Here is a 115,343-nt window from a genome sequence, read left to right on the forward strand (position 1 = left end):
CAGGATGGCACCGCGTTCCCCCTGGTCGTGACGGACTCGCACGGAGCGCTGCTGGGGGAAGCCTCCATCCTGCGCCTCTCCTATCGGATGCTGCGTCACGTGGGCGTGCTGGGCATCGGCGTGCATCCTTCGGCCCAGGGGCTGGGTGTGGGCCGGGCCTTGATGGACCACCTGCTCACCTGGGTCCGCGCCCACCGCGACCCGGACGGTGGCGCCGTCACCCGAGTGGAACTCTGCGCTCGGGCCGACAACCCGAGGGCCCTCGCGCTCTATCTCTCCCAGGGCTTCGTCCTCGAGGGCACCCGTCGCGCCTTCCTCCGCCTCGATGACGGCTCCTACGTCGATGATGTCCTCATGGGCCTGTTGCTCCACGTCCCAGGGCCCTGAGTCGACTCAAACCCGCTGGTTTGCCCGTAGACGCATTTCGCCAGGGCCAAGGGGAGTGGACGGTGAAGGATCTTCTGGCGCCGCAATTTCCCAGCAAGGCTTCATTGGTGCAGTAGACTGCGAGGGTCATGACGCGGCCTGTGTCCGCCTACGCCCCTCGAAGCGAACGCAAGCCGTTGTACGTGAAGGTGGTGACGCAGCCCGCCCTTCCGGGGTGCTGGGCCGTCAACATCAGCGAGACGGGCATCGGCCTCATCGCCACGCCGCGAGGGCCCCAGGAGGGGCCGCGCGAGGGCGAGTCCGTGGAGTTGTCATTCTCCCTGCCGGACTCGAACGAGCACATCCGCGCGAGAGGCGACGTGCGCTGGCGGCACGAGTCGGGTGGCGCGGTGACGGCGCTCGGCGTCTTCTTCCACTCCTTCGAGGGCTCCGACGGGGTGAAGCTGGCGCGCTACCTGACGACGGCGCGGCTCCAGGTGGTGGTGGTGTTCGCGAGCGAAGAGGAGGCGCGGGATATCCGCGCGGCGCTGGAGGGGCAGGCCGTGCCGCACTTCGCCGCCAGCGCGGAGGAGGCGCATGCGCTGCTGGCGCGCGGTGACGCGGCGGCGCTGCTCGTCTGTGGCCAGGAGGAGGCGCGGGCCCTGACGCTGGTGGAGGGCCTTGCGACGGTGAGCACGGACGTGGAGCTGTCGGGCGCCGTGCCTCCTTCGGACCTGGCCTCGCGCATCATCTACTGCGCGCCCGCGGCGCCGGAGCGACTGGTGGCGCTGTTCAACGCGGGCCTCGTCTTCCGGGCGCTCGGGGAGTCACCCTCGCGCGAGGCCGTGAGGCAGGCGGTGCTCCAGGCCGGACGCGAGCGCGGCGTGCGCACCGAGCAGTGGCGGATGACGCTGGAGTTGGAGCGCAACCTGCTGCGCGAGCGGGCGCTGTCCCAGGCGCGGCCAGCGGAGCCGGGCGGGCGGGGCGAGGAGGAAGTGGGCCTGCGCAGCGCGGCCATGCAGCGGGTGATGGAGATGGTGCGCCAGGTGGCGCCCCACCGCGTGGCGGTGCTGCTCCAGGGCGAGACGGGCACGGGCAAGGAGGTGCTGGCGCGCATCGTTCACCGCCTCAGTGGCCGGGGAGAGCTGCCGCTGGTGGTGCAGGACTGCGGCGCGCTCACGGAGACGCTGCTGGAGAGCGAGCTGTTCGGCCACGTGAAGGGCGCCTTCACCAACGCGGTGGCGGACCATCCGGGGCTGTTCGTCCTGGCCAACGGCGGCACCATCTTCCTGGACGAAATCGAGAACACGACGCCCAACCTCCAGGCGAAGCTCCTGCGCGTGCTGGAGACGGGCGACGTCCGTCCGGTGGGTGGCACCCAGGTGCGGCACGTGGACGTGCGCGTCCTGGCCGCAAGCAACAAGGACCTGGGAGAGGAGGTTCGCGCCGGACGCTTCCGCTCGGACCTCTTCTATCGCCTCAACAGCTTCACCATCGACATCCCCCCGCTGCGCGAGCGGCCCGAGGACGTGCCGGAGCTGGCGCGCTACTTCCTGCACGTGTTCAACCGGGTCTTGCGCCGCTCGGCCAGCGGCATGTCCCAGGACGTGGAGGACATGCTGCGCTCCTACCCGTGGCCGGGCAACGTGCGCGAACTGCGCAACGTGCTGGAGCGCGCCGTGCTGCTGTCGCGTCCGGGGGAGGTGGTGTCGCGCCGGCTGCTGCCGCCCTCGCTCGTGACGGTGTCCCCGGCGCGCAACGAGCTGACGGGAGATGGCTCGCTGCGCGCGCGGCTTGAGCGGGTGGAGCGCGAGCTCATCCGCGAGGCCCTGGAGCGCCACGGAGGGGTGCTGCGGCGCGCGGCCGTGGCGCTGGGCATGGACCCCGTGACGCTGGGCCGCAGGGCCCGGCGCCACGGTCTCTGGAAGTCGGACTGAGTCCGGCTGTCGCTAGTGGGCGCGCACCCACTGGAGGATGGGCTGCCACACGCGCTGCGGAGCGGTGTCCGCGAGGAACAGGTCCGCGTGCCCGAAGTCGAGCGCGCGCGCGGCCGTCGGCAGGTCGCGAACGACGAGTGACGAGACGTCCTGGCTGTCGAGCAGCGTCGTGGAGTGAACGCCGTACTCACCCACGCCGCCGCCCGCGCCCACGTAGAGCACCGGCACCGTCACGCGCTGGAGGTGGTCGTCGTAGGGCACGTCCAGGCCACACGTCCACGCGTCCGACTCCACGACTTCGTTGAGGCTCTGGTAGGGCGCCGCGCGCTGGGCGTACTCGTAGAGGTAGGGCTCGGAGGTGTACGTCATGCTGCCCGGCAGGCCCGTCGCGTCGGGGATGCCCGCCATCAGGTGGTAGCCCGGGGTGAGGGCCGGCAGCGGCGCCAGCAGCGCGCCCGTGGCCGCCGCGGAGACGATGGCCGCACGGCGGTTGGTGGGCCGGCCGGTGCCGGGGCCGAAGACGTCATCCGGCAGCAGCGGGGAGGGCGCGTCCGGGGCCGTGGCCGCCAACAGTCCGATGTACTGGAGGGTGATGCCGGGCGCGGGGCCCAGGAGGCCACCCTCCGTGACGCCCGCGTCGCGCCGGACCTTCAGCGCCGTGTGACGCTCACACGCCCATGCCTGCTGCTGCGCGAACTGGGGCGCGTGGCGCACCGCCATGTCCACGGGGATGAAGCCGTCCACCTGTCGCAGCAGCCGGGGCAGCCGCGCCTCCGAGTTGAGATAGGCGAAGGCGACCATCGCGCCCCGGCTCCACGCGAGCAGGTGCATCGAACCCACGTTGCCGCCCGCGAGCCGCAGCGTCCGCGCCAGCAGCAGGCCCGTGCCCACGTCCTTCGCGTGCGTGCCCAGGTTCCACCCCGCCATGAAGCCGAAGTCCTGCGTCCCCGCGGGCACCCCGACCCAGCGCATGTCGATGCCCCACACGTCCACGTTCTCCTGGGCCAGATAGGCCGCGATGGAGTGGTTCGCCGGCACATGCGCGGACCCCACGCTGGAGAGGAAGGCCGCGTCGAAACCCCACGCATCGCCATGCACCAGGAACACCGCCCGGTTCGCCCTGGCGGGCACCCACGGCGCGCGCTCCTTCACCACACGGTGCACGGTGACGGTGTCATGCGCTCCGGGACCCACCTGGAGCTCGAACCGGTAGTGCGCGACGTCGCCGAACACCGGCTCGCGCGAAGCCCACCGGGTGGAGGCGCCGCTGGCGACGCCTTCCAGCGAGGAGACCCCGGAGACCAGCGCCTCCGTCGCGCTGTCGCGTAAGTCTTCTGGGGTTGAGGGCGTCTCGGAAATTCCACAACCCAGCGACAGGAATGTCAGACAAACAGAAAGGCTGAACCACGAACGCATAGAAACCTCGAGTCGAAGAAGAAGGGTTCGGGGGACGCTGCGTGTTGACGGGTCGAAGCTCCCCCGTGCCGTGTCACCCGCAGAGCAGAATTCAAGCCAGGCAATGAACACGCGAAAGCCTTGGAGTGCCTTCTATCTCTGGACTTCACGCTTGCTGTCCACTGTGAAGCAACCGTCTGACATGCCCTGGTGGGTGTGGTTCCGGTGACCCGCTTCACGACTGAAGCAGGTGCATCACGGGTGTGGCTTCCGAGGGGCACGCGGCGGTGCGGGCTTGCCGGACCGAATCACGCGATGGAAGACGTCTGGAGTGCCCTGCGGCGGACAACGTCCTTCGGGGAGGGGGAGTGCTGAACACCTGGGTGTTCGCCACCCTCCCGGGTCCGAAAATCGAGGACCACATCCACATCTCCCGGCGGGGCGGAGGACGGCGCGCGCGACGAGCACCTCGGCGCCTCGTGGGGAGAAAGTGGAGGCGTCATGGTGGAGCCCCGTTTCGAGCGCAACCTGGGCGTCATCGGTCCGGAGGTGATGGCGCGGCTGGCCCGCACGCACGTCCTGGTCGCGGGAGTGGGAGGCGCCGGAGGCCAGTGCGCGGTGGACCTGGCGCGGCTGGGGCTGGGGTGCCTGACGCTGGCGGACTTCGACACCTACGAGCGGCACAACATGAACCGCCAGGCGGGCTGCTTCGAGAGCACGCTCGGCCAGTCCAAGGTGGAGGTGGTGGGGCGCATGTGCCTGGACATCCACCCGGAGCTGCGGCTGCGACGCGTGGGGGCGGGCATCACCGAGGCCAACGTGGAGGACGTGCTGTCGGGGGGCGAGGGCCTGCCGCCAGTGGACTACGTGGTGGAGGTCATCGACATCGCGGGCGCGGGGGCGAAGCAGGCGCTGCATCGCGCATGTCGTGAGCGCGGCGTGCCGGCGATGACGGGGCTGATGCTGGGGTTTGGCGCCGCGTTGCATGTCTTCCAACCGGATGCGCCGCTGTACGAGCAGCTCTACATCCTCCCGGATGGCCGCGTGGACCTGCCGGCCATCATTCCCCACCTGGGGAGCTACCTGTCACAGGACGCGATGGACGCGTGCTTCGAGGGCCGAGGCCACGCCCCCACGTGCGTCGTCGGAGCGACGACGGCCGCGGGGATGATGGTGAGCGAGCTGATGCGCGGGGTGATGCTCGGCGCGCGCGCGATGGTGTCGTGGCCGGAGTACCTCTACGTGGACCTGTTCGACCACCACTACGTGCGGGCCGCCGTCAGGCCCACGAAGCTGCCGGCGCGTCAGCCCATGTCGTGAGAATGGCGGGCCGACGCGCCCTCGCCCGTCTCACACCACGCCGCGCTTGCGGGCCTCCTCGATGACCTTCGAGCCGTCCACGCCCAGGCTGTCGGAGAGCAGCGGGGCCACCTGCTCGGCGCGCTGGTGGACGCGCTGGAGCGTCTCGTCGTGGGTGCGCGTGACGATGTTGATGCCGGCGATGATGACGCGCTGGAGGTTGTACTGGAGGTCGTTGCCCTCGACGATGGCGTGAATCTGGGTGAAGAGCGGTCGCGCGTCGGACTGGAAGGCGGAGAGGTTGTTGCGCTGCTCGCTGTTGGGCACCGCGGACCTGGACGACAGGCTCGCCACCAGCACGAGGGGCGGCTTGAGCCGCTCATGCGTTTCGCGCATCTGCTGGAACACCGCTTGGATGTCCTCCCGGTTGGGGGGAGCCTCCCAGCGCAGGAAGAAGACCCTGTCGATGATGGCTGTCTTGTAGACGGGTGTCGTCATGGCGAACCGCCGCTCCTTCGCAGAACCGTTGCCCCCGGGGCCGTTTCACCGCGTGACGCCATGCGGTGCCGGGCGGTCTGCCAGGGCATCCTGGGTTCGCATCGCCGGGGCGGTAGCCTCCCGACAGGGCGGGCATCGCCGGGCGGACAGAGGACTTCCCTTCCGGGGCCCCAAGTGTCCGCGCGAAAGCAAAAAGCCCCCGCCGGAGCAGGGGCTTGGGACTGCTCGGGGCTCCCCTTCGTGAGAGGGGGAGCCCCGGAGGACGTCAGTTGCCGGAGATCTTCTTCTCCTCCACCTTGGTGGCGGCGATGGCCTCCTCGGTGAAGACGATGGGCCGCCACTGCTTGTTGGAGAACAGCTCCGTCTGGTCGGAGAAGTACGGCGAGTTCTTGTCGCTGGACTCGCTGTAGGTCAGCACCGCGCGGCCATTCACGCCCGTGTCGGTGAACTCCATGGCCATGATGAAGCTGCTGCCGTTGTTGATGACGTAGCCGGTGTTCGTGAGGTTGGTGCGGGAGTTGAGCAGCTGCGCGCCGCGCACCGCGCTGAAGTCGGAGTCGGGCGTGGTGGACTTGAGCGTGCCCCACGAGACGACGTTCGCCGTGCCGTCGTAGGAGCCGCCGCCGTGGATGGGGATCTTCTTGCCGTCCACGCGGGTGGTGTACTGCGAGTCACCCAGCGGCGCGTCCACGGGGATGCCGGCGACCTGGAGGCGGTACACCGCCGCGGCCAGGGCGAGCATCGTCGGGTCGGTGCCCGCCGCCGGCTCGGCGGCCAGCGTGTTCGGCGTGGCGATGGGCTGGGCCACGTTGAACGGGTTGGCGAACAGCGTGCCCGTGCCGCCGTTGGACAGGGCGCCCATGCTGAAGTGGCCGCTGAACTCGCGCCACAGGGCCGCGCCCCTGCTGCCCACGTCGTAGCGCAGGTCCCACGCGGCCAACGCCGCGCAGCCCTGGCGGATGTCCACGAGCGTGGTGTTGTACTGCACCGTCGTCTTGCCCGTGCAGCGCGCGACGAGCTGATCCCTCAGCAGCTCCGCCGTCATGCCGCGGTTGCCGAGGATGGCGTTCTCCAGCTCCGCCACGGTGAACTTGTAGTCGGAGCCGGACGCGCCGTTCTCCTCCGTGAGCAGGACGGCGTTCATGCGCGTGCGCGGCGTCTGGCCCACGCCTTCCAGGCCGTGCAGGGGCGAGAAGCCCGTGAGGGGCTGGCTCGGGTTGGCCAGCCAGTAGCTGTCGTTCGCGTTGAAGACGAAGTCGCGGCGGGCCAGCTTCGGAACCCCGCTGAAGGGCACGAGGCCCGGCCCGCGGGCGCCCGCGGCGTCACGCCACTCGTTCTCCGGGTTGCTGCCGTCGAGGAGCACCAGGCCCATGCTCTGCCAGATGGCGGTGGTCGCCGGGTCCAGGCCGCTGGAGGCCGCGCGCCACGTGCCGATGGCCGTGGCCGTGAGGTTGGGGGTGGGCGTCGCGTCCGTGTACCAGACGTTGCCGGCCCGGTCCGCCGCCATGGTGTTGACCCAGGGGATGCCCTGGACGTTGGCGTAGACGTTCTGGAACTCCTCCAGGCTCTTGGCCCGGTTCATTCCGACGAACTGGGTGACGAGCTGGGTGTTGTCCAGGTTGGTGTCGCGGAAGCTGAGCACCGACTGCGTGGTCCACGGGGCGGTGCCGGGGATGACGATGACCGGGCCGTAGTGGCTGCTGTAGAAGCGCTGGGTGATGTTGGTCAGCGAGCCCTCCGGCAGCCGCACCAGGATGGTGATGTCGCGGGCGGTCATGTCCCGCTCCTCGGTGCCGTACTTGTAGCGGGTGGGCTTGCCCGGCACGAGCTGGAGCCCGTAGAGCGTCATGCGCTGGCCCGAGGAGAACGTGTGCGTCCAGGCCACGTTGTCGTTGAAGCCGATGAGCACCGCGGGCACGCCCAGCAGGCCCACGCCGTACACGTTGAGCTGGCCGGGCACGGTGAGCTGGCTCTCCCAGAGCTTCAGCTCGCCTTCCCAGGGGAAGTGCGGGTTGGCCACCACCATGCCGTGGCCGGACGCGGAGCGGTCCGCGCCAATGGCCCAGCCGTTGCTGCCGACCTGGCTGAAGTCCGGACGCTCCACCTTGAAGCTGCCCGGCACCGGACGGCCCTCGGAGCCCGCGCCCGGGATGGGGGGCGAGGCCGCGGCGATGGCGAGGATGAGCTGGTAGGCGCTGCCCGCCAGGCCCACGCTGATGTCATAGGCCAGGAGGTCCACGCCCTGGATGGGCTTGACCCAGGGGGCGTTGGTGCAGGGCGCGGGGAGCTCCGCCGCCGGCGTCTCCGACAGGTACTTGTTGAAGCCCGCCGCGTAGCCGTTGAACATCTCCTGGATGTCCGCCGGCAGGGTGGGGAAGGCCGCCTGGGCCTTCTCCTGGAGCTGGAGGACGCGGTAGCCGAAGTCGCTGCCCGCGTAGGTGTTGCCGGGGCCCGCCCCCAGGTAGCGCGCGCGCTCACCGCGGACCTTGAGGATCTGGTCCGACAGGATGCAGACATGGTCCTTGGCGAACGCGTAGCCCTGTCCGTAGGACAGGCTGCCCATGTCATTGGCGATGATGTGAGGGATTCCGTGCGCCGTGCGCCGGATGGTGGCCTCGTACTTCGGAGGGCCTTCCACGGGTGGCGTCACCGGGCCTCCGTCATCATCCTCACCACATGCGGTGGCGAAGGCGAGACTCAGGCCGGCGAGAAGGGGGAGGTGCCAGCGGGAGCGCCCGGACTTCCAGGTCGCCCCCCGCGAAGAGGACACGGATTGGTTTGGAGGCATGGATGGGCGCGAGCGTAGGAAGGGGCTGATCCACACGTCAAAAGTTTTCTGAGGTTTGACTTTTCCTGGGAGCCTGGAGTCAGACGCACTGCGGCAAGAAACGCAGCAGTGAGGGACGGGCAGTGAGGATTCACTGTGCTAGGAGAACGCGGATATGACGACCGAGCAGCCGCGTGCCCGCCGCCCACGCCGCCACTTCTCGATGATTCGCACCTTCGTGCTCGCCGACTTCGTGACGCTCGGCAACGGCTTCGCGGGCGCGGGGACCATCCTCGCCGCGATGCAGTACCTGGCCACGTGGCGCGTGGGCTTCCTGTGGGTGGCCTTCGCGTTGATGCCGGTGGCGTTGGTGATGGACGTCCTGGACGGGCGCATCGCCCGGTGGCGCTACAAGAAGTCGCCGCTGGGGGCGGACCTGGACTCCCTGGCGGACGTCATCTCCTTCGGCATGGCGCCCGCCGCGCTGGCCTTCGCGGTGGGGATGCGGGGGGCGCTGGACGTGGCGGTGCTCCTGTACTTCGTGGCGTGTGGCATCAGCCGGCTGGCGCGCTTCAACGTCACGTCGGCGGAGCTGGCGGACGCGACGGGGAAGGTGAAGTACTTCGAGGGCACGCCCATCCCCACCAGCCTCGCGCTGGTGATGGTGCTGGCGGCGGCCACGTGGATGGGCCGCATTGGCGACACGCTGCTGGGGGGCGCGTGGGACGTGGGGCCGGTGGTGTTGCATCCGCTGGTGCTGCTGTACGCGGCCAGCGGCAGCGCGATGATCAGCAAGACGCTGCGAATCCCGAAGATTTGAAAGTGAACGGGGCGGGGCCCCCTGACACCGGGATTGTCCTTCGTGGGTGGTTGCCCGCCCATGGGTGGGTGCCTAGTTTCGCCAACTGATCCGCTCCAGCGCCTCGTTTGAGGCTGTGGACGGACCTGGGCGATGGGCGTGGGGAAGGGGTGGAGGCCATGACGGGGCGCTGGGGCATTTGGGCCCTCGCGGTGTTGGGGCTGGTGGCTGCGGGGTGTGCGGATCGCGAACGGTCGTCCCTCGCGGACGGGCGTCTGACGGCGACCCCGGGTGGGATGGACTTCGAGAAGGTCGCCCTCTTCGATGCGCGCGAGACGGAAATCTCGCTGCGCAACGTGGGGCGGGCCCCCGTCGATGTGAACGAGGTCTGGGTGGAGGGTCCTGAAGGGGCCTACCGGGCGGAGTTCACCCATGAGGGACCCCACAGCCTGGCGCCAGGCAGTGCGTGTGCCCTGCGCGTGCGCTTCGCGCCCATGATGGCGGGCGGCCAGGGGGCGATGCTGGTGGTGCGCTCCGACACGCGCATCGAACCGCTGTTGCGCATCCCCCTGACGGGCCTGGGCATCGACGCGTGGGCGCGGGTGTCGCCCCGGGTGCTGGACTTCGGGCGCATCGAGGCGGACTCGACGAAGACGCTGGCGCTGACGTTGGAGAACCCCACGGAGCTGCCGGTGGAGGTGACACCCCGCCTGGTCGGCGCGGACCGCGACGAGTTCGTGGCGGGGCCCATGGTCGTCGCCCCGGGCGGCCGCGCGGAGCTGTCCTTGACGTTCAACCCCGTGCGCGTGGGCCGCAAGCAGGTGGTGCTGGCGGTGACGCCGTGCCGGGGCTGCGCGGACGTGCCGGTGCAACTGACGGCGGAGGCGCTGGAGCAGGCGGTGGTGGCGGAGCCGCCGGTGTTGGACTTCGCGGCGGTGCCGGTGGACCGCGACGCCATCCGCGAGTCGCGCATCCGCAACATCAGCACCGAGCCGATGACGGTGACCTCGCTGACGCTCGACGGGCTGGACGCTTCCTACTCGCAGGCGAACGCGGGCTTCCCGCTGGTGCTCCAGCCGGGCGAGGTGCGCGGCTTCAACATTCGCTACAGCCCCGGCCACATGGGCCCCGCGGAGGACATGGCCCGCTATCACGTGGTGAGCAAGCGGCACCCCACCACGGACGTGAAGCTCAAGGGCTTCGGCGGCGCGGCGGAGCTGTGCGTGTCCCCGGTGACGTACGACTTCGGCAAGCAGCCGCTGGGCTCGAAGACGCGCGTCATCGTCAACGTGAAGAACTGCGGCTCCTCCAACGCGGGCGCGCTCACGCTGGAGACGCTGGCGTGGCAGCCGGACCCTTCCGGCGCGCCCCAGTTCAACCACACCCCGCTGGCCATGCCGTACACGCTGCAGCCGGGGCAGGAGGTCAACATCCCCGTCTTCTACGAGCCCACGCGTCCGGGCTCGTCCGCGGGTGTGCTGGTGATGACGACGAACGCGTACTCGGCGGCGACCGTGGAGCTGGACTTCCAGGGCGAGGCGGAGGAGCACGCGCCCTGCGACCTCACGGTGACGCCGCTCGCGGTGGACTTCGGCACGGTGCCTCCGGGCCGGGGCGCGGTGCTGGGCGTGAAGCTGGAGAACAAGGGCACGGACCTGTGCCCGGTGAAGAACATCCGGCTGCGCGACAATGGCGGCGGCAGCTTCCGCATGCCGGGCGGGGACCTCTTCGGCGTCATCATCTATCCGGGTGACTGGTTCAGCTTCCAGGTGGCCTTCCAGGCACCCCATGCGGGCGGAGACTTCACGGGCATGCTCCAGGTGGAGCAGATGGACCCGGCGAATCCCGTCATCCTCGTGCCGCTGCTGGCCCACTCGCAGGCGACGTGTCTGATGGCGTCGCCCTGGTACGTGGACTGGGGCGTGGCGCGGCGCGACTGTCCTCCCGAGCCGCGCGAGGTGAACTACCTCAACGCGTGCACCATGCCCGTGTCGGTTTCCAACGTGTGGATTGGCCCTGGCACCACGGATGGCGAGTTCACCGTGGGCGGCGTGCCCGCGCCCTTGCCCTTCACGCTGCAGCCGGGCGAGGCCTTCACGGTCGACCTGGACTACGCCGCGCAGGTGTACGGCATGAACCTGTCGCCGCTCTTCGTGAGCTCCAGCGATTTGCCGGCGCCGCTGCTGGTGCCGCTCATCGGCGAGTCCTCCAAGCGCGTGGACAAGACGGACACCTTCACCCAGCAGGACGTGAGCAAGGTGGACGTCCTCTTCGTCGTGGACAACACCGCGTCCATGGTGGAGGAGCACCCGCGTCTGGTGTCCGCCATCCCCTCGTTCGTGGACGCGGCGCTCGCCAAAAAGGTGGACATGCACGTGGCCGTCACCACGACGGGAATCACGGCGGTGTCGGGGACGTGCCCCGGCGGCGCGCAGGGCGGCGAGGCGGGGCGCTTCTTCCCGGTCAACAACGCCCGGCCCCGCATCCTCACCAACGGCATGGCGAACCTGACGGCGCTGCTCCAGCAGAACGTGCAGGTGGGGCAGTGCGCCCAGGTGGAGCAGGGCTTCGAGGCGATGCGCCGCGCGCTGTCTCCGCCGCTGGTGAACACCGCGGATGACCCGCGCACGCCCGTGCCGCAGGACGGCAACCTGGGCTTCCTGCGCGACTCGGCGGCGCTGGTCGTCGTCTTCGTGGGTGACGAGGACGACCACTCGCCGGACGCGGTGGACACCTACGTGCAGTGGGCGCAGCAGCGAAAGGGGCAGAACCAGCCGCAGCGCGCGACGTTCTACGCCATTGCCCCCACGGCGACGGCGTGTGGCACCGCGGGCGGCTCCGGCACGCGCTACGCGGAGGCGACGGCGCGCACCGGCGGCGAGGTGATGAACGTGTGCGCGGCCAACTACGGGCCCCTCCTGGCCGCCGTGGCCAACAAGGCCTTCTCCGCGCAGGACCGCTTCCCGCTCAGCGACGCGCCGGAGCCGGGCAGCGTCACGGTGACGGTGGACGGCGCCCCGGTGACGACGGGCTGGCGCTACGACGCCCCCACCAACAGCGTCATCTTCACCAACGTGCCGGCGCCGGGCGCCAAGGTGGCCATCTCCTACCGTCGCTCCTGCGACGCGGGCTGAAGCGGGGGAGCAGGCTCGATGTGTGAGCCAGTCGAAGGGCCGGTCATCCGGCCCTCGACGTTCATGTCGGTCCCGGGTGCTACAGGTCTGCTTCCGCCTGTGCGGATGACCAGAAAATTGGAGGGCTCCTCACGGTGTGTACCCTGAGGTCGTACCCGCGCCCGCCGAGGAGGCACCCGGTGATGTCCCCAGACTCCGAAAACACGAAGACGACGAGCGCGGGTCGCGCTTCCCCGGCGCGCGCCCCGGGCCTGCGGGTCATCCAGGGTGAGGGCCGCCGACAGCAAGAGCCGCTCGCTTCCCGGGACGCCGTGGCCCGCGCGCTGATGGAGGCCGGCGCGGACATGCTGCTCCGCCGGATTACTCCGGCTCGAGCCCAGGAAATCGAGCGTAAGGTGGACCGGGTCCTGGACCTGTTCGACCGGGTGGACGCGGCGCCGGTGCTGATGCCGGTGCTCAAGCGGCACCTGGACGAGTTGGAGGCGCTGATGCGGGAGTCGCGCGAGGTCCGTGCCGCTCGGAGGTAATCGCGGCGCCGTCGGTTCCGCCGTGCCTACAAGGGTTTGACCCCCCTGTCCTGTGCGCTTACGCTCCGGGCTTCGCCGCGCCCGGATCCCGGAAGGCCACGGGCCGTGGGTTTTCCCCGTGGGGTGCGGTCAGGTCGCCGTGACCATTGAAACGTATGGCAGGTACCAGCTCCTGAAGCGACTCGCCATGGGCGGGATGGCGCAGCTGTATCTCGCGCGCCAGCCAGGTCCGGAGGGCTTCGAGAAGCTGGTGGTGGTGAAGCGAATTCTTCCGCACCTCGCGGAGAACGACGACTTCGTCAAGATGTTCCTGGACGAGGCGCGAATCGCCGCGCGGCTCAATCACGCCAACGTCGTGCAGATTTTCGACCTGGGCGCGCAGGACGACTCGTTCTTCATCGCCATGGAGTACATCCATGGCGAGGACATGCGGCGGGTGTGGAAGCAGTCGGAGGCCGTGGGGCAGCCGATACCCGTGCCGCTGGTGTGCCGCATCCTCATCGAGGCGTGCTCGGGCCTGGACTACGCGCACAAGCGCACGGACCCGACGTCGGGCCGGCCGCTGGACATCGTCCACCGCGACGTGTCCCCGCAGAACATCCTCGTCACGTTCGAAGGCGGCGTGAAGGTGGTGGACTTCGGCATCGCCAAGGCGGCGGACCAGGCCACCGTCACTCGCTCGGGCGTGCTGAAGGGGAAGTATTCGTACATGTCGCCGGAGCAGGCGGCGGGGCAGCGCGTGGATTGTCGCTCGGACATCTTCGCGCTGGGCGTGGTGTTGTACGAGCTGCTCACGAGCACGCGCCTGTTCAAGCGCCCCAGCGACATCCAGACGCTGGCCGCCGTGGCGGAGTGCAAGGTGGCGCCGCCGTCGCAGGTGACGCCGCGCGTGCCGCAAGATCTGGACGCCATCGTCCTCAAGGCGCTCGCGAAGGACCCGGCGGAGCGCTACCAGGAAGCGGTCCACCTGCAGCTGGCGCTGGAGGACTGGCTGACGGAGCGTCGGTTGCCGTCGTCGACGGCCCATGTCGGCGCGTACATGAAGGAGATCTACGCGGAGCGGCTGGCGTCGGAGGCGCGCTCGGGCGAGCTGTTGATGGAGGACTCGGATCCGGCGTCGGGCTCCGGGCGTCAGGACGCGAGCTCGCGGCGTTCGGGGCTGCGGCCCGCGCTGTCTCGCGCCAGTGTGGCGCCGGAAGGGGAGACGGCGGCGCTGCGCCCTCGTGGCACGGGGAGGACGGGGCGCATCGAGCTGGAGTCGCCCAGCTCCCGGATGACCGGGCAGCGCCGCGCGGTGGAGTCCGCCCCCCCGGACAGGACCTCGCGTTCGGGCCTGGGCGCGGTGCCGGCGGTCCATCGGGTGGAAGAGGACGCGCCGACGATGGATGGCCGCGCCGCCGCGCGCGCGACGCTGACGGACGTGAAGGCCGCCACCGAGCCGAAGCCCGTCGAGGGGCGTGCCGCTTCGCGCGTGTCGAACCCGCAGGCGCGGGAGCAGGAGTCGCACGGGGCGGAGGGGCGCGCCGTCACGCGGCCGATGCCCGCCGTCGTGCATCACGTGGAGGAGGACGCGCCGACGCTGGCCATGCCGGAGATGGCGGGACCGCTGCCCAGGCCGTCACGACTGGCGCTGCCGCTGCCTCGGGGCGCCGCGGCCCTGGACGCGCTGGAGGAGCAGGAGGAGGACGCGCCTACGCTGTCGCTGGGGATGTCTCGGCCCGGGCGCAAGAAGGCAGCGGCGGGGCGTCAGGCGGAGACGCCGCCCCCGGCCTCGCGGCTGGGGTGGTGGATTCCCACGGTGGGGTTGGGGCTGGTGGTCCTGGTGCTGCTGTGGGGCTGGTTGAAGCCGGGGCCCGCCGCGCAGGCGCCCGCGCGCGTCGAGTCCGTGCCCACGGGGGCGCGGGTCATGTTCGATGGGCAGGAACTGGCGGAGCGCACGCCGGTGACGCTGCCCGCGATGCCCGAGGGGCGTTATTCGCTCGTGCTGTCACGCGAGGGCTACCAGGAGCTGAGGACGGAGCTGGAGGTCCAGGCCACGGGGCCGGTGCCGCTGGGCGTGCTGCGGCTGGTGCCAGTGGTGCAGCAGGCGCATGTGCCGGAGACGCCGCCCGTGGCCGTGGAGAACGCGCCGCCGGCCCAGGAGCCCGCGGCCGTGGCGAAGGTGCGGCTGCGGGTGGAGGCGCAGCCCGCGCAGGCCGTCGTCATCGTGGATGGGCGGCCGCAGGGCGCGGCGCCGGTGATGCTGGAGGCCGCGCCGGGGGTGGCGCTGGCAGTCCGGGTCGAGGCCGCGAAGCATCAGCCGAGTGAGCGCACGGTGACGGTGGGCTCGGGGCCGGAGCAGGTGGAGCGCTTCACGCTGCATCCGGAGGCTCGGGTGGCGCCTCCCGTGACGCCGCCGCGTCCTCCGAGGCAGGAGTCGCGGGCGGAGACGCGCACGGCCAAGGTCCGCTTCGCGGTGCGGCCGTGGGCGGAGGTGACGTGCGGAGGGAAGAAGCTGGGGGAGACGCCGTTCGAGGCGGTGGAGCTGCGCGTCGGCACCTATGACTGCAAATTCTTCAACCCCGACCTCAAGAAGACGCTCAGTCGACGTATCGAGGTGAAGGCCATCGACCTCAACGTGGTGAGTGTGAAGTTCGAATAGCGCATGTTCCGGAAGCCCTCTTGACGCTCGTCGCCGGCATGCAGATCGGCAAGTACGTCGTCCGCCGCAAGCTCGCGGAGGGCGGGATGGCGGAGATCTACCTGTGCACCGCGCGGGGCGCGGAGGGTTTCGAGAAGGAGGTCGTCATCAAGCGGGTGCGTGCCTTCCTCGCCAGCGACCCGGAGTTCGTGGGGATGTTCATCGCGGAGGCCCGGCTGGCCTCGCGGCTGAACCACGAGAACGTGGTGCAGATCTTCGACTTCGACAAGCACGAGGACACGTACTACCTGGCCATGGAGTACGTGCGTGGCTGCTCCTTGTGGGAGCTGCGGCGGCGGTCCAAGGAGATGATGGACCCGGTGCCTCCGATGCTGGTGGCGCACATTGGCGCGGAGGTGGCCCGGGGGCTGCACTACGCGCATCGGCTGAAGGTGAACGGGCAGCCGCTCGACCTGGTGCACCGGGACGTCACGCCGCACAACGTGCTGCTGTCATACGACGGCGCGGTGAAGCTGACGGACTTCGGCATCGCGAAGGCCGGCAAGAAGCTGACGCAGCCCGGAGTGCTCAAGGGCAAGTTCGCGTACATGTCCCCGGAGCAGGCGCGAGGGGAGGCAGTGGACTCCCGCACGGACCTCTTCGCGCTGGGCGTGGTGCTGTGGGAGATGCTGACGGGCGGGCGGTTGTTCGACGGGGACTCGGAGCTGGCGGTGCTGCGCGCGGTGCAGCACAGCGCCATTGCTCCGCCGGCCCGGCTCAACCCGGAGGTGCCCCCGGGGCTGGACGCGGTGGTGATGCGCGCGCTGGAGCGCGACCCGTCCGCGCGCTTCCAGACGGCGGGTGAGCTGGAGCGGGCCCTGGCCCAGTGCGTGTTGAAGCACGCGACGTCGGTGGACGACACGGACCTGGGAGCCTTCCTGCGGCGCCTGTTCCCCGGGAGCCTCACGCAGGCGATGCCCACGGTGCAGGAACGCACGCACGTGGTCCAGGGGACGCCGGTTCCCGACGACGATGATGAAGATGTTCCAGCGCCGCGCAGGGAACCCACGGCGGTGATGGCGGCGGGACGCGTGGGTGTGGCGGTGCCGTCCTCGCCCGATGAGGACGTGGATGCGTCCACATTCGTGCTTCCCCGTCGGAGTGAGGACGTGGAGGCGCTGTCCGTGCCGCTGCCGCCCATGGCCACGCCGATGATGCCGCTGCCCGCGGTGGCTTCGTCACCCGTGCCTCGCGCGAACGCGCCATTGCCGCCGCTGGCCGCGCCCATCGCCACGGTGCGCCCGAGCCGTCCCGAGGGGACGCCCGCCGTGGCTTCGTCGGAAGAGGGTGCCGGTGGAGATCCGCGCTCCGACGTCACGCCGGCGCCCACGAAGACGCCGAGCCGTTCGAGTGGGCTGTCGCCCGTGGCGAGTGGTTCGTTGCGGGAAGGGGAGCTCGCGCCGGCCTCCACGAAGACGCCGAGCCGTTCGGGTGGGCTCGCGCCCGTGGCGATGAACTCATCGGGTACTGGCGATGGGCTTCGCGCCGAGAGCACGTCGGTGCCCACGAAGACACCGAGCCGTTCGGGTGGGCTGGCGCCGGTCGCGACGCAGGCTCCTGCCGATGCTTCTCCGCGAGGCGCCGAGTCGGAGCGCTCCTCGCTGCGTGGCGACGAGGAGGCGCGCGGCGACGTCGAGCCCTCCGGACAAAACTCCGAGTCGGGGCAGGCCGTGCGGCCCTCACGTGATGCCGACCCGATGAGCCGTGCGAAGCAGGGGAGTATCGGGGCTTCGTGGGAAGACTCCGAGGAAGACGGCGCCTGGGAGGAGGATCTCCCGGCGAATGCTAGCGAGCGGGACTCCTCCGATGCGCTGACGCCCGCCTCGGAGATGGCCCTCCCGTCGAACTCCGGGCGTGCCGATGTCGTGTCTGCGTCCGTGGCTCCTGAGCTGTCGACCGCCTCTCACGAACAGCGTGACTCCAAGGAGCGCGGTGCTGGGGCAACCTCCAGTGGGCACGCGTCGACCGCACCTTCGACCCGAGCGCCCGTGCTGGATGCGCGAGAGGGGGGGCCTCTGTCCCTCTCCGGCAGCGAGGTCCCCACCGTCACCGACACCTCGCCGGGAAGGCAGAAGCCCTCGGTGTGGCTCCGGCCTCGTCGCGTGTTGGGCCTCACCATGAGCCTGGGGTTGCTGCTCATCGTGGGGGCCGGGGTGATGAATGGTCTCCGAGGAGACCCGTCGACGGAGACGGCCACCACTGGCAACGGCCCGTTGGCCGCCGCTCCGACGGACGGCACGCCCACCGGAGCCACCCCACCGGCGCCCACCGATAGCGCGCCTCCCGGGGGCGAGCCTGGCGGAAGTGTCGTGAAGGAGACGAACGGCCCGGTGCCCGCCGTGACGCCGTCCCAGGCCGAGCCGGGCTCTGTCGCATCAGGCACCACTCCGCCCGCCGCGAGCCCCGAGCCGGTGCCCTCCGAGTCGGATGTGGAAGTGGAAGGCCTGAAGCGAGAGGCCGTTCTTGGTACCGGCTCGAAGGCCGTCGACCCGGAGGTCCGCTCGGAATCCACGCCGCGAGCCGCGCCCAGCGCGACGGGCCTGCTCCAACTCCGGGCAACCCCGTACGCGACGGTGTTCCTGGATGGGCGACGCCTGGGCGAAGTCTCGGGACGCGCCTCCTACAAGCTGCCCCCCGGCACGTACACGCTGCTGTTCAAGCACCCCTTGGGCGAGAAGCGCTTCGACGTCACCATCACCGCCGGCGCCACGGTGACGCGCGAGTTCCGCGCGCCGCGCGGCCGCTGAGCCCGCGCCACCTCGGCGCATCCCGCATCCCCCTGTCGACCCCGCGCTGACGCGTGCGTGCCCAACGGGCGCCGTCGTCTCGCCCGCGGTTCGTGCTGTTCGAAGCGCTCCGGGTCTCCATCTACCCCCGTCGTGACTCCGCGCCGTGACGCGCGGATGCGTCCTCGCGCCCTCTTTCTCGAAACGTGAACCGGCCGACACCGCAACGGACCTGTAGCGGTCTACCTTGACACCGAAGGCCTGTTTCTGGCACTCAGTGTCCTCCTCTGAGTAGCTTATATTCAATGGAACCGATGGACCTGCTGGCTCCCGACGAGATTGCTCGGATTGAGCGCGACAACGCGGGAGGACTTCCCGCGAGCGCGATTCTGGAAATCTTTCGTCCGAGGGGCGTGCGTCTGTCGGAAGCGACCTTCCGCAAGTACGTCCAGGCGGGGTTGCTACCGAGGAGCCGTCGGGTGGGGCGGAAGGGCAAGCACCAGGGGAGCCTGGGGCTCTATCCGGTGGAAGCGGTGCGCCGCATCAACGTCATCAAGAAGATGATGGCGGAGGGGCACACCCTCGAGGACATCAAGAAGTCCTTCGTGTTCCACAGCAACCACATCGACCAGGTGGAGCGGGACCTCGGCGGTCTATTGGATGGGCTGCGGGACGAGTTGGGAGAGCGAGCCTTCGGGGGAGAGCACCGACGTTCGCTCGAGGCGGAGTTGGCAACGCTGCGGCAAAGAGCGCAGGATCTGGTCCGGGACGTGGCCCGGCTGGGCAGCGCAGTCACCGCACGCGAAGACGAAACGATGAGTTCGCAATAAGATGCCGGCCCTGGAGCCGGTGGACCCGGTTAGACTGGCCTCACGTGGAGGGGACATGTCGGAAGTGAAGCAAGTGGAGGAGGGCGGAGACCAGGCGCAAGAGGACCTGGCGCAGGAGCGCCGACGGTCCAAGACGATGTCGCGCAAGGAGATGGCGCGTGATTTGCGCCGTCGACGTCTCACGGGTCAGGTGGACCCGGAAGAAGCGGACCTGCTCAAGCAGATGGACGACACGCGTCCGCGCACCCGCGCCGACTGCGTCAACGGTCCGCGCCCGTGCATGTTCGTTTCCTGCAAGCACAACCTCTATCTGGATGTGAATCCGGAGACGGGGTCCATCAAGCTCAACTTCCCGGACAAGGAAATCTGGGAGCTGGAGCACACCTGCGCCCTGGACGTGGCGGAGAAGGGCGGCATCACGCTCGAGGAGGTGGGGGAAATCATGAACCTCACCCGTGAGCGCATCCGCCAGGTGGAGACGCGCGGGCTGATGAAGCTGCGCGAGGCCACCGAGGCCGAGCCTCCTGTCTCGGCCCGCAAGCCTATGTGACTGGCGGCTTGCTGCCGCCAACGTAGCGCCGACGTGTTGCGTTGACACCCCAGGGGGTGGTTGCTACTACCGCCGCTCCCCGCACACCGAGGCGCACACGTGCTGGCTCTCCTCAGCGTTTCCGATAAGCGAGGTCTGGTTCCCTTCGCCCAGGGGCTGGTTGGCCTGGGCTACCGTCTGCTGTCGACGGGTGGCACGTTGGAGGCGCTCAAGGGCGCCGGTATCGCCGCCACGCAGGTGTCCGAGCACACACACAGTCCGGAGATTCTCGGCGGACGTGTGAAGACGCTCCACCCGCGCATCCACGGCGGCATCCTCGGTCGGCTGGAACTCGAGGCGGACCGCGAGGAGATGAAGGCTCACGGCATCGAGCCCATCTCCCTGGTCGCGGTGAACCTCTATCCGTTCCGCCAGACGGTGGCGTCGGGCGCGGCCGAAGCGGAGGTCATCGAGCAGATTGATATCGGCGGGCCCGCGATGGTGCGCGCCTCCGCGAAGAACTTCCGTCACGTGGCCATCGTCGTGGACCCGGACGACTACCCCGCGGTGCTCGCGGAGATGGAGCAGCAGAAGTCGGTGGGCGAGGCGACGCGCCGCAAGCTGATGCGCAAGGCGTTCGCGCACACGGCGGCCTACGACGCCTCCATCTCCACGTGGTTGTCCGCCGAGGCGGGCGAGCCGTTCCCTGGAGAGCTGTCGCTGTCGTTCCGCAAGGCGCAGGACCTGCGCTACGGGGAGAATCCGCACCAGCGCGGCGCCTTCTACCGAGAGCACTCGGCGCCCTCGGAGCCGACGGTGGGCTTCGCCCGGGTGCTGCAGGGCAAGGAGCTTTCGTACAACAACATCCTGGACCTGGATGCCGCGCTGGGACTGGTGCTCGAGTTCCCCGAGCACCCCACCGCCGTCATCATCAAGCACAACACGCCGTGTGGCGTGGCGGTGGATGACTCGCTGGTGAAGGCGTACCGCACGGCGCGGGCGGTGGATGAGATCTCCGCCTTCGGTGGCATCGTCGCGTTCAACCGCGAGGTGGACGAGGCCACGGCCCAGGCCATGGCGGAGACGTTCCTGGAGGCGGTCATCGCGCCCTCCTACTCGCAGGCGGCGCTCCAGGTGCTCGCGGCGAAGAAGAACCTGCGGCTCCTGGAGGCGGGGGCGGCGCTGGCTTCGCCGACCGCCCGGCCGAGGGCTCAGCTCGATGGCCGGAGCGTGTCCGGAGGGCTGCTCCTCATGGACCGGGACGCGGTGGAACCGGAATTGAGCTGGAAGGTGGTGTCCAAGCGGGCACCCACACCGGACGAGGAGCGGGCCCTTCGGTTCGCCTGGAAGGTGTGCAAGCACGTCAAGAGCAACGCCATCGTCTTCGCCTCTGGCAGCCAGCTGTTGGCCCAGGGCGGCGGACAGACGAATCGAGTGGATTCGGTCCGAATCGCGATGCAGCGCGGCGGACAGGCCCTCCAGGGGGCCGCCGTGGCCTCGGATGCCTTCTTCCCCTTTCGGGACGGCCTGGACGAGGCGGCCAGGGCAGGGGCGACGTGCGTCATCCAGCCAGGCGGCTCTGTTCGGGATGCGGAGGTCATTTCGGCCGCCGACGAACATGGGATGGCCATGGTGGTGACCGGAGTGCGACACTTCCGGCACTGACTCATGCGCATCGTCTGCCAGAAATGCGCGGCTGCCTATGCCATCGATGATCGACTGATCACGGCGAAGGGTGTCCGCGCGCAGTGTCCCCGTTGCCGGAACTTGCAGCTCGTCCGGCGCGATCCTTCGGCCGTGCCCTCAGGGGACGTGCCGGCCGCACCGCCGCGTCCCTCGGCGCCCACCCCTGCGTCGTCCGCGCCCCCTCCGGCGGATGACCTGTTTGGCGACTTCGGCAATCCGCCCGCCGCCGTGGAGCCACCCGCCCCACAGGCCCGGCCCGCGAAAGCCGCGGCGCCGGAAGCGGACCTGTTCGCGGACTTCGGCGCGCTGCCTGCGCCGTCTCCCGCGACGGCGCCCCCCGTGGATCCCTTCGCGGCCTTGGGGCCGGCTCCCGAGTCGTCCGGCGGAGGGGATCCGCTGCTCGACTTCCTCGGGCCCGCACCCACGGCACCACCCGCGCCCGTCGCGCGCATCTCGTCGGAGCCCGGCGCGGTGCCGGTCTCCGTGGCACCGCCGGCAGCCGCGGCGCCGCAGCGCACGGCGTCGGCTCCGGTCGCGGCCGCCGCGCCCAAGCCCGCGACCATGGGCTGCCGCACGTGCAACAAGCCGCTGCTGGATCCGTTCGACCAGGCGCTCGGCATCTGCGACGACTGTCGACAGCGTGAGCCCGCGGGAGGGGCGCCCAAGGCGGCGGCCCCGGTGCCCGTCGCCGCGCCCGGGACGGCGGACTTCCTGCCTCCGCTCACCGCGCCGGAGGAGGGTGGAGCCGATTCGCTGGAGCTGATGCCCCGGGAGGGCTCGCGTGCTGCGTCCGGTGTGCCTTCGCTGGGCTCCGAGCCCCGCAGCAATCCCCGCGCGGCGTCGGGTGCGGCCCGGAGTCAGTCCAACGTTCGCTCCGGCTCCGCGGAAATGCCGGGCTCGCGCGGCTCCTCCGGTGGAGGACGCTGGGCGCTCGTCGGTGGACTGACGCTGCTCGTCGTCGGCACGGGCGTGGGCGGCTACTTCTTCGTGCAGCACCAGGAGCAGGAGCGTCGTCGGACGGAGTCTCCTCCCGTGGCGGTGATTCCCGAGGCCGTGAAGGCGGTGCTGCCCCGGTGGAAGCTGAAGTACCTGATGTTGGAAGGCACGAGCGCGGAGCGGCTCGCGGAGGGGCAGCAGCAACTCGCCCGCGACGAGCGCTCCTCCTACTCGGAGGCCGAGGAGTCCTTCCAGCAGGCCCTGCTCCTGGATCCTCGCAGCGACGCGGCCATCGCGGGCTACGTCCAGGCGCTGGCGCTGGGGCGAGGCGCCGGGCTGGATGAGTCCACCTTCTCGGAGGCGAGCGCGCTCATCGAGGCGTCGGAGTCGCGCGCGGGGCGCACCCCGCTGCTGCTGCTGGCGCACGCCAACCTGCTCCTGACGCGCTCTCGACAGTCCGAGCCGCTCGATAGGGCGAAGGCCCTGGCGAACGAGTTGCTGGTGCAGGCGCAGGCGACGAACGAGCAGAAGGCCGAAGCCAATCTGGTGCTGGGTCGGGCGTACCTGTCGACGTCAGGCGGGCTGGCACGCAAGCACTTCGACTCCGCGCAGCAACTGGCGCCGGAGTTCAAGCGCATCCAATACTACCGCGCGCTCGCGCACGAGTCGGACGGTGAGTATTCGCTCGCACTGGAGACGCTGCGCAAGCGCCTGACGGTGGACCCGAGGGACTGGGACAGCCTGGCGGCGACCTCGCGCATCTATCAGGAGGTGGGTGAGGTGGGCGAGGCGCGCCGGCTGTACGAGGCGCGCGTGAAGGCGGACCCCGGTGAGCTGCGCGCCCTGCTGCCGCTCGCGGTGCTGCGCTACCAGATGGAAGGCAATCCCGCGACGGGTGTGCGCGAGTTGCGCGCGCTGCTGAAGAGCCGCGACAGCCATGGTGGCCGCGACGTGGCGGAGGTGCTCGTCCATCTGGCCGCCGCGGAGCGCGCGGCGGGCAACAGCGAGGCGGGAGTGAAGTCCGCCGAGGAGGCGCTCGGGTTGGTGAAGGAGCTGCCCGAGGCGCACCTGCAGGTCTTCCTCGTCGCCCTGGAACAGCGCGACGCGGCGAGGGCTCGCAAGCACCTGGACGGCATCAAGGGACGGCTGGAAGACCGCGCGCTGGAGCTGGTGCTGGAAGGCCGGCTGTTGCTGCTGGAGAAGAAGCCGGCGGAGGCGCTGGAGCGCTTTCAGGATGCACTGACTCGGGATGAGCGTCGGCTGGACGCGCAGCTGCTGGCGGGCGTGGCGGCGGCGGGCGCGAAGCGGCGCGAGGACGCGTTCCGGGCGCTGAACCTGGCGCTGCGCGCGGACCCGCTGCGGCTGGAGCCCAGGCCCGTGGCGACGCGCTTCTGGATGCGGCCCTCGGAGACGGTGAGGGGCGTGGAGGACGTCATCCTCTCGCTGGCGGAGAACGCCGAGGACCCGGGGCCGTATCTCTACGAGGGCCTGCTGCGCTTCCACCAGGGAGACCTGGACGCGGCGGACCGGCACTTCCGCGACGTGCTGGAGTCGGACGCGAACAACGCGGGCGCGCTGTCGTACCGGGCGCTCATCGCGCTGCGGCGGGGGAACCTGGCGGAGGCGCGAGCGCTGTCGACGCGCGCGGTGTCCGCGGGGCGGCAACTGCCGGTGGCGCATCTGGCGCAGGGGCTGGTGCTGGCGGAGAGCCGTCAGGTGGAACCGGCGAAGCGCTCGTTGCGCGAGGCGTTGGGGCTGTCTCCCACGTTGCTGTCGGCCAAGGCGCGGCTCGCGGAGCTGGAAGCGGCGCAGCGGCGTGACGACGCGCGAACTCAGTTGGTGAAGGTGGTGGGGTTGGACCCCGCGTACCTCCCGGCCAAGCGGATGCTCTACCTGTTGGAACGGTGAGGTGGATGTGAAGGTCCTGTTGCTGGGTTCCGGAGGCCGTGAGCACGCGCTGGCGTGGAAGCTCTCGCAGAGTTCTCGGCTCACGCGGTTGTGGTGTGCCCCTGGCAACCCGGGCACGGCGAAGCTTGCGACCAACGTGCCCGTGAAGGCGGATGCGCCGGACGAGGTGGTCGCGCTCGCGCGCCGGGAGTCGGTGGACCTGGTGGTGGTGGGCCCGGAGGCGCCCCTGGTGGCGGGCGTGGCGGACGCGCTGGCGAAGGCGGGCATCCCCTGCTTCGGGCCCGTGGCGGGCGCGGCGCTCATCGAGGGCTCCAAGGCCTTCGCCAAGGAAATCATGGCCGAGGCGGGAGTCCCCACCGCGGCCTTCCGCACCTTCACGGACGCCGTCGAGGCGGAGGCCTACGCGGTGGCGCAAGGCCGCATCGTCGTGAAGGCGGATGGGCTGGCGGCGGGCAAGGGGGTCATCGTCGCGCACGACGTGGACTCCGCGCGAGAGGCGGTGCGCGCGGTGGCGGCCCTGGGCACATCGGGGCAGCGCATGGTGCTGGAGGAACTGCTCGAGGGCGAGGAGGTCTCCGCCATGGCGCTGTGTGACGGCGAGCGCTACGTCATGCTGCCCTTGTCGCAGGACCACAAGCGCGTGGGCGATGGCGACACCGGCCCCAACACCGGCGGCATGGGGGCCTACAGCCCGGCGCCGTTCCTCGACGCGGAGCAACTGGCCGAGGTCGGCGAGAGCGTCATCGCTCCGACGCTGGCGGTGCTGCGCGGGCGCGGGCTGCCCTTCAAGGGGGTGCTGTACGCGGGGCTGATGCTGACGCGCAACGGACCCAAGGTGCTGGAGTTCAACGCGCGCTTCGGGGACCCGGAGACGCAGGTGTTGATGATGCAATTGGGTGAAGACCTGCTGCCGCTGGTGGACGCGTGCGCACGTGGACAGTTGCAGGCGCGCCCGCTGGTGGCGGCGCCTGGCGCGTCGGTGGGCGTGGTGCTGGCGGCGGAGGGCTACCCGGAGGCGCCTCGCAAGGGGCAGCGCATCGACGGGCTGGATGCGGTCCCCGAGGACGCCACGGTGTTCGTCGCGAGCGCGGAGATGCGGGACGGGGTGCTGGTGACGAGCGGCGGACGGGTGCTGACGGTGTGCGCGCGGGGCGATGACCTGGCGCGAGCGCGAGAGCGAGCCTACGCGGCGGTGGCGGCGGTGCGCTTCGAGGGCATGCACTTTCGTCATGACATCGGCGTGAAGGGGCTGAAGGCGGCACCGTGACGCGCATCTCCCGCTATCTCCTTCAGGAGCTGCTGGTCCCGCTCGGCGTGTGGGTGGCCTTCATGTTCCTGCTGCTGTTCGTGATGCAGTTCCTGCGGGGCACGGACGTGCTGCTGGGCTCGTCGGTGACGATTACGGACCTGGGCCGGCTGGTGGCCTATCTCACGCCGCACTTCCTGATGATGGCGCTGCCCATCGCCTTCCTGCTGGCCATCCTGCTGGGGCTGGGGCGACTGGGAGAAGACCGCGAGCTGACGGCGCTCCAGGCGCTGGGGGTGGGGCCCACGCGCCTGCTGTTCGCGCCCATGGGCGTGGCGGTGGCGCTCAGCGCGCTGATGCTGCTCATCACCTCCACCGCGCAGCCCTGGGGCCTTACGGGAGTGAAGGAGCTGGTGAGCGAGGTCATCCGGAAGAACGTCGTGGGCGACGTGAAGTCCGGCACCTTCTACGAGGACCTGAGCGACCTGACGCTGTACGCGGAGCAGGTGTCCCCGGATGGGAAGTGGACCAACGTGCTGCTGCACGACGACCGCGAGGCGAGCTCGCCGCTGTTGGTGCTCGCGCACCGGGGGCAGGTGGGGACGTCCAGTGGTGGCGAGGTGCTGCGCTTCGCCCTGGAGGATGGAGAGGTACACCGCTCCGGCCGAGCCTCCGAGGACTACAGCGTCATCCACTTCGACCGGGCGGAGATCAGCGTGGGCGTGGGCGCGTCCATGGGCAAGCGGGGTCGCTTCACCTCCGCGAAGGAAGAGCTGACGCCATCGGAGTTGCTCCAGGCCGCGAGCGAGGCGGAGGCGAGCGGTGGGGATGCGCGCGGCTTCAGGATGGCGCTGCACAGCCGACTCGGTGGCGCGCTGGCTCCCATCGCCTTCGCGCTGCTGGGCACGCCGCTGGCCATCGGCCGGCGACAGGCGGGCCGGGCGTGGGGCTATCTGCTGACACTGGGCGGTTACGTCCTGTACTACCTGCTGAGCCGCGCCTTCGAGCAGTTGGGGCAGCAGGGCAAGCTGCCGGCACCCCTGGCGGGACAGCTGGCCAACGTCGTCTTCATGCTGGTGGGTGCGGTGGCCCTGTATCGGGTGAGCCGCTCTGGGACGGTCCGGTGAGACTGACGCTCTTCGGGTACGTGCTGCGGACCTACGTTCGTTACGCGCTGGGAATCCTCGGTGGGTTGGTGCTCGTCTTCGTGGTGGTGGACTTCGTGGACCGCGCGAAGACGTACACCGGGCCGGGCTGGGTGACGGACGCGGCGAAGCTCTACGGGTACAAGGCGCTGATGGCGGTGCAGCAGCTCGGACCGGCGGCGTTGTTGCTGGCCGCGGGCACGACGGTGTCCGCGTTGCGCAAGCAAGGCGAAGTGACGGCCATCCGGGCGCTGACCTTCGGGCCCACGGCGCTGTACGCGCCGGTGCTGGCCTTCGGGTTGATGGCGTGCACGGGGCTCATCGCCTTCGATGAAGTCGTCGCGACGCATGCCGGGCGCCGCGTCGATGAAATCACCACGCAGCGCTTCAACCGCTGGGGTGACTGGCGCTTCTACTACACGCCGAAGCAGTGGTTCCGACGAGGCGACCACATCTTCTTCCTCCGCGCGGGCAGCGCGCAGGAGGGCTTCCAGGACGTGTCCATCTTCACGCTGTCGCGGGAGTTCAAGCTGCAGCGGCGGCTGGACGCGGCGCGGATGGAGTGGGTGGACGGGACGCGCTGGCGGCTGATGGGCGTGGTGGAGCGCGCCTTCACCGGGGAGAAGCACACCTCCGTGAAGAGCCTGGAGAGCGCCGAATATGAGCTGGGCATCGCCGCCTCTGCCTTTCGCATCCGGCCGGGACGTCCGGAGCAGATGCGGGTGCGGGAGCTGCGCGAGCAGATTGTCGCGCGCCGGGAGGTGGGGCTCGCGACGAAGCAGTTCGAGCTCGCGCTGCACAACCGCTTCGCCTATCCGCTGGCGGCACTTCCCGCGGCGCTGCTGGGGGTGGGGCTGGCGCTGCGCACGAATCGCCGAGGGCACCTCACCGCCGCCATCGTCGAGGGCCTGCTCGTCGCGGTGGCGATGTGGGGCCTGATGATGGTGTGCCGCACGATGGTGCTCACCGAGCGGTTGACGCCGCTGGTGGCCGCGTGGACCCCCCCCATCCTGCTCGTGCTGGCGGCCGGGGCGCTGTGGCTGCGACGCGAGGGCTTTCTTCACATGCCCCGCCGTTGGCTCGCGGTGAGGTAGCGTGAGTCCATCCATGGACCTTCTCGCCCAGCCCCGGCTGGACACATTCCTTCGTCGCGCCGTGGCTGGAGTGCTGCTCGCCTGGGCGGTGGGCCTGGTGCTGGCGGAGGTCGTTCTTCAAGTGGCCGCGTCCGCGGTGGTGCTGCTGGCGCTGGTGCTGGCCGCGCGGCGTCACCTGAAGCTCGCCCCCGACGTGCGCGCCTATGTGCTGGCCAGCGTGGCGCTGTGCGCGTGGCAGGTGGTTTCTCCCGGGCTGGCGCTGCTGACGGGCGCTGCGAGTGGGTGGCCACGAAGCTCGCGCTATGGACAGGTGCTGGACTCGGTGGCGGGCGCGGCCGTGGCGTGCGTGGGCACGGTGGGAGTGCCGTGGCTGGCGCTCGCGGGCACGGTGGCCGCGGGGTGGTTGTTCGCCGCGGCGCTGGGCATGTTCCAGAACCGGGTGCGCTGGCCGTGGGAGCCCTTCGCGTTCCTCAAGCTGAACCCGGGCCGGCTTCACGAGAACTTCGGCACGGAGACGTCTCCGCGCTACGCGGCCGGGGGCATCTTCTTCCACCGGCTGCGCTTCGCCCATGGCGCGATTGCCGCGCTGGGCCCCGCGCTGGCGATACTCGGCGGCTCCGAGGTTGCGCGGCGGCGGGTGCTGGCGGGCGCGGTGGTGCTCGGCATGCTGGTGTCCATCTACAACGCCTTCGCTCGCGCGGCGCTGGGCGCGGCGTTGCTGGTCAGCGTGGTGGCGCTGCTGTTGTTGGTCAGCGGAGTCGCACGCAAGGCGGGCCTGGGGCTCATCGCGGTGCTGGTGGTGGTCGTCCTGGCCTCACCCGCCTGGCGCGCCCGCATGGAGAAGGCCGTGGGCAACATCTACGGCGGTGAGCGTGAGCTGGCCATGACGGTGGGCTGGGGCCTCGTGCGCGAGCACCCGCTGGTGGGCGTGGGCTTCGGCAACCACAAGTCCGCGGTGCTCGCGCGGCAGGGGGAGTCGGGAATCACCGACCTGCTGGCCACCGACTCGCACAACCTCTGGCTGACGGTGTGGGCCGAGACGGGACTGGTGGGCCTCCTGCTGACGCTGGCCATGCACGGCTTGCTGGGGCTGGCGCTCATCCGTCGCTATCGCGCGGGCTCGCTGGCCGCCACGGGCGCGCTCCTGTCCTTCGTGGGTTTCCACATCCTCGCGCTGGTGCACTACCTGCCATTCCACTCCAGCGTGCACCTCTCCTTCGCACTCGTCTGGGGCCTGGGGCTGTGCGAGGGCAGTGACGTGCTGCGCGCGCGTCCGGAGCCCCGCTAGCTGTCGCGGGCTCGGACCCCGCCTCCGTCAACGAGGAGAAGGCGGGTGGCTTTCGAGCACGCGCCGGTACACGGCGACCGTCTTGCGCGCGCACTCGTCCCAGGTGAAGCGCGCGGCGCGCTCGCGGCCCAGGTCCGTCAACTCCGTGCGCAGGGCCTCGTCACGAAGCACGCGCAGCGTCGCCTCGCGCCAGGCGACCGGGTCCTCCGGGGAGAGCCGCAGCGCGGCGCCGCCCACGACCTCCGGGAGCGCCGTCGCGTCGGAGGCGAGCACCGGACAGCCCGTCGCCATCGCCTCCAGCGCGGGCAGGCCGAAGCCCTCGTACTTCGATGGCAGCAGCAGCGCCGCCGCCGCGCCATAGAAGAGCGGCATCTCCGATTCGGGCAGCTCCTCCAGGTCAATCACGTTCTCGTACAGCCCCAGCTCGTGCGCCACCGCGCCCTTGCCCGCGAGCAGGACGATGGGCACCGGCAGGTCCGCCGCGAAGTGCTTCAAGAGCGCCAGGTTCTTGAAGGGCTTCGCGTTGCCCACCGCCGCCACGTAGCGCGCTGGCAGCTCGTTGCGCTCCCTGAACTCGCGGGCCTCCGCCGCGGAGGGCGGCTGGAAGCGCGCGTCCACGCCATTGGGAATCACCTGCAACCGGTAGGGCGACAGCTTGAGGTGCCGCGCCAGCTCCTCGCGCGAGAACTCGGACACCGTCACCAGGGCGGCGGCCCGCTTCGCGCGAGGCCCCACCACCACGCGGTAGTACAAGCTCTGCGCCGGCGAATACTGATGGGCCAGCGCCACGTGGTTGGCGTCGTGCAGCGTGGCCACCAGCGGGCCGCTCCAGAACAGGGGCAGGGCGAACGACGTGGCGTGGAAGACGTCGGGCGACAGCCGCGCCAGGTCCGCCGCCAGCGCGGGTTGCTCCACGGGAGACAGGAACCCCGCGAACGAGCGATGCATGGGCACGCGCGGCGCGAGCGCTCCCAGGTCCGAGGGCAGGCCCTCGGGGGGCACCAGCGCGGTGAAGCGCAGGTCCGGGGCAAGCGAGGGGACGCGCCGCGCCAGCTCGAGCGCATAGCGGGCAATCCCGTGCAGCCGGCCGCGCACCATGCGCAGGTCGAGGAGGACATGAGCCACATGCTTGGCGTACCACACGCGCGGCCCTCATGGGGGGCGGGCAGGCGCCCGCTTCGCGTTGCTGTCGGCACGCGGCACGCCCGGTGCTAGAAGGCCCGCATCGTGAAGGTCGCCCTGGTCCACGACTGGCTCGTCACCCACCGCGGGGGGGAGCGTGTGCTTGATGCGCTCTGCGAAGTGCTGCCCGACGCGGATATCTACACCCTCATCCACCGGCCCGGCAGCCAGTCCCCGGCCATTGAAGGCCGCCGCATCTTCACGTCCTTCCTTCAGCGGATTCCCGGCATCCACGAGCGCTACCGGCACTTCCTGCCCCTGATGCCCCGGGCCATCGAATCGCTGCGCCTCCAGGACGACTACGACGTCGTCCTCTCCTCCAGCCACTGCGTCGCCAAGGGGCTGCGCGTGCCGCCGGGGCTGCCGCACCTGAGCTACGTGCACGCGCCCATGCGGTACATGTGGGACTTGTTCGACGACTACTTTGGCCCGGGGCGCACCCGCCTGCCGGTGCGCGTGGCGGCCCATGCCGTGCGTCCCTGGCTCCAGCGGTGGGACCGCGCCTCGGCCGAGCGCGTGGACCACTTCGTCGCCAACAGCCACCACGTCGCCGGCAAGCTCCAGCGCTTCTGGGGCCGCGGCGCCACCGTGGTCCATCCTCCCGTGGACCTGGAGCGCTTCACCCGGCTTCCCCTGGAGGGGGGCGGCCAGGGTGGCTACTTCCTGTGGCTCGGCGCCTTCGCGCCCTACAAGCGGCTGGACATCGCGCTGGAGGCCTTCCGCGCGCTGGGCGCTCCGCTGTGGGTCGTGGGCACCGGGCAGGAGGCCTCGCGCCTGGGGTCGACGGCGTCGTCGCCGCACATCCGCTTCCTCGGCAACGTCTCCGACGACGCGCTGCCGTCTCTGTACCGGGATGCTCGCGCGCTCATCTTCACGCCCGAGGAGGACTTCGGCATCACCCCGCTGGAGGCCCAGGCCACCGGTCGCCCCGTCATCGCTTTCGGCAAGGGCGGGGCGCTGGAGACGGTAAACAGCCGCACGGGACTCTTCTTCTCCGAGCAGACACCCGCCTCGCTCGCGGACGCCGTGCGGCGCTTCGAGACGTGGGAGGTCGGCTTCCGAGCGGAGGATGCCCGCTCACAGGCCGAGCGCTTTGGGCGCGCTGTCTTCCAGCGCGCCATGTTGTCCGAGGTGGAGTCCGTCCTCAGGGTGTCGAGGAAATCCCCACGTCGCGTGGCGGCGGTGTGACGCCGCTGTCATCCCAGGCTCCGTCTTTCATCAGCGAGTCGTGTCCGCCTCTTGTCACTGTCCACCCGGGGCAGGGGTAACTCGTTGGTTTCACGGGATTTTCCGTGCTACGACGCCAGCCTGTCAGAGGGAGTCGGGCAGGGCACGTGCTCGTTGTACCGGGGTGCGAGTCTTGCAAAGGGGTGGCGCCCCGTTGACCAGGTTACAGGAGTCCAGGCGTGTTCAGTCGTCTCCAGCGCTTCTACACGTCCATCAAGGTTGTCGCGGACATGGTGATGCTCGCGGTGGCGTTCGCCTTGGCGTACGCCACGCGGTTCTCCGGCATCGTCCCCGTCACGGAAGGAATCCCACCCTGGGAGGATTCGCTCGTCTCGCTGCTGATGGTGCTCGTCATCTTCCCGGCGGCCTTCAAGCAGTCGAGGCTCTACGCGACGAACCGCTCCCGGACGAACACGGGTGAGGTGTTCGAGGTCTTCAAGTCCACCATCACCGCGACGCTCATCCTGGTGGCCGCGACGTACTTCGCGCGGGAGCGTTACTCGCGCCTGACGCTGGTCATCTTCGTCGTCTACGCCTTCGTGCTGGTGACGTGCATCCGGCTGGCGTTCCGCTACGTGTTGAGCGAGGTGCGGCGCCGGGGCCACAACCTCAAGTCCATCCTCGTCATCGGCGCGGGGGAGCTGGGCCAGCGTGTCGTGGAGACGGTGGAGGGCCACCGCGAGCTGGGCTTCCGCGTGACGGGCCTTTTGTCGCTGCGGCCGGAGAAGGTGGGCCAATACGTCAACGGGGTGCGCATCATCGGCCACGTGGACGACGTGGAGCGCGTGCTGGATGCGCAGCCGGTGGACCAGGTCATCCTCGCGCTGCCGCTGGAGGACCAGGCGCACGTGAAGCGGCTGATGGAGCAACTGGCGCTGCGCACCGTGGACGTCAGGGTGGTGCCGGACCTCTACCAGTACATCACCCTGTACGGCGGGCTGGAGGAGTTCGGCGGCCTGCCCATCATCCGGCTCCAGGGTGACCCGATGGAGGGCTGGAGCCGCGTCTCCAAGCGCGCTTTCGACATCCTCTTCTCGCTGCTGGCCATCCTCGTCACCGCGCCGCTCATGGCGGCCACCGCGCTGGCGGTGCGGCTGACGAGCCGCGGTCCCATGCTCTACCGACAGGAGCGCATGGGGATGGATGGCCGCACCTTCCACATCCTCAAGTTCCGCACCATGCGCGTGGACGCCGAGCATTCCGGGGCGATGATGGCGGCCAAGGACGACCCGCGCCGCACCGTCATCGGCACCGTCCTGCGCAAGTACTCCCTGGATGAGCTGCCACAGTTCTTCAACGTGCTGACGGGGGACATGAGCCTGGTCGGCCCGCGCCCCGAGCGCCCCGTCTTCATCGAGGAGTTCAAGCGGCAGATTCCGCGCTACCACCTGCGGCACAAGGTGAAGGCGGGCATCACCGGCTGGGCGCAGATCAACGGCCTGCGCGGTCAGACGTGCATCGAGAAGCGCATCGAGTACGACCTGTACTACATCGAGAACTGGTCGCTCTTGATGGACCTGAAGATTCTCGTGCGCACCGCGCTGGGCGGCTTCCTCTCGAAGAACGCCTACTGAGGAGGCGGGCGTGCCCAGGCCACGGAAATCCGTGGCCCGGGCCCCGCGTCGGACACGGATTTCCGTGAGCGCGACGCGCGGTGGACCGCGGTCGCTACTGGATGTTCCAGACCACGGTGCCGCTGCACGTCGTATTGCTGTAGCAGCCGGCGCGAATCTGGAGCGTGCCGGACGTGGTGGCGGTGAAGCTCAAGCTGGAGCCTCGGCCGCTGCACGCGTCGTCATTGGCCGCGGACTGGGTGGCGCCGCTGAAGAGGCGCAGGTACGTGTCCCCGGTGAAGGACGCGCCCGTCGCTCCGCAGGTGGCCACGGTGAGGACCTGGCCGGCGGTGACGGTGAGGTCGCGGTTGGTGGTCGCCTGCTGGGCGCTGTTGGTGTTGCTCCCGCTGAAGGCGAACGAGCCGGACGTGGCCGGCGGGGGATTGCCCCCGGAAATCTCCCAGACGACGGTGCCGCCACAGCTTCCGGTGGAATAGCAGCCGGCGCGCACCTCGTACTCGCCCGCGGTGGTGGCGGTGAAGGTGATGCTGGAGCCCCGGCCGCCGCACGCGTCGTCGTTGGTGGCGACGGAAGTGCCCGCGGGGTTGAAGAGCCGCATGTACGTGTCACCCGTGGTCTTCGCGCCCGTCAGCCCACAGGTGGCCACGGTGAGCTGCTGGCCGGCGGTGAGGGCCAGCTTCTTGTTGGTGGTGTTCTGCTGCGCGTTGTTGGTGTTGGTGGCCGTGTACGTGAAGGAGTTGGCCGGCGGAGGCGGCTCCTCCGGGGGCGGCTCGCCGTTGCCGTTGGGGTCCGGGCAGCCGGCGGTGGGCAGCGCGCACTGGGGGAGGTTTGCGCCCAGGTGGCTGACGACGGCCTGGATGGGCACGCCCCGGTTGGGGCAGTTCGCGCAGTGGTGCAGGGAGACGACCAGGTGGTCCGAGTAGCCCACCACGGGCGAGCCGGACGAGCCTCCCTGCGTGTCCGCGAAGTAGCCCACGTCATTGGGGCCGCCGGATTGGCAGGACGCCTCGTTCAGGCTGTAGACCTCCGCGAAGCCAGACTCGTCGGTGGAGTCCGTGGAGGTGACGGCGATCTTCTTGCCGTACCCCGCGGGGTGCTGGGGAATGTAGATGCGCTCGTTCACCACCGCGCCCGCGCCGCGCATCTGGAGGTAGCCGAAGCTGTTGGTGGGATTCACCGCGAGCCGCACCAGCGCGTAGTCGCGAGGCGCGTCCGCCTGCACCAGCGTGCCGCCGGAGATGACGTGGCCCGGACAGCCGAACCAGCTCCCGCAGCTCGTCGCACAGGTGGCGCCCTCGGCCATGAACTCGAAGTCGGTGTTCTGCGCATCGCTGGCGGTGCCGATGCAGTGCTGGTTCGTGAGGATGTGGCCCTGGCTGCCCACGAGCCAGCCGGTGCAGGCGCTGGAGCCACCGATGAGCAGGCGCGCCACGGGGCGGGCGCGGCCATAGAGGGTCGGCTCGCTGGTGGCGTAGCAGGGGGCCCAGCCGGAGTCGTCCACGCCGCACAGGGCCTTGTTCAGCTCGGACGTGAAGCCCTGCTCCGCGTTGGTGTAGCCGCGCGCGAAGCGGTCGATGGAGTAGCCGTGCTGGTTGAGGATGCCTCGGCGCCCTGGGGAGTCGGTGCCGTGCAGCTCGACGATGGCGGTGTCGCCGGGGATGTGCATGGCCCAGAAGCCGTCGCGCGCCCCCGGGTGCGAGCCGTCATACCGCCGCGAGCGCGTGCCGTCCGGCGAACGCACCACGACGAAGTCTCCCTCCTCCAGCTCCAGCCGCTCGAAGTGCGCGGCGATGTACGCGGCCCCCGGGTGGGTGATGACGTCGGTGTGCAGCGGACCGCTCTGCCTGCGCAGCTCCGCGGTGGCGTAGGGGTGTGCCGACTCGAAGCGTCGGTACACGTCCTCGCCGACCTTCGTGGCGCGCTGGGAAGCGGGGGAGGCCGCCGCCTTGCACACGGGGGCCGAGGCCAGCGCGGCCGGCGCGCTGAGTGTCAGCGCGGCGACGAGACCTGCGAGCTGGATTCGTTTCATTTGCTCTCCTGTGGGGATGGGACTTCGCAGCTTAGGCTGCACAGCCGGTTATAGCGGTTATCACTGACAGAGCCGCCTCGCTGTTGATGATTGAGTTGCAAGAGCAGGAGGATGTGTGGGGCCGGTGGCGTTTGTGCGGGGGAAGGGTTCTGGATGCAGAAAGGACACCGCCTCGCGGGGAGGGCGGTCGGCGGAGCCCCGTCTGATTTCACACGGAGCGCGATTGTTGCGGCCGGGTTGTGTGCGAGGTGCCGGGGTGGCGGGTCGAAATGACGCGGGGAGGGGCGGGGAGCCGGCCCCGAGGGGAGGCGAAGCCGTCTAGACTCCGAAGGGCATGGCGGAAAAGCTCGGAGCGATCCTGGTCCGTAAGGGCCTCCTCACGCAGGCGCAGCTCGACGAGGCCCTGAAGGCCCAGCTCATCTACGGTGGGCGGTTGGGGTCCATCCTCATCGAGCTGGACTTGCTGGACATCGACACGGTGGCGATGGTCCTGGGGGAGCAGACGCGCTACCCGGTGGCCCAGGAGGCCGACTTCGAGGTCGTCACCGACGCGACGCTGAGGTTGCTGCCGGCGGCGCTGGCGGAGAAGCACCTGGCCTTCCCGCTGGCCCAGGAGGGGCGCCGGTTGAAGGTGGCGATGGCGAGCCCCTTTGAAATCCAGCACACGGACGCGCTCGGGTTCATCACGGGCCTGCGAATCCTTCCGCACATCACTCCGGAACTGCGGCTGTTCCACTACCAGGCGCAGCGTTACGGCATCCGTCGCGAGTCGCGCTCCATGAGCATGGCCACGGCGCGGCGCGCGGTGCAGCCTCGGGGCGCGGTGGCACCGGGGCGCGGGGTGATGGTTCCGCTGCCCGAGGTGGCTCCGCCTCCAGCGCCCGTACGCGCGGAGCCGGGCACGGAGGGGATATTCGGGGGGCTGGCGCCCGGACAGTTCCTGAGCGACGACGCCGAGGACGTGGCGGCGGAGGACGTGGAGTGGAGCGCGTCGAGCGCTCCCGGGGCCGGGATTTCCGGCGACGCGATGGAGTTTCGAGGAAGCGCTCGGGCCGAGGCAGGGCCTCCGATGCTGGCACCTTCGGGTCCACCGCAACTTGCTCCCGTGGCGGTGGCTCAAGGGGGGAACCGGATGGATGGGCCGCCCCGACTCTCGCCCGCTGCGCCGCCGCGGCTGTCTCCGCCCGTGGCTCCGCTGGAGCTGGAGGCGGCGGAGGAGATTGAGCCGGAGGAAGAGTTCGAGGCGGCGGAGGAGATCGACCCCACCGAGGAACTGGAGCTCGTGGACACCGAGGAGGTGCTCGAGGGCGTCATGGAGGAGGTGGTGGAGCCTCCCGCGCCGAGACCGCCGGTGTTCGCGGGGCAGGGCGAGCGAGGTGTCGTGGGGGAGGGGCAGGGAGGGATTGCCGCGCAGCCGCCCGGCATGGTGTCGCGCCACTCGGGAGGGCAGTGGTCTCCGCATCAGCCGCCTGGGTTGAACCGGGCGCCGGGTGCTGGCGCCCCAGGAGGCGCGGGGGCGAGGCCGCCCGCGTCCGTGGTGGGACCGCCGGCCGCGCTTGGAGCCGTGGCGGTTCGGCCGGGCGCGAGTGAGGCGTCGACGATGGGGCCGCCGGCTGCGCCTGGAGGCGCGGTGGTTCGGGGCGCGAGTGAAGCGTCGTCGATGGGGCCACAGGCAGTATCGATGCGGCCGAGCGTGAGTGACGCGTCGTCGGTAGGGCCGCAAGGCGGACCTGGAGTTCAGCCTCTGGTGCCGGCGGGTGGAGTGCCTCCTTCGGGTGCTCCCGGGAATGCGGGTGCCGCGCGGCCAGCGGGGCCTGGACCATTCGCCGAACTGGCGGTGCCTCCTGGGATGGTCGCTCCGGGTGGAAGGCCTCCTTCGGGGACGGGCCTGCCCTCGATTCCGCAAGGCGCGGGGCCGGTTGTCGCGGGAACGCCGAGCGCGAGGCCCTCTCCGGGAGCTGGAATGGCTCCGGTTCCCGGAGGACAGGGAATGGGGCCTCCGGGCGTGCGCCCGCCTTCGTCCACGGGGACTCCTGCCGTCGCGGGACCGGTGCCTGCCGGAACGGCGAGCACGAGGCCCTCGACTGCCGGTGTTCCCTCGGTGCCAGGGCCGCAAGGCGCGGTTCCGCCGGGGATGACGGGGGTACGGCCTCCATCGAGCGCGGGCGTTGTCACTTCGGTGCCTGGCGCGGTTCCGCCGGGGATGATGGGGGCACGGCCTCCGTCGGGCACGGGCCTGCCTTCGGTGCAGGGCCCGCCGGGCGTTGTTGTCGCGAGCAGCCCCATGGGGGCGGGACCTCAAGGCCCTGTTCCCCCTGGGATGACGGGGACACGGCCTCCATCGAATACGGGGATGCCATCAGCGCAGGGACCGCAGGGCGTTGTGGGCCCGAATGCCCCTCTGGCGCCGGGAGCACAAGGAGCGGTTCCGCCAGGGATGGCGGGAGCACGGCCTCCGTCGAGCACGGGCACGCCATCGATACAGGGGCCGCAAGGTCCTGGTGGTTCGAGTGCTGGACCCCAAGGAGCGGTTCCGCCAGGGATGGCGGGAGCACGGCCGCCACCGGGGGCGAATGTTCCCGCAGGCTCGCAAGGCGCGCCGATTCCGCCGGGGATGATGGGGGCACGGCCTCTGTCGAATACGGGCATGCCGTCAGCGCAGGGACCGCAGAGCGCTGGCCCGAATGCCCCCCCGCCGCCAGGATCACAAGGCACCGTTCCTCCCGGGATGATGGGGGCACGACCCCCATCGAGGGCGGGAATGTCTACGGTGCCCGGAGCGCAGGGGGCTGTTCCCCCAGGGATGGGTGGCGTGGGTGCGCGGCCCGTCTCAGGGCCGCCGGGCGCGGTGCCGCCGGGCATGGCAGCGGGCGCGGTGCCGCCGGGTGCGGTGCCGCTGGGCATGGCAGCAGGAGCAGCGCTGCCGGGTGTGGTGCCGCCGAGCATGGCAGCGGGAGCAGCGCCGCCGGGTGCGGTGCCACTGGGCCAGACAGCGGGATCAGTGCCGCCGAGTGCGGTGTCACCGGGCATGGCAGCAGGAGCCGCGTCGCAGGGCGCGATTCCGCAGGGCCTGGCCGCGGGAGCAGTGCCGCAGGGCATGCCAGCAGGAGCGCAGGGCGCGATTCCGCCGGGCATGTCAGCGAGTTCAGGGCCGTATGGTGCGGTGCTGCCGGGCATGCCAGCGGGAGCAGGAGCGCCGCCGGGCGGTATTCCGCCGGGTATGGCAGCAGGCACACGGCCTTCGAGCGCAGGGATGCCCGCCGTATCGGGTCCTCCGGGCACCGTGCCTCCTGGAATGGCAGGCGCGAGGCCGCCATCAGGGACGGGCCTTCCGTCGGCCCCTGGTCCACAGGGAGTGGTTCCTCCGGGCCTAAATGTGGCCGCTGGAGGACGACCGGCTTCGGTGGCGAGTGGCCCCGTGGGCCCGCCTCCTCCAGGAATGGCGCGTCCGCCGCAGCCTGGAGTTCCACCTCACGCGCACGTCGCGACCCCGTCGGGGAGCGTGCAGCCTTCGTTGGCGGAGTCGCCACAATCGCCCGGACTGCTGCGGTCGACACCGCCGGGAAGCACCGGGCCTCAGCCGCCGGGTATGGCACCGAAGGGAATGGCGCCCTTCGTGGGAGGTGGCTCAGCACAGTTGGATCAGCCGAGCGCGACGCCAACATCTCCGCATGGAGTCGACGGCGTCATTCGGGTGTCTCCCGGTGAGCCGGCTCCGCTCGAAGTTGAGTGGGAAGGAACAACGCGTCCGGCGACGGAGTCTGTTCCCTCGATGTCGGACACAGCACCGGGAATCACCCCTCTCGCGAGCGATGGATTGGTCGGGCTGCCAGCACCTGCTTTCGCGAACGCAGGGGGCGCTGACGCGCGCGAAGTGCCTGCATCGGAGTCGCTGTCAGATGTGCCCGAGTCGTGGGGGCAACCGAGCGAGGACCGTGCATTCGCTCTCTCTGCATCGGTAGATAGCGCGCACGAAGGAAGTGATCCTAGTGCGGTGACGGAGCGACCCACGTCGTGGAGCATCGCGAGCGAAGGTTCCGCATTCGAAGTCGCTGCGCCCGTGAATGCCGCGCACGAAGGGAGCGCGTCTGGTGCAGTGACGGACGCGCCCACGTCGTGGAGCATCGCGAGCGAAGGTTCCACATTCGAAGTCGTTGCACCCGTGCATGCCACGCACGAAGGGAGCGCGTCTGGTGCAGTGACGGACGCGCCCGCGTCGTGGAGCATCACGAGGGAAGGTTTCACATTCGATGACACTGCATCGGTGAATGCCGCTCGCGAAGGAAGCGCGTTCGGTGCGGTGACGGAGTTGCCCACGTCGTGGAGCATCACGAGGGAGGGTTTCAAATTCGAAGTTGCTGCACCCGTGAATGCCGCGCGCGAATGGAACGTGTCTGGTGCAGTGCCGGATGCGCCCACGTCAGGGAGCATCGCGAGCGAAGAAGCTGCGGGCGATACCACTGCGCCAGTGTTTGCCGCACGTGAAGGCACTGCTGCCAGGGCCTCGGCTGATGTGCCTGCGTCGGCGAGCGTGCACGATGGCATCGCACCGGAGTCGACGGGGACGCTGCATGGAGGCATTGCGTTCGCGACGGAAGGCTCGACCACATCCGCGCCGACAGGCCTTTCGTCCGAGCCAGGTGCATCGACAGCGGTGGTGCACGGAGCCATTGCATCCGAGCCGACCGGTCCGAACGCAGACCTTCAAGCAGGGCTTGAACTCGAGCCGAGCGCGCTGACGGTGGGGGCGCTCGAAGTCATGGTGCCAGAGTTCGCGCCTGTCCCGGATGCATCCGCGCTTGTCACAAGCGAAGCCCTCGTGCTGGACCGCTCAGTGGCGCTGCACATGCCTGCGGTCTCTCAGGAAGAAGCCCACGGCGTTGAATCATCTGCTGAGGTCGGACAGGGCGAACATGGGCCGTCGAGCGTGCTCGAAGAGGTCCACTCGCTTGCTGTCCCAGCACGGGCCGCTCCCGCGACCGAGGAGACCTCAACCGAAGTCGTGACGTCCGAGTCACAGACATCGAGTGGCCTCGATCTGTTCGAGGACGCAAGGTCCTCGTTCGCAACCCGGGATGATGATGTCCCCGAAGTCGGAACGGTTGCCGCCAGCACGTCGACTGGGGGCGCACTCGAAGAGGATGCGCCCAAGTCGGCGGAGTCCGAGCCCAGCACGCCAGGGGTCGCTTCGAGCAAAGAGACTCCAGTCCATGCCGTGACGACGGTCGAGTTCCGCTCGGCCATGGGGGAGTCCAGCGAGCACGTTTCATTCGAGACGTCGCTGGCCCAAGCGTCCGACGTCGCCGCATCCGAGGTTCCGTCCTCGAGCACCTCCACCGACCCGACGCCAGTCCACTCAACGCCACGAAGCGAAGAGGTCGCGGAGGCCACTTCACAAACCTTGGAGGACCCAGGCGATGGGTCGCCCCAAACAGGGCTTCGAATCTCGGCATCCGCCGACCTGCCAAGTGACGCGTCGAGCGAGCCGGCCTCATCCAGCACGGAGCCATCCACGCTGTTCGTGCCGCCCTCCGGCGCCTCGGAGTCGACGTCCGTCGCCTACCTGGACGCCAGCGAAGAGGCGGCTCATACCAGAATCGCGTCAACGCACAGCGCACGTCCCGCCAGTTCAGCGGATTCCTCGGCGGAGTCGCAAGGCACAGGGCACACGAGCGAAGGCGAGCCCTGGAAGCTCGTAAGGTCGCGACCGAGCGACGCAGACCCACGCGGGCCCGCCACCTCGGATGACTCCATTCAGCCGAAAAGCCTCGCAGGTGATGAGGATGCCGGCGAGTCGCTCGAACTGGAGGCCGCCGGTGCCTTGCTCGCGTCGCACGGCGAGCAGTCCACACGCGTCGAGCCCACGACTCAGCGCGATGTCATCGGGACAAGTGATTCCGCGAGCGAACTCCCGGCTGGCAACGTCTCTCCACAGCGTGCGGTCACGGAGCCTGAGGCAGCGGCCTCGAACCTCCCTGATTCCAGCACCGCCACCGAGTCCAAGCCGGCGCCAGGCGCTCCCTCCCCGGCCGCGGCTGTCATGTACGGGGCCCCCGAACCACTCTCGTCCGTGGGCGACTTCAAGTCCGCACGAGCCGCCACGGGGGAGTCCCACGATGCGGCCTCGGGAGAGGCCAGTCCGTCCCCCGAGGGCACCGTGGTCTCGCTGGACGCGATCCGCGCGGCGAACGCGGAGCCCGCGGTCCTGGAGCCTCCCAAGCCCGCGGTGACGCGGCGCGCGCCCATCGAACTCGATGACCTGCCTGCCACGGATGACGCACCCATGCAGCTCGCCTCGACCTGGGAGTTCGTGGGGTGGCAGGGCTCCGAGGGCAACGGCACCATCGGCCATGTCGCGGAGAACACATGGGAAGACCGCGCGGTGGACCTCGACGGCACGGTGCAGCGAGCAGCTCCCGCGAGTGAGCTGCCTCTCGCCTCCGCCTGGGATTTCATTCAGCAGCCCTGGCAGCCCCAGGCGCGTGAACAGTCGGAAGCGTTGAGGGCGCTCCTGGCCGCGACCGATGCCCCCGTGGCTCCTGGGAGCGAGGGGCCCGCGGTGTCGGCGGAGCAGGTGCTCACGGCGCTGGAGGACGTGGGGACGCAGGGAGTGCTCGGCAAGGTGCTGCTCGCGTACTGCGCCGGACGTTTCCAGCGGGCCTTCCTGTTGGGGGAGAGCTTCGGGCTCGTGCGCGTCGGACATGCGTGGGGGCCCGGATGCGACAGTCCTCAAGTCTCCGCGCTCAAGGTGGACCTGGAAGCACCGTCGCTCCTGATGTCCGCGCTGGAGCAGCTCGGGCCCAGCAGCTTCGACACTCCCACCTGTCCTCAAGACGAGGCCATCTTCACCGCGCTCGGAGGCCCGTCGTCGCGCCTGCTCGTCGTGCCGATTCGCGCCCGTGGCCGTCCCGTGGCCTTCGTCATCGCGGACTCGGGTGGAACGCCCGTGGCGTCCACGACGCTCGATGAACTGTCGCGCGTGTCCGCCAAGGCGTCGGAGGTCTACGACCGTCTCCCCGCGTCCCGCGCGGACTGAGCCACGCCGCGGTGCAGCGCGAGGTCCGTCGTCCACGGGCCTCGCGCTCCCTCGATGCTCCACACCTGACGAAGCGTTCATCCGTGCGCCGAGGCGTGGTCGCCATGGCCTGTCTGTCCGTCTGTCTGTGGTTGGATGCGCCGGCCGGGTCGGTGGGCTTGTGTTCCCCCGGCACGGATGTCCTGAACGCATCGAGACGAACCAGAGAGGCGGAGACGCACGATGAGTCGCGAGCAGCCCTGGGAGTGGTCGTCGTTGCACCGAGCCGTATGGATCCTTGCCTGGATGTACACGGGCGCCGCCGGAGCCGTGACTCCGACAGGCGTGACGAAGGTCTCCCGGGTGACGGGGGCCACTCCCACCGGTGAATTCCTCCCCAATCCCAATCAGACCCACGCGAATCACGAGGTGTACGGGACGGACCTCGGCATTGTCTGGGACAAGGGTGGGGGAGAGGTCTTCGTCCTCTTCGGTGACACGTTTGGCGCGGGGTGGTGTGGCAATGGCGGGTGTGGGACGGGCTGGCGGAGCAATGTCCTCGCGCGCTCGTCCGATACGAATCTCGCGGATGGCCTCACCTTCTCCGCGATGGTCCAGGACTACGCCCGGCACGCAAAGGAGGTCCTCCCCTCGAAGAAGATCAACAACGACGAAATCACAGTCATCCCCACGGCGGGCGTCACGGTGGGCTCGCGCCACTTCATCCACTACATGTCCATCCATCACTGGGGCGAAGCGGGCCGGTGGTACACGAACTACTCGGGCCTCGCGTACTCGGACGACAACGGACAGACGTGGGTGAAGCACGCGAACGCGCGCTGGTGGAACAACGCCTCCTGGACGAACAACTTCCAGATGGCCGCGCTCGTCAAGAATGGTGGGTTCGTCTACCTGTACGGAACGCCGAACGGACGCTACGGCAACGTCCACCTCGCCCGGGTGCCCGAGGGCGCGCTCCTGGATATCAACGCCTACCGTTACTGGGACGGCAACGGCTGGGCTGTGTCCCAGGCCGCATCCCAACCCGTGGCCATCGGCATCGCGGGAGAGCTGTCTGTCTCGTACAACGCAGCGCTCGGCCGCTTCCTCATGACGTACCTGAACGAGCACCGTCAGGCAGCCGTCATGCGGGACGCGGGAACGCCGGTGGGGCCGTGGAGCGGTGAGAAGATCCTCGCCCTCGGCAGTCAGTTCCCAGGGCTCTACAACGCGTTCATCCACCCGTGGGGCAGCACGGCGACGAGCCTCTACTTCGTCATGTCCCAGTGGACGCCGTACAACACCTTCCTGATGCGAGCGACGCTCGTGGCGGACGCGGACGGAGACAACCTCCTCTCCGAGCCCGGCTTCGAGTCCCAGTCCGCTACCCCCGTGACGGCGCCCTGGTACCCGGTGGGCAATGCCGGCGTGGACCGCAACGTCGGTCAGGCGCGCACCGGGCAGGACAACGGCTTCGTGCGCTACGACTCCGGTTGGAACGCGCTGAAGCAGAGCGTCGTCGTCCAGCCGCACACCGACTACACGCTCCGGGGTTGGGTCCGCACGTCCGCGAACAACACGACGGGCTACTTCGGAGCACGCGGCCCCGGCAATGGTCCCATCCTCGGTGAGCGCGCCTTCGCCTCTCTGCCCGCGTACACGGAGCAGGTCGTCACCTTCAACTCCGGCCCAAACGCCATCGTCGAGGTGTACGGAGGCCTCTGGGCGACCGAAGACACCTGGCTGCAACTCGATGACGTGAGCCTCAAGCGGGGCACCAACCTGGTGGCGCACGCGGGCTTCGAGCAGCAGGCGTCCACGAGCGCGACGTCGCCCTGGTACGCGGACGGCAACGCCGGAATCGACCGGGGCGCGGGCTTCGCGCGGACGGGCGCCAACAACGCCTGGGCCCGGGGCACGCAGGGCTGGCACGCCATCAAACAGGAAGCCGCCGTGACGCCCCACACGCGCTACACGCTGAAGGGCTGGGTGCGCACGTCCGGCGCGCACAACGACGGCTACTTCGGTGCCCGCCTGCCGAGGGGCGGCCCCATCCTCTCCGAGGTCCACTACACCCAACCGTTGTCGGGCTACACGCAGCTCTCGGTGAGCTTCGACTCGGGCGCCAACCACTCGGTGGACCTGTTCGCGGGCCTGTGGGCGTCCGGCACGGACACCTATATCCAGGTGGACGATGTCACGCTGACCCGGGACTGACGCCCGCGCGGGACACCGCACATGGCAAGGGCCCCGGAACGCATGGTTCCGGAGCCCTTGTCGTCCTTCACGGATGTCCGTGTCCGGTGGCTTCAGCTGCAGCCGCTGGTGGCTCCGCAGTTGCCGCACTTATAGCAAGCGCCGCTGCGCACCATGATGGCGCCGCAGGTGTGGCAGGGCGGGGCGTCCGCCTGGTTGAGCCACGTCGCGCGAGTGTTCTGCGCGGGGAGCGACAGCGACGTCACCTGCGCGGGCAGGGCGGGCTGCGTCGCCGGCGCGTCCGCTGGGGCGAGGATGGCGTCCTCGACCGCGTCCTCGTTCGGCAGGAACTTCAGCTCCAGCCACCGGAAGATGTAGTCGGTGATGGACTTGGCGATGGGGATGGCGGGGTTGCCCGTGAAGCCGCTCGGCTCGAAGCGCGTGTGGCTCAGCTTGTCCACCATCACCTTCAGCGGGACGCCGTACTGGAGCGCCAGGGAGATGCTGGTCGCGAAGCTGTCCATCAGCCCGCTGACCACCGAGCCCTCCTTCGCCATGACGATGAACAGCTCACCCGGCGTTCCGTCCTCGTACATGCCCACCGTGAGGTAACCCTCATGGCCGCCGATGGAGAACTTGTGGGTGATGGAGCGCCGCTCGTCCGGCAGCCGGCGCCGCACCGCGCGAGGCTCGGGCTTCACCGCGGGCTCGACGACGGCGGCCACCGGGGCCTTGCGCGTGTCCTTCACCGTCTCCTTCGACGTGTTCAACGGCTGCGTGCGCTTGCACCCGTCGCGGTACACGGCCACCGCCTTCAGGCCGCGCTTCCACGACTCCATGTAGGCCTTCTCGATGTCCTCCACCGTCGAGTCTGACGGCATGTTCACCGTCTTGGAGATGGCTCCGGAGAGGAACGGCTGGCACGCCTCCATCATCTGGATGTGGCCCATCCAGTGGATGCTGCGCGAGCCCTTCGCCGGCTTGAACGCGCAGTCGAACACCGCCAGGTGCTCGGACTTCAGATGCGGTGCGCCTTCAATCGTGTCCGCCTTGTCCAGGGCGCTGATGATGTCCTGGGCCTGCGTCTGCGGATAACCCAGCTTCTCCAGCGCCTGCGGCACCGTCTGGTTGACGATCTTCAGCATCCCGCCGCCCACCAGCTTCTTGTACTTGATGAGCGCGATGTCGGGCTCGATGCCCGTGGTGTCGCAGTCCATCATGAAGCCGATGGTCCCCGTGGGAGCCAGCACTGTCACCTGGCTGTTGCGGAAGCCGTGCACCTCGCCGAGCGCCAGCGCCACGTCCCACGCGGCCTTCTGCGCCGCGTGCAGCTCCGCCGTCACGCCTTGCGCCGGGACGTTGTACGCCGCCTTGCGGTGCTTGCGGATGACGCCCAGCATCGGCTCCGCGTTCTTCGCGTAGCCGGCGAACGGCCCCTGCTTCTCCGCCATGCGCGCGCTCATCGCGTACGCCTCGCCGCACATCAGCGAGGTGATGGCGGACGCGTAGTTGCGGCCCGCGTCGGAGTCATACGGCAGGCCCGACGCCATCAGCAGCGCGCCCAGGTTCGCGAAGCCCAGCCCCAGCGGCCGGTAGTCGTGGCTGTTCTTGCCGATGCGCTCGGTGGGGTAGCGCGAGAAGCCGACGATGATCTCCTGCGCCAGGAGGAGCACGTCCACCGCGTGCTTGAAGGCGGGCACGTCGAAGTCGCCGGCGATGTCGCGGAAGTGCATCAGGTTCAGCGACGCCAGGTTGCACGCCGAATCGTCCAGGAACATGTACTCCGAGCACGGGTTGGACGCGTTGATTCGCGCCGTGCCCGCGCACGTGTGCCAGTGGTTCACTGTCGTGTCGAACTGCATCCCCGGGTCGCCGCACAGGTGCGCGGCCTCGGCGATTTCGCGGAACAGGTCCCTTGCCCGGAAGGTCTCCAGTGGCTGGCCATCGCGCACCGTGCGCGTCTGCCACGGCCCGTCCGCCACCACGGCCTTCATGAAGTCGTCGGTGACGCGCACCGAGTTGTTCGAGTTCTGGAAGAACACCGACGCGTACGCCTCGCCGTTGAACGACGGGTCATACCCGGCCTCGATGAGCGCCCAGGCCTTCTTCTCCTCGTTCGACTTGCACCGGATGAACTCGAGCACGTCCGGATGGTCCGCGTTGAGGATGACCATCTTCGCCGCGCGCCGCGTCTTGCCGCCGCTCTTGATGACGCCGGCGAAGGCGTCGAAGCCGCGCATGAACGACACCGGCCCGGACGCGGTGCCGCCGCCCGCCAGGAGCTCCTTGCTGCCCCGGATGGTGGACAGGTTGCTGCCCGTGCCACTGCCGTACTTGAAGAGCATGCCCTCCGTGCGCGCCAGCGTGAGGATGGACTCCATGGAGTCATCCACGCTGTTGATGAAACACGCCGAGCACTGCGGCTGCGCCTCCACGCCCACGTTGAACCAGACCGGCGAGTTGAACGAGGCCTTCTGCCGCAAGAGCAGGTGCGTCAGCTCCGCGTGGAACGTCTCGCGGTCCGTCTCGGCGGAGAAGTAACCCCCCTCCACGCCCCAGCGGGACAGGGTGTCCACCACGCGCGCCACCAGCTTGCGCACGCTCGTCTCACGTTCATCCGTCCCCGGCGTGCCCCGGAAATACTTCGACGCCACCACGTTCGTCGCCAGCATCGACCAGGAGCGGGGGACCTCGATGTTCTTCTGCTCGAAGACCGCCTTGCCGTCCTCACCGGTGATGCTCGCGCCGCGGTACTCCCACGCCAGCTCGTCCGCCGGGTCCACTCCAGGCGTCGTGAAGTAGCGCTCCACGCTCAGCCCCGTCGCGGCGACCTTCGCCTTGCCGCGACTCGCCCGCCGCTCCTTCCCGCTCACCAGGGGCTTCGCACTCAGCTCCTTCTCCATGTCGCCACCCTCCAAATACACTCTGGGTTGTGATGCAAAATTTTGCGAAACGCTAAGGGCGCGAGATTCCGAAGGTTCCAGGGACGTCACGCGGACAGCCGTGGACGACTCCGGAGTGGACTCGCGAAGCGTTTCATGGCGGGGCTCGAGCCCCGGACCGCAGATGGGGAGATTGCCTGGCCGCTGGCCAGGCGGCCGGATCAATACGCGTTTGGGGGCGGCTGATCAAGAACAGCACTGACCCCACTAGTAGTGCTGGGAAATGTCGCACACACTACTAAATGTGGCTCCGCCGGTGAGCCTCGGTGCGGGGGAAAGGCGTAGCGGCCTGTAGCACGACCAGCCAGGAGGGGCAGATTCGGGGCCTTTTCCGCGCCAAGTCAAGGGGGACTCTACGTTTGCTGATAACAGCTGGCGAGGCATGTAGCGTCACTCCGATGCAAACGAGCGTGATCACTGGGGGACGTTTGCTGAAAGTCTGTGCATCATCCCTGTAGCTGGCTAGGGGCGACGTCCCGATTCGTCATCTGCCCGCCTGTTCGGTCCGTTGTCCGGCGGACAGGTGGGGGTCGATTTCGGGGAACCAGCGCGTTAGGAGGCGCTCATGCCTCCTCCGTTCCAGAGCCACGTCTTCGTCTGCACCAACCGCCGCCCGGATGGGAATCCCAAGGGCTGTTGCGCCTCCAAGGGCGCGGAGGAGGTGCGCGCGGCCTTCAAGGCGGAGCTCGACAAGCGCGGGGTGAAGGGACGGATGCGCGCCAACGCGGCCGGGTGCCTCGACACCTGCTCCTTCGGCGTCTCCGTGGTCGTCTACCCGGAGGGCACCTGGTACGGCGGAGTGAAGGTGGAGGACGTGCCCGAAATCGTCGAGGAGCACCTGATGCAGGGCCGCCCCGTGGCGCGGCTGGTGATGCCCTTCGCGCGCAAGGAGAAGGCGGAGAGCTGACGACTGTCGGCTCCCCGCCCTCGGGTGTGTCGCGGCCCGCGTGCGGGCTCACGTCGTGACAGCGGACGTCCGCTTCAGCGCACGAACTCCCACGCGTCGCCCCAGTGGCTGCCGGTGCCCGGGGCGTAGTACGGCGCCGAGCCCTGGCACCAGCCGGAGTAGGGGAAGGGCTTGCAGCGGTAGATGCTCCCGTTCGTGCCCTGGACGAGCGTTCCCGCCACGTAGTTGGAGATGCCATTCGGGTACGTGTACTGCGCGGGGTCTCCGCCACCGCCCGTGGGCTTCTCGATATCGAGCTGGAAGGTGTCGCTCGCCTCGCGCGAGTAGACGCGGTTTCCGGTGGCGCTGTTGACGGGGTTGACGACGCCCGTGGATTGCAGCTCGCCCACCTGCACGCGGCTGGAGCTGGCGTTCACCCGCTGGGCCAGCAGGTACATCCACGTGGCCGCGGGCGTGGCCGAGTCGAGCTGGAGCGGGTGCGTCTCCGCGTCACCCCCGCCGCTGTTGAACAGGCGCAGCGTCACCTTGCTCCGGGCCGGCAGGTCCTCGCGGGCCTGCACCGCGCCCAGCTCCTTCCACGACGTGGGCGGCGGCGGCGTGTTGCTGAACTTCACGTCGCTGCAGGAGTAGAACGCCTCCGGGCTGTCGGAGCGCTGCCAGATGGCATAGATGACGTGCTGCCCCGTGCGGCCCTGCGGGAAGGGGCACGTGAAGCGGTAGCGGTTGTTCGACTGCAGGGCGTTCCCCGTCAGCGTGCAGAAGGGGGTGGCTTCCAGGTCGGACCACTTCAGCGGCAGCGCCGGGTTGTAGCCTTCCTTCGTGACGTAGAGATGGAAGTAGGACGTCGCGTGCAGCGCCGTCGCGTGGAAGACGAACTCGAAGCGGTTGCTGGAGTCCGGGGCGATGAGCGTCGCGGGCCAGTCCGTGCGCGCCAGGTCCAGGCCCTTGTGGCTCTCGTTGGCGGCGCTGCACAGCTTGCCGTCCGCGATGAGCTCGCGGTGCCGGCCGTTGGCCGCGCCCTGCCGCACGCCGTTCCAGTCGTAGAGCGCCTGCGTGCCACCGGCCTGGATGGCGGCCTTGCAGGCCGCGGACTTGGGCGACTCCGGACCTTCCTTGAAGCAGCTGTAGACGCGACTGAGGGGGACCTCCATGGAGCCGTGCGCTGACGCCAGATTGGCGGACAGCAGGGACAGCACGACGAGTGATGACGCGAGGGGCCTGAACATTGCGGGTTTCCTCCTGTGCCCATGGATGGAGGAAAGAAGGCCGGAAATCGGGTCAACGCTCGAAAACGAAAAGCGGCGACGCGACCCGGGTGGGAACGCGCCGCCGCTTCGTAAGGCTGGAACTGTTGACTGGCCGACTACCGACGGCGACCGAGCAGCCGGAGGATGGCGAGGAACAGGTTGATGAAGTCCAGGTACAGCGTCAGCGCGCCGACGATGCTCACCGTGGCGGCGCTGCTGTAGCCGGTGTTGGCGTGCATCTCCCGCAGCTTCTGGGTGTCGTACGCCGTCAGGCCGGAGAAGACGAGCACGGCCGCGCAGGCGCCGACGAAGGACACCATGTCACTGCGGACGAAGATGTTGACGACGCCGGCCAGCACCACGCCGATGAGGCCCATGAAGAGGAAGGTGCCCCACGCGCTCAGGTCCTTCTTCGTGACGGTGCCGTAGATGGCCATGGCGCCGTAGACGCCCGCTGTCAGGAAGAACGCCTGGGCGATGCTGCCCGCCGTGTAGATGAGGAAGATGACGGAGAGGGTCATCCCCGTGAGCGCGGAGTAGCCGAGGAACAGCGCCGCGGCGACCGGGCCCGACAGGCGCGGCGCGAGGAACGACAGCCCGAGCACCGCGACAAGCTGCACGCCGAACAATCCCAGGCGCCAGTTGATGACCGTGCGCAAAAGCGCCTCGTTGCTCAGCGTCGCCATGGCCATCACGCCGGTGACGAGCAGCCCCGCGAACATCCACCCATGCACGCGCGTCATGAACGCGCGCTTCGACTCCTGCACCAGCACGGAGTTGACCGAGTCGCTCTCGGCCGTCTGCCATCCGGAAGTTTCCCAGGCCATGAACCGTATCCTTTCGCGCCGGAGCTTCAGCCCGGCGGCGCCACTGCTTATAGCGTCTTCACCCGGGGCGTGCGCGGACCCCGTAGGACGCTTCCCTTAAATCGCCTTCCACGCGAGCAAAAGCTTCGAGGCGACCTCGGTGGTGATGAGTGGCAGCACGCCGCCGCCGCCCACGATATTCACGATTTCCGCCAGGGAGCCCCGACACACGCCCCCCCAGGCAGGCTGCTTCTCCAGCCCCACGGAGGCGTACGCCGAGTAGTCCACGAAGAACGATGCGGGGAACACCGTACCGTTCGGCTCGCAGAGCAGGTGGTCCTCCGGGGGAGAGTCCACGATTTCCTGCACCACGAACCCGCCGCCCGTCGGGTCCGCCGCGGCGCGGGCGCACAGCTCCGGCCAGCCCAGCAGTTCGCCATACGCGGCCGTCACGCGCTCCGTGTAGGGCACCGTGCCCACCGAGCGACCGATGAAGACGGCCTTGCCGCCATAGTCCCAGGCCCGCTTGAGCACGAAGCGAGCGGGCGTCCTCGCCACCTCGGCGACCAGGTCGTCCAGTCGCCCTCCGTCCGGGCCCGAGGCGGGGCCGGTCTTGAAGATGCGCGTCCAGGGAACCGAGGTGCGCACGGCCTCCAGCTCCTCGGCGGTGAGGCCCGCGGCCTCGGCGAGCGCGGGCTCCGCGAGCGCCTGGGACAGCCGCGCGAAGGTGGACTTCACCTCCACCTGCGAGGCGGGAGGGTTGAGGAACACGGCCTTCTTGCCGGGCACCGTGCCCAGGAAGTCCTCCACCCACGGGGACGGCGTCTGCTCCAGCCGCCGCACGAAGAGGTGGCGATAGACGAGGTCGTACTTCTTGCCGCGCACCTCGAAGGCGTCGTCGCCGGAGACCTCGTCCGGATGCACCAGGTCCGCGTCCGCGCCCATCTCGCGGAAGCGCTCACACAGCCAGCGCAGCTCGGAGATCTGCGCGTCGTTGCGGCGACACAGCAGGGCCACCGTGTCCGGGAACTTCCCGGGGCGCTCGGCCGCGTAGCCGTCCAGCAGGGCTCGGTACAGCGCCAGCGCGTTGCTGCCGTTGAGGGCCAGCAGCGAGGCGAGGGCCTTCTCCGGATAGCGGAAGTGCCGGGCCACCACCTCGATGAACGAGCGGGCCGCGATGTCCGAATAGCCCTGCATGGCTGGGATGGTCGCGTTGACCTCCAGCGCCCAGGGCTTCCCGCCCGACACGAAGTAGTCCACACGGGTGGTGGCCAGGCGCGCGGACTGTCGCCACGTGCGCTCGGCGAGCGTTCGCTCGAGCGGGGACAGGGCGCCCAGCAGCTCCTGGGCGTCGGGCCCCTCGAGCGTGGCGCGTGCCATCTTCACCGTGGCGGAGGACAGGCGCGCGGACAGCTCCGCGCGACGGCGGATCTCCGCGGCGTCGAGGATGACGGGCGTCGCGGTGATGGGGATGGGGCGGGTGGTGCCGTCCAGCTGCGTCACCGCCAGACCCCGCTTGTAGGCGAGCTGTGACAGCTCGGGCGCGAAGTGGCGTGCCTGGTGTCGCAGCACGTCGATGAGCTCTTGCACGGGTATTTCTGTCCCTCGGCTTGCCCGGGACGAGCCCGGGAGCTGGGGAACCTATTCTCCGAGGGGCCCACCGTCCATCGGCGCGAGTCCCCTGGACGCGGTGGTGCCCCGACTCAGCGGCCCGCCCGTTCGCCGGCCGGAGGCTCCACGCCCTCGTGTGACGTCGGTGGAGACACGCGCCGCGTGCGGGGGCACGGAGTGATGTGTGTGATTCCGTATGACTTGCACGCGCGCTCCGTCTGGCTTACAACCGCATTGCGTTTACCGCCGGAAATCCCTTCACGTGAGCCGCTCTCTTCGCCCAACGCCGTCGTGTCTCGCCCGGTCGCGCCTGCTGGCGCTGCCGCTCGTGGCCGTGTGTGCGCTGGCGTACATGGGGAACGTGCTGCACTTCGCCCTGGTCCAGCACGCGACGTGTCTGGAGCATGGGGAAGTGGTCCACGTGGAGGAGGGTGGCTCGCACCTGGCGCCTGTCGTCGAGGAGTCCTTCGACGACGTCCGGCTCGCCTCCCGTGAGGATGCTCCTCCGGGCCATGGCGCCGAGGCGCACTGTCTTCACACGTTGATCCGCCGGGAGGCCCCGCCTCCGGTGGAGGGCGGCCCCGTCCTCACCCGGGTGCCCACCCGTTCCGCGCCGGCGCTGGCGGTGTTCCGCTTCCATGCGGAGCCTGTCGCCCGGCTGCATCTGGCCCCCAAGGCCTCTCCGCCTCGCGCCTGAGCCATCACCCAGGGTACGCGTCCCTCGCTCCCGGCACAGTCACGCCGTGAGAAGGCCGCGGTCCGTGGCCACTGACTGACGTCCGGTTCCAGGAAATGGAGCCGTGCGTCAGCGGTCGCGCGACGCGCCGCCGGATGGCCCGTTTCCCCTGCGTGCACGCTCTCGCCCCCCGTGTCGCGCGTGTTCCGCGCGATTCCCACCCCGCCTCCGGTGTCCGTTCTGGCTCCGCCTTCACCGGTGGGGTCCGTGGCGGCGTTGCTGGCTGGGGACCTGCTGTCCATCCACGTGGAGCTACACACATGAACAAGAAGCTTCTGGCCGCCCTCCTGATGTCCACCGCGCTCCTGTCCGCCGCCTGCGGCGACGACGAGGAGCCCGAGGAGCCCGTTGACGTCGAGGGGTGCGAGCACCTGCGCGAGGGTCCCGCCGTCCCCATCCTCGCCACCACCACGGGCACGCCTCCGCTGGTGGCCAACGACCACCGCCGCTACGACATCACCCTGGTGGACGGCTCGGGCGGCCGCACGGGCTCCGTCACGTTCGCCGCGTCGGAAGCCACGGACTACGTCCTCTACACCAGCGCGGACGTCCCCGTTTCCATCACCAACGGCAGCGGCGCGGCGGTGGAGATCGAGGAGAGCACCAAGAGCTCCGAGACGTGCACCGAAATCAAGGGACGGCACGTCGTCCCGCTGACGGTCGGCACGCACACCTTCACCTTCGGCCCCACGTCCGCGGCGTCCGTCAACCTCGTCATCGAGGAGGCGTCGCACGAGGGCCACGAGCACTAGCCGCGAGCCCGGGGCGGGTGCCCCGGCGCTTCACCCGAATCCGGGGCCGGCTTCGTGCCGGCCCCTCCTGGAGACGAAGACCATGGGAGCTTTTCAGCAGTTCCTGACCGAGAAGCAGATTGCCTCCGACACGCTGCTGCGCCTGTCGCGCCAGTTGGAGGCCCAGGCCGAAACGGACCGTACGCTCAAGCGCAAGCGCTCCGACAAGCGGCGCAACAAGGACACGCAGGGCAAGAGCTACACGGAGCTGTCGCTCGCCAAGCCGAAGAGTGGCAGGGGCGTGAGCGGGCAGCAGCTCCATGCGGCGCTCGCGGACCAGCCGCTGCCGCGTCGGGTGCGCGGCAAGCTGGTGCGGGCCATCAACGCGGTGCTCTCGAAGAAGGGGAGCGGCGCGGTGGACCCCAAGGCCCTGTTCGGCGAGGTCGCCGTTCGCTCCGGCCCCGCGAAGAAGTCCGCGAGCTGAGTCGAAAGGCCCGCATGTCCATCGCCGAAGCCCTACCGATTCTTCCTCACGACGTCCTTCGGGACGCGGACCGGTTGTTCGACGTCACCTTGTGGTGTCTCGGGCAGGACGTGCTCTGCCCGGAGGGCAACCTCCTCATGCGTCGTGGCCTCGTCCGCCACGCGCGGCCCGAAGGGGTGGAAGGTCAAAGCGCGTACTCCGTCGCGTTGCCGGACGGAGGTCGTCTGTCGCTGTGGGGCTTCGGCGCGTTGTGCGAGTGCGGTCAGGCCGTCTTCGTCCCACGGGACGGCTTCACCCCTCGCTGGCTGGAGCGTGCCCCGTCGGGTCCGACGTACCGGGCCTGTGAGCTGGGCACGTGGCGCGCTCCCGCCACCGTGGAGGAGCGACGCGAGGTCCGTCGGAGTCTGGCGGGGCTCGCCGAGTGGTTCGCCGGGCACGAAGACTGGGTGACCCGGGAAGTGGGACTCGAATGGAGGCGCGTCTGTGTGGCGGCTCGGCGCAAGGCGCCCGCTGTTCCACCGGAGACGCTGGCAGCCGCGTGGTGGCGGCTCGGCACGCGCATCCGCTCACTGGATTTGGGTTTCAACGCCTGTGGCGCCTCGGCTTCCGGGGCACTGGGAGGACATCATGCTGTCGCGACTGCTTCGCAACGATGAGCCATCCGTCTACGTCCAGGCCGCCTGGGAGGACGTCGGGGATGAGGCGCTTCCTCGACCGCCGCTTCGCGAGGGGCTGGGCACATCTCACCTGAAGGTGAGCACGCGCGTGCCGCTGGCGCAGGCCTACTTCGACCAGGGCTTGAGCCTGCTGCACCTGGCCTGGGGCCCGGAGGCGCGTCGCTCCTTCGCGGAGGCGGCCCGGCTGGACCCGGAGCTGGCCATGGCGTGGTGGGGCCTGGCGCTGACGCGGGGGGCTGGCGCGCGCTTCGCCGCTGCGCGGGCCGACGCGATGGCCCGAGCGCTCGCGTTGAGCGAGGGGCTGCCGGATGTCGAACAGCGCTACATCGTCGCGGCCAGCCTGCTCGCGGAGAAGGGGCCGTCGAACGGGCGCCACGCCTTCGTGCGGGAGATGGAGAGCCTGGTCGACCGCTATCCGGAGGACTCCGAGGCGCGGCTGTTGCTGGCCGGCTTCCTGGCGGATGGCTACGAGCCGGATGGGCGTCCCGGCCAGGGGCAGCCCTATGCGCAGGTGATGCTGCGCGAGCTGCTGCGCACGAACCCCGACCACTCCGGCGTCCACTTCGCCTGGGTCTGCACCATGCTCCCGAGCGCCCGGCCCGAAGCGGCACGAGAGAGCGCGCTGCGGCTGCCGAAGCTCGCGCCCGGAGCCAGCTTCGCGCTGCTGGCCTCGGGACGACTGCTGGGCCGGCTGGGCGAGACGGATGCCGCCTACCGCGTGCTGGAGGCCGCGGTGGAGGCGGATGACGCGTACCTCGCGAGGGAGTCGCTGCCCGCTGTCTTCGCGCCTTGCGCGGAGCTGGCCATGCGGCTGCTGAGCCAGGGCTGCGCGGAAGCGGGGCAGTACAGCGATGCGCAGACGTGGGCGCGGCGGCTGCGTCAGCGCGTGGAGTCGGCCGGAGGCGAGCCGCAGGCGCTGCTGTTCGCGGCGACCACGCTGGTGGCCACGCACCTGCGCTTCGGATTCTGTCGAGCGGCGGCGGATGTGCAGTTGGAGTTCGCCGGCGAGCTCACCACCGCCGAGCGTGTCCTTCGCGACGGTGTCCGACTGTATACGCGGGGCATCAACGCGCTGGATGGGGGACGGCTGTCGGACGTGGAGCGTGCATGCGTGGCGCTCGAGCAGTTGCAGCCATCGCTGTCCGAGGTGCGTCGCTCGGAGGGACGCGCGCTGTGCTCTCGCGATGTCGCGCGGGTGCTGGAGGTGGCGGAGAACGAGCTGCGTGGCTCGCTGGAGGCACGGCGGGGAGATGGAGGCCGCGCGGAGGCCACGTTGATTCGAGCGTGGCGCATGGAGCGCCGGCTTCGCGCGTCGGGACCCGCGCCGTTCTCCCGCCCCGCGCGAGAGACGCTGGCGAGAGCCCGGCTGCGCGGTGAGCGCGAGGAGAAGGCGCTGGAGCTGGCCCGGGCCCTGGTGGTTGAGCGACCGGGTTGCGGTCACTTCCGTCTGCTCCTGGCCGAGGCGCGGGCGGCCCTGGGAGACAGGGTCCTGGCGGTGCAGGACTTCAATTCCTTCCTCGACCGGTGGCGTGACGCGGACGCGCACCTGCCGGAGCTGCGGCGCGCGCGGACGTATGTCGACGGGCGTGGCCGCATCCTGCGACTGGTCCACACGACCGAGGCTCCGCTCCCGGTGCCTCCTGATTTCCGCCCGTTGGAGAAGGTGTCCTGTTGAGCTCCTTGGAACGAAGTCTCGCCGCGCCCTCGCGTTGGGATGGGGTGGGGCAGCTGCTCTCCGCGCTGTGTGTCGTCCACTGCGTGGTGCTCCCCGCCGTGCTCGTGCCCGCGGCGGCGGCGCAGTGGTTGGGCGGGGAGGGGACGCATCGATGGTTGTTCGCGCTGGTGTTGCTGGGCGCGCTCGCGGCCTTCATCCCGGGATGGAGGCTGCATCGGCGTGGGGTGGTGCCCGTGCTCGCCGGAGGTGGGCTGGCCCTGCTGGGCGCGGGGGCGTTCCTGGTCCCCGAGGGCGCGGGCGAGCGGTGGGAGATGGGGCTCACCCTGGGAGGCGGGTTGTTGATGGCCGTGGCGCATGGGCGCAACCGGGCCCTGTGTCGCGAGTGTTGCCCGCCCGAAGCCGGCTGAGCGAAAGCGTCGAGCCAAGGGCGTCCGATGCGCCCGCCGCTTGACGGGCCGGAGTCGTTCGCGCGAGGAGAGGGGGCATGCCCACCTTCCGTCTCACGCAGGACCAGGCCGCGTTGCTCGTCGTGGACATCCAGGAGCGCCTGTGCGCGGCCATGGACCGCGACGCGCTGGACCGGATGCTCGCGCGCACCAGCGCCGCCGTCGAAGGCGCCCGGGCGCTCGGCCTCCCCGTCATCATCACCGAGCAGTATCCCCAGGGCCTGGGGCCCACGCACTCGCTGCTGCGGCTGAAGCTGGGGAGCTTCAAGGCGGTGGAGAAGCTGGAGTTCAGCGCCGCCGTGCCGGACGTGCTCGCGCAGCTGGGGACGCGCAAGCAGGTGCTGGTGGCCGGCATGGAGACGCACATCTGCGTCTTCCAGACGGTGCGCGATTTCGCGGAGCGTGGCTTCACGCCGGTGTTGCTGGCGGACGCGGTGCTGTCGCGCTCGACGGAGGACCGGCGCGTGGGCCTGGACCTGTGCCGCGATGCGGGAGCGACGGTGGCCACGGTGGAGGCCGCGCTGTTCGACTTGCTCGGGCGCGCGGGCACGCCCGAGTTCAAGAAGGTCTCCACCGCGGTCCGTTGACGCCTAGAACATCGGAGGCTTGTCTCCATCCCGCAGCGGCGGCAGCGGGGGGCGAATGGGAAGCGGCGCCTCCTGCTGCTTGGAGATGGCGGGGAGGGACGGCGTCAGCGCTCCGACATAGAGCATGCCGTGGGTACCCTCGGGCGTCGGCGTGGCGAAGGACGTGATGAACGGCGACATGCCGGGGTGTGCCGCAACCCTGCCCGACGGTGTCGAGCCAATGAGCCCGCACTGAAGCTTCCCTTCGCGGTCCAGGTCGCAACCCCAGCGCGTCCCCTGGGCGTAGCTCATCTCCAGAACGACGAGGCGTGGGGACTTCAAGAGATGCGCCATGGGCGTGAAGTCCTGGTCCCAGGGGGTGCCGGTGACGGTGCGCGTATGCGTGTTGCCGGCGAGGATGACCTGGACTTCGAACTGTTGTGTCTCGCGGCGCTGGTTCCAGAAGGCGGCCTGCTGAGCGTCGCGTTTGCTTCCGCCAGCCAGGTCCGTGTCATACGCCAGGAGCGTCACGCTCAAGCCCGTCATGCGCAGAGCGCGGACGCGGTCGATGAGGTCCATGATGGCGCGGCTGCTGCGTCCATCCTGGTAGGGCCGCTGCCAGAAGCGCCCCTCTAGCAGCGCATCCTGGTCCGCGGGAGCGCCCGGGCTCGCGAGGTAGCGGTCCACTCGTTCCTGCTCGGAGCGGGGAATGGACAACCCCAGTGCGACGGGCAGCCCTGCCTCGGCGACCTGACACACCAGCTCTCCCACCACCGAGGGGGCTTCACGAGAGCCGAGCTGTTCTCCCACCAGCAGCGTCAGTCCGAGGTCCAGCACCTCCGGAAGCCCACGCATGGCCTCGCCACAGGGGCCTGCTTCGGCGGCCTCCTGCTTCCACCTCGTGAGGTAGAAGTCCGAGTCGCGCACGGCCTTGGGGCGCGGCTCCTCTCGCACGTTGCCGCTCACCACCTCCAACGACGGGGTCGACTCCAGTCTCAGCGTCAACTCCCGCTCGAGGTCCAGGTCTCGCGTGCCATTCGTCAGCGTGCGCAACTCGATGCGTTCGCTCCGCGCATTTCGGAGCGGTGGCCCCTGGTCGTTGAAGGGGCTCGAGTCGTGGACATAGTAGTTGTACTCGATCCGCCACCAGTTGGCCTTGTGGTTGACGTCGTTGCCCATGGCGTTGAAGTTCATCCGGAAGATGCGGACGACGGATTGTCGCGGGGCCACGGAGAGGCCCGTCACCACGAAGCGCGTGTAGCGGTCATTCCCCGTGTCGCCCCTGTCCTGGGTCTTCCACTTCGTGACGAACTGGGTCGGATCCGTCGTCTCCTCGATGGCGTAGCCTCGGGAGGCGAGCAACTGCCGGGTGGCGGCCAGCGCTTCCTCCAGGGGCTTCTGGAAGACGTGCTCGAACTTCGGCGTCTCGGGCTCCGTGGTGCGTGGGCGATGCACGCAACCCATGCTCGCCATCCAGAGCAGACACAGCCACCAGCCTCGCTGCCTCATGCGCACCCCCTCGGGAAATCCATCGTCGAGATGAAGGGGGAACGGATGTCACTCAGGCACATATCTGCGCGCCGGGGAATGTCGCTCACCCGGCGCGGTTGCTGCTCACTTCGCTCCGCGCTGGGCCAGTTGGATGAGTGCGCGCGCACCCATGGCCAGGCCCACCAGCATCGCCGCGACCACCGTCTGCGAGCCACCCACCGGGAAGTCGAAGAAGTAGGCGAACATGTAGCCGCCCACGCCGGAGACGATGCCCGCGAGCGTGGCCACGAAGAACGTCCAGGGCAGCCGCAAATCCAACATCAGCGCGGCGATGGCGGACAGCGTGGAGAAGGCGAACACCGGCAGCGCGCCGAGGGCTCGGGCACACACGCCGACCATGACGCCGATGGACACCATCAGCACGCCGTCCAACAGGCGGACGGGCAGGCCCTGCACCAGCGCGCCGATGCGGTCGAAGCTCGCGAAGGTGATGCCCCGGTACCACCAGAGGTGGATGACCATGACGAGGATGCTGGCGATGGCCACGGTGCGCAGTTGCTCGGGTGTCACCAGCACGGCGGTGCCGAAGAGGATGCCCTGGATGTCGTGGGACTCCTGGGCGATGCGGTCACCCACCAGCACGGCCGCGCCGCCGGACAGCGCGTAGGCGAGGCCCAGCAGGCTCTCCCGAGTCAGCCGCAGCTTCGTGGGGTCCATCATCAAGAGCAGCGTCGCCAGGAGCGCGAGCGCGGTGGCGCCGATGACGGGCTCCACCTCGAAGCCCAGGTGGATGCCCATGTAGAACGCCAGCGCCACGCCCAGGCCGGCGGACTGGGCCACCGCGGCGCTGACGAACACCATGCGCCGCAGCACCACGTAGACGCTCAGGAAGCCCAGCACGCCGCCGGCGAGGAGGGCGCACAGCAGCGGGTCCCGGAACAGCTCGAACCCCTCGACGAACTGCTGCCACTGGGACGGTTCAGCGAGCATCGGATCCACGGTGGGGTCCCTCGGGGGCGCGGTGGCAGTACTCGTCGCCGTACTGACGACGGAAGGCGGGGTGGCAGAACACGGTGCGCGCGTCGCCCACGACGAAGGCGGAGGTCTCCCGGTCCACGAAGAGCAGCACGTCCGCGTGCTCGGCGGCGACCTCCAGGTCGTGGCACACCACCACCACGCCCAGTCCTCGCTGCCGCGCGAGCATGCACAGCCGCTGCATCGTCTCGCGCTCGGCCACCGCGTCCATCGCGGCGGTCGGCTCGTCGAGCAGCACCATGTCCGCCTCGGTGGCGATGAGTCGGGCCAGGAGCGTGCGTTGCTTCTGTCCCTCGGAGAGTTCGCGATAGGGCCTGTTCGCGATGGCCTTGGCGCCGGCCGTCTCCAGCGCGACCTCCACGGCGGCCCGGTCCGCCTTGCGCGCGAAGGGCCACAGGAAGCTCCAGTTGCGCAGCCGGCCCCAGGCGGTCAGCTCCCAGGCCCGTAGCGGCAGCAGCGAGTCGATGCTGGATGTCTGTGGCACGTAGGCGCTGCGCATCTCCGGATGGCCCCGGGTAATGGCGCCCGACACCGGGTCGATCATCCCCAGCAGCGTCTTGAACCACGTGCTCTTGCCTGAGCCGTTGCGGCCCACCACCGCGACGAACTGGCCCCGGCGGATGACCATGTTGATGGGCGGCAGCATGGCCTTGTCGTTGTAGCCGATGACCAGCTCGGTGCAGGTGAGCAGCGGCTCGCCGAGCGTGAAGCTCGGTGGCACCGTGTGGGTTGCGGCCTCGGGACTCACGGGCTCATCGGTCTTCACGTCGCACCTCCGCTTCGGGCTTCAGGGCCGCGAGCTCTTCCAGCAGGGCCTTGCGCGCCGCCTCGTTGGCGACGGTGCCCAGGTCCAGCACGCCGTCCGCGCCAGGAGTCAATGTGGCCCAGTCCAGTCCGTCGAACACGGTGGGCGGAACCTCGAGCGCCAGCGCCAGCTTCACGCGCGGCTCGTGCTCCCGGTCCGACGGCACGTCCACCTCGCCCGTCAGCGTGAAGAGCGGCGTGGCCTCCTCGCCCTCCGCGACGTCCTCGGACACCACGGTCATCCGGAAGGCCGTTTCCTGAAGCCTCGGCGTGGCGCGCGAGTCGCGCACCGTGCCCGTCAGCGTCACCGACGTCACTTCCCAGACACCTCGGGACACGGTGGTGCGGGGCAGCTCGCAGTCAGGCTCACACTCCACCGGCGTGGCTTCGGGGGTCAGCAGGTTCAGCTCGCCATCCACATGGAGCGCGGCGACGAGCGTGGATGAGGAGCCGCCTCCACCGAGTTCCGCCTCGATGTCCTCGTAGTCCACGAGCCCGCCGCTGTCGCTGTGGCAGTGCCCGTTGTGGCACAGGCTGTAACCCGGTGGCGGATTGGCGGGGTCGAACGTCGTTGGCCCTCCGCCTCCCGCGCCCCCCACCAGCTCCACGTGGGAGATGCCCAGCGCGGCCGAGCCCAGGCTCACCTGATAGTCCGACGCGAGGCGCTGGAAGCCATTGCCCGCGTCACGCGACGCCACGGGGACGTAGCTCGCGGTGACGGTGGGCTCCAGCACCGCGAAGCCCTCGCCCGAGTCCAGCGCGCAGCTGGACAGGAGCAACACGGGGAGCAGCAGTCGAGTCCTCATGACTCAGCCTCCCTTTCCGGGGGTGAGCGCCTTCTCCAGGTTGCCCACCAGCTCGTTGATGTGCTGGACGTACGTCTCACCCGAGCGGAAGTCCGTGCCGCCGTGGAGGACGACGACTGGCGCCGGAATCATGCCCGCGACCATCTTCGCCTCCCGGTCGTTGTAGTAGCTCTCGATGAGGACCATGCGCGCCTTGCGCTGCCGAGCCAGCACGAGGACGCCTGCCACGTGGGACGGGTTGGGGGGGATGCCCGGCTTGGGCTCGAGGAACGCGATGGGCTCGAAGCCCAGCCAGTCCGCGAGGTACGGCGTCGTCCGGTGGAACGCGACGATGGGCGCACCGCGAAGGCCCGCGAGGCGCTTCTCCCAGCCGACGCGCGCGGCATCCAGCTCGGCGGTCAGCTTCGCGGCGTTGGCGCGGTACGTCGCCGCGTTCTTCGCGTCGAGCTGCGCGAGTCGCTCGGCGATACCGCGAGCCACCGCCGCGCCCTGTCGCGGGTCATAGAGATAGTGGGGGTTGCCTCCAGGGTGGACGTCGCCCTCGCTGCGGTCCACCTTGGTGGCGGGGACCTCCAGCAACCGGACGAACTGCGAGGCATTGAGGAAGCCGGGGTTGCCCACCTGGATGCGCGGGTTGCGCGAGCCGGTCTGGAGATTGGGCAACCAGCCGATCTCCAGGTCGAGCCCCACGGAGATGAGCAGGTCCGCGTTGCGCAGCGCGAGCGCGAGGCTGGGCTTCGCGTCCACGCGGTGCGGGTCCTGGCTTCCCAGCGCCATGGACTGCACCTGGACCAGGTCTCCGCCCACCGCCTTGGTCAGCGCGGCGAGGTCCGGAAGGGTGGTGACGACATTGACGGCCGCGCGAGCGGGCGCGGCGGCGAAGAGGCAGAGGGCGGCGCACAGGGCCGCGACGAAACGAAAGTGGCGCATGGGGCAGGGCTCCCGTGAAAGAGGTTTAGAACGCATGAGCGCCGTGGGCGCCCGTCACCAGCTCGAGCGCGAGGAAGACGGAGTAGTCCGCCTCGTCGCGCCAACGTGCCCGGTCTCTGGCGGCCTGCACCCGCAGGCGGGAGAACTCGGTGGGCCAGAAGGTGAGGTTGGCGGAGATCCGGTCCCGGTTCTTGGTCCACTCCGGGTCCAGCGGATCCAACGCCACCGCGCCGCCTTCACCCTTCGCCGGTGTGCCGAACTCATAGCGCGCGGCGGCGGCCCAGCGCTGCGAGAAGCGCCATGCGAGCTGGGCGTAGGTGTTGATGTCCGTCAGCACGTCGTCGGGCACCTGGCGTCGGCGGTAGAGGGCCTCCACCTGGAGGGTGACGAGCGTGTTGCTGGCCTCGGTGATGGGGCGGTAGCGCAGGTACACGTCGGTGCCGAAGACATCCGTGCGGTTGCGATAGCCGGTGGGATTGGGGCCCGTGGCGCCGGACAGTCCCCACATCAGGGACAGGTCGTCCGACAGCGCGAAGAACTGCTTCAGGACGCCCGTGGCCTGGAGGTCAAGCGGTGAGAGGACGCGGTCATTCGATGCGCCCAGGAAGCTGCGCGCGGTGGCCTCGCCCGTGGCATCGGTGAGGCTGCCGGTCAGCTCCACGTACCAGGGCAGGGGCGTCAGCCAGGACAGCTCCACGCCCAGGCCCCGGTTGCCCTCCGCGCCGAAGACGCGGCTCATGGCGAACGGTTGATCCACGAAGTCCCACGCGTGCGGGTGCGTGGCATTCAGGCGGCCAAAGCGCGTGAGGAACTGGCCCGCACGCACCTGGAGGCTGCCGGGAAGGGCCAGCGTGGTGCCGTAGGCCTCTTCGATTTCGACGCCGAACTGGCTGTAGACGATGTTCGCGTCGAAGCGGAAGTACGGGTCCACCACCGAGCCGATGGACAGCTCCAACTGCTGGAGGTTGAAGCCGTTGCGCGTGGGGTCATGCGCGCCGCCCTGGAGCGGCTCCTTGGACGTGAAGGCCGCCGCGGCGAGATCCAGGATGAAGCTCATGTCCAGGAAGTTGGTGCCGCTCGTCCCTCCGGGAATCGACAGCGGCAGGCCGCCTCCGGGCGTGGGGTCCGGCGCGGAGGACGTGCCGGCGGGCACACCTTGCTGGGTGTCGCCACCGAAGGCCTTCTCGATTTCGGCCATCTCCTCGGGCGTGAGGCCCGCGGGGACTTCATCGGGCGTTCCCGCGTCGGGCTCGGGCACACCCGCATCGGGCGAGAGAGGGGGTTGGTTTTCCTGGGCCGCGGCGGTGGCCGTGGACAACAGGGCTGCGATGGACACGGCGATGAACGCGCCGTGCGGACGACGTGAGACGGATGACACCGGGAATGCTCCTCGAAACTGGACGCGCGCGTGCGCACACGCCCCACTCCATGACCTGACCACTCCTGCTGGACGCGACTCAGGCGTGCGCGGGTGGTGAGGACTTGGGCGCGGTATCGAGGACGGAGAGCGGGGGAGCGACGTGGGGTGGCGCGGTGGCGGGACGGCTGACCGCGAGCCGGGCCAGGGCCCAGGAGGACGGCGAGGAGAAGAACAGCTCGTCGCGCGAGCCCGACGTCAGGAGCGGGCAGGTCTCATGGGTGAGCCGTGTCGAGTCGGTGTTCGACGAGGGGAGGGCGGACAACTGCGCCAGCTTCTCGGGAGCCAGCCGAGCCTGAATCGAGCCCGTGCCCCGGGCGGTCTCCTCGAAGGTCTGGTGCTCGGGGCAGAAGCGGTGGGCGTGCTCGTCCCGGACGTGGAGCAGGGCCCCCAGCGGCTGCAACGCCCACAGCGCGACGAGCAACGTCGCGATGCCACGGGCGAAGGTATGGGCGCGCTGGATCATCGGAATGAAGGAGGCACAGGTGCTCTACTGACGGCACCAGGGCGAGTCAAGGCAGGCTAGCACGGCGGTGGGACGTACACCTCTGTCACCGCATTCACCGGGATGGACAACGGCTCGCGGGGCGTTGGAGACACCTGTATGGACGAAGGACAACCGGACGGACGATACATTCCGGTGGCTCGGCTCACCGCGTTGGACGCACGGGGTCGCGCGGTGGTCCAGGTGGGAGACACCCGGGTGGCGCTCGTCCGTGTGGACGGGCGGCTCCACGCGCTGGCCGACACCTGTCCTCATCGTGGCGGCTCGCTGGCCGAGGGGGACCTGGACGGCCACCTGCTGCATTGTCCGCTGCATGCCTGGCCCTTCGATGTGCGGACGGGGCGCTGCCCCTGGCGTCCCGACGCGAGCGTCCGCATCTACGAAGTCCGTGTGCGAGGTGACGAGATCCTCATCGCGGCATCGGATAGCGTCGGCTTTCCCTGAACGCCCCTTGTAGGAGCCCCTTCCCCCGTGACTTCGTCCAAAGCTCGCACTCGCAAGGCCCCCGTCCCGAGTCCCCTGGTCAGCCTGCCGGACCCCGCCGCCATGGCTCGCGCGGTGGAGGCCTTCCTGCACGCCGCCGGACTGCCCCTGGGGGATGCGAACCTGGTGGACACTCCGCAGCGCGTGGCTGACGCCTGGAGCCGTGAGTTCCTGGATGGCTACGCCAAGACGCCCGAGGAGGTGCTGGGCAAGACGTTCCCCACGCCGAAGGGTTCGTCGCGCGAGCTCGTGGTCGTGACGAACCTGCGCTTCGTCTCCATGTGTCCGCACCATCTGTTGCCGGTGACGGGCCGCGTGCATGTCGCGTATGTGCCGGGCAAGCGGATGGCCGGCTTCGGCAGGCTGTCCGCGCTGGTGGACTGCTTCGCGCACCGGCTCATCCTCCAGGAAGACCTGGCCCGCGAGGTGTCCAGCGCCCTGGCCCGCGTGCTGGGCAGCCCCGCCACCGCCTGCATCATCGAAGCAGAGCAGGCGTGCTTGCGCATGCGAGGCGCCCAGCAGCACGACGCCATCACCCACGCGGAGGCGTACGAGGGCGAGCTGCGGCGAGATGGCTCGCTTCGTCGTGAGCTGTGGGCCCGGCTGGGGGCTCGGCGATGAGTGGCCCGTCCGCGCGGACAGACCGCGTGGATGCCGAGCGCGTGGAGCGGGTGTGTGCAGCCCTGGCGAGCGTCCTCGCGCAAGGGCAGCTGCGGCGCGACGCGGACACGCTCGCGGCCTACGGGCGGGATGAGTCCGACAGCGGCGTGTTCCCTCCGGATGTCGTGGTGTTTCCGGAGACCACCGCGCAGGTGTCGGCCGTCTTCAAGGCCTGCGTGGCGCACGGCGTGCCCTTCACGCCCTGTGGCGCGCGCAGTGGCAAGAGCGGTGGCTCGCTGCCCCTGAATGGTGGCGTGGCGGTGAGCCTGGAGCGGATGAACCGCATCCACTCCATCTCCGTGGAGGACCTCACGGCCGTGGTGGGGCCCGGCGTGGTGACGGGCGACTTGATGAAGGCCGTGGAAGCGCAGGGCCTCTTCTATCCACCGGATCCGAACTCCTGGGAGTTCTGCACGCTGGGCGGCAACGTCGCGGAGAACGCGGGGGGACCTCGCGCGCTCAAGTACGGCGTCACGCGCGACTACGTCATCGGCCTGGAGTGGGTGCTTCCGGACGGAGAAGTCCTGCGGGTTGGCCGCCGCACCATCAAGGGCGTCGCGGGTTATGACCTCGTGGGCCTCTTCGTGGGTTCCGAAGGCACCTTGGGCGTGGCGACCGAAATCACCCTGCAGCTCATTCCGCTGCCACGAAAAGTCCTGACCGCCCTCGTCGTCTTTCCGTCCGTGCTGGACGCCGCGCGCGGAGTCTCCGCCGTGCTCGCCGCGGGCATCCTCCCGCGCTGCCTGGAGCTCATCGACGACGTGGCCCTGCGCGCCGTGGACGGCCGAGGCTTCCAGTTTCCCGCGGGCGCCGGCTCGGTCGTCATCGCGGAGGTCGACGGCCACGGTGAAGAAGGTCTGTTGGAGGAACTGTCACGGCTCGGCGACATCTGCGCACAGCAGGGCGCCACCCAGACGCTCGTCGCGCGGGATGAGGGGCAGCGAGAGAAGCTGTGGGCCGTGCGGCGGGCCATTTCGCCGGCGCTGCGCGCGCTGAAGCCTCACAAGATTTCGGAGGACATCGTCGTCCCGCGCTCAAAAATTCCCGAAATCATCCAGCGACTGAAAATCATGGGCGCCGAGCTGGGACTCACCGTGGCCACCTATGGCCACGCGGGCGACGGAAACCTCCACGCCAACATCCTCTATGAGGGGCCGCACCAGCGTGGCCTGGTGGACGCAGCCCTGCGCCGCATGTTGGTGATGACGGTGGAACTGGGCGGCACGATCACAGGCGAGCATGGTGTGGGCCTCGCGAAGCGGGAATTTCTCGCGCTCGAACAAGGACCCGCGCTGCTCGACCTCCAGCGGCGGCTCAAGTCCTTCTTTGACCCATCAGGGTTGCTCAATCCGCAGAAAATCTTCCCCGCGCTCAAGCGTTCTACGTGAGTAGCCGGAGCGTGACCATCGCCGAGGGATAACCGCGCTCCTCAACCTTGCAAGTCAGCGGAAGCGCGAGCCTCTCGTCCGCCACGGGACGACGGTCGACAGTCGAAACGACTTTCGGCGATGGAATGAGAAACCCTTTCGCTCGTTGGGCGTCCTAGATGCAGGTGGACGCGAGTCGGCGGGGACAGCGCGTCCGGCATCGAACGGAGGACGGGAAATCATGGCCAACTCGACGAAGTTTGCGGCGGAGGGCCTGTCGCAATACCTGCGTCACCTGGGGGGACATCACCAACTGACGCGCGAGCAGGAGTACGAGCTCGCACGTCGTGCTCGCAAGGGCGACGAGTCCGCGCGACAGACGCTCGCGACCTCCAATCTGGCCTTCGTTGTCGCCGTGGCGAAGAAGTTCGCCAATCGCGGCGCGCGCCTGGATGACCTCATCCAGGAAGGCAACGTGGGCTTGATGAAGGCGATTGAGCACTTCGACCCGAAGAAGAACGTGCGCTTCGCGACGTATGCGGTGTGGTGGATTCGCGCCTACATCACCCGCTACCTGAAGGACAACCGCAGCCAGGTCCGTGGCGGAGAAGCCGAGCGGGGCAGCATGGTGGACTTCTCGCTCGACGCCTCCATCGACGAGGAAGGGGAGACCACCTTCCTGGACCGCCTGGAGGACAACGGGCCGTCGCCCCAGGACGTGTTCCTCTCGAATGAGCAGGACACCGAAATCCACGACGCGCTCACCAAGGTCCGCAAGCGCATTGGCGACCTGGGCTGGGACATCCTCACGGAGCGGCTGACGCAGGACAAGCCGCTGACGCTGGAGGAACTGGGACAGCGGTGGGGCGTATCGCGCGAGCGCGTGCGCCAGGTGGAGCTCAAGACGAAGACGTTCCTGGAGCGCTACCTGTCCGCCTTCAACGAGAACGAGGAGCAGGCCGCGGCCGACGCTGCCTGAGCCGACCTTCTCCCCACCTGGGGAGATACGCGGACTGAGCGGGACTGGCGGGGTCTTCCACCCTTGCCGGCCCCGCTCTTGTTTTTTGCCGGAAAGGCTGCCTGCGTGGTTTGCGTGCGGCCGAGCGTGCGTGCTAAGCCCACCGGCCATGCGCCTGATTTTACTTGCCTTGTGCCTGCTCGTTGCCGGTTCGGCACGGGCGGCCGACGCCGAGGTGTGGGCCCGCCTGGATGCTCTGCACGCCAGTCGCGCGGACGCCGCGGCGGTGAAGGAGCTGGAGGCGGAGCTCAAGAAGGCGTTGACGGCGACGCCGGACGACTTCGAGCTGGTGTGGCGTCAGGCCCGGCTCCTCCAGTGGCAGGCGGACGGGGCGGGCAACGAGAAGCTCAAGAAGGTGCTCGGGCGGCAGACGTGGGACGTCTCCGAGAAGGCCATCAAGCTGGCCCCCGCCCGCGTGGAGGGCCACTACTACGCGGCGACGGGTATCGGCGCCTACTCTCAAGCAGTAGGCGTCATGAAGGCGCTGGGTGAGGGGCTGGAGGGCAAGTTCAACGAGCGCGTGGACACGGCCATCAAGATTGATCCGACCTTCAACTGGAGCGCGCCGCTCCTCGTGAAGGGTCGCTACTTCTACGAGCTGCCCTGGCCGAAGCGGGATCTGAAGAAGTCGGCGGAGTATTACGAGAAGGCCATCAAGAAACACCCGGAGATGCTGCGCGCGCATTACTTCCTCGCCGAGACGCTCCTCAAGGACGACAAGGCCAAGGAGGCGCGTGACGCCATCCAGAAGGTGAAGCAGGGAAGCGTCGCGTATGACCCTCCGGAGGGTCAGCGCATCCAGGAGTGGGCGAAGAAGGTCGAAGCCGACATCGAGGAGGAGCTCAAGTGAGAGCAGAGAATCAGGTAGCACCTTCGGCTTCGGCGGCCGGAGCGCAAGAGGGAAACCTGGTCCAGTTGCTGATCCAGCGTGCGCAGAACGCCTCCAAGGCGGGTGTGACGCACAAGAAGGACGGCCGCTGGCAGGACGTGACGTTCGGACAGGTGCTGGACGACGTGAAGGCGTTGTCCGCGGGCCTGGTGGCCCAGGGCGTGAAGCCCGGAGACCGGGTGGCGCTGTTCGCCAACACCAGCCTCCAGTGGATCGTCGCGGACCTGGCCATCACCGCGGCGCAGGCCATCACCGTGCCCATCTACTCGTCCAACCTTCCGGACGAGTTCCGCTATGTCATCAAGCACTCGGAGACGTCGTTCGTCCTCGTGGACAACGACGAGAAGGATGCGAAGCAGGCGGGGCGGCTGACGCGCGTCCGGCAGAAGCTGGCCGAGTGTCCCACCGTCACCAAGGTCATCGTCTTCGACGGTCCCGTGGCGGGCGGCCAGGAAGTCGCCCTGGCGGAGGTCATGGCGCAGGGCCGCGAGGCGCACCAGGCCAACCCTGGCGCCTTCGAGGAGCGGGTGGCGTCCGTGAAGTCCGAGGACACCAACTGCCTCATCTACACCTCCGGCACCACGGGTGATCCGAAGGGCGCCATCCTCACCCACGGCAACTGGACGTACCAGGCGCACGCGGTGCAGGCCATCGGCATGATGGAGCCGTCGGACGCCGTCATGCTGTTCCTGCCGCTGGCGCACGTCTTCGCCCAGGTGGTGAAGGCGGCGTGGCTGAGCATGGGCTTCCGCCTCATCATCGCGGAGTCGGTGGACAAGCTGATGGCGAACATCGTGGAGACGCGTCCCACGGTGCTGCCGTCGGTGCCCCGCGTCTTCGAGAAGGTCTACAACACGGTGGTGTCCAACGGCACGTCGGCTCCGGGCCTCAAGGGCCGGCTGACGCGCTGGGCCTTCAAGCTCTTCGACGAGTACGTCGATGCGATGCAGCAGGGCCGGCCGTACGACACGCTCGGCTTCACGCTGGCGAAGAAGCTGGTGTTCACCAAGGTGCGGGCCACGCTGGACGAGAAGCTGGGCGGCAACATGCGCCTGTTCGTCTCCGGTGGCGCGCCGCTGTCGCGCAAGATTGGCTACTTCTTCGACCTGCTGGGCTTCAAGGTCGTGGAGGGCTACGGCCTGACGGAGACGGCGGCTCCCACCAACGCCAACCGTCCGAACAAGATCAAGATTGGCACCGTCGGTCCCGCGCTGCCGGGCACCGAGGCGAAGATCGCCGCGGATGGCGAGGTGCTCGTGCGTGGCCCCTGCATCATGAAGGGCTACTACAAGAACGACACGGCCACGGCCGAGGTGCTGGAGAAGGACGGCTGGTTCCACACCGGTGACATCGGTGAGCTGGATGCCGACGGCTACCTGCGCATCACCGACCGCAAGAAGGACATCATCGTCACGGCGGGCGGCAAGAACGTGGCGCCTCAGAACATCGAGAACACGCTGAAGACGTTCCCGCTGCTGAGCCAGGCCATGGTGTACGGCGACAAGCGCCCGTACCTCGTGGCGCTCATCACCGTGGCGGAAGACTCCGCGCGCAAGCTGCTCGAGGAGAAGGGCGCCCCGGTGGGCAGCTACGCGGACAACGCGAAGCGGCCGGAGATCCACGCCGCCGTGAAGGCGGTGCTGGACAAGATGAACGCGGATTCGCCGCCGTACGCCACCATCAAGCGCTTCACGGTGATGCCCGCGGACTTCACCCAGGAGTCCGGCGAGCTGACGCCCACCCTGAAGGTCAAGCGCAAGGTCTGCAGCACGAAGTACAAGGCGCAGATCGACGCCATGTACGACAACGTGGCCGTCATCGACTGAGCATTCGGCCGCTCGCCCCCAGTGCTGTCGACTGGGGGCGTGTCGCCCCGCTGGGACAGGGGGCGGACAGGCCAGGTGGCTGAAACGTCAACGCCCGCTCGGCCCCAAGAAGACGGGGTGGAGCGGGCGTCGTGCTTTCCGGGAGGTGCCCGGAGCGGATTACGCGTGGCTGCTGGGCGTGGTGGACTTCACGTCCTTGTCCACGTTGCCGCCGCCGGCGAGCGTGCCGGTACCCTTCTTGTCGGCGCCCGGCGTACCCGTCTCTTCTTCACCGCCAAAGCCGCGCTTGAAGTTGCGAATCGCGCTGCCCAGGGACGAGCCGAGCTGCGGCAGCCGCGTGGCCCCGAAGAGGAGCAGCAGCACAAACAGGATGAGAAGAAGTTCCATCGGCTTCAGCCCCAGCATCACGGCTCCTTCGCGAAATCGGCCGGAGCATAGCGGGGGGCGCCGTGGACCGCCAGCAAGAGCGGAGGCCTCATGCCTGGAGGGCCGCTGGAGTGCCGAGCATGGCCCCCGGAAGCGCGGTGAGGGTGATGAAGAGGGAGCTACCGGACGCATCCGTCTCCACGCCGACGCTTCCGCCGTGCGCCTCCACCTCCTGGCGGGCCAGGTAGATGCGCAGCGGGTCCTCCAGCTTCTTCTCGCGAAAGGCCCGCTCCTCGCGCCGGAACACGACGGAGGCGTCCTCGTCGGACAGGGGGACACCCTCCCGTCGCACCTCCACCCGCACCCTTGGGGCACCCGGGTGCACCCTCAGGTAGATGACCTCGCCGGGCTGGGAGCGGGAGAGCTGGTACAGGATGAAGGCCTCCACGGCGTGCTGGATTCGGGCTCCGTCCACGGCCACGTCGGGCGGAGCCACGCGGGGATCCAGGTCCAGTACGAGCGCCACATTGGCGGCGGTGGCCGCCGCGCGCTGGCGCTCCACGGCCGCGTCCAGCAGGGGGATGAGCGACTGGCGCTCCGGCTCGCAGGCGAGCGAGCCCAGGTCGGCCCTGCTCGAGTCGAAGAAGTCCTGCGAGAAGGACAGCGAGCGGTCCGCGTTGCGCAGGATGGTCTCCAGCCCGCGTTGCACCTTGGGCTCCAGTGGGACGCGGCCGTTGAGCAGCAGCGCGGCATACGAGCGGATGTTGGCCAGGGAGCCGCGCAGGTCATGTGAAGCCATGCCCAGGTAGCGCACCCTGCGACGCGCATCCGACTCGTTCCAGCCCACGGGGAAGGTCCACAGGAGCCGCCCTCCGTCGCCCAGGGGCTCTTCTCCGGCGAGGACCACCTCATCTCCCCGCTCCCACACGCGCATGTCTCCCGCGCGACGCTGGAAGCCTGATGCGCCCAGGAGCGCCTCCACGGAGGTGGCGCCCGGGGGCAGCTCCTGGAGGCCCAGATGCTCGAGCAGCAACCCGCCCAGCAGGCGAGGGGGCCCCTGCGTGGGGACGAGGACGAGGCCAGGCGCTTCCGCCGTGCTGCCAGCTCCCATCTCCCCAGGGCTCCTCACGTTTTCCACCTCCTGTCCAGCAGGTCACGGAAAGGGTGGGGCGGCACTGTCGGTTTTGCAACGTGAATCCCCATCGTGTGCGGGGAGCGCACTTTCTTGCGCCGCTGGATGGGAGGATGGTGGAAGAATCCCCAGCGTCGCACCGAGGGAGACTGCCCTGACTCCGCCTAACACACAGCCTGATGGTGCTCCCGTCGTCCTCGTCGTGGATGACGACCCGGATATCCTCGAAGCCCTCTCCGAGATTCTGGAGGCCGAAGGCTTCGTCATTCGTCGTGCCCGCAACGGGAAGGAGGCGCTGGAGCGCCTCGAGCCGGAGCCTCCCCACCTCATCTTGTTGGACTTGATGATGCCGGTGATGGATGGCTGGGAGTTCGCCCAACGCATGCGACAGAAGCCGCCCGCCGTGGCGGGTATCCCGCTCATCGTCCTCAGCGCGGACCGCAACGTGGGCAGCAAGGCCCAGGACATTGGCGCCGTGGGTCACCTGGCCAAGCCCTTCGAGCTGAACGACTTGCTGGACATGGTGCGCCGCTCGCTGAACCCGTCCACCGCGAGCAGCACCAGCGCGTGATGAACACCGCGCGTCGCGCTGCTTGACCTGTCAGGGGGGCGCCATTACGGTCCCCTCCACCCGTCTTGATTCTTCAATCAACGACCAGGCCAAGGAGCGCGTCATGACCGCGAAGGACATCATCGAGACCCAGATTCCGGAAGTTCTCCAGGCGAAGCCGGAGCTGGCGAAGGACATCAACGCCATCATCCACTTCGACATCTCCGGCGAGGGCGGCGGGAAGTGGACGCTGGACCTGACCAAGGCCGAGGGCTGGGTCTCCCCGGGCATCGAGGGCGCGTCCAAGATGACCATCCTGGTGAGCAACGAGGACTTCGTGAAGATCCGCGAGAAGAAGCTCAACGCCCAGATGGCGGCCATGCAGGGCAAGCTGAAGTTCAAGCCCATGGACATGGGCCTCGCGATGAAGCTCGCGAAGCTGCTGTCGTAGTTCCCTCGGAGCGTGAGGGTGGGCCCTGGTGCCGACCTTCGCTCCGACCCGCGCGGCGCGTTCCCACTCCGGGGGCGCGCCGCACGTCGTTTCAGGCCCCTCTCGTCTCGTTCGACTCCTGGAGAACCGCCATGTCTTCGCTGCCACTCACGGGTCTGCGCGTGCTGGACCTGTCGCGCCTGTTGCCCGGCCCCTATGCCACGTTGGTGCTCGCGGACCTGGGCGCCACGGTGGTGAAGGTGGAGGAGCCGGAGGGCGGCGACTATGTCCGGGCGATGCCGCCGTCGCGCGATGATGTGGGGGCGCTGTTCTACGGCCTCAATCGGAACAAGCGGTCGCTCACCCTGAACCTCAAGACGCCCGAGGGGCGTGACGCGCTCAAGCGGCTGGCGCGCACGCATGACGTGTTGGTGGAGAGCTTCCGGCCGGGTGTCATGGACAAGCTGGGCGTGGGCGAGTCGGTGCTGCGGGCGGAGAACCCCCGGCTCATCTACTGCGCCATCTCCGGCTATGGGCAGACGGGGCCGGACCGGCTCAAGGCGGGGCACGATTTGAACTACGTGGCCCGCGCGGGCCTGCTGGGTTACGGCGGTGAGGCGGGTGGGGCACCGGCTTTTCCCGGCGTGCAGATGGGGGACATCGGCGGTGGGAGTCTCTTCGCGCTGGTGGGCATCCTGGCGGCGCTGCACGAACGCGAGCGCACGGGGAAGGGCCGCTTCGTTGACGTGTCCATGACGGATGGGGCCACCGCCTTTCTGCACATGCACCTGGCGGCCAGGCTCTTCATGGGCGAGCAGGGCGCGCCGCTCGAGCGCGGACGCGAGGCGCTCAATGGCGGGTACGCGTGCTACGGCCTGTACCGCACGGCGGATGACCGGTGGCTGGCGGTGGGCGCGCTGGAGCCCAAGTTCTTCGCGGGGGTGTGCCAGCGGCTGGGGCGCCCAGAGCTGCTCGACGACGCGTACACGCCGGGAGAGGACGGGGCGCGGGTGAAGGCGGAGCTGACGCGCTTGTTCGCGGAGCAGCCGTTGTCGTACTGGGCGGAGAAGTTCGCTGGCTCGGACCTGTGCGTGGAGCCGGTGGCGGAAGGGGACGAGGTGCTGGCCGATGCGCAGCTTCGTGCTCGTGGCCTCTTCGTCGAGGCGGAGGATGCTCGACTGGGTCGCAAGGTGACGCATCTGCTGACGCCGCTGCGCATGGGGCCAACGCCGCTGCGCGAGCCTCCCGCGTTGGGCCAGCACTCTCGAGAGGTGCTCGCGGAAGCGGGCTTCACGGAGGAGGAGATGGCGCGCCTGGGCGTGTGACGCGGCGGGCGACTCGCGGTAGCTCGATGCGCTGGTGCTGCGGGCGCCTCGTGTCCGCTCGAGGAGCAGGCGCGCCTGGGCGTGCGACGCGGCGGACGTCCCGTGCGGCCTTGATGCGCTGGTGCGGCGGGCGCCTCGTGCGGCCTTGAGGTGTTGCGGGCGCCTCGTGTCCGCTCGAGGAGCAGGCGCGCCTGGGCGTGTGACGCGGCGGACGCCTTGTGCCCACTCGAGGAACAGGCGCGCCTGGGCGTGTGACGCGGCGGGCGCCTCGTGCCCGCTCGAGGAACAGGCGCGCCCGGGCGTGTGACGCGGCGGACGCCTCGCGCGGACTACGGAGTTCGTCCGGCGGAAGGGCGGCTCCAGAGCGCTTCGCCCCGCGCCGCGTGGCAGGTGTCGCCCACCAGGTCCAGCGCGAGCTGTCGATTCCGTGTGGCCACGGACGCGGGGGCCGCGAGCAGGCCCGTCTCGTCCATCCTGCGCACCGTGTTCTCCAGATACCTGCGCGCGCGCTCCACGATGTCTTGTTGGCGCGCCGTGGGGCGCCAGCCGGTGTCGTCGCGGAATCGCCCGAGCGTCTCCAGCAAGTGCCCCTGGAACTTCAGCATCTGCGCCAGCACCTGCTCGCGTTGCGAGGGCGCCGAAGCCCAGGCCGTCTCGTACTGCCGAGTCTCCGAGTCGAGCCGGTACAGCAATACGTCCACCTGCGCCGCCAGTCGTGGCCTCCACGCCGCGCGCACGGATGGATGTCGTGCCCAGCCCGCCACGGCCTGGAAGTAATGCAACCCACCGCATGGATGCGCGTAGATGCCCTCACCTCGCTTGGGCACTTCGGGTCGCCCGGCCTTCATGCCCGAGGCGAGCGCGGCCTGCTCCGCTTCCAGCGTGGCGAGCGCGCGCTCCATCACCGCATCCACGCTCACCTTGCGCCCCGTACCGTCGCGGAACGTGTCGCCAGGACGAGCGCTCAGCGAGAGGACCTCGAGCTTCCAGGCGCTCTCGGGGGAGGCCACCTGTTCCATCCGGAAGTCGCGCTTCACGTCCTCCACCAGCTCGCGCAGCGTCACCGTGCCCCATGCCGTCGTGAAGCGCTGGGACGGCGGCTGGCCAGCGGCCAGCAACGTCTTCACGAGGAGGGCAGGGTGGGGTTCGACGGGAGTCCCGTCGGGAGTGGAAGACTCGAAGAAGAGGTCCGCCTGCTTCGAGGGACTGTCTTCGGACGAGGGAGTCCTGCGTAGAAAGTCGGACACCATCACGTCGGAAGCGAGCCGGCCGTCACTCGCGCGGAAGGCCTGGCCCTCCAGCACGACGCCGTGCGCGAGCGCCCAGGGGTTGCGCGCATCCGCGGCCCAGGCGCGGCACCGTCCGGCCAGCTCCTGGCCCAGCGGGGCGGCACCCGACGCCGGGGTAACGAGCACGAGGATGAAGAGGGAGAACAACTTCGGGAAACAACGGAGCGCGCGCCGGGCGGAGGTCGCCACCGGCGCGCGCTCGTGCATCCTAGAGGGCCTGCTCGGAGGCGGGGCCCCCGAGCCGCTTCAGCACCCGCTCCAGCAGGCCGAAGAGGGCCTCCTGGTCGTCGGCGGGGAGCAGGTCCAGCATGCGTCGCAGGCCCTGGTCCACGCTGCGACTGATGAGGTTGAAGAGCTTGACGCCCTCCGTGGTGAGCTGCGCGACGACGGCGCGCCGGTCCTCGGCGTCCCTCGTGCGCTCCACCAGCTTCATGTCCTCCAGCCGGTCCACCACACCGGTGATGGTCTTCTTGGTGATGCCGACACGCTGGGCCAGGACGCCCACGTGCGTGGGGCCGTCATTGCCCAGCCACATCAGCGCGTGGATCTGCGTGGGGGTGAGCTGGTTGCTCTCGCAGATGCCATGCAGCGGGTCCCGCAGGGAGCGGTACCGCCCCAACTGGATGATGAGCTCGTGCAGCCGCCGTGACGCGGGCGTGGGGGAGTCCTGCTCGGCCTCGGGCAGGGCGTCGTCCGTGACGCCGCCCTCCTCGGTGAGCTCGAGCTCCTCCTCGCCTGCGCCGGACGGCTGCACGCGGAGGGCCGGTCTGTTCGCCGGCACTCGCATCAGGCCGTCTCCACTCGCGCGGCCGCGGCCACCGCGGCCTTCTCGCCGTGCGGACCCACCGCGTGCGGCGTGCCATGGTCCGGGGCGGTGCCCGGGCCCTTGCGCCGCTTGAACTTCTCGGTGAGCTGGTCCAGCAGCGAGTACACCACCGGCACCACGCCCAGCGTCAGCACCGTGGAGGTGATGAGGCCGCCGATGATGGTGATGGCCATGGGCGCGCGCGTCTCCGCGCCGTCGCCCCGGGCAATCGCCACCGGAATCATGCCGGCGATCATCGCGATGGTCGTCATGAGAATCGGACGCAGACGGACCGGAGCGGCGCCCAGCAGGGCCTCCGTGGCGCTCTTGCCTTCCTCACGCAACTGCAGCGTGAAGTCGACCAGGAGGATGCCGTTCTTCACCACCAGACCCATGAGCATGATGACGCCGATGAGGGCGAACATGGACATGGCCTGACCGGTGATGAGCAGCGCGCCAATGGCGCCGATGAAGGCGAAGGGCAGCGACAACATGATGGTGAACGGGTGGACGAGGCTTTCGAACTGCGCCGCCAGAATCATGTACACGAGGATGATGCCGAGCAGCAGCGCGGCGCCGAACGCGGACACCGCCTTGCCCATCTCCTTCGCGTTGCCCTCGAAGTCGTAGATGATCCCCTTGGGCACTTCCTTCTCCGCGGTCGTGTTCATGAAGGCCACGGCGTCACCCAGCTGGTAGCCGGAGGCCAGGTTGGCGAGCAGGGTGATCTGCCGCTTCTGGGACTCACGGTCGATCTGCACCGGGCCATCCGCCGGAGTGACGGAGGCCAGGTTGCGCAGCTCCACGAGCTGCCCGCTGGGAGCACGCACCGTGAGCTTGCCGAGTGCATCGGCGGACGCCAGGGTCTCCGGCGGCAGCCGCAGCTTCACCTCGTACGTCTCGCCACCCTCGCGGTAGTCCGCGAACTTGTCGCGGCCGAGGAAGGCGCGCAGCGTGGAGCCCAGCGACGCGGCCGGGACACCGAGGCTGGCGGCGCGCTCGCGGTCCACCACCACGTCGTACTGGGGTTTGCCGGAGCGGTACGTGGAGTCGATGTCCACCAGGCCCTTGTTGGTCCTCATCGCCACCTTCATCTTCTCCGACGTGGCGATGAGCTCCTGCCAGTTGTCGCCGCGCAGGTTGAACTGCACCTGCTGCGAGCGCGAACCACCACCGGCGATGCCAGTGACGTCCTGCACCGTCACCGACACGCCCGGACGGGGCTTGATGGCGCCGCGCAGATACGTCTTCAGCTCACCCTGCGGATAGCTGCGCTCCTTGATGGGCACCAGGTTGATGAGCAGCTCGCCCTTGTGGACTTCCTCCTGCACGCCGCCACCGACGGTGGCGAAGGTGGAGGCAATGCCCGGCAGTGCACGCACCTGGGCGTCGAGCTGGTCGATCTCCGCCTGCGTCTCGTAGAGCGTCGAGCCGATGGGGAGCTCCACCGCCAGCTTGATGTTCCCGTTGTCCGACTCCGGGATGAACGTGAACTTGAGGAAGCGGGCCAGGCCGAAGGTCGCGAAGAGCACCACCACCGCCACCGCCATCGTCACCAGGCGGCGACGGAGGATGGCGGCCAGCATCTTGCGGTAGCCGTTCTCCATGCCCACCAGCACCTTCTCCACCGCCGCGGACACGCCCGTGGGCTGACCGTGGTGGCGCAGCATGCGCGAGGACAGCATGGGCGTGAGCGTCATGGACACGGCGTAGGAGATGAGCGTCGCCACCGCCACCGTGACACCGAACTGGTAGAAGAACATGCCCATGATGCCGTCCATGAACGCCACGGGGATGAACACCGCGACGATGGCCAGCGTCACCGCGAGCACGGCGAGGGCAATCTGCCCGGCGCCATCCAGCGCGGCCTGCATGGGCGTCTTTCCCTCTTCCATGTGACGGACGATGTTCTCGATGACCACGATGGCGTCGTCGATGAGCAGACCGATGGAGAGCGTCAGCGCCAGCATCGTGATCATGTTGAAGGTGAAGCCCAGCGCCGCCATCACCGCGAACGTGCCAACCACGGACACCGGCAGGGCGACGGCCGCGACGATGGTGGAGTTCAGGTTGCGCAGGAACAGCAGCACGATGACCACGGCGAGGATGCCGCCGAGCACCATGTCGAACTGCACCGAGGCGATCGACGAGCGGATGAAGCGCGCGTTGTCCGACACCATGTCCACGGTGATGCCCTCGGGCAGGCGGCTGTTGATCTCTCCCAGGGACTCCTTGACGAGCGAGGCCACCTGCACCGTGTTGGAGCCGGACTGCTTGCGCACCACCAGCGCCACCGCGCTGCGGTCGCCGTTCTTCGCGGCGCCACGCGCTTCCTCGGGGCCGTCCACCACGTCGGCGATGTCCCGCACGCGCACCGGCGCGCCGTTGGGGCTGGCGATGATGATGTTGCGGATCTCATCCACGCTCTTCGCCTCGGACGTCAGGCGCAGCACGCGCTCGCGACCGCCGTCCATGGTGCGGCCACCCGGGACGTCCAGGCTCTGCGCGCGCACCGCCTGGCTCACGTCGCTGATGGCCAGCCCGAAGCCTCGCAGGCGGTCCGGGTCGACGACGAGCTGGATCTCCCGCTCGCGACCGCCGATGACGTCGATGCTGCCCACGCCCTTCTGACGCTGTAGCGCGGGCTTGATGATGTCCTCCGCCGTGCGCGTCAGCTCTTCAATGGGGAGCGCGCCAGACAGCGACAGGGTGATGATGGGGGCTGCGCCGATGTCGAACTTCTCGACGACGGGCGTCTCGATTTCGTCCGGCAGCTTGCTCAGCGTGGCCTGGACGCGATCACGCACGTCCTGCGCGGCCACGTCCACCTTGCTGGCCAGGGTGAAGCGCACGACGATCTGCGACACGCTCTCCATGTTGATGGAGCGAAGCTGCTCCACGCCGTTGAGCGTGTTGAGCGCCTCTTCCAGCGGGTCACTGACGTTCTTCTCGATGGTCTCCGGGTCCGCGCCAGGAAGCACCGTCGTCACGGTGACGACGGGGAAGTCGACGTCGGGGAACTGGTCGACGCCGATGCGCGGGTAAGCGTTGATGCCGAACACGACCACCGCCATCATCAACATGGCGGTGAAGATGGGCCGTGAAATAAATGTCTTGAGCGGGCTCATTCAGGAGCTCCAAAAGGTAAGAGGGAGGGCAGGCGTCACTGCACCACGCGGACGGCCGTGCCCTCCTTCACGTCCAGGGAAGAGTCGGCGAGCACGCGCTCGTCGGCGGCCAGGCCCTGGAGAATGCGCACGTAGCCGGGGAGCACTCGCTCCACGCGCACGTCGCGCTTGCGCACGGTTCCGTCCTGCACCACCCACACGAAGCCGGTCTGCCCGCGCGCGCTGACGGCCTGCGTCGGCAGGAAGAGGCCCTTGTCGTCGGTCTGGCCCGCCGCGTTGGAGAAGTCCAGGTCCACCAGCGCGCCCGGGCGCAGCGGCGACGCCGTCTCACCCACCACGTCCGCCAGCACCTCCACCGTGCGGTTGGTGATGTCGACGGTGGCGCCCACGTTGGCGACCGTCACCTCGAAGCGCATCCCGCTGGGGCTCACCGTGCCCTGCGTCTTGGAGCCGGGCTTGATCTTGTCCACCACGGACTCCGGCACCAGCGCGCGCACTTCCAGGCCGGTGATGTCCACCAGCGTGAAGACAGGGGTGGGCGGCATCATCGCCACCGTGTCGCCGATGTTCTTCATGCGCGCGGTGATGACGCCGTCGAAGGGCGCGATGATGGCCATGTCGCGCAGGTTCTCCTCCGCCATGCGCAGCGTGGCGCCCGCCTGGGCGGCCTGGGCGGCGGCCTGCTTCGTGCCGATCTCCGCCTGATCCAACCCCGCCGCGGCGATGCCACCCGACTCGGCCACCTTGCGGGTGCGCTCCAGGTTGTTCGTCGCCAGTTGCAGCGCCGCGTCCGCGGCCGACTTCACCGCCCGGGCCTGCTCCACGCCAATGACGACGTTGGAGGTATCCAGCACCGCCAGCGGCTGGCCCTTCTTCACCTTGTCGCCGACCTTCACCAGCATCTTCGCGATGGTGCCGGTGGCCTGCGCGCTCAGCGTCGCCTCCTGCTTGGAGCGGACCTGACCCGTCACGCGGGTCATGCTGGCCTCCAGCTCCGTCGCTGGCGCGATGGCCTTCACACCCATCGCCGCCGGGCCCTGCTGCTCGGGCAGGGCCGGCTTGGCGCCGCCCTTGCCGCAGCCCGTCATCATCACCGCCGCCAGCACCGCGGCCACCCACATGCGTCGAATCACGGTCGTCCTGCTCCTGCCAGCTCGCGGTCCCCGGACCCCTCCAGGACTCCACGCCGGCTCAAACCTTTGGAAATTCTGCGGCCCGGAAACTACAGTTCCTGAACTGTCTGTCAAGGAGATACTCCGCGATGCGGACTATCTCCCACCGGGCCTACCTAACGCCCGCCTGCCGGGCGAGCAGGACTTTCTTCAGGGGTTGCCCCGGAGTACGGGGCTGATGGCCGGTCCTTGTTGCTTCCCCGGGACGCCTGCTATTGATTCTAAAATCAATCTTGTTGTCCCCCCGCCAATGAGGAGTGTGCATGCCGAACCCCTTCACCGAGGAGCACGAGGCCTTCCGCAAGACGGTGCGCGCGTTTGTCGAAAAGGAAATGGCGCCGTACGGGCTGGAGTGGGACCGGGCGGGCATCTTTCCTCGCGAGCTGTTCAAGAAGTGCGCGGACCTGGGCTTCCTCGGCATCAACCATGATCCGAAGTTCGGCGGCAGTGGGCTGGACTACTGGTACGTGACGGCGTTCTGCGAAGAGCTGAGCTACAGCCGCAACGCGGGCGTGAACATGGCGCTGCTGGTGCAGAGCCAGATGGCCACGCCCATCATCAACGAGATTGGCACCGACGAGCAGAAGCGGGAGTTCCTGGAGCCCGCGCTCAAGGGTGAGCGCATCGCCGCGCTGGGCGTGAGCGAGCCGGGGTGCGGCTCGGACGTGGCGAGCATCAAGACGACGGCGCGGCGCGACGGCGACGACTACGTCATCAATGGCTCGAAGATGTGGATCACCAACGGCACGCGCGCGGACTTCATCACCCTGGCGGTGCGCACGGGTGGCGAGGGCTACGGCGGCATCTCCCTGGTGACGTTCCCCACGGACGTGAAGGGCTTCGGCGTCTCCAAGAAGCTGGACAAGATTGGCAACCTGTCCTCGGACACGGCCATCCTCTACTTCGAGGACTGTCGCATCCCCGCCCGCTACGTGCTGGGCGAGGAGAACGAGGGCTTCTACCACATCATGACGAACTTCCAGGGCGAGCGCCTGGTCGGCGCCATCACCACCGTGTCCGGCATGGAGCGGATGATGGAGGACGCCATCCAGTACGGCAGCGAGCGCGAGGCATTCGGCCGGCCGCTGATGAAGTTCCAGGTGTGGCGCCACAAGTTCGTGGAGCACCTGACGGCCATCGAAGCGGCGAAGCGGCTGACGTACCACGCGGTGGACCTCTTCGACCGGAAGGAGAACCCGGTGAAGGAGGTCTCCATGGCGAAGCTGTTCGCGGGAGACCTGGCCCAGCGCGTCGCCTACGACACGCAGCAGTTCTTCGGCGGCATGGGCTACATCGAGGAGACGCCCATCGCCCGCATGTGGCGCGACGTGCGCCTCATCACCATCGGCGGTGGAACGTCCGAGGTGATGAAGGAGATCATCTCGAAGCTCTACGGCTTCTGAGCCGTGTGGACGGGGCGGGTCCGTCAGTCAGGGCCCGCCCGTCGCCTTCGAACACCCGCCTGAACCCGCGCCGCGCCGGGGGCCTACCGGGTGCTCTGATGCTGCTGCGCGTAGGTGCCGCTGTTCTGCTCCTCCTCGATGACCTGGATGGCCGCGCTGCCCGCCGCCGCCGCGCCGGCGCCCGTGGGCGAGCCCTCCGCGGGACGCGGCTGACACACGCACCCGGCCGAGCTGCGGATGACGACCACCGCGCCCAACTCCATGTCCAGGTCGGTGCAGATCTGCTTGCACTCGGTGGCCCGCTCCTTGGGGACGGCGTAGTTGGTGGCGCCGATGGTGGTGCAGCCCGTCAGGCACAGCAGCGTGGACACGGCGAGGAGGTTGCGGATCATGTCCCGCCGTTTAGCACGGGCCGCGCGTCGGTTAGGGTGTCGCCGTGGAGGTGGTGATGGCACCTGTGATTCCGGCGAGCGTGGCGTGGTACGTGACGGGCCGTTTCTATCTGGCGTCGAAGGACTCGACACTCCAGGACCTGGGCTACTTCATCCACCTGGAGGGGTTGCACGGGCCGCTGTTCGAGGACCCCAGCGGGAAGGTGGCCGAGTCCACCGCGCGCCTCACCTTCCGCTCCACGCCGTTCAAGTCCGTGACGCTCGACAACGGCGGCCTGTCGCTGAGCGTGGACCCGGTGGGGGACTTCACCGTCTACCTCAACGAGCAAGGCGCTAAGCGGCCCCACTTCGACGACCCGGAGTCGTTCTCCGCCGGGCGTCCCATCGCCACGTTCCGCCGGGCAAGTGTCGTGGTGGGCGGCGCCTTCGACGGGCCCGCGAGCTCCGGACGCTCGTTGTCACTCAACGTCTTCACGGCGCGCATCGTGTGGAGCACCGCGTTCGAGCTGAACGGCGCGCGCTACGACTTGAAGGACCTCCTGCCCCACGGAATCACGCAGTGGGGCGAGTGTGGACCTTCCGCGCTCGCGAACCCGCCCCAGGGCTTCTCCAAGGTCGTCCCGTTCGTGGGCTCGGCCGTGGCGGTGGCGCCGGGGCTTTCGCGCTGAGCCGTCGCCCTCGTCAGCGCTTCCTGAACAGGGCCTCCGCGGCGTTCAGCATCGCGTCGCGGCTGGCCTTCGCGTGCAGACCACCTTCGCCCACCTGGAACAGCTCGCAGAAGTTGGCGCCGTCCTTGTCGGCGGGCACCTCCGCGAAGGGCTCCTTGCACTCCTTGGCCACGCTCGCGTCGTAGTGCCGACAGTTGCGGCACGAGCGCACGTCTTCGTCACAGTTCGGACACGTGTCGCTGCGTCCCACCTGATTGGCGATGATGTCGAGCGAGTGTCCACAGTGCGCACAGCCGGGCATGGCCACCTCCGCGAGAGCAGGGTCGCCATTGTGCCAGCGCGCCGAGGCGCCTGGGAGTCCTACCGTTGGAGGCTGGACATGAGTGCTCCCGTGGGCTCCGAGGGAGCAACCGACGGGGGCGAGGACGGGCGCAGGTCGCCCATGGCATCCAGGAGCTGGTCATCCAGGCGCTTGAGCAGGAACAGCACATACGCACCCACCAGGGCCATGGCGGCCGCCAGGATGCCGAGCATCATGCCCCGCTCCCACAGGTGGGCCTTCTCCATCACCCCGCGCCGCTCGGCGAAGGTCTTGAGCTGGGCGTCCGCGGCCTTGCCGTCCAGCCGCAGCGCATAATCCTCGGCCTGGGCGGTGCCTCGCTCCATCAGCCACTGGCCCTGGACCTGGAGTGCGTCCGCCCGGGTGTAGCAGTAGACCGCTCCACCCGACGAAAACAGGGTGAGGCACAGCGCTGCCGTCAAGCTCCGGGTGCCCATCTCAACGTCCTCCGGATCCGCCATTGCGCGGGCCTCGACACCCACGACCGCTCCGGCTTCCCGAAGACAGTAGCGGATGGTAGGGAGCCCCTCTGACATGGGCAAGCCCTACCGTCCTAAAGACCACTATTTCCAGAAAGCCAAGCAGGAGGGCCTTCGCGCTCGCTCCGCCTTCAAGGTGGACGAGCTCATCAAGCGCTTCCCCATGGTGAAGAAGGGCCATGTGGTGCTCGACCTGGGGGCCGCGCCTGGAGGGTTCCTCCAGATTCTCGCGGAGGCCGTGGGCGCTTCGGGGCAGGTGATTGGCGTGGATATCGTCGCCATCCGTCCCTTCACGCAGCGGCACGTGCGCACGGCGGTGCTGGACGTGCTCGCGGACGACTTCGACGCGAAGCTGACCGCGATGCATGACGGTCTGTTCGACGCGGTCATCTCCGACATGGCGCCGAAGACGAGCGGCATCAAGGCCACCGACGAGGCGCGCAGCCTGCGGCTGGCGGGCAAGGCGCTGGAGCTCGCGGTGGCGCGGGGCCGGCCGGGCTCGTCCTTCGTGGCGAAGGTGTTCATGGGCGGCGACTTCGAGGACTTCCGCAACCAGGTGCGCGCCCTCTTCGAGGAAGTGAAGGTGGTTCGCCCCGAGGCAACGCGCGGCGCCAGCATGGAGGTCTATCTGGTGGGGCTGCGTCGCAAGGCCCCCTCGGGCGAGGCGACTCCGACTTCCTGAGCCGTAATGTGGAACGCCTGGGCGGCCTCCTGTGTCTAGAGTGCCGACCATGCACCACACCCTCCGGACCTGGACATCCGCTGTCGCGCTGTCGCTGTTGTCCCTGTTGCTGCTCGCCACGCCCGTGGCCCGGGCGGCGCAGGCCAAGGCGCTCTCTTCCTGGAAGGACATCGACGCGCTGGTGTCGAACCAGAAGGTGGAGGCCGCCGCGCAGGCCGCGGAGGCCCGCCTCGCCCAGGCGCGCAACGGCGCGGACGAGTCCGAGTGGGCGCGCGCGCTGATTCGCACCGTACAGCTCCGCTCGGCGTTGCACGGCTATGAGACGGCGGTGCGCTTCCTGCGCGAACAACCCTGGCCCAAGGGTGCGCTGGCTCGCGCGACGCTGAACCTCTACTACGCCAACGCGCTCGTCACCTATGCGCAGGCGTACGGCTGGGAGGTGCGGCAGCGCGAGCAGGTGGCGTCATCGGGGCCGGTGGACCTGAAGGCGTGGACGTACGACCAGATTCTCACCGAGGCCCAGCGCGCCTACGAGGACGTCTGGAAGCAGCGGCAGTCGTTGGGCGCCGAGCCGGTGAAGGTGCTGTCCGAGTACGTCGAGCCCAACACCTATCCCGCGGGCATCCGCTCCACGCTGCGCGACGCCGTCTCGTACCTGCGCGTGGAGCTGCTGGCGGACAGCTCGCACTGGCGGCCCGAGCAGGCCAACGAGGTGTTCCGGTTGGACCTGGGCTCGCTGCTGGAGGGCGCGCCGACGGTGGAGCTGACGGATGCCAACATCCACCCGCTGGTGAAGGTGGCCGCGGTGCTGGGGGACCTGGAGGCGTGGCACCGGACGGGCGGGCGGCGTGAGGCGGCGCTGGAGGCCCGGCTTCGTCGCTACGAGGTGCTGCACCAGCACTTCTCCGAGGCGGAGGACCGCGCGCGCATCCGTCAACACCTGGCCGCGCACCTGAACGCGTTCCGGGACGTGCCCTGGTGGTCCATGGGGCAGGGCCTGCTCGCGGAGCAGGAGAACGCCGCGGGCCACGCGGTGCGCGCGCATGCGCTGGCGAAGGAGGGAATGCAGGCCCACCCGAAGTCGCTGGGGGCCACGCGCTGCCGCACGCTGGTGGAGACGCTGGAGGCGCCTGATTTCCGCGTCGCCTCCATGCAGTCGGACGGCGCGGACCGCCGCTCCATCGAGGTGACCCACCGCAACGTGCCGGTGGTCTACTTCCGGGCGTTCCTGCTCGACGTCGAGGCGCGGCTGAAGAAGGTGGACGACTACAACGTCCTGCCCTCCGGCGACGAGCTGATGCGCTACAACCGGGGACGCAAGCCCACGACGACGTGGTCTACCCAGCTCCCCGCGACGCCCGACTTCCAGTTGCACCGCACCTTCGTCACGCCTCCGCTGAAGGAGACGGGCACGTACCTCATCCTCTCCTCCGCGCGCGAGGACTTCCGGGAGAAGGGCAACCGCATCCAGGCCACCTTCCTGGCCGTGACGCCGTGGGTGGCCCTCACCCGGAACGTGGAGGGCAACTCGATGGAGGCGCGCATCCTGAAGGGCGACTCCGGCAAGCCCGCATCGGAAGTGTTGGTGCGGCTCATCCAGATGGACTACCGCACCGGCTTCCGCGAGGCGGCCCGCGCCCGGACGAATCCTCAGGGTGACGTGTCCTTCCCCGCGCCGCCGGGGCAGGGCTACCGCTCGTACCTGATGGTGGTGGGCGAGGGACGCGGGGCCTTGCTCTTGCCCAATGGCCTGGCCTTCTACAACCGCTCGCCGCCGAGGGAGGCGACGTCGTCCCTGGTCTTCACGGACCGGAGCGTCTACCGGCCCTTGCAGAAGGTGCAGTGGAAGGTGGTGGCCTTCTCAGGGCGTGGAGACCAGGCGCGGTACAAGACCTTGGAGCAGCACAGCCTGGTGGTGAGGTTGATCGACCCGAACCACCAGGAGGTGGAGCGGCTCAACGTTCGCACCAATGACTTCGGCTCGGTGGCGGGCGAGTTCACCGTTCCCACGGGGCGGCTGCTGGGCGTGTGGACGGTGCAGGTGGAGTCCGGGGGCTCGTCCACGATTCGCGTGGAGGAGTACAAGCGGCCCACCTTCGAGGTGACGCTGAAGGACGCGGACGCGCCGCTGCGGCTGAACCGTCCGGCCACCTTCAAGGGCGAGGCGCGCTACTACTTCGGCCTGCCCGTGGCGTCGGGCACGGTGCGCTGGCGTGCCTACCGTGAGCCGGTGCTGCCCTGGTGGTGGTGGTACGACTCCGGCTTCATCTCTCGGCAGCGGCAGCTCGTGGCCGCGGGCTCGTCGTCGGTGGAGGAGGACGGCGGCTTCAAGGTGACCTTCACCCCGGAGGCCGATGAGCGCTCCGCGCGCACGCCGGGCCTCACGTGGCGCTATCGCGTGGAGGCCGATGCCACGGACGAGGGCGGCGAGACGCGCTCGGCCAGTCGGGCCTTCCGCCTGGGCTTCGTCGCGGTGGAGGGGCGCGTGGACACGGACACGGGTTTCCTGCGCGAAGGCTCACAGGCCGAGGTCCGGCTGGTGCGCTCCACCCTGGACGGCGCGCCGCAGCCGGGCGCGGGACGCTGGCGCCTGGTCGCGTTGAAGCAGCCCACGCAGCCGTTGATGCCCGCGGATGAGCCGCAGCCCGCGCTCCCGTTCCTGGAGGCGGACCCGGACGCGGTGAAGAAGCCCACGCCGGGTGACGCGCTCCAGGCGCGGTGGATGCAGACGTACAAGCCGCAGTCCGTGATGGCTCGCTGGGAGGACGGCGCGGAGCAGACGAAGGGCACCGTGCAGCACGGCGCGGATGGTGTCGCGCGCGTGAAGCTGCCCTCGCTGAAGGCGGGCGCCTATCGGCTGCACTACGAGACGACGGATGCCTTCGGGCAGAAGTTCACGGTGGCGCGCGAGCTGCTGGTCGCGGGTGCGCGCGCGCCCGTCGCACTGGCGGCGGCGCTGACGGTGGAGAACTCGAGCGTGCGCGTCGGAGAGGTGGCTCGGTTGTTGGCCATCTCCGGCTTCGAGGGCCAGCCGTTGATGCTGGACCTCTACCAGGGCGACCAGCGTGTCCTGCGCAAGTCGCTGGTGGGCGGCCAGACGCCGGCGGTGGTGGAGGTGCCGGTGACGGAGGCGCTGCGTGGAGGCTTCACCGCGGTGCTGACGCTCGTGCGCGACTGGCAGCTCGTCCAGTTCTCCGAGCACGTGTTCGTCCCGTGGGACAACAAGGAGCTGAGCCTGGAGTTCGCCACGTTCCGCGACAAGCTCCGCCCGGGCGCGAAGGAGACCTTCCGTGTGACGGTGAAGGGCCCCAAGGGCGCGAAGGTGGAGGCGGGCGCGGCCGAGCTGCTCGCGTATATGTACGACCAGTCGTTGGACCTGTTCGCGCCGCACTCGCCGCCGAGTGTCTCCTCGCTCTATCCGCCGCGCATGTCGTCGGTGTCCCTGCTGTCGTCCCTGTCGATGGGGCAGTCGCAGTGGCTCGTCTCCCAGGGCTATGGCGAGGCCTTCCAGTGGGAGCCTCCGACCTCGGATCGGCTGAAGTTCGAGGACAACTACGGCCTGGGAGGGCCAGGGCGCAGACGCTACCGGAATGGGAACTCGCGGTCCTTCGAGTCCTTCGGAGGTGTCTCCGCGCCGCGCCCGGCGCCGGTGGCTCGCTCCGAGTCGAAGGAGAAGTCGATGCGGGAAGAGCCCGAGGCTCCACCTCCGCCGCCCGGCATGCCCCCGATGGAGGAGATGAACGCCGCGGCGGACAAGCTGCAAGGCGCTCCCGCCCAGGCCGAGGCGGCCGCACCAGCCGCGCTGCGCTCCAACTTCGCCGAGACGGCGTTCTGGGTGCCGCAGCTCCTCACGGGCGCTGACGGGTCCGCGACGCTGGAGTTCACCGTGCCGGACTCGGTGACAGCGTGGAGCGTGTGGGTCCACGGCCTGACGAGGGACCTGGAGGGCGGCTCGGTGCAGCGCACCACCCGCAGCGTGAAGGAGCTGATGGTGCGGCCCTACGTGCCGCGCTTCCTGCGTGAGCGAGACCGCGCGGTGCTGGAGGTGGTGGTGAACAACGCGTCGGAAGAGGCGCGACAGGGCACGCTCACGCTGGACATCGTGGACCCGGAGACGCGCAAGAGCCTGCTGTCGGAGTTCGGGGTGAAGGGCGCGTCGCAGAGCTTCACGGTGGCGCCGGGGAAGGGGACGAACCTGCGCTTCCCGCTCACCACGCCCGCGCGCGTCGGGACGGTGGCCTTCCGTGTGGAGGCTCGCGCGGGGAACCTGAGCGACGGCGAGCTGCGGCCGTTGCCCGTGCTGCCCGGCCGCGTCCACCTGGCGCAGTCGCGCTTCGTCACATTGAAGGGGCCGGGCTCGAAGACGATGCGCTTCGACGACTTGAAGAAGGGGGGCGATGCGACGCGGGTGAACGAGCAGCTCGTCGTCACCGTGGACACGCAGTTGTTCTACGCGGCGCTCCAGTCCCTGCCGTACCTGGTGAACTATCCCTACGAGTGCTCGGAGCAGACGCTCAATCGCTTCGTGTCCTCCGGCATCCTCGCCAGCCTCTACGCGAAGTATCCGGCCGTGGCGAAGATGGCGAAGGAGATGAGCCAGCGTCCCACGCGCTTCGAGACCTGGGACTCGGTGGACCCCAATCGGAAGATGACGTTGGAGGAGACGCCCTGGCTGGAGATGGCGAAGGGCGGTCCGGATTCGGACCAGGACCTGGTGAAGGTGCTGGACCCCAAGATTGCGCGCGCCGAGCGCGACGCGGCCATGGGGAAGCTGCGCAAGGCACAGACGTCCAGCGGTGGTTTCCCCTGGTGGCCGGGCGGCCCGCCGTCGCCGTACATGACGCTCTACATCGTCCACGGCCTGTCGCGCGCCATGGAGTACGGCGTCGAGGTGCCGCAGGACATGACGCGCAACGCGTGGGGCTATCTGGCCCGGCACTTCCGAGAGGAGTACGCGGAGAAGCTCACGAAGAAGGGGCAGAGCTGGGAGTTCATCACCTTCCTGAACTACGTGGCCTCCGCGTACCCGGATGCCAGCTACACCGGCGAGGCGCTGACCGCGGATGAGCGCAAGGCGATGCTCGCCTTCAGCTTCACGCACTGGAAGAAGCACTCGCCCTACCTGAAGGGCTACCTGTCGCTGACGCTGAAGCGCGCGGGACGCCAGTCGGACGCGCTGAAGGTCTGGGACAGCGTGATGGACTCGTCGAAGACGACGGAGGACCTGGGCACCTACTGGGCGCCCGAGGACCGCAGCTGGCTCTGGTACAACGACACCACGGAGACGCAGGCCTTCGCCCTGCGTGTGCTGACGGAGCTCAAGCCAAAGGACGAGCGGCGCGAGGGCCTGGTGCAGTGGTTGTTGCTCGACAAGAAGCTCAACCACTGGAAGTCCACGCGCGCCACGGCCGAGGCGCTCTACGCGCTGGTGAAGTACCTGGAGGCGGAGGGCGCCCTGGGCATCCGCGAGGACGCGAAGGTGACGGTGGGCCCGCGCGTGGTGCAGATGGAGTTCGCGCCGGACGTGTACACGGGGAAGAAGAACCAGGTGGTGGTGCCGGGGCCGGAGCTCCGGCCGGAGACGATGAGCTCCGTGGTGGTGGAGAAGACGACGAAGGGCTTCGCCTTCGCCTCGGCCACATGGCACTTCTCCACGGAGAAGCTGCCGGACGAGGACCGAGGGGACTTCTTCCAGGTGTCGCGCCGCTACTTCCGCCGCGAGCGCGAGGGCCGCGAGGCCGTGCTCCAGCCGCTCGCCGAGGGGGCGCTGCTCAACCCCGGTGACGAGGTGGAGGTGCAGCTGTCACTGCGCACGAAACACGCCGCGGAGTACGTCCACCTGAGAGATCCGCGTGCCGCGGGCCTGGAGCCGGAGAACGCGCAGTCCCGCCACAAGTGGGACCTGGGCATCGTCTGGTACGAGGAGACGCGCGACTCGGGCACCAACTTCTTCTTCGAGTGGCTGCCCGCGGGTGAATACACCTTCAAGTACCGGCTGCGCGCGAACATGGCGGGCACCTTCCGCGTGGGTCCCGCCACCGTGCAGTCCATGTACGCGCCGGAGTTCACCGCGTACTCGACGGGCGCGGTGCTCACCGTGGGGCCGGCGAAGTAGCGCGGGCTTCACGGCGGTCCTCCTGGTTTCGACTCAGGGCCCGACTCGGAGACACGAGCGGGCCCTGGGTGTTTTCAGGTGACCGGGCTACAGGCCACGCACGTCCGTCTCGCCGCAGGCGTCATGCGTGGACCTCTCGGGGCTCGCCTTCGCGCCAAGACAGGCGCATTCGCCGCCGAGGAGGGCCGGGCTCACTCCCCGCAGGTGGCGGCGTCGTCCGTGGGGTAGAGCGTGGCGATGCCGTAGGTGCCGTTGCGCGTGCCGCACCAGATCTGCCAGCGCGTGTCCCCCAGGTCCTTCGCGCCGTAGATGCCGCCTTCCTTCTTCGCGCCGTCGCGGGCGCAGCACCGCGCGAAGGCCCGCGTGCCAATCGACAGGATGCCCACCGCGTCCGGGGCCTCGGAGAAGCCGCCCATCCGCTTCTCCCCACAGGACCAGGGCGCGACGCCCTGGTAGCGGATGAGGTACTTGTCCTTGTTCTTGGCCACGCCCCCGCGCGCCGGGCCGCCGTAGCAGAGCTTTCCCTCGGACTCGAGCTGCGCATAGCGCGGCAGGAAGTGCAGTCCGCCGATGGGGCCCCTATCCCAGTCGTCTCCGCAGAACACGTGTGTGAAGGCGTTGCGCGGACCCGTGCTCACCCACAGGCTGGTCAGCCAGTCGATGTTCGGCTGACGCGTGCCCGGGCGTCCCGCCGCGGACAGGGCCTGCTGGATGCGCGGGTCGTCGTAGTAGCGGGTGACGAAGCGCCGCACGTCGTTCGCGCTCACGCTCACATCCGGGCGCGCGGGGCACAGCGCCAGCACTTCCCTGTCCATCGCCGACAGCGTGGGGCGCTTGTCGAAGAGGGGCTTGCGGGAGCACGTCGTCGCGCAGCCCGTGGCGGCCTTCCACGTCACCGCCACCGTCGAAGGGGGAGCGCTCGCGGCCGGGGCGGCTCCTTCGTAGCGCGGGGCCGCGCCACTGGGCGCCGAGACGACGACGGCCACGGCTTGCTCCTCGTCCGACTCATCCGCGCGGGCCGCGAACATCTGCTGCCGAGCCTGGGCGCGCTGGGCTGAGTCCGCACGGTCTGCGGCCGCCAGCACCGCGGCGCTCGGAGCCGCTTGCACCGCGGACTCCTGGGCGCCTTCGCACAGCACCCAGCCCTCGGTGGAGACACCCCGCAGCTTGCACCAGGATCGCCCGGGTCCGCCCTTCTTGAGCAGGGGGTACGTCGTCCCGGCCTCCACGGTGAAGACGACCTTGGATGACTCCGGCTGCTCCACCGCGTCCACGGAGACGTCGGACACGAACGCGCCGGGGCCCGCCAGGGCGGGGAGGGCGGTCAGCAGCAGGCCGAGGCTCAGGGCGGGAAAACGCATGGTGCGTGACTCTATCCCAATCCCACCCCGCCCCTCGACATGGGGGCGGGTGGGGTGGCTCCTCGGGCACCTGGGACGTCGGGGTGCCCCAGGGAATTCACACCAGCTTGACGCGCGCCGCCTTCAGCCTGCCGACCTGCACCGTGTACTCGCCGGCCCCCAGTTCCGCCTTGGCGTCCATCACCTTCTCGCCGTTCACCCGCGCGCCGCCCTGGGAAATCATCTTCCGCCCCTCGGTCGAGGAGGCCACCAGCTTCGCCTCGACCAGGATCTTCGTCACGGGCATTGTCGCCGCGCCGGCCAGGGAGATCTCCACTTGCGGCAGGTCCTCCGCCGTCAGCTCCTTCTTCGCGAAGCGCTTCTCGAAGTCCTCCTCCGCCTTGCGCCCCGCCTCGGCGCCGTGGAAGCGCGCCGTCATCTCCCGCGCGAAGCCCAGCTTGGCGACCTTCGGATGCACCTCGCCGCTGGCGACCTTGGCCTGCAACTCGCCCAGCTCCTTGAGCGTCAGCGACGACAGGAGCTGGTAGTAGCGCCACATGAGGTCGTCGGTGATGCTCATCAGCTTGCCGAACATGGTGTCCGCCGGCTCGCTGACGCCCACGTAGTTGTCCAGGCTCTTGGACATCTTGTCGCCGACGATCTTCCCCTCGACGAGCTTCGCGCTGAGGCCCTCCAGGATGGGGCCCGTCATGATGACCTGCGGCGCCAGGTTCTCCTCGCGCATGAGCTGTCGGCCCACCAGGAGGTTGAAGAGCTGGTCCGTCGCTCCCAGCTCCACGTCCGACTTCAGCGCCACGGAGTCGAACCCCTGCAAGAGCGGGTAGAGCATCTCGTGGATGGCGATGGAGACGTTCTCCCGGAAGCGCTTCTTGAAGTCGTCCCGCTCCAGCATGCGCTGCAGCGAGTAGCGCGACGCCAGGCGAATCATCCCCTCGGTGCCGAGCTGGTCCAACCACTCGGAGTTGAAGCGCACCGTCGTCTTGGCCTCGTCCAGCACCTTGAAGACCTGCTGCTTGTACGTCTCCGCGTTGGCCTTCACCTCGTCGCGGGTGAGCGCGGGGCGCGTGGCGTTGCGGCCCGTGGGGTCGCCAATCAGCGCGGTGAAGTCACCGATGAGGAACACCACCGTGTGCCCGAAGTCCTGGAAGCGTCGCATGCGCGTGAGCAGCAGCGAGTGCCCCAGGTGCAGGTCCGGCCGGCTCGGGTCGAACCCCGCCTTGATGACCAGGGGCTTGCCCGAGTCATACGCGTACTTGAGCTTCTTCTTCAGGTCCTCGGGCGAGTGGAGATCCACCGTGCCTCGGGTGACTTCTTCGAACTGCTCCTCGGGGGTCGCCTTGCGCAGCGCGTCCGGATTCATGGGCGGCGGACCTTAGCCGAAAGTGGCGCCGCGCGAGCGGCCCTTCCACTGCGACTTTCAGGTGCCCGGAAGGTGGACTCGGACACGCTCGATGCTCTTGCCGCGTCCGGAGGCATCGTCGATGTCCACCACCACACCCTGGAGATAGACGAGCCGCTCGGCCACTTCATAGGGCGCGTTCTTCTGCCCCAGGAAGCGCGCCAGGGACTGCTCCTTCTTCATCCCGATGACCGAATCCAGTGGGCCACACATGCCCACGTCGGTGATGAAGGCCGTGCCGCCGGGGAGGATGCGCTCATCCGCCGTCTGCACATGGGTGTGCGTCCCCACCACGACGGACACCCGCCCATCCAGGTGCGCCCCCATGGCGTTCTTCTCGCTGGAGGCCTCGCAGTGCATGTCCACGAGGATGCACGGCGTTCGCGCGCGCAGCTCCTCCACCAACCCCTGCACCACCTCGAAGGGGTTGTCGTGCGCGCGCATGAAGACGCGGCCCTCCAGGTTGATGACGCCCAGCGCGCGCCCGTCCTTGAGCGTCACCACGCCGTGCCCTCGTCCTGGAGTGTCCTTGGGGTAGTTCGCCGGCCGCAGCAGCTTGTCCGGATGGGCCGTCACCCAGGGGATGATGGCCTTCTTGGACCAGAAGTGATTGCCGCTGGTCAGCAGGTCAACGCCAGCGGCGAGCAGGGTGTCGGCCGTCTCCGGAGAGATGCCGGCACCCTGATCGCTGTTCTCAGCGTTGGCGATCGTCACGTCCACGCCATGGGTTGCCTTCAGGCGTGGCAGGAGCGCTCGGACGGCTTGAAGCCCCGGACGACCCACCACGTCTCCCATGAAGAGGACCTTCACGTATCCAGGAATTCCGGCTCGCGGAACAGGCCGCGGCAGGTCTCGGATTCCGTCACCACGAGGTCCATGTCCACGTCGTCCCCTGTCGTAGGCAGGATTTCGACGAGCTGATCACTGAAGGCCAGTCCCACCCGCCGACTGCGAGCACTGGCCGCGCGCAGGGTGGCGTCGTAGTAGCCGCCTCCGCGTCCCAGTCGCTTGCCGTCCCGCGTGAAGCCCAGACCCGGAACAACGAACAGGTCGATCTGGTCCACCGCGATCAGGTCCGAGGAGTTCGTCGGCTCCCGGACGCCCAGCCGGCCCGGTTCCAACTCCGCCTCCGACTTGATGGCCCGGAACGAGAGAATCCGCCCGTGCACATGGGACAGCGGGTAGCAGACGATCTTCTCGTCCTGCAACGCCGCGATGAGAATGTCCCGTGTCGGCACCTCGCCCCGGATGGGGGCGTACAACGCCACAGTCCTCGCTTTATGATAGTACTGCGTCGCCAGGAATCGAGACTGCACCTTGAGACCCCGCGTATCGATGAGGTCGGGCGTCATCGCCTTTCGGCGCGCCGTCAACTCATCCCGCAGCGTCTGCTTCCTCGCCGCCGCCGCCTCTTCCACCACCGTCTCGCTCACCGCCGCCGCTCCGCAGAAAAAGTCCCCCGCCGCATGGCCGTGTGCCCAGCGTCCATTGAACCCTAAAAGCCAGGTGGGGACCGAAATCATGCCTCCGCAGGCTTCCCTCATCCCTCGTGAGAGGGGAGGGCTTGCACATGGAAGCCGAAACGGACCCCGGAACGGACGTATCGGTTCGAATTTCCGCTGGGCATCACGCGCCCCGCAGGGGACAGCCCTTGAAACAAAGCTACAGTGCCACCAAGGCCTCGAAATAACTGAGAAATCTCGCGACCACCTTTTGAAATGATAAGGATGGGAAGCGGCGGGGTCAAGGCATCCTCGCGCGTTTACAAGCCAGCCACGGCCCCCCTATGATGGGAGCCCCCCACACCCCGCACATGCCGCCCTCGCTTCTAAACAAGGGACTCGTGACGGCTCTTTCCGTCACCTCCGGCCTCGCCTGGGCGGGCCCGAAGCTCGCAGGCCCCTATATGGGGGATACCTACGGGCAGGTGGACCTGCACATGGTGGGCGAGCGCCTGGTCGGCACGTCCGCCGGGTCCGGGGGCGGCTGCAAGTTCCCCGCGGGCACGGAGGTCCTCTCCGGTGAGTTCCAGGGGAACGTCCTGGTGGCCACGGTGCAGGTGTGCCTGTCCGGGGTACCCGAGTGCGTGGGTGCCCGGATCTTCCCGGTGCTGGCCGTCTACAACCCCCAGTCGTCGGTCATCACCGCGCGATTCCGGCTGCCCGAGGGGTGCCACTCTCCGGGGCTGAAGGACTCGCAGCTGCTGCTGCGGGGCCTGGGCGGCGCGCCGGTGGAGGAGGGCGAGGAGGAAGGCGCCGCTTCTGGAGCGCAGGGGAGCGCGCCGGATGCCGCCACCGACGAGCCCGAGGAGGCCGTCGCCGCGGCGCCGAAGAGCCCCGAGGCGAAGGTCGCCGAGGCCCGCCCCCCCGTGGTGGCGACAAGCCCCGTGAGCATGGGCCTGCAGTTGCTCGCGGTGGGCAAGTGGGAGGTCGCCCGCTCGCGCTTCGAGGCAGCGCTCCTGGAGGACGCTCGCAACCTGGACGCGCTCGTGGGCATGGCCGGCTGCCATCTGGGGACGGGCAACTCCTCCAAGGCGCTGGAGTCGCTGAACCGGATCTCCTCGGTGCCCGCCGGGCGGCCGGATGTCTATGCGTGGCAGGCGTATGCGCATGACATGGCCGGCAACAAGAGCCGGGTTCCGTATCTGCTGCGCCGGGCGCTGGACCTGGGCTGGAAGCCCGAGGAGCCCAAGCCCTGGGAGGCCGCGCTGGTGAAGGCGCTGGCCGGTGACATCGAGCAGGCCAGGCAGGCGAAGAATCGAAAGCGCGCGCCGGGCCGCGAGTCGGCGGGAGCCGGAAGCACCAGCCCGTGAGTCAGACGCCCTCGCCCCCCAGGACCCAGCGGGTCTTCGGCCACTACGAGATTCTCTCCGTGCTGGGCAAGGGCGGCATGGCGGAGGTGTACCGCGCGCGGGTGTTGTCCGGCTCGCGTGAGGGCTGGACGGTGGCCCTCAAGCGGCTCTTGCCAGCGCTGACGGCGGATCCGGAGTCGGTGTCGCTGTTCTCGCGCGAGGCGCAGCTGTCCAAGCAGCTGCACCACCCCAACATCGTCACGGTGCTGGATGCCGGCGAGCTGGAGGGCATCTACTTCATCGTCATGGAGCTGGTGGATGGCCGGGACCTCGGTCAGATCCTCCGCCGCTGCAAGGTGCGCGGCATCCCCCTGCCGCTGGACTTCGCGGTGTACCTGGGCAAGGTGCTGCTGGAGGCGCTCGCGTACGCGCACGGCGCCACCGGGCCGCAGGGCGAGCCGCTGGGCATCGTCCACTGCGACGTGTCCCCGTCCAACCTCTTCATCTCCCGCGTGGGCGAAATCAAGCTGGGCGACTTTGGCGTCTCCCGCGTGCTCGTCGACGGCAAGCTCCAGGAGGGCGAGGTGCTGGGCAAGCCCTACTACCTGTCCCCGGAGTCCCTGCTCGGCGAGGTGAGCCCGGAGGCGGACCTGTGGGCGGCGACGGTGGTGTTGTACGAGCTGCTGACGCTGGAGCGTCCCTTCACCGGCGCCACGCCGGACGAGGTGTTCCACGCCATCCGCTCGCGGAGCTACCGGCCGCTGCGGGAGCTGCGCCCGGACGTGCCAGAGGCGCTCGAGGACGTGGTGCGGCGCGCCTTCTCCGAGCGTCCCGAGGACCGCTTCCCCTCGGCCGAGTCCTTCGCCCAGGCGCTCGCGCCGCACTACGACGAGCGGGTGGGCACGCCGCTGGCCATCGCCGCCGTGGTGCGTGGCCTGTTCGGAGCCAGTGACGACGCAGCCGCGAGCACGCCGGTGCCCCCTTCCGGCACGTCGCGCGCGGAGTAGGGGAGCAGGCGCGCGCTCGCGCCGAGGCTCGCGGCCCCAGTCCCCTCTGGCCGAGGGGATGGAGATGCTTCCTTCCGAGCGTGCATGTCCGCACCCCGAGGATCGCCATGGCCACCCAGCCCCAGCCTCCGAAGCCCCAGCCCGAAGAGCCCGCCCCCGAGCGCAAGACACGCGAGGACCTTCCCCAGCGGCTTCCGCCCAAGCCCGATGAGCCGCGCGAGGACGGGATGCCGGGCTACGGCCAACCGGACGAAGACGTGCGTGAGAAGTCACTCCCCGAGCAGAACTGGTAGGGCGGTGGGGATGAAAATGGGGAGCGGGAGGTCATCGGGGTCTCCCGGTGTGACTCGCACGGAGTGCTGTTCGAGTCCGTAGGGTGTGAGCCTGCCGTGCCAGGCCGCGAAGTCACCTTCGGACAGGAGTCCAAAGGCGCTGAAGATGCCGCTCGCTCCCTCGTAGCGGTTGCGGTCCAACCGCAGGCCGGGGCGGGACGTGTCGCGGCCCAGCTTCACGAAGCTGCGCATGTCCCTCAGGGTGTTGTCGAAGACGGTCAGGTCCGAGACGACGAAGGGCTCGTCCGCGGCCAGTCGCAGGCCCGAGTCCGCCGTGCGTTCGATGAGGTTGCCGAGCACACGCACTCCCTGCGCCCTCACGACGCGGATGCCCTGGCCGTTGTGCCGGTTCGCGAAGTTGTAGATGTCCGTCACCCTGTTGCCCTGCACCAGCACGTTGACGGGGTTGTCCACCGGGGACGTCCCGCCGATGGAGATGCCGCGGCCCGCCTGGAAGACGAGGTTGCCGACAATCTGGATGTTCGTCGCGTCCTCGTGGATCAACACCGCCTCGGCGGCGGAGGTCTTCTCCTGCCACGGGTAGCGCTCCAGGTTGGGGAAGCGGAAGAGGACGTTCTCGTAGATGGCGATGTCGTCACACGCCTTGACGTCGATGCCATTCTCGCCGCAGTCGTACATCTGGTTTCGCTCGATGAAGACGGTGGACGGCCTCGCTTCACTGGGCTGGCACTGCACGCCGTCGCCCGACGCATCGTGGATGGTGTTCTCCAGGATGAAAACCTCGCGCGAGGAGCCCTTCACCGCCACCCCGTGGGAGTCGAGGCCCGTCCTGGAGAAGTCGTGGATGGCGTTGCCGTCGACGAGCACGCGAGTCGCATCGCTGACGACGACCCCTCCGCCAGCCCGGCCGCCATGGAGCACGGAGTCGGTCAACTGCGAGCAGGTGGTGCTGTCCTCGAAGAGCGCGGCGAACGAGGGGCGCTCGAGCACGTCCACCTCCACGGACTGGACGATCCAATAGGGCTGGCTCAGCACCAGCAGGCTGCCCACGTCGGTCGTTGAAGGGACGATGCGAGGTCGGCGCGACGGCTCCCCCCTCAGGACGATGGGCGACGTGGCCGTTCCGGCGCGCGCCTTCAGTGGATTGATGGCGACCTGCTCGGGATACGTCCCTTCGCGAACCTGGATGACGTCGCCCGGCTGCGCCACCTTCACCGCCGCCATGATGGTGGGGAAGGGATTGTCCGAGGAGCCCAGCGGAGCCTCTGCATCCCGGGGCCCCGTGTTCGCGACGTACAGCGTGGGGCCCTGCGCGTCGGCCGCCGAGGGGCACTGGCTCCGGAACAACTCCTTCGCGTTGAGCGGTGTCATCTGCTCTTCCCACAGCGCCGGGTCGTCGCCAGCGGCGCTCGTGTCACCCCGAAGCGCGGTGACCCGAGTCGCACCCGTCTCCGTTCCAGGGCGCTGTGTGTCACCGGCCCCCAGCTCCGCCGAGCCCGGGCCACATGCGAGCGCGAGCCCGTACACGAGCACCGCGAACCGATTCCTCAGAAACCCCAGCCCCTTCGAACCCTGACCCATTTGCAGCCCCCCTGATTTGTCGGCAGTGGGGATGATGCTTTCCACCGGAGTCGCCTTCATCAAGCGCCCATGCCCCCAAGGGGGACGCGGCATTCACAGGAGGATGCTCGTGGTTCGGCGGGGATGGATATGCGTCAAGTGCGCCTGACGTACGTGGCGGCGTGCAAGGACGCGGGGCCACGCGCGTGCGTCGGGCGCGAAGAGGACCTAGCCCGCGAGGGCGCGAACCAGGGGCACGTGACGACGGAGTGCGTCGACGACGCGGCGCACATCGTCCTCGCGGGTGTCGGGCCCCAGGCTGAAGCGGAGGCTTCCGCGTGCCTGGACCGCTGACAGTCCCATGGCCCGGAGCACGTGCGAGGGCGTCAACGTCCCGGACGCGCAGGCAGCGCCCATCGACACGCAGATGCCATCCAGGTCGAGCGCGATGAGCAGCGCCTCGCCCTCCACGCCATCGAAGCGCAGGTTGCTCGTGTTGGGCACGCGGGCCACACCCGCGCCGTTCACCGTCACGCCCACCACCGACTCCAGCACCGCGCGCTCGAAGTCGTCGCGCAGCGCGCCGAGCCGGGCCGCCAGCGTCGCCTGCTCACCCGCGGCGAGTTCCAGCGCGAGCGCCAGGGCCTCCGCATACGGGATGTTCTGCGTCCCTCCGCGACGGCCCCCTTCCTGGTGTCCGGGGGTGAGGGCGCGCACGTCCACGCCCTTGCGCACCACCAGCACGCCCACGCCCGAGGGCCCGCCGAACTTGTGCGCCGACAACGACAGCAGATCCGCGTCCACCTCGCGCAGCGACAGCGGGAGCTTGCCCGCCGCCTGCACCGCGTCCGTGTGGAAGAGCACGCCCTGCTTGCGGCACGCGCGGGCGACGGCCGCCACGGGCTGCACCACGCCCGTCTCGTTGTTGGCCCACATCAGCGAGCACAGCGCGGTGTCCGGCGTCAGCGCCGCGAGCAGGTCCTCCTCGCGCACGCGCCCATCCGGGCCTGGGGCGACTCGCACCACCTGCGCGCCTTCCCGCTCGAGCTGCGCCACCGCGCCCAGCAGGGCGGGGTGCTCCACCGCCGACGTCACCAGCCGACGTCGCTCCGGCGAGGGACGCGCATGCCACGCGCCCACCAGGGCCAGGGCATCCGCCTCGCTGCCCGAGGCCGTGAAGCAGACTTCCTTCGGCTCGCAGCCCAGCACGCGCGCCACCCGGGCTCTCGCGGCGTCCAGCCTGGCGCGGGCCTCGCGGCCGGCGGCGTGCACGCTGGAGGCATTGCCATGGCCACCGTGGACGAGGGCGTGCGCGAGCCCCGTCGCGACTTCCGGCCGGACAGGCGCGGCGGCGTTGTAGTCCCAGTAGATCACGAGTCCTGCGCGGAGAGCAGCGACACGGGACGCTCGTCCGAGACGCCGAAGGCCTCCAGGAAGCGACTCACCAGCTCACGCTTGAGCGCCTTGCGCTGCGCCGCCTTGCCCGACAGCGGCAGTCGCGCGCCGGCCATGCTGCCGTGGCCGCCGGAGGAGCCGCCGTAGTCCTCGAAGATTTCGCGGATGAGCCGGCCCGCGTTCATCCGCCGGTCCTTCACACGCAGGCTGAAGTAGAGCTGGTTGCGGTACGTGCCGAAGGCCAGCGACCACTTCGTGCCCTCGAGGAACATCAGCCGCTCGGCGACCTCCGCCACCATGTCCGGGGAGTAGACCTCCTCCAGGTCGGTGACGATGGCGGTGCCGTAGACCTTCGCCCGCTCGAAAGCCGTGTGGTACAGCTGGAAGTAGCGCGCCGGCAGCTCGGGGTGTTCGATCTGCGCGAGCATCGACTTGTCCATGCGCGGGAACAGCCACAGGTAGCTGTCGATGTCCGTCTGCGTCGTCTCGCGGCCCAGGTCCCTCGTGTCCGCCTTGATGCCGTAGAACAGCGCGGTGGCCACTTCGACGGAGGGCTCCACGCGCGCGGCGCGCAGGTACTCCACCAGCATGGTGGACGTCGCGCCGAAGTCCCCGCCCACGTCCGCGAAGGGCGACGCCAGGCTCTCCTCGCGCAGCGGGTGATGGTCTACCACGAGGTGGGCCTCCAGCCGCACGGGCAGCGAGTGGTTGCCCACCTTGGGCTGCGTGTCCACCAACCCGAAGAGGTCGTACTCGTCGAAGTCGATCTGCGACACGTGGGAGATGGGCAGCCGCAGCACCTTCACGAAGGCGATGTTCTCCGCCCGGCCGATGATGCCCCCGTAGCCCACATGGGCCTCCACGTCCGCTCGGCGCTCCAGCAGGTGGGCGAGCGCCACCGCGGCGGCCAGCGAGTCCGGGTCCGGGTTGTCGTGCGTGAGGATGAGCGCCTTGCGGTGCCCCTTGGCTACCTGGAGCAGCCGGTCCAGCTTGTCCCGGGCCGACAGCATGGCCAGTCGCGGTGGCGGAGGCTCCGTCAGCTCGCCCCCGATGGTTCCCTGGGCACGGCGGCTGTTGAAGGACTGGGTCACGGGCATGGATGGTCTTCTTTACTTCCTCCGGCCTCGGGTTTCGAGATGCCGGATGTTGTCTCCTCGACATTGAGGGCGCGGTGTCACCCGCACATCAATGGTGCAAACGCCCCCTCCGACGTTCACGGAGGGGCGGAAGGCCGTGTGCCCGGACGCCTTCCTGCCCCCTTGAGGAGGTCCAACTAGTTGTTGATGGCCTTGTACTTGCGCCCGAGGTCCCTGAAGTACTTCACCCCGTTGTCGAGCGAGTTCTCCATGGCGTCCATCAGCACCGTGCGGAACTGCGCCACCGGGCCCCGGAAGCACTCGTAATAGCGCTGCCGGTCAATGGAGTGGATGACGGCGGGCATGTAGCCATTGCGCAGCAGGATGAGGTTGCTGCACATGCGCCCCACCTTCCCGCTGTGCTCGGTGAAGGGGAAGATCTGCAGGAAGCTGTGCTGCACCGTGGCGGCCTGTTTGATGGGATGGAACTCGCGGAACTCGGCGCTGGCCGTGTAGTCCACGAGCTTCTCCAGCGCCGGTTGGATCTTCGCGGGCTGGTGGATGTCGTGGAAGTACGTGCGGTGCAGCGGCATGTCCTTGCGCAGCCCCGAGCGCTCGCGCTCCTTGGCGAGCTCCTTCTCCGTGCGCTCCCGTCGCTCCATGCGCGCGCGCTCGGCCAATGCCTCCGGGGTGTTCCCGAGGAAGAGGTCGTGCATCCGCTTGATGGTGGTGAGGGTGATTTGCGCCTGCTTCTTGGCGCCCGCGGCTTCCTCGCGAATGAAGTCGCAGACGGCCTTGTGATTGCGAATCTCGAGCACCACCGGAATCATGGAGGCCTCGGCGCTCGCGCGACTTGGGAACAGCGCGGCCTTCAGTTCCTGGTGGGTGTAGACCACGCCTTCCAGTGCGGCGTCGTGGTAGATCCACGACATCTCGAACTGTTCGAGGAAGTCACGCGCTGGCTGCTTGTCCTTGTAGATGTCGAGGTACTCGCGCAGCGCCTCGTTCTTCTCGTCGATGTCCTGGTAGCGTTCCTTCACGGACTGCGGCTCCTTCTTGCGTCGTATCCCCGCGGGGCGGAGACCGAAGCGTGCGGCCGAGCGATACAACGGCATGCGGATTCTAGAAATTCCGCACGGTTGTAACAACGAAATCCACTAGAGATTGACGAGGAAGACCTCGCACGCCTGGTCGAGCAGGTCCTTGGACAGGGCCGGCGGTATCTGCCGGTACCGGGCCGCGTCCTTGATGAGCCCCACCAAATCGCGGGGATGGCACGCGCGAAGCTGCATCGTCCTGGGCTTGTAATAGTGCTCGACGAGATACGTGACGGCCTGGTCCACATAGGGAATTCCCGCCGCCTCGCACACCCGGCGGAAGATCTCCCGATAGGACTCCTCGTCGGGATTGGTGACCTCGATTTTGTACTTGATGCGGCGCAGGAACGCCTCGTCCACCAACTCCTTGGGGTCCAAATTCGTGGAAAAGACGAGAAGCTGATCAAACGGGATTTCGAACTTCTTGCCGGTATGGAGGGTGAGGAAGTCCACCCGCTTTTCCAGGGGAACGATCCACCGGTTGAGAAGGTCTGTGGGGTGGACCTTCTGGCGGCCGAAGTCGTCGATGAGGAGCATGCCGCCGTTGGCCTTCACCTGGAACGGGGCTTCGTAGAAGCGGGTGCTCTCCGAGTAGATGAGGTCCAGGGTCTCCAGCGTGAGCTCGCCACCGACGACGACGGCGGGCCGGCGGCAGAGCATCCACCGGTTGTCCATCTCGAAGCTCTGACGGCGGCCGGACGCATCGCCGCCCATCTCCAGCGAGACGGGCGTGTGGATGAGGTGGTCATGCACCTGGATGATCTGATTGCCGATCTCCAGGCAGTGCGGCACGTAGACCTCGCCGCCGAACATGTGGGAGACGGCCTCCGCGAGGCTCGTCTTGCCGTTGCCCGGGGGGCCGTAGAGGAAGAGCGAGCGCCCGGAGTTCACCGCGGGGCCCAGCTTGTCCATCAGCTCGGCGGGGACGGTGAGGTGGCTGAGCGCCATCACCAGCTCCTCCTGGCTGACGACGGGCGTCTCCTCCGTCTGGCTGGTGATGAGCGCGTTGTACTGCTCAATGGGTACGGGGGCGGGGCCCACGTACGTCGTGCGGGTGAGCGCGTCGCGAGCGTACTCGCGGCCCTTCTCCGTGAGGATGAACTCCACGGACGCGCGGCCGAAGCCCTTGCCGCCGCGCAGGTCCACCAGCTTCTCCGTGGCGAGGAAGTCCACCACGTGCTCGATGACGCCCGACCATGGAAGGCGCATCTCGGCCGCGATGACCATGCCGGTGCCGGTGCCGGTGTAATAGAGGAACTTCAGCGCGATGTCCGCGAGCAGTCCCATCTTGAGCCCCGTCTCCTCCACCGACTTCGGCTCCGCGGGAGCGATGTCGAGGATGGAAGGGTTCTCGAGCTTGAACGGATTGTCGTCGTAGGCGTGTCCGGCGGGTGCCATCGGGCCCCTTTCTAGCCCAAACCCGCGTTGGGAGGGCAGAAGGGATGATTCCCGGGGTCTGGGGGCAGGGAGGCAGGCTCCCTACCCCGGACGGCGCCGGAGGCCTGGCGCCGGGGGTCAGACGTAGGTGAGCCACTCGGCGTAGCGCGGCTCCATGCCCCGGACCGTGCGGAAGTACATGTCCTGCACGAAGGTACCGATGGGGCCGGGCTTGCCGGTGCCGACGGTGCGGTCGTCCACCTCGCGCACGGGGGTGATTTCCGCGGCGGTGCCGGTGAAGAAGATCTCGTTGCAGATGTAGAGCGCGTCGCGGGTGAAGGTCACCTCATCCACGGTGCGACCGCTGTCGCGGAGAATCTTGAGGACGGTGTCGCGGGTGATGCCGTCGAGGATGGGCGAGGACAAGGGTGGGGTCTTGATGACGCCCTTCTTGTTCACCATGAAGATGTTCTCCCCGGACGCCTCGGCCACGAAGCCGCTGATGTCCAGGAGGATGGCCTCGTCGTAGCCCGCCAGCACCACCTCGCGCTTGGCGAGGATGGAGTTGACGTACTGGCCGGAAATCTTGCCGCGCACCATATTCACGTTGACGTGCAGGCGAGTGAAGGAGCTGACCTTGGCGCGGATGCCCTCGCGGATGCCCTTGTCGCCCAGGTACGCGCCCCAATCCCACGCCGTCACGGCCACGCGGGTGGGGTTCACCGCGCCCAGGCCCATGGCGCCATCGCCCATGAAGGCCACCGGCCGCAGGTACGCGCCGTTGGCGAACAGGTCCTTCTGCTTGCGCAGCAGGTCCAGGCACGCCTCGACGAGCTCGTCCTCGGTGTACGGCATCTTCAACATGCAGATGTGCGCCGAGTCGAGCAGCCGCTGGATGTGCTCGCGCAGGCGGAACACCGCCAGCCGGCCATCATGCGTCTTGTACGCGCGGATGCCCTCGAAGACGCCGAGCCCGTAGTGCAGCGCATGCGTCATCACATGCACGTGGCCCTCGTCCCATTTCACCAATTTGCCGTCGAGCCATATCTGGTCGGCACGCAAAACACTGGTCGAGGTCGAGCTCATGCGGGGGTTCCTTCGGCCTGTAAGAAGTGGGACTGCCCGGCCCTTCTAGCCACTGGACCCTATGAGGTCAAAGCGTGAAAGCCGTTTCAGGGAAATCAGAGCACGTGTGGCAGTGGGGCCAGCATGCGTCGCAAGAAGGGCAGGTCCTCGGCGAGCGCCTTTCGGCCGTAGTGGAGCGCCTTGGACGCGAGTTCCACGGAGGGCACGACATCCAGCGGTGACAGCGTGCGGGAGAAGCGCTTGATGTGATGGGCGTAGGGCAGGTTGGGGGCCACCGTCATCGCGGCCAGGCGCTGGAGGGGGAGCCAGAAGGGCGTGGCGAGTCGGGGCGCGAAGCCGTCCAGCGCGAGGATGAGGGTGTTGCGCGTGCCGATGCGTCCGCGCGCGACGGCCTTCCACGCGGCCTTCGCGGGGAGGTTGTCGACGAGGCCCCCGTCGATGAGTCGCGCCACGCCGTGGTGCGCGAGCAGGTCATCGAGCAGCGAGTGCATGCGAGGGTCCTCGCGCAGCACGTCGTAGTGGATGACGCCGGGCAGCGCGGAGGAGAAGCCCGCGGCGTCGAGCGCGTCGAATTCACCGGTGGAGTCGTCCGAGCCCAGGTGCAGGCGCACGGTGATTTCGGGGCGGGTGAACAGCTCCGCCATGGCGCCCATGGCGGCCTGGATGCGGCGCGCCACGCCCGCGGGGTTGAGCAGGCCCAGGGGACTGGTGCCCATCAGGCGCTCGTAATACTCGAGCGGGCGGGGAAGCATGCCTCGGCGGATGCCACCCACGGAGATGAGCGTGGGCACTGGCAGGTCCTTGAGGCGCAAGCCGCTGCCCTCGGGGCCCGCGCCGAAGAAACGTCCCAGGCCCGCGCGCAGGAACAGGCGCAGCGCCGCGGGCAGACCGTAGCGGCTCTCCGTGGAGATGAAGCGGAAGAGCTTCCGGAAGGACAGCCCCCGGACGATGTTGATCATCTCAGTGGGGTCGAAGCGAGCCATGCGCGAGCGCATGATGGCGAGGATGGCGCCCATGGACGCGCCCGCGAGCAGCTTCGGCTCCAGGCCGTGCTCGGCCAGCAGGCTCATCACGCCCAGGTACACGAAGGCGGTGCCGCCTCCGCCCCCCGTCACCATCACCAGTTCCTTGTGACGCAGCTCGCGGTCCAACGCCTCCGGAGGGACACGCCCTCGCAGCCGGGCCACCACGCCGTCACGCGCCTTCGCGGCGTGCTCGCGCAAGTCCCTCACGTGGGGCACCAGCCTGTCTCGCGTCGGAGGCCGGAGCCCACCGAGCACGGGCGTGAGCCGGCGCTCCACTTCCTCGCGGAACGGCGTGAGCAGGGCGCCCACACCCACGTCCAGCCCCCCGTGTTGGACCTTGTAGAGCCGCGCGAGTGACAGCGCGGTGCGCAGCACGGCCTCCTCGCGCTCGTCGAGCAGGCCAGGCGTCGCCAGGGACGCGCGCACGAGGGAGAGCTCCAGCTCCTCGAGCGGCCGGGTGATCTGGAAGCGTTCCTTCAGGAGCACAAGTGAGCCAGGGCCTCGGTGGGCGCGAGCCCCGAGCATACACCGTCTGTCGGACACCCTCCCGCCGCCCCCGGGAGGGCGGGCGTCATGAAGGGCTTCACGCCTGGGCGATCTGCGGCAGGTTGGCGCGGGCCTTCTCGATGTCACCCTCGTACTTGAGGACGAGATTGAGCGTGGAGGCCACGACGTCCGAGGTGAGCTGCTCCGCGTTGAGCAGCACCAGGCTCTGCGCCCAGTCCAGCGTCTCGCTGATGGACGGCGCCTTCTTCAAGTCGAGCGCGCGGATGGCGGCGACCGCTTCCACCACCTGCTCGGCCAGCATCTGCGGCACGTGGGGCAGCCGCGAGCGGACGATGCGCAGCTCCCGCTCCCGGTCCGGGAAGTCGATGTGCAGGTGCAGGCAACGGCGCTTGAGGGCGTCGGACAGCTCGCGCGCGTTGTTGGACGTCAGCAGCACGCGGGGGATGTGCTTGGCGTGGAAGGTGCCCAGCTCGGGGATGGTGACGGCGTTGTCGGAGAGGACCTCCAGCAGGAAGGCCTCGAACTCCGGGTCCGCCTTGTCGATTTCATCCACCAGCAGCAGGGCGGGGCGCTCGGAGAGCTGGGCGCGGAGGATGGGGCGCGGCAGGAGGAAGCGCTCGGAGAAGAAGACGGCGTCGCTCGAGGCCAGCCGGTCCGCCGCCTCCGACAGCGTGGAGGTGCCCTGCACCATCTCCCCAATCTTGTCCTTGAGGAGCTGGGTGTAGAGCAGCTGCTTGGCGTACTCCCACTCATAGAGGGCCTTGGCCTCGTCCAGCCCCTCGTAGCACTGGAGGCGGATGAGCTCGCGGCCCAGCGCCGTGGCCATGGCCCGCGCCAGCTCCGTCTTGCCCACACCCGCGGGGCCTTCGACGAGGATGGGCTTGTCCATCCGGTCCGCCAGGAAGGCCGCCGTGGCGATCTCCGGGGAGGGCAGGTATCCCACCTGCTCCAGGTGTTTCTCCGCGTCCGCCACGCTGGTGAAGGTGCGGATCTCTGCCGTCGAAGGGGTGCTCACCCGGTGGAACTTAACCGACGCCCCCCAGGCGACTGCGGCAAAAATGCCAGGGTCCGTGGCCTTCGTCCCCAACCTTCCTGCCCCGCTGCCCTCCAACCCTGCGGAAAAACGTGGGGAAATTATTTGCGCACCGTGGGCACACGTCGTGCATCTCTATGGCGCAACTCACGAAGGAAAGCAGCGAGGTCCGTGGTCATGGTGTGGGCGTGGATGAGGATGGTGATGGCGCTGGCAATCATCCTGTTGCCGGGTGGTTTCCCCCTGCTGCTGTCGTACATCGCCGTGCGGACGTTGGTGAGCCGCTGGCGTGAGGCGCAGATGCAGGCGCACAGCGTCGGGCGTGAGGCTTCCCTCCGCGACGTCCTCGCCAGCCTGCACTTCAAGGAACTGGTGCGCGACGCGCGCGCCGCCCTCTGAGTTTTCCGCCTCGGTAGGGCATGGATGTCGCGGCCCGAAGGCTCGCGACACCGCCTGAGGCTCCCCGGCCCCCGTGCCGGTTTCCCGGCGGGTGCCGGAACTCCAGACAGCGCGAGGTAGGGATTTCCGGCGAGGGCCGCCACCGTGGCGGCGGCCCCCGGGCAGCGAGCTACTTGTCGAGCTCGTCCACCAGCGCCGTCCAGTCGTCATCCTCTTTCACCCCACCGACGGGGAGCTGCACGAGCATGGTGCGGTCGGTGGGCTCCGACTCCTCGCCACCCAGCGGCGTGGCCGCGGAGGCGGGGGCGGGGGCGGCCTTCTTCGCGGCGGCGGGCTTCGCGGCGGCCTTGGCGGCCTTCGCGGGAGCAGCCGCGGCGGGAGCGGCCGCGGCGGGGATGATCTGATTGAGCTGCGTGCGCAGGGCGAGCTGTTCGTCGTCGTCCGAGGGAGCCGCGGCCTTGGCTGCCTTGCCCGCGACCGGGGCAGGGGTAGCGGGTGACTTGCTCTTGAAGCGGGCCAGTTCCAGCTCCGCGACCTTGAGCGCCTTGCTCTTCTCCTGCACGGACTGCTGCAGGCGCGTCACCTCCTGCGTCTTGATGGCTTCGCGGCGCTCCAGCTCGGCCTTCTGCTTGGCGCCCAGTTCATCGATTTCGCGCAGCTGCCGCGCCTCCAGGTCCTTGCGCTCCTTCTGGGCGGTGGCCAGTCGGGCGGCGGCCTCGTTGGCCTTGCCCTCGGCGGCGGACACCTTCGCGACCAGGTCCTTCTCCGCGCGGGCCTTGGCGCCCTGGGCGTTCTCCAGCGCCAGCTCCAGGTCCTGCACCTTCTTGGTGCGGGTGGCGAGCTGACCCTGCATGTCCTTGGCCTTCGCGTCGGCGTCGGCGGCCTTCGCCTGGGCCTCCTGCGTGAGCTGCGCGACGCGCTGCTCGGCCTTGGCCAGCTTCGCCGCCAGCTCGTCGGAGGCGCGCTTGGCCTCGGCGCGCTCCTGCTGCGCCTGCTGGGCCTGCTGCTGGAGCCGGGCCTCGGACTGCTGGAGCTGACCGGTGACGCCGTCGCGTTCCTGCACCAGCTTCTGGTGCTGGGCACCCGCCGCGCGCAGCTGCTCCTCGCGCTCGCCGAGCGTCTTCTTCGCCAGCTCGAACTGGTTGTTGAGCCCGGCCATCTGCTGGCCGAGTCCGTCCGCGTGGCGCTTGGCGTCGGCGGCCTGCGTCTGGAGCTTGGTCTCCAGCGCCTTGAGCTGCTCGGTGCGGGTGGCGACCTCTCGGTTGAGCACCTCGGCCTGACGCATCTTCTCCTGCGTCACCTGGGTGAGCTTGCGCAGCGTGTCCGAGAGCTCCTTGCCCTTGGTGGCCAGGTCGTTCTGGAGCAGCTCCTCGCGGCGCTGGGACTCCTCGGTGAGCGCGTCCAGCCGCTCCTTGAGGTTGGCCCGCGTGTCCTCGACCTGCGCGAGATGGGACGACAGCTGGGTGACTTCCGCCACCCGAGCGCCCAGCTCGTGCTTGGTGATGGTGAGCTGTTCGCCCAGCTCCTCCACCTGGTTGCGCGCGTCGTTGAGCTCCGCCTCCAGCGCGGACTGGGCGCTGGCCGCCTGCTGACGACTGGTCGTGTGCGCCTGCTGCTCACGCGACAGCGCATCGCTCGTGGCGGCGAGCTGTCCCTGCACCTGCTCGAGCGACTGGCTGGTGGCCTCCAGCTCCGAGCGCAGTCCGTCGCGCTCGCTGGTGAGGTCCTCGATGTTCGCGCTCGTCTCGGCGGCGAGCTTCTCGTGCGCGGCCCGCTCCGCCTCGTAGTTGCCCAGCGTCTCCGCGAGCTCTCCGCGCAGATGGCCAATCTGGCCGGTGAGCAGCTGCTCCAGCGCGTCCTTGGCCTCGCCCAGGGCCTGCAGCTCGGCGATGCGCTGATCCCGCTCGCCGGTGGTCCTCGCCAGCGCGGCTTGCGTCGTCTGCAGCGCCCCGTGGGTCTCGTCCAGCTCGACCTTGAGGGCGTCGCGGTGCGCGGTGGTGGTGCCCAGCTCGTCGCGCGTCTCCTCCAGCGTGTTCTGCGTCTGGGTGAGCGCCTGGGTGGTGGCCTCCAGCTCGCCGCGAGTCTCCGCCAGCGAGCCTTCCGTCTGGGCCAGCGTGCCTTGCGTGTCCGCGAGCTGTTGCTCGGTGCGCGCCAGCGTGTCCTGGGTCTGCGCGAGCGACTGGCTGGTGGCCTCCAGCTCGCCGCGCGTGGTGGACAGCGCCTCTTCCGTCTGGGCCAGCCGCGTCTGCGTCTCGCTCAGCGTCTGGCTGGTGGCTTCCAGCTCGCCGCGAGTCTCGGAGAGCGTCTGCTCCGTGCTCGCCAGGGTGTTCTGCGTGTCCGCGAGCTGCTGCTCGGTGCGAGCCAGCGTGTCCTGAGTCTGCGAGAGCGTCTGGCTGGTGGCCTCCAGGTCTCCCGTCAGTTCGGAGATGCGCTGATCCCTCGCCGCGACGTCACCCTGGAGCCCCTCGATGGTGGACTCGCGCTGGGCGACGGTGTCCTCCAGCGATGCGACGCGCGCCTGGAGCTGCTCGCCAAGGCGCTGCGATTCCTCGAGCTGCGAGGTGAGGGCCTGGATCTGCCCGGTGAGGTCGGCTTCCTGCTCGGCCTTCGCCGCGCGCACGTCCTCGAGCTGCCGGGTGAGGTCTTCCTCCAGCGCGTCCTTGGCGATCTGCAGCGCCTCGAGACGGCCGGTGAGGTCCTCTTCCAGCGCGTTCTTCGCGTCGGTGAGTGCCTGGAGTTCGCCAGACAGCTCGGCTTCGCGGTCGGCCAGGTGCGCCTTGACGGCCTCGACCTCGCCCTCCAGCTCGCCGATGCGCTCCAGCTGCTGCTGGATGCTGGAGTTGAGGTCCGCCTCGGTGCGCTCGTTGTGAGCGATGGTCTCCGCAAGCTCGCGGTCCAGGGAGGAGATCTTCGCGTCGCGATCCTCGACGCGCTGATTGAGCTCCGTCTCCTGGGCGTCCTTGTCCATCCGGAGCTGCTCGCGCTCGCTCGTGGTGCGCGCGAGATCGGACTCCAGATCCGCCACCTGCTGGCTGAGCCGCGCCTCGAGCGCGTCGCGCTCCGCGTTCAGCCGGATGATCTCCGCGTCGCCCCGGGCGCCGTGCTCCTCGGCGGAGGCGGCTCGGGTCTCCAGGCCGCGGACGGTGGTGTCGCGCTCCTGCTCCGTCTGCTGCAGCCGCTCCTGGAGGGCCTGAATCTCCCCGTCCAGCTCGGCGTAGCGCTGATCCCTCTCGCTGACGGTGCGGCCCAGCTCCGACTCGAAGTCGTCACCGCGCTTGCCCAGCTGGGCGATCTCCGCCTCGTTCGCGCGGACGGTGTCATGGAGCTTCTGCTCCTTGACCTCGAACTCCAGCGTGACGACGTTGTGGAGCTTCTCCAGCTTGTCGTACTCGGCTCGGAGGTGCTCCAGGTCGGTGCCACGCCGCGCGACTTCGTCCTCGCGGTTGTGGACCTCCTTGCGCAGCAGGTTGATGTCCTTCTCCTTGGAGGCGACGACCTCGATGAGGTCCTTCTCCGAGGAGAACTTCTGGAGCAGCAGATCATCGACGGTGGCGCCGTGCTCGCGTTCCTTCTGGAGCATGGCCTGCTGCGCCTCGTTGAAGCGGCGCAACAGGTCGTCGACCTGCATCTTGAGGCCCTGCAGCTCCACGTCCTTCTCGTGGAGCCGGTCCTCGCCGGACAGGAGTTCGCGCTCGCGCACGCTCCAGATTTCGGAGAGGCGGGCGAGCTGGGCCTCGCGCGTCTTCAGCTCGTCGCGGAGGATCTGGATCTTCCCCTCCGGCGTGCCCATCAGCTCGCGGCGCGGAGGTGGGCGCTTGAGCTGGCGCGACTCCGCCAGCAGCTCCGCCTTGCGGTCGGCGATGGATTGGAACGCGCGGTCGAGGAACGCGCGGTCCTCTTCCGTCATCGCGCTGCGGCGCTCGCGCTTGGGAAGCTTGGGCGGACCGCCCGGACTGGTGCGGATGGCCGGCATCGGAGGCGGGGCCTCGCGAGGGCCGTTGCCTGAGAGCGCCGCGTCAAGGGACGCGTCGGACTCATCCGTACCCGGTGGGACGATGCCCGTGCTCAGCGACGCCAGCTCCCCCATTTCAAAGGGGATGACGAGGTAGCCGTCCGCGGCGCCCGGCGTCTGCCGGTGCTGCGTGAGACCTTCGACTCCCGTGTCGGAGGACAGGAGCAGGACCTTGAGATTCTGGCCCCACTTGCCCTTCTTGATCTGCCCGCACAGCGTGAACCCGGATTGATCCGGCAGCTCGGCTCGGAGGACGACGAGATCCGGCCGGCGCTTCTCCAGCTCGCGCTGCGCATCCGTGGCAGTCGCCGCCATGGCGGTCTGGTAACCCGCGCTCTTGAGCACGGTCGCCATGCTGAGGGCGAAGTCGTTTTGGCTTTCAACGATGAGGACGCGGCGCTCCATGAAGCCCTTTCACCCGTAAAAAGTGCAGTGAAAACCGCAACATCCTACTGGGCGGGCGTGAAGCTTGGAAAGTTTCCGGAGGGTGCTCGGTTGGCTGCTTCACGAGCCCTTGCCGCGAACGACGCCTTGTGCACGGGGCGTGGGGGGCAATCGGGACGGATCCGTATCGTCATCCCGCCCCGGGAAGGTGGTGGGGGGCGTGTGACGGGCGAACCGAGTGCCTTCGGGTGGACAGTACCCGTGGGCGAGCTGGGCGAACCAGGGATTCAGCGTCGAGGAGAGCGGTTCAGGCGCGGGGCCGTCGTCGTCCGTGGCCGGCTCCGGGAGGGCCTCCTCGGCTTCGGCCTCCTGGAGTTCGTCCTCGTCTTCGATCAGCTGCGCGGCGCTGCTGACGGAGACCTCGGCCTCCTCCACCTCGTCGCTGCTGATTTCGTCCGGTTCATCGAGACGTGGGCGGGAGTGGGATGGAGTAGGCCCCGCGTCGTCACCGTCCTCGATGGCCTGGGCTTCGTCCTCGGAGATCTCCTCGGGCTCGTCCTCGGGTTCGGCGGCCGAGGTGGCGGCCTTCAGGGCGGGGCGAGCGGCGGCGCCGTCGATGGGCTCCAGCCGGGGCGGTCCGTCCACGGACATCAGCCGGGGAGGGCGCTGACGGGGGACGGGGGGCGGCGGCGCGCTGGCGCGAGGGGGCAGCGCGGGTGGGCGGTCGGGTTCGCTTCGGGCGGAACGGTCCGTGTCGGAGGCTGGCGCGCCGGGCCGGAGAATTGGCGGACCGCGATCCGTATCGGGGGAGGGGAGGTCGCCCAGGAGGGGGGCGGGGCGGTCCGTGCTGGTGAGGACGGGGCCTGGGGTGAGAACGGGGGGCGGACGCTCGGGATCGGTCGCGCTTCCACGGAGTGAGGCGGTGCGGCCGGGCTCGGTGGGCGGGGTCGGGCGGACCAGGGGCGGGAGTCGGTCGGCGTCAAAGGCGCCGCGCGGACGCTCAGGTTCGACGATGCCCGAGGGGCGCGGGGTGTGTCGCTCCGGGTCGGTGCTTCGTGGAGGGAGCTCGGGGACGGCTCCTCGGCCCGAGGGACGCTCCGGGTCGGTGGTTCCCGTGCGAGCTGACGCGCGCTCCAACTCGGACACGGACGTGGTCCGGCCCGAGGGACGCTCCGGATCCGGGGCAGTGGCTCCGCGAACGGAGGGACGCTCCGAGTCGGTGGTTCCCGTGCGAGTTGACGCACGTTCCACGTCGGGCACGGATGGGGTTCGACCAGAGGGGCGCTCCGGCTCGGGGACGGGAGTACCGCGAACCGAGGGACGCTCCGAGTCAGTGGACGAACCCGTACGTGTGGAGGGGCGTTCCGGCTCGGGAACCGGGGCACCGCGAACCGACGGGCGTTCCGATTCGGTGGAGCCGCTCGTGCGTGCCGAGGGACGTTCAGGCTCGGGAACCGGGGCACCGCGAACCGACGGGCGTTCCGATTCGGTGGAGCCGCTCGTGCGTGCCGAGGGACGTTCAGGCTCTGGCACGACAGCGCCACGAACCGATGGGCGCTCAGAGTCAGTGGAGGAACTGCCGCGCGCAGAAGGACGTTCTGGCTCGGGAACGGCAGCGCCACGAACCGATGGGCGCTCAGAGTCAGTGGAGGAACTGCCGCGCGCAGAAGGACGTTCTGGCTCGGGAACGGCGGCGCCGCGAACCGACGGGCGCTCCGATTCGGCGGAGGAACCGGCGCGACCTGTGGACCGCTCAGGTTCGGAGACGGAGTTGGTGCGCCCAGACGGGCGCTCCGATTCGCGGACCGCATCCGTACGGGCTGCTCCTCGCTCCGAGTCGACGGACTGAGTCCCCTTTGTCGGAGTGGTGAGCTGAGACATCCGACGGGAAGGCGTCTCCACTCGCGACGATGTGCTGCGACTGGCGAGCACGGAGCGAGCAGGGATGATCGGCGTCGGAGCAGGTGCTTCGTCCTCGTGCCTTGCCGCGATAGGGCTGCGGACGATGGGCGTGGGCGAAGGCGGTTCGTCCCTCTGGAGCGGCGCCGGAGCCCGGACGATGGGCGTCGGCGAGGGCGGCTCGTCGAACGGAAGCGGAGCGGGAGCCCGAACGATGGGCGTGGGCGAGGGCGGCTCATCCCGCTGGAGCGGAGCGGGAGCCCGAACAATGGGTGTCGGGGAGGGCGGCTCGTCCCGATCGAGCGGCGCGGGAGCCCGGACGATGGGCGAGGGCGAGGGCGGCTCATCTCGTTGGAGCGGCGCTGGAGCCCGGACGATGGGCGTAGGCGAAGGGGGCTCTTCCCGCTGGAGCGGCGCTGGAGCCCGAACAATGGGCGTGGGCGAGGGCGGCTCATCCCGCTCGAGCGGCGCTGGGGTCCGAACGATCGGCGTGGGCGAGGGCGGCTCGTCCCTCTGGAGCGGCGCTGGAGCCCGAACGATGGGCGTGGGCGAAGGGGGCTCGTCGAGACTCAGCGGTGCAGGTGCACGGACGACCGGAGTGGGCGAGGGCGCTTCATCCGCGCGGTCGTCCCCATTCGAGGGCTCGCCAGCCTCAGGACGGGCACGTGATTCCTCGTCCGTCCTGGACGACTGTGGCTCCACCGGCGTCGGGCCAGGTGGAGCATCTTCGAGGTGCGGTGTCGCGGACTTGCTGGGCTCCTCGGGCTTTTCGTCCTCCTCGCGAGCCTCCATCTGGCGGTCGGTAGGCTTCTCTTCGGACCCCGTCGCCTCGGTCGACGCTGCGCGAATCGGCGTGACGGGCGTCGGGTCCGCGGATATGGCCGTCGACGTCAGGGGCGTCGGCTCTGACGGCGCGGGACTCGTTGCTCCATTCGAGGTGGAGACCTCGCGACTCGATGTCGCCGCGGGAGGAACGACAGCCCTCTCGCGCAGGGGCAGACCCATCACGACGGGCGGTTCGATGGGGCGTGCGTCCGGCTCCGTCTTGATGAGTCGCGTATCGAACCCGTCGTCCAGCACCATCCCCATCACCACGGGAGGGTCGTCACTGGAGGCGTCGACAGGCGGCTCGGCGGGACTCTCCGCGACAGGCTCTCGCTTCTCGGGCTGGGGAATCTTCACCCGCCCACTGTCCGGAGGCAGCAGCGTCGCGAGCCGGCTGGTGGGGGTCCCCGTCACCATCGTCGCCGCCGGTAGATCGTCCTCGCTCGACCTCGTCACCGGACCCGTTCGC

General features: G+C 69.2%; 84 protein-coding genes and 1 other RNA gene (2 of these 85 running past the window's edge). 45 read left to right on the plus strand and 40 right to left on the minus strand.

What is annotated here, in order from left to right; genetic code table 11:
• Positions 1-387, plus strand: partial view of a GNAT family N-acetyltransferase gene (locus HUA74_RS15650; protein WP_174455158.1) — the 3' portion only. It extends 204 nt beyond the left edge of the window; only the last 387 of its 591 coding nucleotides appear in the window; its start codon lies off the left edge, out of view; the stop codon is at positions 385-387.
• Positions 388-515: 128 nt separating this feature from the next.
• Entirely contained in the window at positions 516-2,303 is a 1,788-nt protein-coding gene (locus HUA74_RS15655; RefSeq protein ID WP_174455159.1) for a sigma 54-interacting transcriptional regulator, read from the plus strand.
• 12 nt (positions 2,304-2,315) lie between these two features.
• Here HUA74_RS15655 and HUA74_RS15660 read toward each other — a convergent pair whose 3' ends face one another.
• Entirely contained in the window at positions 2,316-3,719 is a 1,404-nt protein-coding gene (locus HUA74_RS15660; protein WP_174455160.1) for a hypothetical protein, read from the minus strand.
• 480 nt (positions 3,720-4,199) lie between these two features.
• On the opposite strand from HUA74_RS15660, the gene HUA74_RS15665 reads away from it, so the two are divergent.
• Positions 4,200-5,018: a ThiF family adenylyltransferase gene (locus tag HUA74_RS15665; RefSeq protein WP_174455161.1), complete on the plus strand. Its 819-nt coding sequence runs from the start codon at positions 4,200-4,202 to the stop codon at positions 5,016-5,018.
• A 30-nt stretch (positions 5,019-5,048) separates the two neighbouring features.
• Here HUA74_RS15665 and HUA74_RS15670 read toward each other — a convergent pair whose 3' ends face one another.
• Both HUA74_RS15670 and HUA74_RS15675 read right to left on the minus strand, forming a co-directional pair.
• Entirely contained in the window at positions 5,049-5,495 is a 447-nt protein-coding gene (locus HUA74_RS15670; RefSeq protein ID WP_141643786.1) for a DofA protein, read from the minus strand.
• 265 nt (positions 5,496-5,760) lie between these two features.
• Positions 5,761-8,145 (minus strand): penicillin acylase family protein, encoded by a 2,385-nt coding sequence (locus HUA74_RS15675; RefSeq protein ID WP_371745570.1) that lies wholly within the window; start codon positions 8,143-8,145, stop codon positions 5,761-5,763.
• 292 nt (positions 8,146-8,437) lie between these two features.
• Between HUA74_RS15675 and pssA the strand changes: the two genes are divergently transcribed.
• From pssA to HUA74_RS15740, 13 genes are all read left to right on the plus strand, one after another.
• On the plus strand, positions 8,438-9,082 hold the full coding sequence (gene pssA / locus HUA74_RS15680; protein WP_141643788.1) for a CDP-diacylglycerol--serine O-phosphatidyltransferase: 645 nt from the start codon (positions 8,438-8,440) through the stop codon (positions 9,080-9,082).
• Positions 9,083-9,240: 158 nt separating this feature from the next.
• Entirely contained in the window at positions 9,241-12,195 is a 2,955-nt protein-coding gene (locus HUA74_RS15685) for a choice-of-anchor D domain-containing protein (RefSeq protein ID WP_174455163.1), read from the plus strand.
• A gap of 182 nt (positions 12,196-12,377) precedes the next feature.
• Entirely contained in the window at positions 12,378-12,722 is a 345-nt protein-coding gene (locus HUA74_RS15690) for a hypothetical protein (protein WP_217440163.1), read from the plus strand.
• Positions 12,723-12,861: 139 nt separating this feature from the next.
• The gene (locus tag HUA74_RS15695) at positions 12,862-15,363 is read left to right on the plus strand and encodes a serine/threonine-protein kinase (RefSeq protein WP_174455164.1); all 2,502 of its coding nucleotides are present in this window, start codon (positions 12,862-12,864) and stop codon (positions 15,361-15,363) included.
• A 20-nt stretch (positions 15,364-15,383) separates the two neighbouring features.
• The gene (locus HUA74_RS45600; RefSeq protein ID WP_254625065.1) at positions 15,384-18,149 is read left to right on the plus strand and encodes a serine/threonine protein kinase; all 2,766 of its coding nucleotides are present in this window, start codon (positions 15,384-15,386) and stop codon (positions 18,147-18,149) included.
• A 284-nt stretch (positions 18,150-18,433) separates the two neighbouring features.
• On the plus strand, positions 18,434-18,958 hold the full coding sequence (locus tag HUA74_RS15705) for a MerR family transcriptional regulator (protein ID WP_141643792.1): 525 nt from the start codon (positions 18,434-18,436) through the stop codon (positions 18,956-18,958).
• A gap of 55 nt (positions 18,959-19,013) precedes the next feature.
• Positions 19,014-19,508 (plus strand): sigma factor-like helix-turn-helix DNA-binding protein, encoded by a 495-nt coding sequence (locus tag HUA74_RS15710; RefSeq protein ID WP_141643793.1) that lies wholly within the window; start codon positions 19,014-19,016, stop codon positions 19,506-19,508.
• Positions 19,509-19,607: 99 nt separating this feature from the next.
• Positions 19,608-21,152 carry a bifunctional phosphoribosylaminoimidazolecarboxamide formyltransferase/IMP cyclohydrolase gene (purH, locus tag HUA74_RS15715; RefSeq protein ID WP_174455165.1) on the plus strand — a complete coding sequence of 515 codons (1,545 nt, stop codon included), beginning with the start codon at positions 19,608-19,610 and terminating at the stop codon, positions 21,150-21,152.
• Between the two features lie 3 nt (positions 21,153-21,155).
• Positions 21,156-24,017 carry a tetratricopeptide repeat protein gene (locus HUA74_RS15720; RefSeq protein ID WP_174455166.1) on the plus strand — a complete coding sequence of 954 codons (2,862 nt, stop codon included), beginning with the start codon at positions 21,156-21,158 and terminating at the stop codon, positions 24,015-24,017.
• Position 24,018: 1 nt separating this feature from the next.
• Positions 24,019-25,284: a phosphoribosylamine--glycine ligase gene (gene purD / locus HUA74_RS15725; protein WP_174455167.1), complete on the plus strand. Its 1,266-nt coding sequence runs from the start codon at positions 24,019-24,021 to the stop codon at positions 25,282-25,284.
• On the plus strand, positions 25,281-26,390 hold the full coding sequence (locus tag HUA74_RS15730; RefSeq protein WP_174455168.1) for an LptF/LptG family permease: 1,110 nt from the start codon (positions 25,281-25,283) through the stop codon (positions 26,388-26,390). Before purD ends, HUA74_RS15730 begins: the two co-directional genes overlap by 4 nt.
• Entirely contained in the window at positions 26,387-27,502 is a 1,116-nt protein-coding gene (locus HUA74_RS15735) for an LptF/LptG family permease (RefSeq protein WP_174455169.1), read from the plus strand. The genes HUA74_RS15730 and HUA74_RS15735 overlap by 4 nt, the downstream gene beginning before the upstream one ends.
• 13 nt (positions 27,503-27,515) lie before the next feature.
• The gene (locus HUA74_RS15740) at positions 27,516-28,790 is read left to right on the plus strand and encodes an O-antigen ligase family protein (protein WP_174455170.1); all 1,275 of its coding nucleotides are present in this window, start codon (positions 27,516-27,518) and stop codon (positions 28,788-28,790) included.
• Positions 28,791-28,817: 27 nt separating this feature from the next.
• On the opposite strand, the gene HUA74_RS15745 is transcribed toward HUA74_RS15740, so the two are convergent.
• Entirely contained in the window at positions 28,818-29,933 is a 1,116-nt protein-coding gene (locus HUA74_RS15745; protein WP_174455171.1) for a glycosyltransferase family 1 protein, read from the minus strand.
• 84 nt (positions 29,934-30,017) lie between these two features.
• Here HUA74_RS15745 and HUA74_RS15750 point away from each other — a divergent pair, with 84 nt between their 5' ends.
• Positions 30,018-31,160, plus strand: a complete 1,143-nt coding sequence (locus HUA74_RS15750) for a glycosyltransferase (protein ID WP_174455172.1) — start codon at positions 30,018-30,020, stop codon at positions 31,158-31,160.
• 218 nt (positions 31,161-31,378) lie between these two features.
• A complete protein-coding gene (locus HUA74_RS15755) occupies positions 31,379-32,773 on the plus strand; it encodes an undecaprenyl-phosphate glucose phosphotransferase (RefSeq protein ID WP_141643802.1) in 1,395 nt (464 codons plus the stop codon).
• 94 nt (positions 32,774-32,867) lie between these two features.
• On the opposite strand, the gene HUA74_RS15760 is transcribed toward HUA74_RS15755, so the two are convergent.
• Positions 32,868-34,802: a serine protease gene (locus HUA74_RS15760; RefSeq protein WP_174455173.1), complete on the minus strand. Its 1,935-nt coding sequence runs from the start codon at positions 34,800-34,802 to the stop codon at positions 32,868-32,870.
• 334 nt (positions 34,803-35,136) lie between these two features.
• Between HUA74_RS15760 and HUA74_RS46810 the strand changes: the two genes are divergently transcribed.
• Entirely contained in the window at positions 35,137-41,838 is a 6,702-nt protein-coding gene (locus tag HUA74_RS46810) for a hypothetical protein (protein WP_174455174.1), read from the plus strand.
• A 285-nt stretch (positions 41,839-42,123) separates the two neighbouring features.
• Positions 42,124-44,034, plus strand: coding sequence for a DUF4185 domain-containing protein (locus HUA74_RS15770; protein WP_254625068.1), 1,911 nt, complete (start codon positions 42,124-42,126; stop codon positions 44,032-44,034).
• 92 nt (positions 44,035-44,126) lie between these two features.
• On the opposite strand, the gene HUA74_RS15775 is transcribed toward HUA74_RS15770, so the two are convergent.
• Positions 44,127-46,916: a vitamin B12-dependent ribonucleotide reductase gene (locus tag HUA74_RS15775; RefSeq protein WP_174455176.1), complete on the minus strand. Its 2,790-nt coding sequence runs from the start codon at positions 46,914-46,916 to the stop codon at positions 44,127-44,129.
• Positions 46,917-47,520: 604 nt separating this feature from the next.
• On the opposite strand from HUA74_RS15775, the gene HUA74_RS15780 reads away from it, so the two are divergent.
• Positions 47,521-47,862, plus strand: coding sequence for a ferredoxin (locus HUA74_RS15780; RefSeq protein WP_141647047.1), 342 nt, complete (start codon positions 47,521-47,523; stop codon positions 47,860-47,862).
• A 74-nt stretch (positions 47,863-47,936) separates the two neighbouring features.
• Here HUA74_RS15780 and HUA74_RS15785 read toward each other — a convergent pair whose 3' ends face one another.
• From HUA74_RS15785 to HUA74_RS15795, 3 genes are all read right to left on the minus strand, one after another.
• Positions 47,937-49,088: a lytic polysaccharide monooxygenase gene (locus tag HUA74_RS15785; protein WP_174455177.1), complete on the minus strand. Its 1,152-nt coding sequence runs from the start codon at positions 49,086-49,088 to the stop codon at positions 47,937-47,939.
• Between the two features lie 137 nt (positions 49,089-49,225).
• The gene (locus tag HUA74_RS15790) at positions 49,226-49,936 is read right to left on the minus strand and encodes a Bax inhibitor-1/YccA family protein (RefSeq protein WP_141647049.1); all 711 of its coding nucleotides are present in this window, start codon (positions 49,934-49,936) and stop codon (positions 49,226-49,228) included.
• A 96-nt stretch (positions 49,937-50,032) separates the two neighbouring features.
• Positions 50,033-51,505: a hypothetical protein gene (locus HUA74_RS15795; RefSeq protein ID WP_174455178.1), complete on the minus strand. Its 1,473-nt coding sequence runs from the start codon at positions 51,503-51,505 to the stop codon at positions 50,033-50,035.
• A 283-nt stretch (positions 51,506-51,788) separates the two neighbouring features.
• On the opposite strand from HUA74_RS15795, the gene HUA74_RS15800 reads away from it, so the two are divergent.
• The 7 genes from HUA74_RS15800 (at position 51,789) to HUA74_RS15830 (ending at position 56,862) form a co-directional block, all read left to right on the plus strand.
• A complete protein-coding gene (locus HUA74_RS15800) occupies positions 51,789-52,223 on the plus strand; it encodes a hypothetical protein (protein WP_371817243.1) in 435 nt (144 codons plus the stop codon).
• A 299-nt stretch (positions 52,224-52,522) separates the two neighbouring features.
• Positions 52,523-53,014 (plus strand): hypothetical protein, encoded by a 492-nt coding sequence (locus HUA74_RS15805; protein ID WP_174455179.1) that lies wholly within the window; start codon positions 52,523-52,525, stop codon positions 53,012-53,014.
• 82 nt (positions 53,015-53,096) lie between these two features.
• On the plus strand, positions 53,097-53,477 hold the full coding sequence (locus HUA74_RS15810) for a hypothetical protein (RefSeq protein WP_174455180.1): 381 nt from the start codon (positions 53,097-53,099) through the stop codon (positions 53,475-53,477).
• 14 nt (positions 53,478-53,491) lie between these two features.
• Positions 53,492-54,133, plus strand: coding sequence for a hypothetical protein (locus tag HUA74_RS15815; protein ID WP_141647054.1), 642 nt, complete (start codon positions 53,492-53,494; stop codon positions 54,131-54,133).
• Entirely contained in the window at positions 54,105-55,829 is a 1,725-nt protein-coding gene (locus tag HUA74_RS15820; protein WP_174455181.1) for a hypothetical protein, read from the plus strand. Before HUA74_RS15815 ends, HUA74_RS15820 begins: the two co-directional genes overlap by 29 nt.
• Positions 55,826-56,236, plus strand: a complete 411-nt coding sequence (locus HUA74_RS15825; RefSeq protein ID WP_174455182.1) for a MerC family mercury resistance protein — start codon at positions 55,826-55,828, stop codon at positions 56,234-56,236. The genes HUA74_RS15820 and HUA74_RS15825 overlap by 4 nt, the downstream gene beginning before the upstream one ends.
• 77 nt (positions 56,237-56,313) lie before the next feature.
• Positions 56,314-56,862 (plus strand): isochorismatase family protein, encoded by a 549-nt coding sequence (locus HUA74_RS15830; RefSeq protein WP_141644948.1) that lies wholly within the window; start codon positions 56,314-56,316, stop codon positions 56,860-56,862.
• A gap of 3 nt (positions 56,863-56,865) precedes the next feature.
• On the opposite strand, the gene HUA74_RS15835 is transcribed toward HUA74_RS15830, so the two are convergent.
• From HUA74_RS15835 to HUA74_RS15865, 7 genes are all read right to left on the minus strand, one after another.
• The gene (locus HUA74_RS15835) at positions 56,866-58,350 is read right to left on the minus strand and encodes a hypothetical protein (RefSeq protein WP_174455183.1); all 1,485 of its coding nucleotides are present in this window, start codon (positions 58,348-58,350) and stop codon (positions 56,866-56,868) included.
• A gap of 105 nt (positions 58,351-58,455) precedes the next feature.
• On the minus strand, positions 58,456-59,331 hold the full coding sequence (locus tag HUA74_RS15840; protein ID WP_141644946.1) for a metal ABC transporter permease: 876 nt from the start codon (positions 59,329-59,331) through the stop codon (positions 58,456-58,458).
• Positions 59,312-60,133: an ATP-binding cassette domain-containing protein gene (locus HUA74_RS15845; RefSeq protein WP_174455184.1), complete on the minus strand. Its 822-nt coding sequence runs from the start codon at positions 60,131-60,133 to the stop codon at positions 59,312-59,314. Before HUA74_RS15845 ends, HUA74_RS15840 begins: the two co-directional genes overlap by 20 nt.
• Positions 60,120-60,977, minus strand: coding sequence for a hypothetical protein (locus HUA74_RS15850; protein ID WP_174455185.1), 858 nt, complete (start codon positions 60,975-60,977; stop codon positions 60,120-60,122). The genes HUA74_RS15845 and HUA74_RS15850 overlap by 14 nt, the downstream gene beginning before the upstream one ends.
• Before the next feature lie 3 nt (positions 60,978-60,980).
• Positions 60,981-61,907 (minus strand): metal ABC transporter substrate-binding protein, encoded by a 927-nt coding sequence (locus HUA74_RS15855; protein ID WP_141644944.1) that lies wholly within the window; start codon positions 61,905-61,907, stop codon positions 60,981-60,983.
• A 25-nt stretch (positions 61,908-61,932) separates the two neighbouring features.
• Complete coding sequence (locus HUA74_RS15860) at positions 61,933-63,285, minus strand: zinc-regulated TonB-dependent outer membrane receptor (RefSeq protein WP_174455186.1); 1,353 nt, start codon at positions 63,283-63,285, stop codon at positions 61,933-61,935.
• A gap of 79 nt (positions 63,286-63,364) precedes the next feature.
• A complete protein-coding gene (locus HUA74_RS15865; protein ID WP_141644942.1) occupies positions 63,365-63,790 on the minus strand; it encodes a hypothetical protein in 426 nt (141 codons plus the stop codon).
• Between the two features lie 138 nt (positions 63,791-63,928).
• Between HUA74_RS15865 and HUA74_RS15870 the strand changes: the two genes are divergently transcribed.
• The 6 genes from HUA74_RS15870 to HUA74_RS15895 all read left to right on the plus strand — a co-directional run bounded on the left by HUA74_RS15870 (position 63,929) and on the right by HUA74_RS15895 (position 70,072).
• A complete protein-coding gene (locus HUA74_RS15870) occupies positions 63,929-64,273 on the plus strand; it encodes a Rieske 2Fe-2S domain-containing protein (RefSeq protein ID WP_174455187.1) in 345 nt (114 codons plus the stop codon).
• 102 nt (positions 64,274-64,375) lie between these two features.
• The gene (folE, locus tag HUA74_RS15875; protein ID WP_217440203.1) at positions 64,376-64,933 is read left to right on the plus strand and encodes a GTP cyclohydrolase I; all 558 of its coding nucleotides are present in this window, start codon (positions 64,376-64,378) and stop codon (positions 64,931-64,933) included.
• Entirely contained in the window at positions 64,930-66,360 is a 1,431-nt protein-coding gene (locus HUA74_RS15880) for an FAD-binding oxidoreductase (RefSeq protein ID WP_174455188.1), read from the plus strand. Before folE ends, HUA74_RS15880 begins: the two co-directional genes overlap by 4 nt.
• Positions 66,361-66,580: 220 nt before the next feature.
• The gene (locus HUA74_RS15885) at positions 66,581-67,318 is read left to right on the plus strand and encodes an RNA polymerase sigma factor RpoD/SigA (RefSeq protein WP_141644938.1); all 738 of its coding nucleotides are present in this window, start codon (positions 66,581-66,583) and stop codon (positions 67,316-67,318) included.
• Positions 67,319-67,466: 148 nt separating this feature from the next.
• The gene (locus HUA74_RS15890; protein WP_141644937.1) at positions 67,467-68,207 is read left to right on the plus strand and encodes a tetratricopeptide repeat protein; all 741 of its coding nucleotides are present in this window, start codon (positions 67,467-67,469) and stop codon (positions 68,205-68,207) included.
• On the plus strand, positions 68,204-70,072 hold the full coding sequence (locus HUA74_RS15895; RefSeq protein ID WP_174455189.1) for a long-chain fatty acid--CoA ligase: 1,869 nt from the start codon (positions 68,204-68,206) through the stop codon (positions 70,070-70,072). Before HUA74_RS15890 ends, HUA74_RS15895 begins: the two co-directional genes overlap by 4 nt.
• Before the next feature lie 159 nt (positions 70,073-70,231).
• Here the strand turns inward: HUA74_RS15895 and tatA are convergent, their stop codons facing one another.
• Complete coding sequence (gene tatA / locus HUA74_RS15900; RefSeq protein ID WP_174455190.1) at positions 70,232-70,477, minus strand: twin-arginine translocase TatA/TatE family subunit; 246 nt, start codon at positions 70,475-70,477, stop codon at positions 70,232-70,234.
• A 70-nt stretch (positions 70,478-70,547) separates the two neighbouring features.
• The gene (locus HUA74_RS15905; protein ID WP_217441823.1) at positions 70,548-71,549 is read right to left on the minus strand and encodes a sensor histidine kinase KdpD; all 1,002 of its coding nucleotides are present in this window, start codon (positions 71,547-71,549) and stop codon (positions 70,548-70,550) included.
• Positions 71,550-71,772: 223 nt separating this feature from the next.
• On the opposite strand from HUA74_RS15905, the gene HUA74_RS15910 reads away from it, so the two are divergent.
• The 3 genes from HUA74_RS15910 (at position 71,773) to HUA74_RS15920 (ending at position 73,875) form a co-directional block, all read left to right on the plus strand.
• On the plus strand, positions 71,773-72,141 hold the full coding sequence (locus HUA74_RS15910; RefSeq protein WP_174455191.1) for a response regulator: 369 nt from the start codon (positions 71,773-71,775) through the stop codon (positions 72,139-72,141).
• A 103-nt stretch (positions 72,142-72,244) separates the two neighbouring features.
• A complete protein-coding gene (locus tag HUA74_RS15915; RefSeq protein WP_141644934.1) occupies positions 72,245-72,571 on the plus strand; it encodes an SCP2 sterol-binding domain-containing protein in 327 nt (108 codons plus the stop codon).
• A 131-nt stretch (positions 72,572-72,702) separates the two neighbouring features.
• Positions 72,703-73,875, plus strand: coding sequence for a CaiB/BaiF CoA-transferase family protein (locus tag HUA74_RS15920; protein ID WP_174455192.1), 1,173 nt, complete (start codon positions 72,703-72,705; stop codon positions 73,873-73,875).
• Positions 73,876-74,204: 329 nt separating this feature from the next.
• Here the strand turns inward: HUA74_RS15920 and HUA74_RS15925 are convergent, their stop codons facing one another.
• The 4 genes from HUA74_RS15925 to HUA74_RS15940 are packed head-to-tail and all read right to left on the minus strand — an operon-like array spanning position 74,205 to position 80,230.
• Positions 74,205-75,371 (minus strand): hypothetical protein, encoded by a 1,167-nt coding sequence (locus HUA74_RS15925; RefSeq protein WP_174455193.1) that lies wholly within the window; start codon positions 75,369-75,371, stop codon positions 74,205-74,207.
• 1 nt (position 75,372) lies between these two features.
• Entirely contained in the window at positions 75,373-75,951 is a 579-nt protein-coding gene (locus HUA74_RS15930) for a MarR family winged helix-turn-helix transcriptional regulator (RefSeq protein WP_174455194.1), read from the minus strand.
• Complete coding sequence (locus HUA74_RS15935; RefSeq protein WP_141644931.1) at positions 75,951-79,097, minus strand: efflux RND transporter permease subunit; 3,147 nt, start codon at positions 79,095-79,097, stop codon at positions 75,951-75,953. Before HUA74_RS15935 ends, HUA74_RS15930 begins: the two co-directional genes overlap by 1 nt.
• A gap of 35 nt (positions 79,098-79,132) precedes the next feature.
• Positions 79,133-80,230: an efflux RND transporter periplasmic adaptor subunit gene (locus tag HUA74_RS15940; RefSeq protein WP_371817244.1), complete on the minus strand. Its 1,098-nt coding sequence runs from the start codon at positions 80,228-80,230 to the stop codon at positions 79,133-79,135.
• 302 nt (positions 80,231-80,532) lie between these two features.
• Between HUA74_RS15940 and HUA74_RS15945 the strand changes: the two genes are divergently transcribed.
• Positions 80,533-81,672, plus strand: a complete 1,140-nt coding sequence (locus tag HUA74_RS15945; RefSeq protein WP_174455195.1) for an acyl-CoA dehydrogenase family protein — start codon at positions 80,533-80,535, stop codon at positions 81,670-81,672.
• Positions 81,673-81,755: 83 nt separating this feature from the next.
• Here HUA74_RS15945 and HUA74_RS15950 read toward each other — a convergent pair whose 3' ends face one another.
• The gene (locus HUA74_RS15950; RefSeq protein WP_141644929.1) at positions 81,756-82,064 is read right to left on the minus strand and encodes a hypothetical protein; all 309 of its coding nucleotides are present in this window, start codon (positions 82,062-82,064) and stop codon (positions 81,756-81,758) included.
• A 56-nt stretch (positions 82,065-82,120) separates the two neighbouring features.
• On the opposite strand from HUA74_RS15950, the gene HUA74_RS15955 reads away from it, so the two are divergent.
• A complete protein-coding gene (locus tag HUA74_RS15955; protein ID WP_174455196.1) occupies positions 82,121-82,732 on the plus strand; it encodes a hypothetical protein in 612 nt (203 codons plus the stop codon).
• 13 nt (positions 82,733-82,745) lie between these two features.
• On the opposite strand, the gene HUA74_RS15960 is transcribed toward HUA74_RS15955, so the two are convergent.
• The gene (locus tag HUA74_RS15960; protein WP_174455197.1) at positions 82,746-83,033 is read right to left on the minus strand and encodes a hypothetical protein; all 288 of its coding nucleotides are present in this window, start codon (positions 83,031-83,033) and stop codon (positions 82,746-82,748) included.
• A gap of 59 nt (positions 83,034-83,092) precedes the next feature.
• On the minus strand, positions 83,093-83,509 hold the full coding sequence (locus HUA74_RS15965; RefSeq protein ID WP_141644926.1) for a hypothetical protein: 417 nt from the start codon (positions 83,507-83,509) through the stop codon (positions 83,093-83,095).
• Positions 83,510-83,585: 76 nt separating this feature from the next.
• On the opposite strand from HUA74_RS15965, the gene HUA74_RS15970 reads away from it, so the two are divergent.
• A complete protein-coding gene (locus tag HUA74_RS15970; protein ID WP_141644925.1) occupies positions 83,586-84,233 on the plus strand; it encodes an RlmE family RNA methyltransferase in 648 nt (215 codons plus the stop codon).
• 49 nt (positions 84,234-84,282) lie between these two features.
• On the plus strand, positions 84,283-90,348 hold the full coding sequence (locus tag HUA74_RS15975) for an alpha-2-macroglobulin (RefSeq protein WP_174455198.1): 6,066 nt from the start codon (positions 84,283-84,285) through the stop codon (positions 90,346-90,348).
• A 191-nt stretch (positions 90,349-90,539) separates the two neighbouring features.
• On the opposite strand, the gene HUA74_RS15980 is transcribed toward HUA74_RS15975, so the two are convergent.
• From HUA74_RS15980 to ssrS, 5 genes are all read right to left on the minus strand, one after another.
• Positions 90,540-91,709 (minus strand): EndoU domain-containing protein, encoded by a 1,170-nt coding sequence (locus tag HUA74_RS15980; protein ID WP_174455199.1) that lies wholly within the window; start codon positions 91,707-91,709, stop codon positions 90,540-90,542.
• Positions 91,710-91,806: 97 nt separating this feature from the next.
• A complete protein-coding gene (tyrS, locus tag HUA74_RS15985) occupies positions 91,807-93,069 on the minus strand; it encodes a tyrosine--tRNA ligase (protein ID WP_174455200.1) in 1,263 nt (420 codons plus the stop codon).
• Between the two features lie 57 nt (positions 93,070-93,126).
• On the minus strand, positions 93,127-93,918 hold the full coding sequence (locus HUA74_RS15990; protein WP_141647041.1) for a TIGR00282 family metallophosphoesterase: 792 nt from the start codon (positions 93,916-93,918) through the stop codon (positions 93,127-93,129).
• Complete coding sequence (locus tag HUA74_RS15995; protein ID WP_141647040.1) at positions 93,915-94,541, minus strand: 5-formyltetrahydrofolate cyclo-ligase; 627 nt, start codon at positions 94,539-94,541, stop codon at positions 93,915-93,917. Before HUA74_RS15995 ends, HUA74_RS15990 begins: the two co-directional genes overlap by 4 nt.
• 19 nt (positions 94,542-94,560) lie before the next feature.
• A non-coding RNA gene (gene ssrS / locus HUA74_RS16000) (6S RNA) lies at positions 94,561-94,755 on the minus strand.
• 196 nt (positions 94,756-94,951) lie between these two features.
• Here ssrS and HUA74_RS46815 point away from each other — a divergent pair.
• The 3 genes from HUA74_RS46815 (at position 94,952) to HUA74_RS16015 (ending at position 97,199) form a co-directional block, all read left to right on the plus strand.
• Positions 94,952-95,920 carry a tetratricopeptide repeat protein gene (locus HUA74_RS46815; RefSeq protein WP_174455201.1) on the plus strand — a complete coding sequence of 323 codons (969 nt, stop codon included), beginning with the start codon at positions 94,952-94,954 and terminating at the stop codon, positions 95,918-95,920.
• Positions 95,917-96,906, plus strand: a complete 990-nt coding sequence (locus HUA74_RS16010) for a serine/threonine-protein kinase (protein WP_174455202.1) — start codon at positions 95,917-95,919, stop codon at positions 96,904-96,906. Before HUA74_RS46815 ends, HUA74_RS16010 begins: the two co-directional genes overlap by 4 nt.
• A 107-nt stretch (positions 96,907-97,013) precedes the next feature.
• Complete coding sequence (locus HUA74_RS16015; protein WP_141647037.1) at positions 97,014-97,199, plus strand: hypothetical protein; 186 nt, start codon at positions 97,014-97,016, stop codon at positions 97,197-97,199.
• Here the strand turns inward: HUA74_RS16015 and HUA74_RS16020 are convergent.
• From HUA74_RS16020 to HUA74_RS16055, 8 genes are all read right to left on the minus strand, one after another.
• Positions 97,176-98,780, minus strand: coding sequence for a right-handed parallel beta-helix repeat-containing protein (locus tag HUA74_RS16020; RefSeq protein ID WP_174455203.1), 1,605 nt, complete (start codon positions 98,778-98,780; stop codon positions 97,176-97,178). The two genes, HUA74_RS16015 and HUA74_RS16020, sit on opposite strands and share 24 nt — an antisense overlap.
• Before the next feature lie 207 nt (positions 98,781-98,987).
• Positions 98,988-100,133 (minus strand): cysteine desulfurase family protein, encoded by a 1,146-nt coding sequence (locus HUA74_RS16025; RefSeq protein WP_174455204.1) that lies wholly within the window; start codon positions 100,131-100,133, stop codon positions 98,988-98,990.
• Positions 100,130-101,251, minus strand: a complete 1,122-nt coding sequence (locus HUA74_RS16030) for a bifunctional oligoribonuclease/PAP phosphatase NrnA (protein WP_174455205.1) — start codon at positions 101,249-101,251, stop codon at positions 100,130-100,132. Before HUA74_RS16030 ends, HUA74_RS16025 begins: the two co-directional genes overlap by 4 nt.
• A gap of 176 nt (positions 101,252-101,427) precedes the next feature.
• A complete protein-coding gene (locus tag HUA74_RS16035; RefSeq protein WP_141647033.1) occupies positions 101,428-102,270 on the minus strand; it encodes a Fic family protein in 843 nt (280 codons plus the stop codon).
• 117 nt (positions 102,271-102,387) lie between these two features.
• Complete coding sequence (locus HUA74_RS16040) at positions 102,388-103,725, minus strand: AAA family ATPase (RefSeq protein ID WP_141647032.1); 1,338 nt, start codon at positions 103,723-103,725, stop codon at positions 102,388-102,390.
• A 117-nt stretch (positions 103,726-103,842) separates the two neighbouring features.
• Complete coding sequence (locus tag HUA74_RS16045; RefSeq protein ID WP_141647031.1) at positions 103,843-104,790, minus strand: branched-chain amino acid transaminase; 948 nt, start codon at positions 104,788-104,790, stop codon at positions 103,843-103,845.
• A 95-nt stretch (positions 104,791-104,885) separates the two neighbouring features.
• Positions 104,886-106,301 carry a patatin-like phospholipase family protein gene (locus tag HUA74_RS16050; RefSeq protein ID WP_246137620.1) on the minus strand — a complete coding sequence of 472 codons (1,416 nt, stop codon included), beginning with the start codon at positions 106,299-106,301 and terminating at the stop codon, positions 104,886-104,888.
• Positions 106,302-106,398: 97 nt separating this feature from the next.
• A complete protein-coding gene (locus HUA74_RS16055) occupies positions 106,399-107,337 on the minus strand; it encodes a MoxR family ATPase (RefSeq protein ID WP_174455206.1) in 939 nt (312 codons plus the stop codon).
• Between the two features lie 222 nt (positions 107,338-107,559).
• Here HUA74_RS16055 and HUA74_RS16060 point away from each other — a divergent pair, with 222 nt between their 5' ends.
• On the plus strand, positions 107,560-107,754 hold the full coding sequence (locus HUA74_RS16060; protein ID WP_246137619.1) for a hypothetical protein: 195 nt from the start codon (positions 107,560-107,562) through the stop codon (positions 107,752-107,754).
• Between the two features lie 169 nt (positions 107,755-107,923).
• Here HUA74_RS16060 and HUA74_RS16065 read toward each other — a convergent pair whose 3' ends face one another.
• Positions 107,924-112,171: a response regulator gene (locus tag HUA74_RS16065; RefSeq protein WP_174455207.1), complete on the minus strand. Its 4,248-nt coding sequence runs from the start codon at positions 112,169-112,171 to the stop codon at positions 107,924-107,926.
• A gap of 99 nt (positions 112,172-112,270) precedes the next feature.
• Positions 112,271-115,343, minus strand: the 3' portion of a protein-coding gene (locus tag HUA74_RS16070) for a glycosyltransferase (RefSeq protein WP_254625069.1). Its footprint extends 1,166 nt past the window's final position; only the last 3,073 of its 4,239 coding nucleotides appear in the window; its start codon lies beyond the right edge, outside the window — the gene reads right to left on this strand; it ends in the stop codon at positions 112,271-112,273.

The sequence above is a fragment of the Myxococcus sp. CA051A genome (assembly GCF_013336705.1).
GTDB lineage: Bacteria > Myxococcota > Myxococcia > Myxococcales > Myxococcaceae > Myxococcus > Myxococcus llanfairpwllgwyngyllgogerychwyrndrobwllllantysiliogogogochensis.

Bases quoted from the DNA above. Each gene is read 5' to 3' on its own strand.
- HUA74_RS15870 (WP_174455187.1), top strand. From the start codon at position 63,929: ATGGACGAAGGACAACCGGACGGACGATACATTCCGGTGGCTCGGCTC.
- HUA74_RS15670 (WP_141643786.1), bottom strand. From the start codon at position 5,495: ATGACGACACCCGTCTACAAGACAGCCATCATCGACAGGGTCTTCTTC.
- HUA74_RS16065 (WP_174455207.1), bottom strand. From the start codon at position 112,171: ATGGAGCGCCGCGTCCTCATCGTTGAAAGCCAAAACGACTTCGCCCTC.
- HUA74_RS15820 (WP_174455181.1), top strand. From the start codon at position 54,105: ATGCTGTCGCGACTGCTTCGCAACGATGAGCCATCCGTCTACGTCCAG.
- HUA74_RS15945 (WP_174455195.1), top strand. From the start codon at position 80,533: ATGCCGAACCCCTTCACCGAGGAGCACGAGGCCTTCCGCAAGACGGTG.
- HUA74_RS16020 (WP_174455203.1), bottom strand. From the start codon at position 98,780: ATGGGTCAGGGTTCGAAGGGGCTGGGGTTTCTGAGGAATCGGTTCGCG.
- HUA74_RS15880 (WP_174455188.1), top strand. From the start codon at position 64,930: ATGAGTGGCCCGTCCGCGCGGACAGACCGCGTGGATGCCGAGCGCGTG.
- HUA74_RS15805 (WP_174455179.1), top strand. From the start codon at position 52,523: ATGAACAAGAAGCTTCTGGCCGCCCTCCTGATGTCCACCGCGCTCCTG.
- HUA74_RS15710 (WP_141643793.1), top strand. From the start codon at position 19,014: ATGTCGGAAGTGAAGCAAGTGGAGGAGGGCGGAGACCAGGCGCAAGAG.
- HUA74_RS16030 (WP_174455205.1), bottom strand. From the start codon at position 101,251: ATGCCCGTGACCCAGTCCTTCAACAGCCGCCGTGCCCAGGGAACCATC.
- HUA74_RS16060 (WP_246137619.1), top strand. From the start codon at position 107,560: ATGGCGCTGGCAATCATCCTGTTGCCGGGTGGTTTCCCCCTGCTGCTG.
- HUA74_RS15850 (WP_174455185.1), bottom strand. From the start codon at position 60,977: ATGAGGACTCGACTGCTGCTCCCCGTGTTGCTCCTGTCCAGCTGCGCG.
- HUA74_RS15905 (WP_217441823.1), bottom strand. From the start codon at position 71,549: ATGGGAGCTGGCAGCACGGCGGAAGCGCCTGGCCTCGTCCTCGTCCCC.
- HUA74_RS16045 (WP_141647031.1), bottom strand. From the start codon at position 104,790: ATGAGCTCGACCTCGACCAGTGTTTTGCGTGCCGACCAGATATGGCTC.
- HUA74_RS15685 (WP_174455163.1), top strand. From the start codon at position 9,241: ATGACGGGGCGCTGGGGCATTTGGGCCCTCGCGGTGTTGGGGCTGGTG.
- HUA74_RS16015 (WP_141647037.1), top strand. From the start codon at position 97,014: ATGGCCACCCAGCCCCAGCCTCCGAAGCCCCAGCCCGAAGAGCCCGCC.
- HUA74_RS15935 (WP_141644931.1), bottom strand. From the start codon at position 79,097: ATGAGCCCGCTCAAGACATTTATTTCACGGCCCATCTTCACCGCCATG.
- HUA74_RS15705 (WP_141643792.1), top strand. From the start codon at position 18,434: ATGGAACCGATGGACCTGCTGGCTCCCGACGAGATTGCTCGGATTGAG.
- HUA74_RS15890 (WP_141644937.1), top strand. From the start codon at position 67,467: ATGCGCCTGATTTTACTTGCCTTGTGCCTGCTCGTTGCCGGTTCGGCA.
- HUA74_RS15950 (WP_141644929.1), bottom strand. From the start codon at position 82,064: ATGATCCGCAACCTCCTCGCCGTGTCCACGCTGCTGTGCCTGACGGGC.
- HUA74_RS15760 (WP_174455173.1), bottom strand. From the start codon at position 34,802: ATGAAACGAATCCAGCTCGCAGGTCTCGTCGCCGCGCTGACACTCAGC.
- HUA74_RS15980 (WP_174455199.1), bottom strand. From the start codon at position 91,709: ATGCGTTTTCCCGCCCTGAGCCTCGGCCTGCTGCTGACCGCCCTCCCC.
- HUA74_RS15770 (WP_254625068.1), top strand. From the start codon at position 42,124: ATGTACACGGGCGCCGCCGGAGCCGTGACTCCGACAGGCGTGACGAAG.
- HUA74_RS15965 (WP_141644926.1), bottom strand. From the start codon at position 83,509: ATGGGCACCCGGAGCTTGACGGCAGCGCTGTGCCTCACCCTGTTTTCG.
- tatA (WP_174455190.1), bottom strand. From the start codon at position 70,477: ATGCTGGGGCTGAAGCCGATGGAACTTCTTCTCATCCTGTTTGTGCTG.
- HUA74_RS15885 (WP_141644938.1), top strand. From the start codon at position 66,581: ATGGCCAACTCGACGAAGTTTGCGGCGGAGGGCCTGTCGCAATACCTG.
- HUA74_RS15975 (WP_174455198.1), top strand. From the start codon at position 84,283: ATGCACCACACCCTCCGGACCTGGACATCCGCTGTCGCGCTGTCGCTG.
- HUA74_RS15790 (WP_141647049.1), bottom strand. From the start codon at position 49,936: ATGGCCTGGGAAACTTCCGGATGGCAGACGGCCGAGAGCGACTCGGTC.
- HUA74_RS15855 (WP_141644944.1), bottom strand. From the start codon at position 61,907: ATGCGCCACTTTCGTTTCGTCGCGGCCCTGTGCGCCGCCCTCTGCCTC.
- pssA (WP_141643788.1), top strand. From the start codon at position 8,438: ATGACGACCGAGCAGCCGCGTGCCCGCCGCCCACGCCGCCACTTCTCG.
- HUA74_RS15740 (WP_174455170.1), top strand. From the start codon at position 27,516: ATGGACCTTCTCGCCCAGCCCCGGCTGGACACATTCCTTCGTCGCGCC.
- HUA74_RS15970 (WP_141644925.1), top strand. From the start codon at position 83,586: ATGGTAGGGAGCCCCTCTGACATGGGCAAGCCCTACCGTCCTAAAGAC.
- HUA74_RS15690 (WP_217440163.1), top strand. From the start codon at position 12,378: ATGTCCCCAGACTCCGAAAACACGAAGACGACGAGCGCGGGTCGCGCT.
- HUA74_RS15815 (WP_141647054.1), top strand. From the start codon at position 53,492: ATGTCCATCGCCGAAGCCCTACCGATTCTTCCTCACGACGTCCTTCGG.
- HUA74_RS46810 (WP_174455174.1), top strand. From the start codon at position 35,137: ATGGCGGAAAAGCTCGGAGCGATCCTGGTCCGTAAGGGCCTCCTCACG.
- HUA74_RS15665 (WP_174455161.1), top strand. From the start codon at position 4,200: ATGGTGGAGCCCCGTTTCGAGCGCAACCTGGGCGTCATCGGTCCGGAG.
- HUA74_RS15660 (WP_174455160.1), bottom strand. From the start codon at position 3,719: ATGCGTTCGTGGTTCAGCCTTTCTGTTTGTCTGACATTCCTGTCGCTG.
- HUA74_RS15830 (WP_141644948.1), top strand. From the start codon at position 56,314: ATGCCCACCTTCCGTCTCACGCAGGACCAGGCCGCGTTGCTCGTCGTG.
- HUA74_RS15655 (WP_174455159.1), top strand. From the start codon at position 516: ATGACGCGGCCTGTGTCCGCCTACGCCCCTCGAAGCGAACGCAAGCCG.
- HUA74_RS15930 (WP_174455194.1), bottom strand. From the start codon at position 75,951: ATGCGAGTGCCGGCGAACAGACCGGCCCTCCGCGTGCAGCCGTCCGGC.
- HUA74_RS15780 (WP_141647047.1), top strand. From the start codon at position 47,521: ATGCCTCCTCCGTTCCAGAGCCACGTCTTCGTCTGCACCAACCGCCGC.
- HUA74_RS15960 (WP_174455197.1), bottom strand. From the start codon at position 83,033: ATGCCCGGCTGTGCGCACTGTGGACACTCGCTCGACATCATCGCCAAT.
- tyrS (WP_174455200.1), bottom strand. From the start codon at position 93,069: ATGAATCCGGACGCGCTGCGCAAGGCGACCCCCGAGGAGCAGTTCGAA.
- HUA74_RS15785 (WP_174455177.1), bottom strand. From the start codon at position 49,088: ATGTTCAGGCCCCTCGCGTCATCACTCGTCGTGCTGTCCCTGCTGTCC.
- HUA74_RS15865 (WP_141644942.1), bottom strand. From the start codon at position 63,790: ATGATCCAGCGCGCCCATACCTTCGCCCGTGGCATCGCGACGTTGCTC.
- HUA74_RS15920 (WP_174455192.1), top strand. From the start codon at position 72,703: ATGTCTTCGCTGCCACTCACGGGTCTGCGCGTGCTGGACCTGTCGCGC.
- folE (WP_217440203.1), top strand. From the start codon at position 64,376: ATGGCTCGCGCGGTGGAGGCCTTCCTGCACGCCGCCGGACTGCCCCTG.
- HUA74_RS15835 (WP_174455183.1), bottom strand. From the start codon at position 58,350: ATGAGGCAGCGAGGCTGGTGGCTGTGTCTGCTCTGGATGGCGAGCATG.
- HUA74_RS16040 (WP_141647032.1), bottom strand. From the start codon at position 103,725: ATGGCACCCGCCGGACACGCCTACGACGACAATCCGTTCAAGCTCGAG.
- HUA74_RS15810 (WP_174455180.1), top strand. From the start codon at position 53,097: ATGGGAGCTTTTCAGCAGTTCCTGACCGAGAAGCAGATTGCCTCCGAC.
- HUA74_RS15955 (WP_174455196.1), top strand. From the start codon at position 82,121: ATGGCACCTGTGATTCCGGCGAGCGTGGCGTGGTACGTGACGGGCCGT.
- HUA74_RS15775 (WP_174455176.1), bottom strand. From the start codon at position 46,916: ATGGAGAAGGAGCTGAGTGCGAAGCCCCTGGTGAGCGGGAAGGAGCGG.
- HUA74_RS15915 (WP_141644934.1), top strand. From the start codon at position 72,245: ATGACCGCGAAGGACATCATCGAGACCCAGATTCCGGAAGTTCTCCAG.
- HUA74_RS15720 (WP_174455166.1), top strand. From the start codon at position 21,156: ATGCGCATCGTCTGCCAGAAATGCGCGGCTGCCTATGCCATCGATGAT.
- HUA74_RS15925 (WP_174455193.1), bottom strand. From the start codon at position 75,371: ATGCACGAGCGCGCGCCGGTGGCGACCTCCGCCCGGCGCGCGCTCCGT.